At 67.2% G+C, this 86,065-nt stretch carries 87 protein-coding genes, 1 tRNA gene and 2 pseudogenes (1 of these 90 running past the window's edge); 43 read left to right on the top strand and 47 right to left on the bottom strand.

All coding sequences use genetic code 11. The annotated features are described in order from the left end of the window. The 5 genes from AWC03_RS16875 to AWC03_RS16895 all read left to right on the top strand — a co-directional run. Nucleotides 1-28 carry the 3' portion of an SDR family NAD(P)-dependent oxidoreductase gene (locus AWC03_RS16875; protein WP_085241872.1) on the top strand. It extends 755 nt beyond the left edge of the window, so 28 of the gene's 783 nt are visible here — the last part of the coding sequence; the start codon falls outside the window, past its left edge; the stop codon is at nucleotides 26-28. After that, nucleotides 25-897, top strand: coding sequence for an LLM class F420-dependent oxidoreductase (locus AWC03_RS16880; protein WP_085241873.1), 873 nt, complete (start codon nucleotides 25-27; stop codon nucleotides 895-897). Before AWC03_RS16875 ends, AWC03_RS16880 begins: the two co-directional genes overlap by 4 nt. After that, on the top strand, nucleotides 897-1,628 hold the full coding sequence (locus tag AWC03_RS16885; RefSeq protein ID WP_085241952.1) for a hypothetical protein: 732 nt from the start codon (nucleotides 897-899) through the stop codon (nucleotides 1,626-1,628). The genes AWC03_RS16880 and AWC03_RS16885 overlap by 1 nt, the downstream gene beginning before the upstream one ends. A gap of 83 nt (nucleotides 1,629-1,711) precedes the next feature. Continuing rightward, a complete protein-coding gene (locus AWC03_RS16890) occupies nucleotides 1,712-2,206 on the top strand; it encodes a lipoprotein LpqH (protein WP_085241874.1) in 495 nt (164 codons plus the stop codon). A 73-nt stretch (nucleotides 2,207-2,279) separates the two neighbouring features. Next, nucleotides 2,280-3,269 (top strand): alpha/beta fold hydrolase, encoded by a 990-nt coding sequence (locus tag AWC03_RS16895; protein ID WP_085241875.1) that lies wholly within the window; start codon nucleotides 2,280-2,282, stop codon nucleotides 3,267-3,269. A gap of 107 nt (nucleotides 3,270-3,376) precedes the next feature. On the opposite strand, the gene AWC03_RS16900 is transcribed toward AWC03_RS16895, so the two are convergent. Beyond that, a complete protein-coding gene (locus AWC03_RS16900) occupies nucleotides 3,377-4,579 on the bottom strand; it encodes a cytochrome P450 (RefSeq protein WP_085241876.1) in 1,203 nt (400 codons plus the stop codon). Between the two features lie 16 nt (nucleotides 4,580-4,595). Next, nucleotides 4,596-5,249, bottom strand: a complete 654-nt coding sequence (locus tag AWC03_RS16905) for a TetR/AcrR family transcriptional regulator (protein WP_085241877.1) — start codon at nucleotides 5,247-5,249, stop codon at nucleotides 4,596-4,598. A 197-nt stretch (nucleotides 5,250-5,446) separates the two neighbouring features. Here AWC03_RS16905 and AWC03_RS16910 point away from each other — a divergent pair, with 197 nt between their 5' ends. Then, nucleotides 5,447-6,232 (top strand): spirocyclase AveC family protein, encoded by a 786-nt coding sequence (locus AWC03_RS16910; RefSeq protein WP_085241878.1) that lies wholly within the window; start codon nucleotides 5,447-5,449, stop codon nucleotides 6,230-6,232. 18 nt (nucleotides 6,233-6,250) lie between these two features. Here the strand turns inward: AWC03_RS16910 and AWC03_RS16915 are convergent, their stop codons facing one another. From AWC03_RS16915 to AWC03_RS16925, 3 genes are read right to left on the bottom strand one after another with little or no spacing between them, the layout of a single operon-like run. Continuing rightward, nucleotides 6,251-7,225, bottom strand: a complete 975-nt coding sequence (locus AWC03_RS16915) for an LLM class flavin-dependent oxidoreductase (RefSeq protein WP_085241953.1) — start codon at nucleotides 7,223-7,225, stop codon at nucleotides 6,251-6,253. 45 nt (nucleotides 7,226-7,270) lie between these two features. Then, on the bottom strand, nucleotides 7,271-8,344 hold the full coding sequence (locus tag AWC03_RS16920) for an NAD(P)H-dependent amine dehydrogenase family protein (RefSeq protein ID WP_085241879.1): 1,074 nt from the start codon (nucleotides 8,342-8,344) through the stop codon (nucleotides 7,271-7,273). A gap of 5 nt (nucleotides 8,345-8,349) precedes the next feature. Beyond that, on the bottom strand, nucleotides 8,350-9,306 hold the full coding sequence (locus AWC03_RS16925) for an LLM class flavin-dependent oxidoreductase (RefSeq protein ID WP_338067426.1): 957 nt from the start codon (nucleotides 9,304-9,306) through the stop codon (nucleotides 8,350-8,352). Nucleotides 9,307-9,513: 207 nt separating this feature from the next. Here AWC03_RS16925 and AWC03_RS16930 point away from each other — a divergent pair, with 207 nt between their 5' ends. Together AWC03_RS16930 and AWC03_RS16935 are read left to right on the top strand one after the other, a co-directional pair. Then, nucleotides 9,514-10,608, top strand: a complete 1,095-nt coding sequence (locus tag AWC03_RS16930; RefSeq protein ID WP_085241881.1) for an NAD(P)H-dependent amine dehydrogenase family protein — start codon at nucleotides 9,514-9,516, stop codon at nucleotides 10,606-10,608. 66 nt (nucleotides 10,609-10,674) lie between these two features. Then, on the top strand, nucleotides 10,675-11,817 hold the full coding sequence (locus AWC03_RS16935; protein ID WP_420845679.1) for a MalY/PatB family protein: 1,143 nt from the start codon (nucleotides 10,675-10,677) through the stop codon (nucleotides 11,815-11,817). On the opposite strand, the gene AWC03_RS16940 is transcribed toward AWC03_RS16935, so the two are convergent. Continuing rightward, nucleotides 11,814-12,542 (bottom strand): DUF2652 domain-containing protein, encoded by a 729-nt coding sequence (locus AWC03_RS16940; RefSeq protein ID WP_085241883.1) that lies wholly within the window; start codon nucleotides 12,540-12,542, stop codon nucleotides 11,814-11,816. The two genes, AWC03_RS16935 and AWC03_RS16940, sit on opposite strands and share 4 nt — an antisense overlap. Nucleotides 12,543-12,657: 115 nt before the next feature. Here AWC03_RS16940 and AWC03_RS16945 point away from each other — a divergent pair, with 115 nt between their 5' ends. Beyond that, nucleotides 12,658-13,563 carry a haloalkane dehalogenase gene (locus tag AWC03_RS16945; protein ID WP_085241884.1) on the top strand — a complete coding sequence of 302 codons (906 nt, stop codon included), beginning with the start codon at nucleotides 12,658-12,660 and terminating at the stop codon, nucleotides 13,561-13,563. A gap of 136 nt (nucleotides 13,564-13,699) precedes the next feature. Here AWC03_RS16945 and AWC03_RS16950 read toward each other — a convergent pair whose 3' ends face one another. Continuing rightward, the gene (locus tag AWC03_RS16950) at nucleotides 13,700-14,449 is read right to left on the bottom strand and encodes a 3'(2'),5'-bisphosphate nucleotidase CysQ (RefSeq protein ID WP_085241885.1); all 750 of its coding nucleotides are present in this window, start codon (nucleotides 14,447-14,449) and stop codon (nucleotides 13,700-13,702) included. Between the two features lie 158 nt (nucleotides 14,450-14,607). Between AWC03_RS16950 and AWC03_RS16955 the strand changes: the two genes are divergently transcribed. Beyond that, nucleotides 14,608-15,162 (top strand): hypothetical protein, encoded by a 555-nt coding sequence (locus tag AWC03_RS16955; protein WP_249025912.1) that lies wholly within the window; start codon nucleotides 14,608-14,610, stop codon nucleotides 15,160-15,162. 56 nt (nucleotides 15,163-15,218) lie between these two features. On the opposite strand, the gene AWC03_RS16960 is transcribed toward AWC03_RS16955, so the two are convergent. Then, complete coding sequence (locus AWC03_RS16960; protein ID WP_085241886.1) at nucleotides 15,219-16,394, bottom strand: thiolase family protein; 1,176 nt, start codon at nucleotides 16,392-16,394, stop codon at nucleotides 15,219-15,221. 141 nt (nucleotides 16,395-16,535) lie between these two features. Here AWC03_RS16960 and AWC03_RS16965 point away from each other — a divergent pair, with 141 nt between their 5' ends. Then, nucleotides 16,536-17,666, top strand: coding sequence for an NDMA-dependent alcohol dehydrogenase (locus AWC03_RS16965; RefSeq protein WP_085241887.1), 1,131 nt, complete (start codon nucleotides 16,536-16,538; stop codon nucleotides 17,664-17,666). A 31-nt stretch (nucleotides 17,667-17,697) separates the two neighbouring features. Then, a complete protein-coding gene (locus tag AWC03_RS16970; RefSeq protein ID WP_085241888.1) occupies nucleotides 17,698-18,090 on the top strand; it encodes a DoxX family protein in 393 nt (130 codons plus the stop codon). Nucleotides 18,091-18,275: 185 nt separating this feature from the next. Here the strand turns inward: AWC03_RS16970 and AWC03_RS16975 are convergent, their stop codons facing one another. Continuing rightward, nucleotides 18,276-18,869 (bottom strand): TIGR03086 family metal-binding protein, encoded by a 594-nt coding sequence (locus AWC03_RS16975; RefSeq protein WP_244275296.1) that lies wholly within the window; start codon nucleotides 18,867-18,869, stop codon nucleotides 18,276-18,278. Between the two features lie 337 nt (nucleotides 18,870-19,206). Between AWC03_RS16975 and AWC03_RS16980 the strand changes: the two genes are divergently transcribed. From AWC03_RS16980 to AWC03_RS16995, 4 genes are all read left to right on the top strand, one after another. Then, the gene (locus AWC03_RS16980) at nucleotides 19,207-20,094 is read left to right on the top strand and encodes a DMT family transporter (protein ID WP_085241890.1); all 888 of its coding nucleotides are present in this window, start codon (nucleotides 19,207-19,209) and stop codon (nucleotides 20,092-20,094) included. Between the two features lie 215 nt (nucleotides 20,095-20,309). Further along, entirely contained in the window at nucleotides 20,310-21,062 is a 753-nt protein-coding gene (locus AWC03_RS16985; protein ID WP_085241891.1) for a sensor domain-containing protein, read from the top strand. A 225-nt stretch (nucleotides 21,063-21,287) separates the two neighbouring features. After that, on the top strand, nucleotides 21,288-22,625 hold the full coding sequence (locus AWC03_RS16990) for a magnesium transporter MgtE N-terminal domain-containing protein (protein WP_085241892.1): 1,338 nt from the start codon (nucleotides 21,288-21,290) through the stop codon (nucleotides 22,623-22,625). Beyond that, entirely contained in the window at nucleotides 22,622-24,253 is a 1,632-nt protein-coding gene (locus AWC03_RS16995) for an Nramp family divalent metal transporter (protein WP_085241893.1), read from the top strand. The genes AWC03_RS16990 and AWC03_RS16995 overlap by 4 nt, the downstream gene beginning before the upstream one ends. On the opposite strand, the gene AWC03_RS17000 is transcribed toward AWC03_RS16995, so the two are convergent. After that, nucleotides 24,243-25,268: a TIGR03617 family F420-dependent LLM class oxidoreductase gene (locus AWC03_RS17000; RefSeq protein ID WP_085241894.1), complete on the bottom strand. Its 1,026-nt coding sequence runs from the start codon at nucleotides 25,266-25,268 to the stop codon at nucleotides 24,243-24,245. The two genes, AWC03_RS16995 and AWC03_RS17000, sit on opposite strands and share 11 nt — an antisense overlap. Nucleotides 25,269-25,487: 219 nt before the next feature. On the opposite strand from AWC03_RS17000, the gene AWC03_RS17005 reads away from it, so the two are divergent. Further along, a complete protein-coding gene (locus AWC03_RS17005; protein WP_085241955.1) occupies nucleotides 25,488-26,012 on the top strand; it encodes a hypothetical protein in 525 nt (174 codons plus the stop codon). Nucleotides 26,013-26,032: 20 nt separating this feature from the next. Here the strand turns inward: AWC03_RS17005 and AWC03_RS17010 are convergent, their stop codons facing one another. Both AWC03_RS17010 and htpG read right to left on the bottom strand, forming a co-directional pair. Then, on the bottom strand, nucleotides 26,033-26,248 hold the full coding sequence (locus tag AWC03_RS17010) for a hypothetical protein (protein WP_085241895.1): 216 nt from the start codon (nucleotides 26,246-26,248) through the stop codon (nucleotides 26,033-26,035). 104 nt (nucleotides 26,249-26,352) lie between these two features. Further along, nucleotides 26,353-28,287: a molecular chaperone HtpG gene (htpG, locus tag AWC03_RS17015; protein ID WP_085241896.1), complete on the bottom strand. Its 1,935-nt coding sequence runs from the start codon at nucleotides 28,285-28,287 to the stop codon at nucleotides 26,353-26,355. A gap of 121 nt (nucleotides 28,288-28,408) precedes the next feature. On the opposite strand from htpG, the gene AWC03_RS17020 reads away from it, so the two are divergent. After that, nucleotides 28,409-29,026 carry a TIGR03085 family metal-binding protein gene (locus tag AWC03_RS17020; protein WP_085241897.1) on the top strand — a complete coding sequence of 206 codons (618 nt, stop codon included), beginning with the start codon at nucleotides 28,409-28,411 and terminating at the stop codon, nucleotides 29,024-29,026. Nucleotides 29,027-29,035: 9 nt separating this feature from the next. Here AWC03_RS17020 and AWC03_RS17025 read toward each other — a convergent pair whose 3' ends face one another. The 3 genes from AWC03_RS17025 to AWC03_RS17035 form a co-directional block, all read right to left on the bottom strand. Then, nucleotides 29,036-30,586: a class I adenylate-forming enzyme family protein gene (locus AWC03_RS17025; protein ID WP_085241898.1), complete on the bottom strand. Its 1,551-nt coding sequence runs from the start codon at nucleotides 30,584-30,586 to the stop codon at nucleotides 29,036-29,038. Then, nucleotides 30,583-31,428, bottom strand: coding sequence for an acyl-CoA thioesterase domain-containing protein (locus AWC03_RS17030; protein ID WP_085241899.1), 846 nt, complete (start codon nucleotides 31,426-31,428; stop codon nucleotides 30,583-30,585). Before AWC03_RS17030 ends, AWC03_RS17025 begins: the two co-directional genes overlap by 4 nt. Nucleotides 31,429-31,564: 136 nt before the next feature. Then, nucleotides 31,565-32,284, bottom strand: a complete 720-nt coding sequence (locus tag AWC03_RS17035) for a VIT1/CCC1 transporter family protein (RefSeq protein ID WP_085241900.1) — start codon at nucleotides 32,282-32,284, stop codon at nucleotides 31,565-31,567. Nucleotides 32,285-32,600: 316 nt separating this feature from the next. Between AWC03_RS17035 and AWC03_RS27930 the strand changes: the two genes are divergently transcribed. Both AWC03_RS27930 and AWC03_RS17045 read left to right on the top strand, forming a co-directional pair. After that, nucleotides 32,601-33,188 carry a chitin-binding protein gene (locus tag AWC03_RS27930; RefSeq protein WP_142278422.1) on the top strand — a complete coding sequence of 196 codons (588 nt, stop codon included), beginning with the start codon at nucleotides 32,601-32,603 and terminating at the stop codon, nucleotides 33,186-33,188. Nucleotides 33,189-33,449: 261 nt separating this feature from the next. Further along, complete coding sequence (locus AWC03_RS17045; RefSeq protein WP_085241901.1) at nucleotides 33,450-33,776, top strand: hypothetical protein; 327 nt, start codon at nucleotides 33,450-33,452, stop codon at nucleotides 33,774-33,776. Between the two features lie 7 nt (nucleotides 33,777-33,783). Here AWC03_RS17045 and AWC03_RS17050 read toward each other — a convergent pair whose 3' ends face one another. The 3 genes and pseudogenes from AWC03_RS17050 to AWC03_RS27505 form a co-directional block, all read right to left on the bottom strand. Continuing rightward, the gene (locus AWC03_RS17050) at nucleotides 33,784-34,419 is read right to left on the bottom strand and encodes a class I SAM-dependent methyltransferase (RefSeq protein WP_085241902.1); all 636 of its coding nucleotides are present in this window, start codon (nucleotides 34,417-34,419) and stop codon (nucleotides 33,784-33,786) included. Further along, nucleotides 34,416-35,348 (bottom strand): SAM-dependent methyltransferase, encoded by a 933-nt coding sequence (locus tag AWC03_RS17055; RefSeq protein WP_085241903.1) that lies wholly within the window; start codon nucleotides 35,346-35,348, stop codon nucleotides 34,416-34,418. Before AWC03_RS17055 ends, AWC03_RS17050 begins: the two co-directional genes overlap by 4 nt. A 510-nt stretch (nucleotides 35,349-35,858) precedes the next feature. Further along, nucleotides 35,859-35,986 (bottom strand): annotated as a pseudogene (locus tag AWC03_RS27505) (nitroreductase/quinone reductase family protein); the annotation flags it as partial. 161 nt (nucleotides 35,987-36,147) lie between these two features. Between AWC03_RS27505 and AWC03_RS17070 the strand changes: the two are divergent. Beyond that, complete coding sequence (locus AWC03_RS17070) at nucleotides 36,148-37,164, top strand: YihY/virulence factor BrkB family protein (protein ID WP_085241905.1); 1,017 nt, start codon at nucleotides 36,148-36,150, stop codon at nucleotides 37,162-37,164. Here AWC03_RS17070 and AWC03_RS17075 read toward each other — a convergent pair whose 3' ends face one another. Beyond that, nucleotides 37,165-37,377, bottom strand: coding sequence for a DUF3072 domain-containing protein (locus AWC03_RS17075; protein ID WP_085241956.1), 213 nt, complete (start codon nucleotides 37,375-37,377; stop codon nucleotides 37,165-37,167). A 111-nt stretch (nucleotides 37,378-37,488) separates the two neighbouring features. Between AWC03_RS17075 and AWC03_RS17080 the strand changes: the two genes are divergently transcribed. Then, entirely contained in the window at nucleotides 37,489-37,992 is a 504-nt protein-coding gene (locus tag AWC03_RS17080) for a DUF2505 domain-containing protein (RefSeq protein WP_085241906.1), read from the top strand. Between the two features lie 18 nt (nucleotides 37,993-38,010). Here the strand turns inward: AWC03_RS17080 and AWC03_RS17085 are convergent, their stop codons facing one another. Both AWC03_RS17085 and AWC03_RS17090 read right to left on the bottom strand, forming a co-directional pair. Next, on the bottom strand, nucleotides 38,011-38,325 hold the full coding sequence (locus AWC03_RS17085) for an STAS domain-containing protein (protein ID WP_085241957.1): 315 nt from the start codon (nucleotides 38,323-38,325) through the stop codon (nucleotides 38,011-38,013). Then, nucleotides 38,325-40,895 carry a SpoIIE family protein phosphatase gene (locus AWC03_RS17090; RefSeq protein ID WP_085241907.1) on the bottom strand — a complete coding sequence of 857 codons (2,571 nt, stop codon included), beginning with the start codon at nucleotides 40,893-40,895 and terminating at the stop codon, nucleotides 38,325-38,327. The genes AWC03_RS17085 and AWC03_RS17090 overlap by 1 nt, the downstream gene beginning before the upstream one ends. 121 nt (nucleotides 40,896-41,016) lie before the next feature. On the opposite strand from AWC03_RS17090, the gene AWC03_RS17095 reads away from it, so the two are divergent. The 3 genes from AWC03_RS17095 (at nucleotide 41,017) to AWC03_RS17105 (ending at nucleotide 42,677) form a co-directional block, all read left to right on the top strand. Next, nucleotides 41,017-41,712 carry a Type 1 glutamine amidotransferase-like domain-containing protein gene (locus AWC03_RS17095; protein ID WP_085241908.1) on the top strand — a complete coding sequence of 232 codons (696 nt, stop codon included), beginning with the start codon at nucleotides 41,017-41,019 and terminating at the stop codon, nucleotides 41,710-41,712. Nucleotides 41,713-41,912: 200 nt separating this feature from the next. Then, a complete protein-coding gene (locus tag AWC03_RS17100) occupies nucleotides 41,913-42,293 on the top strand; it encodes a heme-binding protein (protein ID WP_085241909.1) in 381 nt (126 codons plus the stop codon). A 93-nt stretch (nucleotides 42,294-42,386) separates the two neighbouring features. After that, nucleotides 42,387-42,677 carry a hypothetical protein gene (locus AWC03_RS17105; protein WP_420845680.1) on the top strand — a complete coding sequence of 97 codons (291 nt, stop codon included), beginning with the start codon at nucleotides 42,387-42,389 and terminating at the stop codon, nucleotides 42,675-42,677. An 11-nt stretch (nucleotides 42,678-42,688) separates the two neighbouring features. Here AWC03_RS17105 and AWC03_RS17110 read toward each other — a convergent pair whose 3' ends face one another. The 3 genes from AWC03_RS17110 to AWC03_RS17120 form a co-directional block, all read right to left on the bottom strand. Beyond that, complete coding sequence (locus AWC03_RS17110) at nucleotides 42,689-43,594, bottom strand: TPM domain-containing protein (RefSeq protein WP_085241911.1); 906 nt, start codon at nucleotides 43,592-43,594, stop codon at nucleotides 42,689-42,691. Between the two features lie 40 nt (nucleotides 43,595-43,634). After that, nucleotides 43,635-44,693: a cytochrome P450 gene (locus AWC03_RS17115; protein ID WP_142278423.1), complete on the bottom strand. Its 1,059-nt coding sequence runs from the start codon at nucleotides 44,691-44,693 to the stop codon at nucleotides 43,635-43,637. 677 nt (nucleotides 44,694-45,370) lie between these two features. Continuing rightward, on the bottom strand, nucleotides 45,371-45,850 hold the full coding sequence (locus AWC03_RS17120) for a hypothetical protein (RefSeq protein ID WP_085241913.1): 480 nt from the start codon (nucleotides 45,848-45,850) through the stop codon (nucleotides 45,371-45,373). A 186-nt stretch (nucleotides 45,851-46,036) separates the two neighbouring features. Here AWC03_RS17120 and AWC03_RS17125 point away from each other — a divergent pair, with 186 nt between their 5' ends. After that, on the top strand, nucleotides 46,037-46,234 hold the full coding sequence (locus AWC03_RS17125; RefSeq protein WP_249025909.1) for a helix-turn-helix domain-containing protein: 198 nt from the start codon (nucleotides 46,037-46,039) through the stop codon (nucleotides 46,232-46,234). Here the strand turns inward: AWC03_RS17125 and AWC03_RS17130 are convergent. After that, nucleotides 46,227-46,877: an HAD-IA family hydrolase gene (locus tag AWC03_RS17130; RefSeq protein WP_085241914.1), complete on the bottom strand. Its 651-nt coding sequence runs from the start codon at nucleotides 46,875-46,877 to the stop codon at nucleotides 46,227-46,229. The genes AWC03_RS17125 and AWC03_RS17130 overlap by 8 nt on opposite strands. Nucleotides 46,878-47,058: 181 nt before the next feature. Between AWC03_RS17130 and AWC03_RS17135 the strand changes: the two genes are divergently transcribed. Beyond that, entirely contained in the window at nucleotides 47,059-48,291 is a 1,233-nt protein-coding gene (locus AWC03_RS17135; protein WP_158089978.1) for a class I SAM-dependent methyltransferase, read from the top strand. 229 nt (nucleotides 48,292-48,520) lie between these two features. Here AWC03_RS17135 and AWC03_RS17140 read toward each other — a convergent pair whose 3' ends face one another. The 5 genes from AWC03_RS17140 to AWC03_RS17160 all read right to left on the bottom strand — a co-directional run bounded on the left by AWC03_RS17140 (nucleotide 48,521) and on the right by AWC03_RS17160 (nucleotide 55,187). Beyond that, the gene (locus AWC03_RS17140; protein WP_085241916.1) at nucleotides 48,521-49,621 is read right to left on the bottom strand and encodes a cytochrome P450; all 1,101 of its coding nucleotides are present in this window, start codon (nucleotides 49,619-49,621) and stop codon (nucleotides 48,521-48,523) included. Nucleotides 49,622-49,952: 331 nt separating this feature from the next. Further along, nucleotides 49,953-51,125 (bottom strand): CaiB/BaiF CoA transferase family protein, encoded by a 1,173-nt coding sequence (locus AWC03_RS17145; RefSeq protein WP_085241917.1) that lies wholly within the window; start codon nucleotides 51,123-51,125, stop codon nucleotides 49,953-49,955. A 17-nt stretch (nucleotides 51,126-51,142) separates the two neighbouring features. After that, on the bottom strand, nucleotides 51,143-52,666 hold the full coding sequence (locus AWC03_RS17150) for an aldehyde dehydrogenase family protein (protein WP_085241918.1): 1,524 nt from the start codon (nucleotides 52,664-52,666) through the stop codon (nucleotides 51,143-51,145). Nucleotides 52,667-52,689: 23 nt separating this feature from the next. After that, nucleotides 52,690-53,871: an amidohydrolase family protein gene (locus AWC03_RS17155; RefSeq protein ID WP_249025910.1), complete on the bottom strand. Its 1,182-nt coding sequence runs from the start codon at nucleotides 53,869-53,871 to the stop codon at nucleotides 52,690-52,692. Nucleotides 53,872-53,960: 89 nt separating this feature from the next. Further along, a complete protein-coding gene (locus AWC03_RS17160; RefSeq protein WP_211279248.1) occupies nucleotides 53,961-55,187 on the bottom strand; it encodes a cytochrome P450 in 1,227 nt (408 codons plus the stop codon). A gap of 225 nt (nucleotides 55,188-55,412) precedes the next feature. Here AWC03_RS17160 and AWC03_RS17165 point away from each other — a divergent pair, with 225 nt between their 5' ends. From AWC03_RS17165 to AWC03_RS17195, 7 genes are all read left to right on the top strand, one after another. Beyond that, nucleotides 55,413-56,102: a TetR/AcrR family transcriptional regulator gene (locus AWC03_RS17165; RefSeq protein ID WP_085241920.1), complete on the top strand. Its 690-nt coding sequence runs from the start codon at nucleotides 55,413-55,415 to the stop codon at nucleotides 56,100-56,102. A gap of 215 nt (nucleotides 56,103-56,317) precedes the next feature. Further along, the gene (locus AWC03_RS17170; protein ID WP_085241921.1) at nucleotides 56,318-58,666 is read left to right on the top strand and encodes a CaiB/BaiF CoA transferase family protein; all 2,349 of its coding nucleotides are present in this window, start codon (nucleotides 56,318-56,320) and stop codon (nucleotides 58,664-58,666) included. 3 nt (nucleotides 58,667-58,669) lie between these two features. Continuing rightward, nucleotides 58,670-58,870 (top strand): ferredoxin, encoded by a 201-nt coding sequence (locus tag AWC03_RS17175; protein WP_085241922.1) that lies wholly within the window; start codon nucleotides 58,670-58,672, stop codon nucleotides 58,868-58,870. Further along, nucleotides 58,867-59,982, top strand: coding sequence for an NDMA-dependent alcohol dehydrogenase (locus tag AWC03_RS17180; RefSeq protein ID WP_085241923.1), 1,116 nt, complete (start codon nucleotides 58,867-58,869; stop codon nucleotides 59,980-59,982). The genes AWC03_RS17175 and AWC03_RS17180 overlap by 4 nt, the downstream gene beginning before the upstream one ends. A 109-nt stretch (nucleotides 59,983-60,091) precedes the next feature. Further along, nucleotides 60,092-60,505 (top strand): limonene-1,2-epoxide hydrolase family protein, encoded by a 414-nt coding sequence (locus tag AWC03_RS17185; RefSeq protein WP_085241924.1) that lies wholly within the window; start codon nucleotides 60,092-60,094, stop codon nucleotides 60,503-60,505. Continuing rightward, on the top strand, nucleotides 60,502-61,419 hold the full coding sequence (locus tag AWC03_RS17190) for an SAM-dependent methyltransferase (RefSeq protein ID WP_085241925.1): 918 nt from the start codon (nucleotides 60,502-60,504) through the stop codon (nucleotides 61,417-61,419). The genes AWC03_RS17185 and AWC03_RS17190 overlap by 4 nt, the downstream gene beginning before the upstream one ends. Nucleotides 61,420-61,471: 52 nt before the next feature. Continuing rightward, nucleotides 61,472-61,867: a nitroreductase family deazaflavin-dependent oxidoreductase gene (locus AWC03_RS17195; protein ID WP_085241926.1), complete on the top strand. Its 396-nt coding sequence runs from the start codon at nucleotides 61,472-61,474 to the stop codon at nucleotides 61,865-61,867. 28 nt (nucleotides 61,868-61,895) lie between these two features. Here AWC03_RS17195 and AWC03_RS17200 read toward each other — a convergent pair. Then, nucleotides 61,896-62,078, bottom strand: a pseudogene (locus tag AWC03_RS17200) (alpha/beta hydrolase); the annotation flags it as partial. A gap of 157 nt (nucleotides 62,079-62,235) precedes the next feature. Further along, nucleotides 62,236-62,997: a hypothetical protein gene (locus AWC03_RS17205; RefSeq protein WP_085241927.1), complete on the bottom strand. Its 762-nt coding sequence runs from the start codon at nucleotides 62,995-62,997 to the stop codon at nucleotides 62,236-62,238. Nucleotides 62,998-63,200: 203 nt separating this feature from the next. On the opposite strand from AWC03_RS17205, the gene AWC03_RS17210 reads away from it, so the two are divergent. After that, nucleotides 63,201-63,728: a TetR/AcrR family transcriptional regulator gene (locus AWC03_RS17210; protein ID WP_244275301.1), complete on the top strand. Its 528-nt coding sequence runs from the start codon at nucleotides 63,201-63,203 to the stop codon at nucleotides 63,726-63,728. A 37-nt stretch (nucleotides 63,729-63,765) separates the two neighbouring features. On the opposite strand, the gene AWC03_RS17215 is transcribed toward AWC03_RS17210, so the two are convergent. Continuing rightward, on the bottom strand, nucleotides 63,766-64,305 hold the full coding sequence (locus AWC03_RS17215; protein WP_249025913.1) for a recombinase family protein: 540 nt from the start codon (nucleotides 64,303-64,305) through the stop codon (nucleotides 63,766-63,768). Here AWC03_RS17215 and AWC03_RS17220 point away from each other — a divergent pair. After that, entirely contained in the window at nucleotides 64,304-65,038 is a 735-nt protein-coding gene (locus tag AWC03_RS17220; RefSeq protein WP_249025911.1) for a site-specific integrase, read from the top strand. The two genes, AWC03_RS17215 and AWC03_RS17220, sit on opposite strands and share 2 nt — an antisense overlap. Before the next feature lie 43 nt (nucleotides 65,039-65,081). Here the strand turns inward: AWC03_RS17220 and AWC03_RS17225 are convergent. Continuing rightward, a tRNA-Ile gene (locus tag AWC03_RS17225) sits at nucleotides 65,082-65,155 on the bottom strand. 236 nt (nucleotides 65,156-65,391) lie between these two features. On the opposite strand from AWC03_RS17225, the gene AWC03_RS17230 reads away from it, so the two are divergent. Further along, entirely contained in the window at nucleotides 65,392-66,645 is a 1,254-nt protein-coding gene (locus AWC03_RS17230; RefSeq protein WP_085241930.1) for an MgtC/SapB family protein, read from the top strand. A gap of 34 nt (nucleotides 66,646-66,679) precedes the next feature. Here AWC03_RS17230 and AWC03_RS17235 read toward each other — a convergent pair whose 3' ends face one another. The 5 genes from AWC03_RS17235 to AWC03_RS17255 all read right to left on the bottom strand — a co-directional run bounded on the left by AWC03_RS17235 (nucleotide 66,680) and on the right by AWC03_RS17255 (nucleotide 71,694). Beyond that, a complete protein-coding gene (locus AWC03_RS17235; RefSeq protein WP_090420596.1) occupies nucleotides 66,680-67,105 on the bottom strand; it encodes a DUF732 domain-containing protein in 426 nt (141 codons plus the stop codon). Between the two features lie 74 nt (nucleotides 67,106-67,179). Next, nucleotides 67,180-67,602 (bottom strand): hypothetical protein, encoded by a 423-nt coding sequence (locus AWC03_RS17240; protein WP_244275194.1) that lies wholly within the window; start codon nucleotides 67,600-67,602, stop codon nucleotides 67,180-67,182. A 285-nt stretch (nucleotides 67,603-67,887) separates the two neighbouring features. Next, nucleotides 67,888-68,754: a carboxymuconolactone decarboxylase family protein gene (locus AWC03_RS17245; RefSeq protein WP_085241933.1), complete on the bottom strand. Its 867-nt coding sequence runs from the start codon at nucleotides 68,752-68,754 to the stop codon at nucleotides 67,888-67,890. Between the two features lie 40 nt (nucleotides 68,755-68,794). After that, nucleotides 68,795-70,168 carry a TldD/PmbA family protein gene (locus AWC03_RS17250; protein ID WP_085241934.1) on the bottom strand — a complete coding sequence of 458 codons (1,374 nt, stop codon included), beginning with the start codon at nucleotides 70,166-70,168 and terminating at the stop codon, nucleotides 68,795-68,797. Then, nucleotides 70,165-71,694 (bottom strand): TldD/PmbA family protein, encoded by a 1,530-nt coding sequence (locus AWC03_RS17255; protein WP_085241935.1) that lies wholly within the window; start codon nucleotides 71,692-71,694, stop codon nucleotides 70,165-70,167. Before AWC03_RS17255 ends, AWC03_RS17250 begins: the two co-directional genes overlap by 4 nt. A 75-nt stretch (nucleotides 71,695-71,769) precedes the next feature. On the opposite strand from AWC03_RS17255, the gene AWC03_RS17260 reads away from it, so the two are divergent. From AWC03_RS17260 to AWC03_RS17270, 3 genes are read left to right on the top strand one after another with little or no spacing between them, the layout of a single operon-like run. Beyond that, the gene (locus AWC03_RS17260) at nucleotides 71,770-72,639 is read left to right on the top strand and encodes a carbohydrate ABC transporter permease (RefSeq protein WP_090421557.1); all 870 of its coding nucleotides are present in this window, start codon (nucleotides 71,770-71,772) and stop codon (nucleotides 72,637-72,639) included. Next, nucleotides 72,626-73,441 carry a carbohydrate ABC transporter permease gene (locus tag AWC03_RS17265; RefSeq protein WP_085241937.1) on the top strand — a complete coding sequence of 272 codons (816 nt, stop codon included), beginning with the start codon at nucleotides 72,626-72,628 and terminating at the stop codon, nucleotides 73,439-73,441. Before AWC03_RS17260 ends, AWC03_RS17265 begins: the two co-directional genes overlap by 14 nt. Further along, complete coding sequence (locus tag AWC03_RS17270) at nucleotides 73,438-74,775, top strand: ABC transporter substrate-binding protein (RefSeq protein ID WP_085241938.1); 1,338 nt, start codon at nucleotides 73,438-73,440, stop codon at nucleotides 74,773-74,775. Before AWC03_RS17265 ends, AWC03_RS17270 begins: the two co-directional genes overlap by 4 nt. Here AWC03_RS17270 and AWC03_RS17275 read toward each other — a convergent pair. Genes AWC03_RS17275 through ddaH form a run of 4 tightly spaced genes read right to left on the bottom strand, consistent with a single transcriptional unit; the run spans nucleotide 74,772 to nucleotide 79,206 of the window. Beyond that, entirely contained in the window at nucleotides 74,772-75,650 is an 879-nt protein-coding gene (locus AWC03_RS17275; protein WP_085241939.1) for a universal stress protein, read from the bottom strand. The two genes, AWC03_RS17270 and AWC03_RS17275, sit on opposite strands and share 4 nt — an antisense overlap. Next, nucleotides 75,647-77,092, bottom strand: coding sequence for an amino acid permease (locus AWC03_RS17280; protein WP_085241940.1), 1,446 nt, complete (start codon nucleotides 77,090-77,092; stop codon nucleotides 75,647-75,649). The genes AWC03_RS17275 and AWC03_RS17280 overlap by 4 nt, the downstream gene beginning before the upstream one ends. A gap of 24 nt (nucleotides 77,093-77,116) precedes the next feature. Continuing rightward, the gene (rocD, locus tag AWC03_RS17285; protein WP_085241941.1) at nucleotides 77,117-78,352 is read right to left on the bottom strand and encodes an ornithine--oxo-acid transaminase; all 1,236 of its coding nucleotides are present in this window, start codon (nucleotides 78,350-78,352) and stop codon (nucleotides 77,117-77,119) included. Next, the gene (gene ddaH / locus AWC03_RS17290) at nucleotides 78,349-79,206 is read right to left on the bottom strand and encodes a dimethylargininase (protein WP_085241942.1); all 858 of its coding nucleotides are present in this window, start codon (nucleotides 79,204-79,206) and stop codon (nucleotides 78,349-78,351) included. The genes rocD and ddaH overlap by 4 nt, the downstream gene beginning before the upstream one ends. A 122-nt stretch (nucleotides 79,207-79,328) precedes the next feature. Here ddaH and AWC03_RS17295 point away from each other — a divergent pair, with 122 nt between their 5' ends. Then, complete coding sequence (locus AWC03_RS17295; RefSeq protein ID WP_085241943.1) at nucleotides 79,329-79,775, top strand: Rv2324 family transcriptional regulator; 447 nt, start codon at nucleotides 79,329-79,331, stop codon at nucleotides 79,773-79,775. A gap of 59 nt (nucleotides 79,776-79,834) precedes the next feature. Here the strand turns inward: AWC03_RS17295 and AWC03_RS17300 are convergent, their stop codons facing one another. The 4 genes from AWC03_RS17300 to AWC03_RS17315 are packed head-to-tail and all read right to left on the bottom strand — an operon-like array spanning nucleotide 79,835 to nucleotide 85,015. After that, nucleotides 79,835-81,655: a sulfatase-like hydrolase/transferase gene (locus tag AWC03_RS17300; protein WP_085241944.1), complete on the bottom strand. Its 1,821-nt coding sequence runs from the start codon at nucleotides 81,653-81,655 to the stop codon at nucleotides 79,835-79,837. Further along, nucleotides 81,648-82,097: an SRPBCC family protein gene (locus AWC03_RS17305; RefSeq protein ID WP_085241945.1), complete on the bottom strand. Its 450-nt coding sequence runs from the start codon at nucleotides 82,095-82,097 to the stop codon at nucleotides 81,648-81,650. The genes AWC03_RS17300 and AWC03_RS17305 overlap by 8 nt, the downstream gene beginning before the upstream one ends. A 21-nt stretch (nucleotides 82,098-82,118) precedes the next feature. After that, nucleotides 82,119-82,970, bottom strand: a complete 852-nt coding sequence (locus tag AWC03_RS17310) for a CbiQ family ECF transporter T component (protein ID WP_085241946.1) — start codon at nucleotides 82,968-82,970, stop codon at nucleotides 82,119-82,121. Further along, nucleotides 82,967-85,015: an ATP-binding cassette domain-containing protein gene (locus AWC03_RS17315; protein ID WP_085241947.1), complete on the bottom strand. Its 2,049-nt coding sequence runs from the start codon at nucleotides 85,013-85,015 to the stop codon at nucleotides 82,967-82,969. The genes AWC03_RS17310 and AWC03_RS17315 overlap by 4 nt, the downstream gene beginning before the upstream one ends. A 115-nt stretch (nucleotides 85,016-85,130) precedes the next feature. Here AWC03_RS17315 and AWC03_RS17320 point away from each other — a divergent pair, with 115 nt between their 5' ends. Together AWC03_RS17320 and AWC03_RS17325 are read left to right on the top strand one after the other, a co-directional pair. Then, a complete protein-coding gene (locus tag AWC03_RS17320) occupies nucleotides 85,131-85,604 on the top strand; it encodes a MarR family winged helix-turn-helix transcriptional regulator (protein WP_085241948.1) in 474 nt (157 codons plus the stop codon). 78 nt (nucleotides 85,605-85,682) lie between these two features. Continuing rightward, the coding region (locus AWC03_RS17325; RefSeq protein ID WP_476738886.1) for an FHA domain-containing protein at nucleotides 85,683-86,065 on the top strand (383 nt) is incomplete at its 3' end.

Below are 86,065 nucleotides of genomic sequence, written 5' to 3' on the forward strand. Positions count from 1 at the left end.
CGACGCCGGAGGATACATGCAGGGATGAGCGCCCCACGACTCTCGGTGGCCACCCCCGTGGTGACGATGTTTCCGAACGCCAGCGGCGACTGGGAGAAAACCGCATCCATCGAGGACCTGACGCGGGTCGCCGAAGCCGCCGATCGGCTCGGCTACCACCACCTGACCTGCAGCGAACACATCGCCCTGCCCGCCGCCGAGACGCACCGCCGCGGCACCCGCTACTGGGATCCACTGGCGACCTTCGGCTACCTGGCCGCCCGCACCCGGCGAATCCGGTTGGCCACCAACGTGCTGGTGCTCGGATACCACCATCCGCTCGAGATCGCCAAGCGCTACGGCACGCTGGACAAGGTCAGCGGCGGCAGGCTCGTCCTGGGGGTCGGCGTCGGCAGCCTCAAAGAGGAGTTCGACCTCATCGGCGCACCGTTCGACGACCGCGGACCGCGAGGCGACGACGCGCTGAGGGCGCTGCGCGCCTCGCTGTCGGTGCCCGAACCCGCTTACCGCGGCGAGTTCTATTCGTTCGGCGGCATGGTCGTCGACCCGTGCGCCGTGCAGGACCGAGTCCCCATCTGGGTCGGCGGCCGGACCCTGCGGTCGCTGCGCCGCGCCGCGAGCCTGGCCGACGGTTGGGCGCCCTTCAGCGTGAGCCTGCGCGAAGCGCGAGACTGGTTGAGCCGCTTCGACCTTCGGCCCGGGTTCGAGGTCGTCCTGCCACCGCCGGCACCGCTGGACCCCATCGACGAGCCGGAGCGCACCCGCGATGCCATCGGTGAGGCCGCCGCGCACGGCGCCACCATCGTGCCCGCCGTCTTCCGGCATACGTCGCTGCAGCATTACCTGGACCATCTGCACGCGCTCGCCGAGCTGCACTCCCCCGGCGGCGGACCGTGATACGCATCAGGGCAGGCATCTTCAGCCTCACCGCCGCCGCGCCGGCCGATGACGACGGCAGCTACCTGCGCTGGCACCTGCTCGATCACATGCCGGAGCAATACCAACTGCCCGGCATCGTGTACGGGCTGCGCTGGATCGCCGACGGCGACTACCCCGCGCACCGCCTGGCGGCCAACGGTGCCCTGGGCGAGATCGGCAACGCGGTGCACTACCTCGTCGGTGACCCCGTGGAAGAGACCTTCGACGACTTCGTCACGCTCGGCCGCGCGCTGCGCGAGAACGGTCGGTTTCCCGTCGTCCGGCCCTCCTTACAGGTGGCCGGTCTGCGCCTGCTGCAGTGGCAATCCGCGCCGCGGGCGTTGGTTTCCGCCGAGGTGGTGCCGTTTCGGCCGCACCGCGGCGTCGTGCTGATCGTCGAGGAACCCGTCGACGGGCGCCGCCCCGACGATTGGCTGCAATGGCTGCACACCGAGCACCACCCCGCGCTGCTCGCCGTGCGCGGCACGGCCGGCGCGTGGACCTTCGGTTCCAGCGCGGGCTGGAGCCACCTGCCCCGGGGATGGCGCACCGACCACCAGTACATCACCGTCATCTACCTCGATGAGGACCCGCTGACCACGACCGACGCGCTGGCCCCCGTCATCGAACAGCGGTGGCGGTCATCGGCCGTACGGCCGCTGTTCGCCGGGCCGCTACGCAGCATGGTCAGCTGGGAAGCCTGGCGGTAAACCCTGCGGTTGACTGGTCGCCAGAGAAATGAGACCTTCCCGAAACGAAGGGGATCTATAGTCGCCGCTGGCAAGGAGGTGAGATGAAGAATCCGTACATCCTCGTGGCGGCCGGGCTGGTGCTGGCCGCCGGTCTGTCCGGCTGCTCCGGCAAAGGAAGCCAGCAGGCGTCGGCCCCGAGTTCGAGTCCGACTCCCCCGAGCACCACGGTCATGATCGACGGCAACAAGCACACGATGACCGCGGAGGTCACCTGCACCAGTTCGGCGGCCCAACCGGACGCGTCGCCGCCGGAATCCGGGGACCTCACCACCCACATCAGCGTGCACGACGACACGGCGTCCGTTTCGCTGGCCCTGTCGGACGAGAAACCGCCCATGGTGGACGGATTCGCCGTCTCGCTCGCGCTGAGCACCGGTCAGTATCAGCTGCCCTACCAGGCAACCAGGTCCGCAACCCAGGTGCAGGCAACCAAGCAGGGCAAGAGCTACACCGTGACGGGGACGGGCCAGGCGACCACCCCCGGCCAAAGTGGCACGCGCGCGGTGACTTTCGGGATCCACGTCACCTGCCCGTAACCGCGGCGCCCCGCCGCGGGCTTGCGTTAGCGGCATGGTTGTCTATCGCCCTGAGCTCTGCGATGCTGGCAGCTTGGACATCTTCGAGGAGTGGCAAACCGGCGGTACGGAACTGCGGTGGCGGTCGACGACCGCCGCCAACGATGCGCACGAGGTCGCGGTGTTCAGTCGCCGCTGCGGCACCCCGGGCGCCCCCGCCCTGGTGCTCGTGCACGGCTTTCCCACGTCGAGCATCGACTATTTCGCCCTCGCCGGCGAATTGGGCTCGGAGTTCGACATCCACCTGCTGGACTTTCCCGGCTACGGCCTGTCCGACAAACCCACTGAGCCGTATGTGTATTCGCTCTACGACGACGCGCGGCTGCTCGTCTACGCGATCACCCAGCTATGGAAACTGACCGAATTCCGCATGCTCACCCACGATCGCGGCAGCAGCGTCGGCATGATCGCGCTGGAGATGCTGGCGGCGCTGGATCCGCCCGTCGTGCCCGTCGACCTCATTGTGACCAACGCCAACATCTACCTGCCGCTGTCCAACCTCACCGCCTTCCAGACCGCGCTGCTCGACCCCGACACCGGGCGGCCCACCGCCGCGGCGACGACGCCGGAGATGCTGGCGGCCGGCCTGGGCGCCAGCACGTTCATGCCGCGGCGCACGCTCGATGACCCCGAGATCGCCGCGTTGGCGAAGTGCTTCGCCCACAACGACGGGATCCGCGTGTTGCCCGACACCATCCAATACCTGCACGAGCGCGCCGCCGACGAAACGGGTTGGCTGGAGGCGCTTTCCACCAGCCCGGTCAACACCACGGTGGTGTGGGGGCTACACGACAACGTCGCGCCGCTGCGCGTCCCCAACCACGTCTGGCACACGTATCTGAAGACCAAGCCCGGCCGCAACCGCTACTGGGTGGTGCCGGGCGCGGACCACTACCTGCAATGCGACGCGCCGGGGCAGCTGGCCCAGATCGTCCGGCTGACGGCCCAGGGTGGGGACATTGCGCTGCAGACGCTCGGCAACCAACCCGACGGCGCGGTGCTGGTGGACCAAAGCGCTTCCTAGCTCGGCTGGCCTATCGCAGTCGTTATTCACCTGCCCGAACGTGAAACTAACTTCACGCTCGAGGGCCAGCGTGAAACTAACTTCACACTCGGCGGGGCGAGCCCTGTTTACCCGGTCACGACCGGCAGGCGGGCCCACCCGCGCACGCTGGCGGTGTGTGCCCGTTGCGCGTTGGCATAGTCGACTTCCCAGTCGGGCCAGCGTTTGAGGACCTCCTCGAGTGCCACCCGGCCTTCCATCCGGGCCAGCGCCGAGCCGAGGCAGAAGTGCAGCCCCTGGCCGAAACTCAGGTGGCCGCCCTCGCGGTGGATGTCATAGCGGTCCGGGTCGGCGAACCGGCGGTCGTCCCGGTTGGCGGAACCGTTGAGCAACAACATGTATGAGCCCTCCGGCACGACGCGGCCGTAGAGTTCGGCGTCCTCGGCCACGTACCGGGCCTGCACCGGCGAGGGCGCCTCGTAGCGCAGCGTCTCCTCGACCGCGCCGGGGATCAACGACGGGTCGGCGACCAGTTCGCGGCGTTGATCCGGGTGATCGGACAGCAGCTGACCCATGAAGCCGATCAGCCGGGCCGTGGTCTCGTTCCCCGCGCCGGCGATCATGGCGGTGTAGGCCAGCACCTCGGTCCGGGACAAGGGCCGCCGCGTGCCGTCGGGTTCTTCGATCTCGGCTTGCAGCAGGTCCGTCATCAGGTCATCGGACGGGTGATCGGCCCGCCATTCGATGTACTCGGCGAACACGACGATGCTTTCCTCGAACAGCTTGGCGTTGACCGCGGCGGGGTCGCGCTCGTCGGACAACTCGATGTAGGCCCCGCCGCGATCGCGAATCGTGGCCTGGTCCTGTTCGGGAATGCCCAGTAGGTAACCGATGGTCCGCATCGGCATCATGGCACCGAGATCGGCGATGAAGTCGAATCCGCCCGCGCCGATCAGCGGATCCAACTCGCGGACGCAGAACCCGCGGACGAGGTCCTCGACGGCCAGCATGCGCCGCGGCGTGAAGACCCGCGACAGCAGGCGCCGGTGCAGGTCGTGCAGCGGCGGGTCCTCGAACAGCAGAATGCCCGGTGGCACTTCGATATTGGCGAACAAGATGTCGGCGGTGGTCCCGCGACCCGATCGGTAGGTCTGCCAGTTGTGCAGTTCGCGCGCCACGTCCTCGTAGCGGCTCAGCGCGTAGAAGTTGTATTTCTCGTTGTAGTACAGCGGCGCCTCTTCGCGCATGCGCTTCCACACCGGGTACGGGTTGTCGTCGATGCCGGAGTCGAACGGGTCGTAGTACAGGTCGATCGTGCTGGTGCCCGTCATGCTCAGTCCCCTTCGCTCAGTCGTTTCGGTGCAGGAAGCCGTGCAGAACGGCCTGGGTGAGTTCCTCGACGATCACCTGTCTCGACGGCGGCCTGGCACCGAAATAGGTGGAGCGCAACGCGGCCATCCCGGCGATCATCGCCACCGTCGAGTGGGCCGGCAGGTCCGGATGGTCCGCCCGCAATCCCCGCAGGTTCATGCCCTCCGCGCTGATCCGGCCGAGCGCCCCGACCGCCCGCCGGACCTCCGGGATGCCGGCGTCGGCCGCTTCCTCGTCGCTGAGCGCTTCGGACGCCATCAGCGTCAACAGCAGACCCTGGTGTTCGACGAACACGTCGTAGAGTTGCCCGACGAAATGCCGCGCGAGTTCGTCCTCGTCGGTTTCCTCGGGGACGACGGCCTGCCAGGTCCGGCCGAACTCGTCGACGAAGCTCGTGAAGGGCAAGACCAGCGCCTCGCGGAACAGCGCCGCCTTCGAACCGAAGTGACGGAACAGCAGGTGTTCGGTGACCCCTGCGGCCTGGGCGATTTCGCGGGTGGTCGTGCTGCGGTAGTCGCGGCGCGCGAAGAGCGTCCGCGCGGCATCGAGCAGCAGCCCGCGTGGGGCGCCACGGGGCCGGCGGGTGGCCGCAACCGTGGTGCTCGTCTTCGGGGAAGGCCGTTGCGCCACTGACGTTCGCTCCTTGCCGATGGTTGACTTGCCTTTAGAGTAGTGTGCACTATCTCAAGAGTCGAGCTCGGATGGGAATGGGGTGCGGCCGTGGGCGCTGTCATCATGCTGGGCACATTGTTCGGCCTGATCGTCCTGATCTTCGGGCTGGTGCTGCGTTTCGACCCGCAGGCCCGTCGGACTCCAGGACACGACCAGTGAGCTCCCAGATGACGCCCGTAATGCAGGCGGCCAGCGACTTCGCGCTCGTCGGGGGCATCGGGTTCACCGCCCTCGGCGTGTACCTGAGCGTTCGCCGGCGACGCCTGCACCCACTCCTGCTGCTGTGCATCTCGGCGATCTCGTTCTCGTGGATCGAGGCGCCCTACGACTGGGCGATGTACGCGCAGTTCCCGCCTGCCATCCCACGCATGCCGTCGTGGTGGCCGCTGAACGTGACCTGGGGCGGCCTGCCCCTCTTCGTTCCCGTCGGCTACATCTCCTACTTCGTGCTGCCGGCCGTGACGGGCACGGCGCTCGGACGGTGGCTGAGCGACCGATTCGGATGGCGCAGGCCGCCAACGTTATTGGTGGTCGGTCTCGTGGTCGGCTTCTGCTGGGCGCTCTTCTTCAACGGGTACCTGGGCGCCAAGCTCGGCGTGTTCTATTACGGCCGGGTGATTCCGGGGCTGGCGATCCGCGAGGGGACGGTGCATCAGTACCCGCTCTATGACTCCCTTGCGATGGCCATCCAGATGATGGTGTTCACCTATCTGCTGGGCCGCACCGACGCGCAGGGCCGCAACGTCATCGAGATGTGGGCCGAGCACAGGTCGAAGAGTCACCTCGGCGCATCACTGCTGTCGGTCGCCGCCGTGGTCGTGATCGGAAACGTCCTCTACGGCGCGGTTTTCGCGCCCCACCTGGTCACCAAGCTCGGCGGCTGGGTGACCGCCGGGCCGACGGAACAACTGTTCCCGGGCGTACCGAACCAACCCGAGTAGTCAAGTGCGCCAGCGCAGTCACCCGAGCGCCTCGGGCAGCACGACTTCGCCCACGCGCCGCAGGTACGGCCACGCGACGTCCGGTGGCAGCCCGCCGCACAACGGGGACAGGTTGAGCACCTGGCCATTGCGCACCCGCGAAACCGCTTCCGGCACCGAGATGATGATGTGCGAGCCGGGCGTGGCGCGCAGCTCGTCGACGGTGTTCACGTGCGAGAAGCCGGCCGTCGTCTCGTCCCCGGGATTCCACGCGGCATAGGTTCGCACGTCGTGCAGCAGATGCTCGCCGATCTCCTTCCAGGCCTGGTCCACGTCGTCGGCGACGAACACGACCGAGGGCGTATCGCGGCTGGGAAACATCGTCGGCCCGGGCTGGTGGCCGTGCTCGCGGCAGGCCTCTTCGTAGGCCTCCTGGATGCCCGGCGCAGTGGCGTTGCCCAGCATGCCCAGGCCGTACCTGCCGGCCCGACGGGCGGCCGCCAAAGTTCCGCCGCCCCACATCAGCCCGGGCCCGCCGGGCGTCAGCGGGCGCGGCGTCACGGTGATCCGCCGCCCCTCGTCGACGACGGTTTCACCGGCAAGCAGTCGCCGGAGCAGCGCGAGTTTCTCGTCGCAGAGGCGGCCGCGGGTCTTCATCGGGACGCCGAAGTGCTCGAACTCCTCGGGCCGGTAACCCAAAGCCAGGATGTAGGACGCCCGCCCGTTGCTGATGATGTCGAGGACGGCCATGTCCTCGGCCAGACGCACGGTTTCGTAGAACGGCAGGATCAGGATCAGGCTCAGCGCCAGACGCTGCGTTCGCGCGGCCACCGCCGAGGCCAGCAGAAGCGGTGACGGCAGGTAGCCGTCCTCGGACCCGTGGTGCTCACAGAGCACGGCGGCCAGGCCGCCGTGCTCCTCGGCCCAGGCGCACATTTCCGGTGCCGCCGCGTACAGATCACTTGCCGGCGCGGCCCATTCAGGATCGCGCATGTCGAAGCGCAGTGTGTACACGGCAGACTCCTCGCTGGCCCCGTCTTTGTGGTGCACGTTACATGATCAGCCGAAGGCGTAACGCGGCAGAGTCGTCGGGATGTCCAGCGAGCTCAGCAGGCCGGACGGCGCCGCGACGACGTATGGGATCGCGTTGACCACCCGCATCGCCGTGGATGTCATCGCGGCCCGCCCGGCCGCATGGCCTTCGGCCCTGCCCAGCGTCATCACGCAGTGGATGTCGGGATCGCCGTTGATGTCGACGCGATAGGTCGCGTCGGAGTCCGAGGTCGGCCAGTCGGGCGCGACGTCGCGGGCCATTCGAATCACGTGTTCGATCACGATGGCCTCGCGACCGTCGACCACCCCCGCCGCGCGGGTCCGCACGGCGCCGCAGGTGCCCGCCTTGATGGTGCCGAACGCCACCTCGATGTCGCGATCGGTCAACTCGCGGTCGAGCGACCCGCGCACCTCCGCGACTTCCACCCCGAGGCCGTCGGCCATCAGGAATATCGGTGCCTTCCAGGCCATCTCGATGAATCCGGGCGTCTTGAGCATCGGCTCGAAATCCAGCGGCCGGCCGAAGCCCATCCCGTTCATCATCACGTCGGCCACCGGGTAGTGGTCGTTGAGCGCGACCTCGCTCGCGGTGATTCGCCGGATGCTCTTGGACTGTGTGGTCATCAGCAGGGCGAGTTGGTCGGAGGCGAACCCGGGGAAGATGCCCGAGGCGTAGAACGACACACCGCCGGCCTCGGCCGCCGCCTCGAGCTGGTCGCGCCATTGCGGGGCGAAATACGACGGCGGGTACACCAGGCTGGTCGACGACGTCGACACGACGTTGATGCCGGCAGCCAGCAGGCGCACATAGTCGGGAACCGCGGCCCCGTCGCGCTCGGGACCGCTGGCCGCGTACACCACGCAGTCGGGCGACAGGGCGATCAGCGCGTCGGCGTCGTCGGTGGCCACCACGCCCAGCGGCTCGCCGCCGGCCAACTCGCCGGCATCCTTGCCGACCTTGTCCGGCGAATGCACCCAGACACCAACCAGTTCCAGGTCGGGTCGGCGGGCGGCGGCGTCGATCGCGATCGCCCCGACTCCCCCGGTGGACCACACCACGGTACGAATAGCCACCGGCATTCCCCTCACTCGATGTGCGGACGCGCGGCGGCGGCCGCCGCGCGTTCCAGGTACGGCCACGCAACGTCCGGCGCGAGGCCGCCACACAGCGGGTGCAGCGGCAGCGGCCGTCCACCGCGCACGTAGTCAATCGCCTCGTCCGGGGTCAAAATGCGGTACGGGCCGCCCTCTTCGCGCAGCGCTGCCACGCTGCCGGCGCGAGTGATGCTGGCGACGGAATCGTCATGGGGTCGGTACGAGGCCGCCGCCACCGCGTCGTGCAACAGGTGGGGCCCCAGTTCGTCCCACGCCGCATCGATATCGTCGGCGACGAAAACCGCTGTGGGGACGCCCGGGGCGGGAAACTGGACCATTCCCGGTTCATGCCCGTGAGCGCGGCACTGCGCTTCGTAGAATTCCTTCAACCCGGGCCACTCCGTTTGGGAAACGAACCCGAGGCCGTAGCGGCCCACCCGCCCCGCGGCCGCCTTGCTGCCGCCGGCGATCAGCATCGTCGGCCCACCGGGTGAAGCGCACGCCGGCGTGACACGGATTGTGCGGCCGCGATATCCGACGGACTCACCCCGCACGAGCGGCCCGAGCAGGGCGAGGATTTCGTCCGCCGTGCGGCCGCGGGCGGCCATGTCGACGCCGAAGTGGTCGTACTCCTCGCGTCGATGTCCGATACCGAACGCATACGACACCCGCCCCGCGCTGATGAGGTCGAGCACGCTCATCTCTTCGGCGAGCCGGACGGGATCCCACAACGGAATGGGCACGGCGGCTAGCAGGATCGCCAGACCGCGCGTCCTTGCCGCGATCGCGGACGCCAACGTCAGCGGGGCGGGTAGGTGGCCGTCGTCGGTGCCGTGATGCTCGGAGAGCACCACCAAGACCGCGCCCCGAGCCTCCGACCAGGCGCACATCTCGATTGCCGCCGGGTACAGCTCGGCGGCCGGCCCGGCCCACCCCGGGCTCCGCATGTCGAACCTAAGGGTGAACATCGGCGGCCGGCGTCATCCTCACCGCTGCAGACTAACCTAAAATTTGTTCACTAGGATAGTACTTGCTCTCTTAAACCCTTGACCCGGCCTGCCCGCGGCTGTTAGCTTCCGAATCGGAACGTGGGTGCCTGCCGCGTAAGGGCAACGGCCGCCCCAGCTTTCATCACGCACCCGAGGAGGAACCAGATGACGACTCATCGCGTGGTGGTGTGGGCGACGGGCGGAATCGGGTCGATCGCCATCCGCACAATTCAGCGTCGTCCCGACCTGGAATTGGTCGGGGTGTGGGTGCACTCGCCGGAAAAGGACGGCAAGGACGCCGGCGAACTCGCCAACGGCGAGCCGATCGGTTTGGCCGCCACCAACGACGCCGATGCACTGATCGCGCTCAAGCCCGACTGCGTGATCTACGCCGCCAGCGGCCCGGAACGCGACGCGCTGGCCATCCCGGATTACGTCAGGCTGCTCGAGGCCGGCATCAACGTCGTCACGACCAGCACCACCCGACTGGTCAACCCGCACGCCTACGAACCCGCCGAGTGGCGCGACCAACTCCTCGCCGCGGCCAAGCGGGGGCAGGTGTCGCTGTACGCGTCGGGGATCGAGCCGGGCTTCGCCGCGGACTATCTGCCGCTCGTGTTGTCCACCCAGTCGTCGTCGATCGACAAGATCCACGCGTTCGAGATCGGCCTGTACGACGACTACGGCGTCCCCGACATCATGGGCGACGCGTTGGGCTTCGGCCGGCCGCTCGACTACCAACCCTGGATCGGCTTCCCGGGCGCGATCGCCGGTGAGTGGCAGGGGCAGATCCGGTTGGTTGCCGGCGCGCTCGGCGTCGACGTCCAGGAAGTCCGCGAATATTTCGACCGCGCGGTCACCCACCGGACACTGGAGGTGGCCATGGGCACCGTCGAGGCCGGGACGTGTGGCGCGCTGCGGATGCGGGCGATCGGCGTGGTCGACGGCCGCGAGGCCATCGTCATCGAGCACGTCACCCGACTCGCCCACGACGTCGCGCCGGACTGGCCCACCGGGATCGGCGATCTGTCCTATCGCGTGATGATCAGCGGCGACCCGGACATCGACTGCACCCTGGCGGCGACGCTGAAGGATCCGCGCAAGGCTGGAGTCGGCGGCATGACGTCCGGGGCGGGCGCGATGGTCGCCACCGCGATGCGCGTCGTCAACGCCGTGCCGTATGTCGTTGCCGCAGAACCGGGGCTGCTGAGTTCGGTCGACCTCCCGCTGACGATTCCAAAGCACGCGTTCGCCACCTAGTCTGCCGGGGTGACGTTTAACCCGCTCGAGGAACTCACCCTGCCCCAACTGCGGCTGCGCACCAGCATGAAGTGGCGCGCGCACGCGGACGACGTGTTGCCGCTCTGGGTTGCTGAGATGGACGTCAGCCTGGCGCCGACGGTGGCCGCCGCACTGCGCCGGGCGATCGACATCGGCGACACCGGATACCCTTGCGGCACTGCGTTTGCCGAAGCGGTCAGTGAATTCGCCTCGCGGCGTTGGCAATGGCACGACCTGGAGGTCGACCGCACCGCGATCGTTCCCGACGTCATGCTCGGCGTCGTCGAGTTGTTACGTCTGGTCACCGACCGTGGTGACGCCGTGGTCGTCAACCCGCCCGTGTATGCCCCGTTCTACGCGTTCGTCACGCACGACGGCCGCCGGATCGTCGAAGCACCGCTTGACGCAGGCGGCCGAATCGACTTGGAGGTCTTGGCGGACGCGTTCGCGCGTGCCGGCGCTTCGGGCGGCAAGGTCGCGTACTTGCTGTGCAACCCGCACAACCCCACCGGGTCGGTGCACACGGTCGACGAACTGCGCGCCGTCGCCGAACTCGCCCGCCGGTTCGGCGTCCGGGTCGTCTCGGATGAGATCCACGCGCCCGTCGTCCTGCCGGGGTCGCGTTTCACCCCGTACCTGACGGTCCCCGGCGCCGAGAACGCCTTTGCCCTGACGTCCGCGTCCAAGGCGTGGAACCTGTCCGGCCTGAAGGCGGCGGTGGCCATCGCCGGCCCGGATGCGGTCGCGGATCTGCACCGGATGCCGGAGGAGGTCAGCCACGGGCCGAGTCATCTGGGCGTCATCGCCCACGCCGAAGCCTTCCGGACCGGTGGCGACTGGCTCGACGCCCTGCTGCGCGGCCTCGACCGAAACCGGACGCTGCTGAGCGAGCTGGTCGCCGAACACCTGCCCACGGTGAAATATCAATCGCCGCAAGGGACTTACCTCGCGTGGCTCGATTGCCGGGAGCTCGGTTTCGTCGAGGACCCCGCCGGCGGCCTCGCGGTGGTTGCCGACCTGTCCGGGCCCGCCCGCTGGTTCCTCGACCACGCCCGGGTGGCGCTGAGCTCCGGCCACGTTTTCGGAACCGGCGGGGCGGGGCACGTCCGACTGAACTTCGCCACCTCCGCGGCCATTCTCACCGAGGCCGTGTCCCGGATGGGCCGGGCGCTCGCCGATGCGGGTTAGGCCGGGATCTCCCCGGGCCCGCGACCCAGGTTGCGGAATCCCGCCGCGGGCTCCTTGAACCCGAGCACGAACGGCAGCGAGGTCAATTCCAGCTTCATCGTCGCCCCGAACCGGCGGAGAAAGGTGGACTGGACCGGCGCGAGGGCAACCTGCGCCGTCGCAAGGTCGAGGTAGTGCGTCGACGTCTCCCCGATGTCGTCGAACACGTGAGTCAGCGGTGTGCACTGCGAGCGCACGGATTCATCGAGGCACGCTGCGACGGGATCGGTCATCAACACGTATTCGACCACTGGCACCAGGTTTTTCAGCATGCGATGCACCAGGATCACGTCGAAGCCCGCGAGCTCCACGTGGCGCTTCACCCGCTGTTCGGCCACCTCGCCCTGGTGGACGACGAACTTCAACGACAGCTTGTCCAGTTGCGCGCAACTCTCGCACTCGCAGGCCACATCCTTCTTGAAGCGCTCGCGCCGCGCGATGAACGCCTCCCGCATCCGGGACAGCCGGTCACACACCAGCACTTTGGCGTCGCCGTCGGGCGCCCAGAAGAAGGCGGCGTCACCCTCCAGCTTCGCCAGCTTGAGGCCTCTACCGGCGTCGATCACCGACTCCAGCAACCCCGCCACCGTCAACTGGGCGTGGGCCAGGTGGGTGCGGTTCCACCGCATGTAGTGGGTATAGCCGCTGATGTCGGCAATGAGCAGGACCGCACGCCGAATCGCCATGAACAAACCAGTTTAATGTCCAGTCGACGGATAGCCCAACGAAATCTCCCACTAGACGAACTCCCGTTGCCGCGAGAGGCTAACTCAAGGCGCCCGCCCACCGGAGGAGCTGGATATGCATGTGCTACGAACCCCGGATGCCCGATTCGAAAACTTGGAAGGCTATCCGTTCGTAGCGAACTACCTCGACGTGGCGGCAAGCGATACGCAGCCGCTGCGCATGCACTTCCTCGACGAGGGCCCGGCGGACGGGCCGCCGATCGTGCTGCTGCACGGCGAACCCACCTGGAGCTACCTCTACCGGGCGATGATCCAGCCGCTCGCCGACGCCGGGAACCGCGTGCTCGCGCCCGACCTGATCGGCTTTGGCCGCTCCGACAAGCCCACCCGAATCGGTGATTACACCTATCAGCGGCACGTCGAATGGGTGACCTCGTGGTTCGAGCGGCTGAACCTGAAAGATGTGACCCTGTTCGTGCAGGACTGGGGGTCGCTGATCGGGCTGCGCATCGCCGCCGAGCAAGGTGACCGCGTCGCGCGACTGGTGGTCGCGAATGGCTTTCTGCCCACCGCGCAGCGGCCCACCCCGCCCGCCTTCTACGCCTGGCGGGCTTTCGCCCGCTACTCCCCCGTGCTGCCCGCCGGCCGCATCGTCTCGGTCGGGACCGTCCGGCGGGTGCCGGCCCGAGTGCGGGCCGGATACGACGCTCCGTTCCCCGACAAGTCGTATCAGGCCGGAGCCCGCGCCTTCCCCCAGTTGGTGCCCACCTCACCGAACGATCCCGCGATCCCGGCCAATCGCGCCGCATGGAAAGCCCTGGGCCAATGGGAGAAGCCCTTCCTCGCCATCTTCGGAGCCCGCGACCCCATCCTCGGGCGGGCCGACCGTCCCCTGATCCAGCACATCCCCGGCGCCGCGGGCCAACCGCACGCCCGCATCAACGCCAGTCACTTCATCCAGGAAGACTCCGGACCCGAACTGGCCGAACGCATTCTGTCCTGGCAGCAGGCCCTGCGCTGACCGCCGTCGGGCGCCGAAATCGACGCCAGCGCGTAGCTCACCCGCACTTCTTCGAGCCAGCGTCGATCCCGACAACCTGTCGCACGCAAATCCCTTGCGGCGTAAGGTCCGTCGACGGCGAAGCCGACGGGAACACCTAGCGGGTGACCGCCAGCACGGCCTCGGCCAGCTCGGGCCGGCAGACCACCAGATCGGGCAGCTTGGGATCCGGCTGGTTGTAGGCCAGGGGGGACCCGTCGATGCGCGAGGTGTGCAGACCGGCGGCGCGGGCCACGGCCACCGGGGCGGCCGAATCCCACTCGAACTGGCCGCCGGCGTGCACGTAGACGTCGGACAGCCCCTGGACGAGCGACGCGACCTTGGCCCCGGCGGAGCCCATTTCCACCAGCACCCCGTCCAGCGCGTCGCGGACGGCCAGCGCGATGGCGGGCGGGCGGGTGCGGGACACCACGATGCGCGGCTTGCCCGGCGCCGCGGGGGGCGAATCGACCTCCGGGGTGGCCAGCGTGACGCCCTGCGCAGGCAGTGCCACGGCACCGGCCACCAGCTCGCCCGCCTCCCAGAGCGCGACGTGGACCGCCCAGTCTGTGCGCCCGAGCTCGGAGAATTCCCGCGTCCCGTCCAGCGGATCGACGATCCACACTCGCTCTGAGCGCAGCCGGACCGGGTCGTCGGCACCCTCCTCGGAGAGCACCGCGTCCCCGGGCCGCTCCTGGGCCAGGGCCGCCATCAGGAAATCGTGGGATTGCTTGTCCCCCGCGGCTTTCCGCTCGCTTGCGTCCGCGTCGGCGAACTCTTCCCTTACCCTGAGCAACAGCTGCCCGGCCTCCGTCGCCAACCTGGCCGCCAGTTCGTGGTCATCCGTCAGTTGCAAAGCCCTCACCATCCCTAAGTTGGTAGTGTTGACCAACTTTACCCCGGCCCATGTGGCGGCGGTGGGCACCACCCCCGGAGGCACGATTCGGCCGTAATGTGTTGAGCGTGAGCGGGGGCAACGTTCCTTTGTTGAGCCGGTTGGGACGCATTCCACGGGGGCGTCTGATCGTGATCGGCATCGTCTCGGCGGTCGCGGTGGGCGGCGTGCTCGCCTTCGTGGGGGTGAAGCTGGCCCAGGGCAATCACACCGCCGGGTCCCCCACCACGCAGCCGCCGCCTCCGCAGAGCTTCGCCATCCCGGGCTGCTACAACCTGTCCGTTCCGCCGGTCGAGCGTCCGAAGCGGCTCAACGTGCTGGGCTGCGCGAGCGTCGCCGTTGCGCTGCAAGACATGTCGTGGAGCTCGTGGGGACCCCAGGGCGCGGACGGGACCGGCACCGCCGTGTTCAAGGTCTGCGACCCGAATTGCGCGGCGGGGTATCAACTCCGCGAACCGGTAGTCGTACACGCGTGGAATCCGCAGCCGCCGCGGCGCGAGGCCATCTGCCAGGTGGGCCTGGAGATCTTCGCCGACATGATCCTGGCCTTCCCCAAAGGCGTCCCCCCGCCGAGCGTGCAGAAGATGAACGCCCAGTACAACGGGCAGCCGGCGGTGCACTTCGCCAACTACTCGAGCGGCGACACGCGCGGTACCCAGTTCATCGGCTACACGTTCTGTAACTAGCTAGCCCCGATGGCGGCGACCCGCTTCGCCCGGCTTCGCCGCGCTCGCGATCGCCGCTAGACCTCGATCACCACGGCGCCGCCCTGGCCGCCGCCCGCGCACATGGCCGCGACGCCGATGCCACCGCCCCGGCGGGCCAGCTCATAGGCCAGCGTGGTCACCATGCGCGCGCCCGACGCCGCGATGGGGTGCCCGAGGCTGCACCCGCTGCCCGAGAAGTTCACCTTCTCCTCGTCGATGCCATACTCCCGGCACGCGGCGATCGGCACCGAGGCGAACGCTTCGTTGATCTCCCACAGCGCCACGTCGCCGACCGACAGACCGGCCCGCTGCAGCACCTTGCCGATGACCTTGACGGCACCCAGCCCGGTGTCCCTGGGGGGGACGCCGGCGGCGGCCCACGCCCGCACCGTGCCCATCACGTTGAGGTTCTCGGCGGCGGCATAGTCGCGACCGACGAGGGCGACCGCCGCGGCGGCGTCGTTGGTGCCGCTGCTGTTGCCCGCGGTGATGGAGAATCCCTCGATCTCGGGGTGCAGCACTTTGAGCCCGGCGAGTTTCTCGACGGTGGTGTCCCGGCGAGGATGTTCGTCGACGGAGAAATCGATCACCGAACCGTCGAGCTGCGTGACCTTCAAGGGGACGATCTCGTCGACGAACTTGCCCGCATCGATGGCGGCGATGGCGCGCTGATGCGACCGGGCGGCCCAGGCGTCCATCTCCTCGCGGGTGATGCCGACCGCTTGCGCCGTGTTCCAGCCCACGGTGATCGACATGTCCCGGCTGGGCGCGTCGGGCGTCTCCACGTGTGTCGGCGGCATCCACTGCTCCTGGAACTTCAGCTCGGGACCGGGGATTCGCCAGTTGGTCAGCGGCGTCATCGACAACGACTGCACGCCGCCGGCGATGAGGACGCGTTCCATCCCGGAGCCGATCTGCGCCGCGGCGTTGCCGATGGCGGTCAGGCTGCCCGCGCAGTGCCGGTTCACCGACTGGCCGGGGATGTCCTCCATGCCGGTCGCGGTCGCCGCGTAACGCGCCAAATCCCCACCGCCGTAATGGGATTCGGCGAAGATGATGTCGTCGATGACGGACGGGTCGACGCCGGACCTGCGCACCACCTCCGGAAGCACCGTGGTGATCAGCGTCTCGGGCGGCGTGTTGACGAGCGTGCCCTTGAAGGAGCGGCCGATCGCCGTCCTCACCGCTCCGACAATGACGGGTGTAGCCATGTTCTCAACCTCGAACGGTCTGGCTGCGGTCGGCAGCGTGGGTGTCAGCAGATGACGCGAATCGTAACAAATACCGTATGGGCAATAGTAAATGGCCTAAGTTCACCTGGAGCGGGGTGTACGAGGAACAGGAGACCGGCCGTGAAGACCAAAGGCGCTCTGGTCTGGGAGCTCAACCAACCATGGTCGGTGGAGGAGATCGAGATCGGCGAACCCCGCCGCGGGGAGGTAGCGGTGCAACTCGAGACCGCGGGCCTATGCCATTCCGACCATCACCTGATGACGGGCGACTTTCCGATTCCCAGTTATCCGGTTCTGGGCGGCCACGAGGGCGCCGGAATCGTCACCGCGGTCGGCGAGGGCGCCGAGAACCTGGCCGTGGGCGATCACGTGGTCATGTCGTTCATCCCGTCCTGCGGCACATGCACGCCATGCCAGGTCGGGATGCGCAATCTGTGCGACCTGGGGATGGGGCTGCTCTCGGGCGCATCAGTCAGCGATGGTTCGTTCCGGGTGAGCGCCAGGGGACGGGATGTCATCCCGATGTCGCTGCTGGGGACGTTCGCCCCCTATGTGGTGGTGCACCAGACCTCGGTGGTCAAGGTCGACCCGGCGATCCCCTTCGACGTGGCCTGTTTGGTCGGCTGCGGAGTGACCACCGGCTACGGCTCAGCGGTGCGCAGCGCCGCGGTCGGGCCCGGCGACGACGTCGCGGTCATCGGTGTCGGCGGGGTCGGTGTCGCCGCGATCCAAGGCGCTCGGCTGGCCGGAGCGCGCCGCATCTTCGCGATCGATCCGTTCGAGTCGCAACGCGAACGGGCGCTGAAGTTCGGCGCCACCCAGGCTTTCGCGAATGTGGCCAGTGCGGCCGGTGCCATCGCCGAGGCGACGTGGGGAGCGATGTGCGGCAAGGTCATCGTCACGGTCGGCCACTGCGACGGCAACGAGGTGGAGGCGTGGCTAGGGCTGACCGCCAAGGGCGGCGTGTGCGTCCTGACGGCCATGGGCAACGTGCTGGCCACCGAGGTCACCCTCAACCTGGCCGGGTTGACCTTGCTGCAAAAGAGCCTGCGGGGCAGCCTGTTTGGCGGCGGCAACCCCCAGCACGACATCCCCGCCATTCTCGAGTTGTACAAGCTCGGCCAGCTCAACCTCGACGACATGGTCACGCGCGAGTACACGCTCGAGCAGATCAACGATGGCTACCGGGACATGCTCGAGGGGCGCAACGTTCGCGGAATCATCCGCTATACCGACGCCGACCGCGTCTGAGCGGTCGCAGGGCAGAAGACACAATGGATCCATGACACCCGGACCAGCCCCCGTGCGCGACACCACCGAGCTCGCCGCATACCGACTCGCCGCGCTGCTCCTCGGCGTGGGGACGCTCCACTTCCTGGCACCCAAACCGTTCGACACGATCGTTCCCGCGGAGTTGCCGGGAGACGCGCGGTTCTACACCTACGCCTCCGGGGTGGCCGAGGTGAGCGTCGGCGCGGCGCTGCTGCCGCGACCAACCCGACGATTGGCCGCGCTCGCGGCCGCCGTCCTATTCGTCGCGGTATTTCCGGCGAACGTCAACATGTGCCGCTTGTGGTGGGGCAAGCCCTGGCCGATGCGGATCGTCGCCCTGGCCCGGCTACCGCTGCAGATTCCGATGATCACCACCGCACTCCGGATCAGCCGCAACAGCTGACGTGCCCCAGCCGACACGTGCGCCACAGGCGTCCCTGGCGGCCAGGGACGCGCGAGTGCCCGCCTCGCAGCGACAACTGAGTAGACGTGCCTCGAAGGGGCGCCGCCGGCCGGCGCGGAGACTGGCGATGCACGTGTGACCGGTGGGTCGGGACTGTATGCAAACCGGTTGTGCAGCAGGCCAAGTCAACAGCGGAGATCGACCGAGCGTCCCAGGTAGGCCATCAGGCGAGCGGTCGGTGTCGAATCATCCGGCGCGGCTTGCGCCGGTCCGAAACCGCCCGGTCGGCGCAACATGTCCTCGGGCACCGACTCCACCAGCCCACGACACAGCGCGAGCAGGTCGTCGGGCAGCTCGATCAGCCGTCCCTGGGAGCGGTAGAGGTCCCAGCTGTGCAGGGCCAGGTCCGAGACGGGGAACGTCAGCGCCCGGCCTAGCGGAACATTGCCCGCCGGTGACACCCGCATGGCGTCGAGATCGGCGCCGGGCAGGGCGTCCCGCAATCGTCCGGCCAACTCGCGAAGCCGCGCCGCCGGGTCGTCGCATATCCAGTCGGCCGGCTCGGAGGGGGCGTTCCAGACTTCGCCGTCCTCCACCAGCGTCACGACTTTGGCGGCGCTGCCGGTGACGTGACCCACCAGGTCGCGCACGCTCCAACCCTCGAGGTTGGACGGTTGGTCCCAGCTCTCCGTCGCGACGTGGTCGACGGCGTCGATGAGCAGACCGAACGCCTCGGTAGCCAGCACGCCGATGCGGGAAGTCGTTTCGTCCATTGCCATGTATCTGATTATGACTTTCGACCCGGTCTCACCGGACCGTTGCGGGCACTTTCGTCACGGTTGAATCACCTTGCCCCGGTGGGCTTTCTGTCCTGCCGGCGCGATGGGGCCACACAAACTTGTTCTGCCCGGCGGCACCGGCCAGCAATGGCCTGACCAGCATCGGATACGGCACCGCCAGGACGACGGCAACCGGCATCGCCAGCGCGCGCAGCTCCTGCCGCCCGACGGCCTAGGGTCGCAAGTCCTCGGATCTGTCGCCCCGCCGGTCGCCGGGTTGAACCCGCGCCGTTTGAAAGGTGAGACTCTACGTCGGCGGACTCGACAGGAGGTCTTGGTGGGCAAAGCAGATATCGCCGCGGCTCTTGCGGTCGCGGCCGCCCTGATGGTCGGCATCGGAGACGTCATCCAGCAGCGCTCCGCCCAACAGGTCACCGACCAACCGGTGGGCACCCTCGCCCTGTTTCGCCGGCTGCTGCGCGACCGGCAGTGGTGGACGGGCAGCCTGGTGGCCGGCGCCGGGTTCGGGTTCCAGGCCGCGGCGCTGGGCTTCGGCTCGGTGGTGCTCGTGCAAGCGCTGTTGGTGACCTCGTTGCTGTTCGCGTTGCTCATCAGCGCCCGGGTGAATCACCGCAGAATTACTGCCTGGCAAGCGCTTTGGGCGGTATTGCTGGCCGCCGCGGTGGCGGTGGTGGTGACGGTCGGCGACCCTCAGGAGGGAACCCCGCGCGGGTCGCTGCACACCTGGACAATCGTGGCGTTGGTGATGGGCCCGGCGCTCATCCTGTGCGTGATCGGCGCGCGCATGTTCCCGGGCGCGGTCGCGGCGTTGTCGCTGGGCCTGATGTCCGGCGCGCTGTGGGGATTGTTCTCGGTCTTGACCAAGGGCGTGGTCGACCAGCTCGACCATGGCATCCCGGCCCTGCTCCGCATACCCGAGGTGTACGTGTGGGTGGTGGTGGCGATCGCGGCCACCGCCTGGGAGCAGTCGGCGTTTCGAGCGGGCCCGCTCACCGCATCGCTCCCCGCGGTGACCGTCGCCGAGCCCGTCGTGGGATCGGTACTGGGTGTCACCGTGCTGGGCGAGACGCTACGGACCAACGATGTCGGCCTGGTGGCACTGGGCGTGTCGGTCGCGGTCATGGCCGCGGCGACGGTGGCGCTGGCCCACAGCCAGGCCACCGCTGCTCCGCCCGCCGGCGAAAAGATCACGCAATCAACCTGATTCGGCCGCGCGAGCCGACCCGGTGCGCGATGGGTCGGCGACGGCTCGTGCTCGGCGCCACCGAGGTGACACCGGCGAACACATCGCTTGGCTCGGATTGTCCCCGCGGGAAAGGCCACTGTCGTAGGCTTCATTGGCGAGCAACTTGTGAATACGCGACGCGCTGGGGGCGCACGAAATGCTTGAGAGGGGACTCGAGCAGGAAGGGCCTCGACATGCGCCAGCTCAAAACTGCAGTCGCCGTTGCCGCCTCGGTCGGAATACTGGTCTCCGGTTGCGGCCACAACGACGGGGGCGGCACCGCCTCGCCATCCACCACCTCCACCGCGGCGTCGCCGAAGGGCCCGCTGGCAAAGGACCAGTTGGCCGATCTCATGCTCAGCCCGACCGAGTTGGACACCGCGCTCGGCGTCACGGGCACTTACAGCGACCCGCCGAAAACCGCTCTGGGAGAAGACCCGGTCAAGCGCAGTGACTACACCGTTCCGGCCGAATGCAGTTATGCCATGCGGGCGGCCCTGGAAACCGTTTATGCCGACAGCGGGAGCAGCGCGGTTTACGGCTACCACGACGTCGCGCCCGCTCCCCCGGGTGCGAGCGAAGTGGAAAGGCCCGACGTAGATCAGTTCGTGGTGCTGTTTCCTTCGCCGGATCAGGCGAGCGCGTTTTTCACTGCCTCGGCCCAGCGGTGGCCGGCCTGCGCCAACCGTCAGGACACCGTTCCCGCCGAGGGCGGTCAACCGGAACTGCAGTGGAAGGTGGGGGCGGTTGCCAACGCCGACGGAGTGCTGCGCGCCCCCGTGACCGTGACCGTCGTCAAAGACGGCGGGAACGTCACCATGCCGTGTCAGCGGGCACTGACCGTCCGCAACAACGTCGTCATCGACGTCGACGCTTGCCGCAGGGACGTCGGAGACCTCGGCGTCAACATTGCCAACCAGATCGCGGCAAAGGTCGCCAAGCAATAGGGTGCGGTCCTGGGCGCCCCCGAACCCCGATGTCCGCCCCGCGTTCACCCACCTGCAGTAGCTACCGGCGGCGTCCGCGGCGTACGATCTTGCGGCCGAACCGATCACACGATGACACTTGCGCCGCTACCGATCCTCGCGGTAAGCCGTAGCCGCATACGTTGTCGCGAAATCGTTTCGGGCGGTCTGCTCGAAGGGTTGGTCGCGGGTGTCGAAAGGAAACGAATGAACGCAACGGAGACGTCGGCCGAAAGTGGCGGGGAGCGGCCGGTGATTCACCTCTCGCAGTTGCTGCGCGCCCCGGTGCTGGCCCGCGCCGGCGAGACCGTCGGCCGGGTCGAGGACGTGATCGTGCGGCTGCGCGGCACCGACGAGTATCCCCTGGTGACCGGGATCGTTGCCGGGGTCGGCGGGCGGCGGGTGTTCATCGGCGACAAATCCATCGACGAATACAACGCCGACCGAGTCTTGTTGACCAAGAACAAGGTTGACCTCCGCGGCTTCGAGCGCCGCGACGGCGAGGTGCTGTTGCGCGCCGACGTGCTGGGCCACCGGCTGATCGACGTGGCCAACGTGGAGCTGATCCGGGCCTACGACGTGGAGCTCGAAGATACCGGCCACGGCTGGATGCTGACCCGCGTGGACACCCGACGGCCGCCACGGTTGTTCGGGCTGATCAAGCAGTCCGGCGGGCACGCCGCCCGCGACTGGAAGGCGTTCGAACCGCTGATCGGTGACGCTCGCTCAGACGCCGTGCGGCGCTTGTCGGATCGGTTCGGCGAGTTCAAAGCCGCCGAGATCGCCGACCTCCTCGAGGAGGCGGACAAGGCCGAGGGCGGCGAGATCCTCGACCGGGTGCGCAGCGACCCCGAACTGGAAGCCGACGTGTTCGAAGAACTCGAGCCCGAAAAGGCGAGCCGCCTTCTCGACGACATGCCCGACCGCGAGGTGGCCGCGCTGCTCGGCCGGATGCGGGCCGACGACGCCGCCGACGCGATCGCCGATCTGCGCCAGTCGCGGCGGCGGCGGGTGCTGGAATTGATGCCCGCCCCTGAGCGCACCAAGGTCATCACCTTGATGGGCTTCAACCCCGAGAGCGCCGGCGGGCTGATGAACGTCGACTTCGTCGCCTGCGCCGCCACCAGCACAGCCGCCGAAGCGTTGCGGTTGCTCGCCACCGCCCACACCATCCAGCCGGAGGCGCTCATCAAAGTGCACGTTCTCGACGAGGACGGGCGGCTCGACGGTGTGGTCTCGGTGATCACGCTGCTGCAGGCGCACGCCGGTGAAACCCTTGAGGGGCTGATGGATTCAGATCCCGTGCGGGTCACCGCCGACGCCGATCTGACGGACATCGCGCTGTTGATGGCCGACTTCAATCTCTATTCCATCCCGGTCGTCGACGACCAGGACCGCGTGCTCGGGGTGGTCACCGTCGACGACGTGCTGGAGGCCACCATCCCCGAGGACTGGCGGCGGCGTGAACCCGCGCCGCGTCCCGTCCGCGAGCCCACCCAGCCCGGCGACCACCACACGCGCGTGCCGGGAGGTAACGCGCTGTGACCACGGGGCGCGAGGAGACGGCCCCCAGCGCGGTGCTCGACACCGCGCACCTGGGTGACATCGAGGGCGCGTTCGGACGGATCAGCGTCGGCGAAACCGAGCACCCCCGCACCTGGAAGACGCGGCTGCTCACCCTGCTCGCGATCGTCGGCCCGGGAATCATCGTCATGGTCGGCGACAACGACGCCGGTGGCGTGGCCACCTACGCCCAGGCGGGTCAGAACTACGGCTACTCCCTGTTGTGGGTGCTGCTGCTGCTGGTCCCGGTGCTGATCGTCAATCAGGAAATGGTGGTCCGGCTCGGGGCGGTCACCGGCGTCGGGCACGCCCGGTTGATCAACGAGCGGTTCGGCCGGGGCTGGGGCTGGTTCTCGGTCGGCGACCTGTTCCTGCTCAACTTCTTGACGATCGTCACCGAGTTCATCGGCATCTCGCTGGCCGCCGAATACATCGGCGTCTCCAAGTACGTTGCGGTGCCGATCTCGGCGGTGGCGCTGGTGACGATCATGGCGACCGGCAGCTTCCGGCGCTGGGAGCGCGCCATGTTCATCTTCATCGCCGTCACACTGCTGCAGGTCCCGATGCTGCTGATGTCCCATCCACAGTGGAGCCAGGCGGCAAAATCCTTTGTGATGCCCAGCATTTCGGGCGGGGTGAGTTCGGACGCGGTGCTGCTCATCATCGCCATCGTCGGTACCACGGTGGCCCCGTGGCAGCTGTTCTTCCAGCAGTCCAACGTCGTCGACAAACGCATCACCCCACGATTCATCGGCTACGAGCGCGCCGACACCGTGCTGGGCGCCTTCGTCGTCGTCATCGGTGCCGCGGCCTTGGTCATGACCGGCGAGTGGGCGGCCCGCTCCACCAACACCATCGGCGCTTTCACCGATGCCGGCGCAACCGCGCACCTCCTCGGCCAACAGCGCGGCACCCTTGGCTCGATCTTCGCGATCGTCTTGATGGACGCCTCGATCATCGGCGCCGCGGCCGTGACGCTGGCCACCAGCTACGCCTTCGGCGACGTCTTCGGCCTGAAGCACTCGCTGCACCGCGGATTCGCCGACGCCAAACAGTTCTACCTGTCCTACACCGCGATGGTGGTGTTGGCCGCGGCCATCGTGCTCATCCCCGGGGCCCCGCTCGGGCTGATCACCACCGCCGTGCAGGCCCTGGCCGGCCTGCTGCTGCCGAGCGCCAGCGTCTTCTTGCTGCTGTTGTGCAACGATCGGGAAGTGCTGGGCCCATGGGTCAATCGGCCCTGGCTCAACTGGATTGCCGGGCTGATCGTCGGCACGCTGTTGCTGCTGTCGGGAATCCTGATGGCCACCACGCTGTTTCCCAAACTCGACGTCGTCGCGGTGGCCGGCTACCTGGCTTTGGCCCTAGTGATCCTCGCCGTTGCGGCCGTGCCGGTGCTGCGCTTCATGGCCCGCCGCCAACCGCCGCCTCCCACGCCCCGACTACCGGCTCGCGGCGTGGACCGCAACACCTGGCGCATGCCGCCGTTGACCCTGCTGGAGCCGGTCGTCTGGTCGCCGAGCACCCGGCTCGGCATGATCGCGCTGCGCGGCTACCTGGTCATCGGCGCACTGCTCTTGGTGGTCAAGGCAATACAGCTCAGCCACTGACCGCTTCGCGAATCCGGCGGGCCACCTCGCCGTACCGCTCGAAACGCTCCGGATCGCCCACGGCGTTGTAAAGGACCAGGCGCGTAGCCTTTCCGGCATATTTCTTCCCCAGCGCGTCAGCCAGCCCGTCCCACGTCGACTCGGTGGCGAAGACGGCGATGTGCTCGTCGCTGACCTGGGCAGCCATCCCGGCCATGTCGCCGGCCTTCTGCTTCTCCCGGATCCGGGCGGTCGTGCCCTCGAACCCCGCCTGGTCCCAGATGAACGCGTAGTTGGGTGTGCTGCCGTAGAAAGCCATGCTGGCGCGCACCGCTTCTCGTTGTTTGTCGCGCTCTTCGTCGCTGTCGCCGACGATGGTCATCACCGGCACGATCACTGCGAGGTCCGACGGCGAGCGGCCGGCTTTCGCCGCCCCTTCGGCAATGCTGGGCAGGACGTGCCGCGCGATGTAGCCGGGCTCCCCGATCGGATGCACGTGCACCCCGTCGGCCACTTCGCCGGCCATCCGCAGCATCCACGGGTTGACCGCTGCGATATCGACTTTCGGATCGGGCGCCGCGATCGGGCCCGGGCTCCATTGCGGGGTGATGAAGTCGAGGTCGTAGAAGTCGCCGTGGTGATCGAGCGTCCCGCTGCGAAAGGCCGCGAAGCACGCCTTGACGGCGAACAGGTAGTCCCGCAGCCGCGGGCCCGGCCGCTCGAACGCCACCCCGTAGCGCCGGACGACGTGCGTGCGAACCTGGGTGCCCAGGCCCAGCCGGAAGTTCCCGCCGGTCGCCTCCTGAAGCTCCCAGGCGGTGGCGGCCGTGACGAACGGACTGCGCGGAAAGGCCACGGCCACCCCGGTGGACAGCTCGAGGCCCGGCGCGGCCTGCGACGCGACGGCGGCGTTGAGGTAGGCCGTGCGGCCCGTCTCGGTGAACAACAGGCCGGAGAACCCCGCGGATTGCGTTCGCCGGGCCAGGTCGCCGATCTCGTGGAGCGGCTGCGGGACCGTCATCGCGTCGACGTGCATTCCTGGGAGCCTACGTGGGGCCTCGGCCCTTGCTGCGCGGGCACTCCACGGTGTTAGCTCTGTAGTCAGCAGCAACCGCCGCCGTTTCGCTAACAGGAGGCTCACGAACATGCTTCGTGGATTGTTGACGGCGGGAGCAATCGCCGGGGGAATTGCCCTCGCTCCCCCCGTTCGGGCCGTCCCGTCGACCACGACGACCCAGTGACGTCGGCGCACTCGATGTCCACGCCCACCGTGCGATTGGTCGCCGTCGTCTCGGTGGGGTGTGCCGGGCTCCTGGCCTGCGGGTCGCAGCACGCCGCTCCGCCCACTCCCGCCAGCTCGAGCGTGACGAAGCCGGTGGCGTCTACCAGCTCAAGCGCCTCGGCGACCGCGCCCGGTAGCCCGGGGGAATCCCCGACAACCACGACCACGCCGACGTGCGTCGGGTTGTCGATATGCCCGCCACCGCCACCCGATGCCGAGGGGAATCCGGCCTGCTACTACGCCGACGGCTGGCGCGCCGACGACACCGGGGCCGGCATCGAGGCCTGGTATTTCCGCGATCCCAAGAACCCGTCCGGTCCGGAAAAGGTCACGGCGATCGTGCGCAAAAAGGACGGCACCACCGAGTCGCAGGACGCCGACATCGAGCCCGGGCAACAGGTGCATCGCTTCGGGTTCCCCAACGCCGCGCCGTCCACGGTTCAAGAGGTCCTGTTCAGCAGCCCGGCTGGCCGCTGCTTCGTGATCGGGCCGGGCTGAAGCGCGGGCCCCGGTAACGATCAGCGCTCTTGGGGACGGTGGCTCACCGGTGCGGTGAAACCCTGGGTGTCGTCGAAGTGCGCCCATTGGCCGTCATCGTTGACTTCCATGCGCCAACCCAGCTCGGTGTTGCCGCCGATCGAATGGATGAACCAAGCGTGCGCGGACTCTGCGCTGGCAAAATCCTTCGTCGCGACGACCCGGCCACGTGGGTCGATAACGCGAAACTCAACCATGGGATGTGATTATCCCTGCCAGCGACTTTTCAATCGAGCTAATCGCCGATTTGCGGGAGAAGCCGGGCGCGAATGCCCGTACGGCAACGCTGGCAAATCCCGGGCTAGACGGTGCGGGCCAACCGGTCGGCGAGCAGCTCGGCGAACCTGGCCGGGTCGTCGAGCGCACCGCCTTCGGCGAGAAGCGCTGTGCCGTAGAGCAATTCGGCCGTCTCGGCAACTTGAGCGAGTTCCGCGTCACCCTTCGCCTTCTGTTGCGCCGCACGCAGCCCGGTCACCAGCGGATGGTTGGGATTGAGCTCGAGTATCCGCTTGCCGACCGGGATGTCCTGCCCGGAGGCACGGTAGAGCCGCGCGAGGGCGGGGGTGATGCCGAAGGCGTCGGTGATCAGGCAGGCCGGCGAGTCGGTCAAGCGGCTGGAAAGCCGTACCTCCTTGACGTGTTCGCTCAGCGTCTCCTTCATCCAGTTCAGGAGGTCGGCGAATTCCTTCTGCTGCTCCTCCCGCTCGGCTTCGCTCTCGTCGCCCTCGGAACTGAGGTCCACCTCGCCCTTGGCGACCGACTGCAGCGGTTTGCCCTCGAACTCGGTCACCGTCCCCACCCAGACCTCGTCGACCGGGTCGGTGAGCAACAAGACCTCGTAGCCCTTGGCTTTGAAGGCCTCCAGGTGCGGCGATTTCAGGATCTGTTGGCGCGTCTCCCCTGTCGCGAAGAAGATCTGCTCCTGGCCCTCCTTCATGCGCTCCACGTACTCGGCGAGAGTGGTCGGTTCCTCCTCGCTGTGCGTGGAGGCGAAGGACGCGATCTGCAGCAGGGTTTCCCGGTTGTCGAAGTCCGACAGCAGCCCCTCTTTGACGACTCGGCCGAATTGGGTCCAGAACGTGCGGTAGTCGTCGGGCCGCTCGGACTGCAGCTCCTTGATGGTGGAGAGGACCTTCTTGGTGAGCCGCCGGCGGATGGCCTTGATCTGCCGGTCCTGCTGCAGGATTTCGCGCGACACGTTGAGCGACATGTCCGCCGCGTCGACGACGCCCTTGACGAATCGCAGGTATTCGGGCATGAGCTGGTCGCAATCGCCCATGATGAACACCCGCTTGACGTACAGCTGGATCCCGGTCTGGGCGTCGCGGTTGAAAAGGTCGAACGGGGCGTGCGACGGGATGAACAGCAGCGCCTGGTATTCGAAGGTGCCCTCGGCCTTCATCGCGATGACCTCGAGCGGGTCGTCCCAGGCGTGCGCGATGTGCTTGTAGAACTCCTTGTACTCCTCCTCGGAGACCTCTTCCTTGGGCCGGGCCCACAGCGCCTTCATCGAGTTGAGGGTCTCGACCTCTTTGGTGACGGTCTCCTCGCCGCCCTCCTCGGTCGCCGGCGTCCGTCGTTCCACCTCCATCCGGATGGGCCAGGCGATGAAGTCGGAGTACTTCTTGACCAGGCCCCGGATCTTCCACTCCGAGGTGTAGTCGTGCAGCTCGTCCTCGGTGTCCTCGGGCTTGAGGTGCAAGGTGACCGACGTTCCCTGCGGGGCGCCCTCGACGGCTTCGATGGTGTAGGTGCCCTCGCCGCTGGATTCCCACCGGGTGGCCTCGCTCTCGCCGGCCTTGCGGGTGAGCAGCTCGACCTTGTCGGCGACCATGAAGCTCGAGTAGAAGCCGATGCCGAACTGGCCGATCAGTTCCTCCGAGGCGGCCTCGTTCTTGGCCTCCCTCAGTTGCTGACGCAGCTCGGCGGTACCCGACTTGGCCAGCGTGCCGATCAGGCTCACCACCTCGTCACGCGTCATCCCGATGCCGTTGTCGCGGATGGTGAGCGTCCTCGCGTCTTTGTCGACCTCGATGTCGATGTGCAGGTCGGAGGTGTCGGCGTTGAGGTCTTTGTTGCGGAAGGCTTCCAGCCGCAGCTTGTCCAGTGCGTCGGAAGCGTTCGAGATCAGCTCCCGCAGAAACGAATCCTTGTTGGAGTAGACGGAGTGGACCATCAGGTCCAGCAGTTGCCGTGCTTCCGCCTGAAACTCCAGCTGCTCGACACTCGCGTTCATGAGTTTCCCTACGTCTCTTCCCAGGTCCTTGTGACGGACATTGACGTGTCAAATTTACCGAGTTGCGGAGCGCTCGCGCTGGGGGGTTCGCCTTCGTCGTGCCGGGCTCTAGGCTGGGGACATGTCTGTTGCTCAACGCGAACGAGCCGCCCTCGTGGAGACCATGCGCGCCGTGGGCCCGGAGGCGCCCACGCTGTGCGAAGGGTGGAAGACGCGCGACCTGGCCGCCCACCTCGTGATCCGGGAGTATCGGCCCGACGCCGCTCCGGGCATCCTGATCCCGTTCTTCGCGTCGCACACCGAGAAGGTGCAGAACCAGGTGGCCGAGCAGGGATGGGACGAGCTGGTCGACAAGGTGGCGTCCGGTCCGCCGGTCTATTCGCCGTTCAAGCTGCTCGATCCGGTGGCCAACGTTGCCGAGATGTTCATCCACCACGAGGACGTGCGGCGGGCGCAGCCGGGCTGGCAGCCGCGCGCCCTGGAACCGGAGCTGAGCGCCCGGCTGCGCCGCACCCTGCCGCTGATGGCGCGGCTTACGCTCGCCAAGGTGCCGGGGCGGGTGGCGCTGCGTACCCCGGAGGGCAAGACGCTGCTGACCGCGGGACGCGGCCCCGCGGTCACGGTCACCGGCGCCCCGGAGGAACTGCTGCTGTTCGCGGTCGGCCGGTCCGCGCAAGTGGAATTCGACGGCGACGCCGCGGCGGTCCAGGCCGTCCGCGAGGCGCCCAAGGGGCTGTAAGCCCCGGCGTCACCCGAAGGCTTGGCGGAGGTCTTTCTTGATGACCTTGCCGAACTGGTTGCGCGGCAGCGCATCGACGATCACCAGGCGCTCCGGATGCTTGTAGCGGCTCAACCCGCTCGAACGACAGTGCCGCACGAGCGATTCCAGTGACACGTCACCGGCGGAGGCCAGTACCACCACCGCGCATACGCGTTCGCCGGTCCGCGGGTCGGGGACGCCGATGACCGCGACGTCGGCGACCGAGGGGTGGGTGGCCAGCACATTCTCGACTTCGAGGGCCGAGACGTTCTCCGCGTTGCGAATGATCGCGTCCTTGATGCGCCCGGTGACACGGACGTTGCCGTCCTGGTCGACCAGGCCGAGATCGCCTGTGCGAAGCCAGCCCTCCCGGTCGAACGCGTCGACGTCGAGCGCGGGGTCGGCGTAGCCGAGAAAGCATTGGGGTCCCTTGAGCCGCAACTCGCCCTCCTGCCCGGCGGCCAGTTCGGTTTCGTCGGTGCCGACCACCCGGACGCTGACCCCTGGAGTCGGCGTGCCGACGGTGTGGTCGAGGGACTCGGGTGAGGCGGTGAGCGAGGGTGAAGCCGCCACGGGGAACTCGGTGAGGCCCCAGGCGTTGGCGATGCCGGGCAGCCCGAAGGCTTCCCGGATCTGGCGGCCCAGTTCGGCGGTGATCGGCGCACCGCCGGCCAGGCAACCGCGGAGGAAGGGGAACAGGGGCCGCTCGCCGTGGGCTCGCTGGGCTTCGAGGAATCCGACGAAAAACGGGGTAGCCGTGCCCAGAAACGTCGGGTTGTGCGCCGCGATGGAAAACGGGGTGGTCGCCGGGTCGAATACCTCGAACAACGCCAACCGCATGCCGGTCTGCAGCGCGGCGGCCAGCATCACCGCCCCGCCGATGTGCGCGACCGGAAAGGCGATGGGATCGACGTCGCTGTCGGTGATGCCGACCGCGCCGACCAGACCCGTTGCGCCGGCGATCACCGATGCGTCGGTATGGCGGATCCCCTTGGGCGCCGCGGTGGTTCCCGACGAGTAGTAGATCCATCGCGGGTCGCCGGCCGACGCGGGCGGGGGAGCGAGCACATCGGTTCCTGCGCGGGGCAACCGAAGCCCGCCGTCGGCCGGCGGGGTCGCCAAGTCGACGGTGATCACCTGGAAGCCTCGGGTCGCGGCCAGCGAACGCGCCAGCGCACCGTGCTCAAAGCCGCGCCAAATCTCCGGCACGACAAGGTATTCCGACGAAAGCTGCTCGGTGATGAAGCCGACCTCGCGTTCCCGCAGTAGCGGGATGATCGGGTTTTGCACCGCGCCGAGCCGGGCCAGCGCCGCCATGACGACCATGGTTTCCAGCGTGGTCGGCAGCTGCCAGGACACGACGCTGCCCGCCCCTATGCCGCGTTCGGCGAACGCGGCGGCCGTCGCACAGGCGGCGTCGTGGAACTGGCGTGCGGTCAGGCGGCGCCCCTGGTCGTCGGCGAGCAACGGCCGGGCCGGCGCCGCCCGCGCCGCGTCGGCGATCAACGTCCAGTAGGTGACGTCGCTTCCGATGCTCATTCGTCCGTCGGATGGCCCAGGGTCGGTCGGAATCCGGAGTGCGCGATCGCGACCGACGCGCCACTGCCGATGGGACCTGTGCGGTCGACGAGCACGGCCGATCCGGTGGCCACCCCGTCGTGGCTGTAATGGGTCAGGGAGGCCATGCCGATGTGCGGCCCTTCCGGCAGCCGGCTCAGCGTGAGGGTGTAGTCGGCGTTGATGAACTGCAAGCCGTTCGTTCCCCAATTGGCAAGGGAAGCCGTGATATCGGCCGCCATCGCCGCACGGGTGAAGGGGCTGAGCGGTTCGCCGTCGATGAGCGAGCGTGTCTCATGCAGCCAGGTGTATTTCGGGCCGGAGCTACCGGCCCAGTCGGGGTCGCGGTTCTGCAGTTCGGTGCCCCAACCATAGGTGCGCATGAAGAGCGTGGGTTGGGCGCCATCCTCGATGGGCAGCGGCGGCATCTGCGGGTGCTGGGACCAGACGTCCCCCTCCGGTTGGGGGCCGCGCCGCAGGAACAGCGCACTCCCCCGCGCGACCGGTGTGTCGCGCTGGGTGAGGATGGCCTCGACGAGCCGCAGCCGCCGCCGGTCGTGGTGCACGGTGGTGTGCACCTCCATGGGTTCCATCGCGACCGGCGCCGGAAGGTCGACGGTCAGCCGAGCGGGTAGCAGTTGCGGGTCGTCGACCGCGCGTTCGAGCGCCCAGCCCAGCAGTCCACCGACCACATGCCCACTGAGCGACGGGCCCCACCCACCGCGGGCGATCTGATGCGGCACGAAACGGTGTCCGTCGCGCGAGAAGTACGGCGCCTGTGCCGCCGCGGCAACGTCATCCGGCACGACATTCGTCTCGGTCAATGCGCGACGCTCCGCCCAGAGATGGGATTCCCTCGTGTGAGGATGGCAACAGTAGATATTACAGTTTGATCGCCAGTCTCAACGGGCCGACCGGTGACCCGTCAATTCGGTAGCCGAGCAAGGGCGTTCGCGCGTGTCAGGCGACCGCGGCGCCCACCAGGTGGCCGATCGCGTAGGTGATCGCCAGCGCGAGGCCACCCCCGATGACGTTGCGCAGCACGGCCGGGACCTTGGGCGCCCCGCCCAAACCGGCCGACACCGCACCGGTGATCACCAGGGCGACGAGTACGGCTGCGACGGTGACCGGGATCCGCCACGCCGTCGGCGGCGCCAAGATCGCGATCAGCGGCAACAGGGCGCCGACCGCGAACGACAGCGCCGACGACGACGCCGCCTGCCACGGGTTGGTCAGCTCCTCGGGATTGATGCCCAGTTCGACCTCGGCATGGGCGAGCAGCGGGTTGTGGTCGGTGAGCTCCTCGGCGACGGTGCGGGCGGTCGCCGCACTCAGGCCCTTCGCTTCGTACAGGGCGGCAAGCTCGTCCAACTCGGCGGCCGGATCGTCGCGCAGCTCTTGGCGCTCCTTGTGCAACAGCGCCTTCTCGGTATCACGCTGGGTGCTCACCGACACGTATTCGCCCAGCGCCATGGACACCGCTCCGGCAACCAGTCCGGCGCTGCCGGCGGTCAATATCGGGGCGCGTTCCATGGTCGCCGCGGCAACGCCGACCACGATGCCCGCCGTGGAGACGATCCCATCGTTGGCGCCCAGCACTCCGGCGCGCAGCCAGTTCAACTTCGATGAGACCGAGCCCTGATGCGGTTCGGCAGGATGCGGATGCGACGGGCTCGACACGGCCGCAACGATATACGGCGGCAACCCGCCGGGCCAGCATACATAGCCTTGCCAAAGTGGTGGGGCCTCTCGGCCTCGGCATTTTGCCTGAAGGTCACTCGCGTCGAGCCGGCGCGTCGAGCCGGCGCGGGTCGCCGTGGTTTATGTCTCGCGGTCCCCGGGCCGGTCGTCCGCCGTCCGCTGCGTCGACACGCCGGTCGGCGCCCCAGAAGTTCTGCATGGGCCGCGCACAGCCGTTGCATAGGGAAGCTATCTAGGGTCGGTCGGGTAAGGGGGATTCCGAGGAGTTCACCAGCCGATAGACAGGTGAAGGACTATGAACTTTAAGCAATTACTTGGGGGGATCACCGTCGCCGGCGCGCTGAGCGCCGCGGCATTGGGTATGGGCGCCGGAGCGGCCAACGCCGCTCCGGGCGGGCCTCCGCCCGGCCCGGCCGGCAGTCACGGCGGGCCCGCGCCCGCGGGTATCCATCCACCGAACGCACCCGGTGATCCGGGCGGACCTGGTGGGCCGGGCGGCCCGGGTGGACCTGGCGGACCCGGCGGCCCGGGTGGGCCCCCCGGCGGCCCCGGCGGTCCGGGCGGACCCGACCATCCCGGTGGGCCCGGCGGCCCGGGTGGTCCCGGCGGACCCGATCACCCGGGCGGGCCCGGTGGGCCCGGCGGTCCGTGGCACGGAGACCCGCAGCGGGGCTACTTCCGCGGGGCGCCGTGGGGCGACGGGCCGGCGCCTTGGGGACCCGGCGAACCGCCGCGACCCAACTGGGACAGGCCACTCCCCCCGCCTGGCGGGCAATGGGGATACGGCCCGATCAACTACTGGGGCTACCAGGAGACGCCCGTGTGGGATCCCGGATTCCACCAATGGGGGTTCTGGTTCTTCGGAGTCTGGATTCCGCTGTAAACCAGCAATGAGCACGGCGCCCGCTTCGCCACTCGGCGAGGCGGGCGTCGTGCTGTCACCCCCCGGCGACAAGTCGAAGCCGTCTGGACGAACCTGCGGGCGTTGCGTCGTTGGGACCTTTGACCTTCGGGCGTGGGCCCTACGCCATGCCACAGATGTCGTATGGCCCTCGTTTGATGTGTCTCGATAGCGAAACATCGAGGTCACGGTTTGGGGTGTCGCACCCGCCGGAGTTGAGCGATTGACCGAACAGGAGGCGCGATGACCACGCAAGAACTTCGCGTGAGCCCGCTCTACGCGGGGATAGTGGTCACCACCGCGGTGTCGGGAATCTGCGCGTTGGCCGCGCTTGCCGCCGGCTCGCCACTTCAGTTCGGCGTCGCGCTGGCGCTATTCGGCGCCGGGTGGATTGCCGCCGACTTCATCCAACGCACACTTGACCCCGGGCAGCAGCGTTTCACCCGTCGATGCGAAGTCACCGTCGCGCGCCCGGTCCCCGCCTATCAACCCTCTCGCGTCGTGTACGCCGGTCACTGTGAGCACTTCTCGCGACCGGCCCCGCGGGTCGTGAGCAAGTTCGCCGCCTGACGATCGATCAGCTCTTGGTGCCGACCGTAATGAGGTCGGAGATGACCTGTGTCCACACCGGTCGACGAATGCGATGCTGATCGCTGATCGCAAAACCCGCGCCCTCGAACAACGCGCGCATCTCCCCCGGCGACGCGTTGTGCTGCGGCTTCCACCTGTTGACCGAGGGCGCCTGCAGCAACGGTTGCCGGGCGCTCAGGGCCGCGACCGCCACCAACCCGCCCGGCGCCAGCACGCGGTGGAATTCGCGCAGTGCCGCCGGCTGGTCGAAGAAGTGGAACGCCGAGGTGGTCACCACCGCGTCGAGCGCGCCGTCGTCGAACGGCAGTTGTTCGGCGGGGGCGCGCAGCCACTGCACCCGGTCGGTTCTGGCACGGGCGCGGGCGAGCATGCCGTCGGACATGTCGACACCGTAGATCGCGTCGGGCTGCAGCTCGCGGGCAATCCGATCACTGAGAATGCCTGTGCCGCAGGCGATATCAGCGACCTTGCGGGCCGCATGAGCGCGTAGCTGCGCGATCACCTCGTCGTGCGGCGGGCGGTATACCCAGCGCTGGAGGAACGGCAGGTCGTACGCCGGGGCCACCAAGCCCCACAGCCGCGTGACCGCGTCATTGAGCCCTCGCCGGCTCGGTGCCGTCATTTGCCCAGTACGGAGCTGTAGTAGATGGTGTCGGCGACCGACACCGAGTCGTTGGTTTGCGGAATCGCGGCAAGCCCGCTGTCGGCCAACAACTCGCTCATCTTGGTGCCGGCCGTCTGCCACCCCAGGTTCTTCAGGTACTCGGCAACGTCGTTACGCTCACCCTCGAAACCCAGTTCCTCCCAATCCAACTCGAAGCCGTGGTCGCGCCACTTGGCGGTGGCCCTGCGCATCATCTCCCGCGCCTTGTCGACATCTTGCTGCGGCCGGTCCGGGATCGCTTCGACGGCCAGCCTGCTGCCCTCGGCGCTCAGCGCGGAGATGTTGTCCAGCAAGCGGTCCTGCGCGTCGGGCGGCAGGTACCCGAAGAGACCTTCCGCGATCCACGCGGTCGGGCGGCTCTTGTCAAAGCCCGCGTCCGCCAACGCTTTCGGCCAGTCGCGCCGCAAGTCAATGGCGACCGTGCGCAGGTCGGCCCGAGGGGCGGCGCCCAGCCCTGCCAGGGTGGTGGTCTTGAACTCGATCACCTCCGGCTGGTCGATTTCGAACACGGTCATGTCGGCAGGCCATGGCAGCCGGTAGGCGCGCGCGTCGAGGCCGGACGCCAGGATGACGGCCTGACGGATCCCCGCCTGCGCCGCGTCGTGAAAGAAGGTGTCGAAGAACCGGGTGCGGGCGGCCATGGCCGCGGGCATGTGTTCGAGTTTCCAGCCGGATTCGTGGTCGTCGACGTCGGCGGCGTCGAGGTCGCCGTCGACCCATCGCGTGAAGAAGTCCACGCCGACGGCGCGAACCAGCGGTTCGGCGAACCGGTCCTCGATCAGCGGATCGTCGGCCTTGGTCGCGATCGCCCGGGCCGCGGCGACCATGGTGGCCGTCGCGCCCACACTGGTGGCCAAATCCCAGGTGTCGTTGTCTGTGCGTGGCATGCGCCGGTTCCCCCTCGGAGTGAAAGCGATACTTAGCCAGTATAACGACCGTCCGGGCTGGATGGTTCCCGGCGATTTGTCGTGGGCCGCCGCGCGGGGAGAGGGGTTGGGTCGCGCGCGGTCCTACGGGCCAGGACCGCCGGGACCGCCGGGTCCACCCGGCCCGCCCAGCCCACCGGGTCCGCCCAGTCCCCCCGGTTCGCTCGGCCCACCGGGTCCGCCCGGCCCGTTCACGGCGGGGACCGCGGGCACGCATTGATGCAAGTCCACGCTCCACACAAAGCCCTCGCCGCAATTGGGGTCGGCCCGGCCGATCGCCGGCGCCGAGATCGCGATTGCCGGCAATGCTGTCAAAGCGAGCGCGAAGGCGCCGAATGCCCAGCCTCGTCGCAGATGCGTCATCGCTGCGATTCTCATGTCGGTCCCCTCCAGGCCGGCGGTACTCGGCGCGGACCAGTGGCCGACCGCGTGTACATCAATTTTGCGCCACGTCACCCGGCGGCGGTGCTGTTATTCGGTAACCAGTTCGAAGACCGGGATGACCCGATCCGTGCGCTCCGGTACTCACCGAACCCGGGTGCTCGCTCGACGACGATACGGTAGACGGAATCGCGCTCGTCGCGCGGCAATTCACGCATGGCGGCCGGCCTGGGGGCTTGTGCATCATCGGTCATCGACCCATCCCGGCATGGGTATCCCGCCGGCGAGCGGCTCCACGGTTGACCGTCGCCGGATTCGGGTATCACCTGGCAATCCCATCGGGGGGGATCCGCTTCCGCTGCGACGAAGTGAGCACGAGATGGTCGGCTGGCTGGACAGGCTGCAGCGACGAAACCGCACTGCCGGTGTGGTGATCGGCGTCATTTACAAATACCTCGACGATCAAGGCGGGTACCTGTCCGCGCTGATCACCTATTACGGCTTCGTGTCGCTGTTCCCGCTCCTGCTGCTGTTGACCACGGGACTCGGCCTGGTCCTGGCCGGACGCCCCGATCTGCAGGAGCAGGTGCTGCACAGCACCTTGAGGCAATTCCCGGTCATCGGCAGCCAGCTGCATCAGCCCGCGGGGCTCAGCGGAGGCACCGTCGCCGTGGTGGTCGGCATTGCGGGAGCGCTCTACGGCGGTCTGGGCGTCGGTCAGGCGGTGCAGAATGCGATGGACTCGGTGTGGGCCGTCCCGCGGAACAAGCGACCCGACCCGATCCGCTCGCGCCTGCGCAGCTTGATGTTGTTGTTGGTCCTCGGCTCGGCGGCCCTGGCCGCCACCGCCCTGTCCGCGGCGGGCCAGGCCACCGGGGCGCTGGGCATCTTCGGAAAGATCGGCGTCGCACTGGTTGCCGTGGGGATCAATGCGTTGATTTGCCTGGTGGCGTTTCGGGTGACCACCGCGCGGGACCTCACCTATCGCCAGGTGCTGCCGGGAGCGCTTGCGGCAGCAGTGATTTGGCAGATACTGCAGTGGGGCGGTGCCGGATACATTCGGCACACGGTCAAATCGGCCAGCGCCACCAACAGCGTCTTCGCCTTGGTGCTGGGGCTGCTGGCCTTCCTGTTCCTGGTGTCGTCCACGCTGGTTCTGTGCGCCGAGATCAACGTCGTTCTCGTGGAACGGCTTTACCCCCGCGCCTTGCTCACTCCATTCACCGATGACGCCGAACTCACACCGGCCGACCGCAAGACCTACACCAAGAAGGCAAAAGCCGAGCGGGTCAAGGGCTTTCAGCGTGTCAGCGTCCGGTTCGGCGACCTGGCCCGCAAGGCGAGCCGGCCCCGGACGCAGACGCCGCCGACCATCCCCAGCCAACCCGCAGGCTAGTCAGTTGCCGCGGCCCGTCTGCTGCTGCAGCTCGTCGATGAGCTCCGACGCTTGGGCCTTCGTCATGTCGTCGGGAACGTCGCGCCCGGCCTCCTGGGCCAGGGTGTGCACGTAGCTACGCTGCGGACCGGTCATCGGCTCGTCGCCGGTCACCCACCGGGACGGGTCCTTCTCGGGATTTTCGCTGGGCGCCGGCCGGGTGTCGTCAGTCATGTCTTCCACCTCCGCGCAGGGGGATAGCCATCGCACATAGGTTCGAAACATGACTCGGCGTGTGGCGGACGTCGCAGCCGGCACGCCCCGCGGTTTGGAACAATCGATGCCATGGCGCGTTCCTTCGACATCCTGATCGAATCGCCCGCCAGCGTGGGGCAGATCCACACGACGTTCGGCCGCGAGGACTACTGGCTGGCCCGCCTTCGAGCCGGCAACGTCCCCACAACCCTGGATTCGCTGGTCGTCGGCGATGACGGCACGGTGTCCGTCCGCGCCACCCAGCACGTGTCCCGCCAGGTCCTGCCGACGCTCATCGCCAAGGCGGTCCCCGGCGAGCTGAAGATCGTGCACAGCGAGACGTGGCGGCCGTCCGGCGACGGCGAGGTGCGCGGGCAGATCAGCGTCGTCAGTTCCGGCGGGGTGGGATCCGGGCGGGCGGAAGCCTGGCTGGCACCCGCGGGCGACGGCGCCCGCCTGCGCTTCGCCGTGGAGGTGGCGGTCAAAATCCCGCTGGTGGGCCGCAAGCTCGAGAAATCGATGCAAGCCGACCTATCCAAGAGCATCCCGGAGCTGCAGCGCTTCACCACCAGCTGGATCGCCGAAAACACCTGACCTCGCGGCGACAGCTCGTCAGTGTTCCGGTGCCGGCTCGACGGCGACGAGCTCGGTGAGCCCGCTGATGGTGAGGATGGGCATCAGGATCGGGTGGGCGATGAGGTGGATGCGGTTGGCGTGGGTGAACAAGGCGTTGATGGCGGCGCTATCCAGGTACTCGACACCGCTGAGGTCGACCGTGAGCGGGCCGCCCGGGGCGGCCTCGCCGGTGGCGGCGGTGAGGGCTTGAACGAAGGCGTCGATATTGCTCAGATCGATCTCCCCCGCCGCGACCAGCATCAGTTCCCCGTCGCTGCGGCGCGCGGTGTCGAGGGTGAGCGACGTGGGCATCATGTGATCCTCGCGGATAGACGGACTGTGGTTCCGGCGGCGTCGGGGTTGATGGTGACGTCGTGCATGAGCCCCCGCATGAGGGCGATACCCCGGCCCCGACGCGGATAGCTGGCCGGCTGCGGGGGCTTCCACGAGCCGGTGTCGGTGATCGTCAACTGCACCTGGTCCACCAGTGCGGTCGCGCCCAGGCTGATCGTGCCCTCGGGTTTGTCGCGATGGCCGTGCTCGATGGCGTTGGCGACGGCTTCGCCCGCGGCGACGAGCACGTTCATTGCTTGTTCCGGATCCAGACGAGTGCGAGTCAGCCAGTGGCGCAACGCCTTTCGCGCTGGGGCTAGGTGGCTGACATCGGCGGGGAAGGTCAGCTCCAGCGGCGCGGGATGGCGATAGAGCAGCAGGACGACGTCGTCCTGGTAACCGCCCTCGGGGGCCAGAGCGGACATGATGTGGTTCGCCAAGTCGTCGAGGGTGGACCCCCGCCCGGCCTGCACCAGCGCGGCGGCGCGGGTGATGCCCTGCCCCAGTGCGGTGCGTCGGCGTTCGACCAACCCGTCGGTGTAGAGCAGCAGGGTCGCCCGCGCCGGCAGGGTCACGCGCCCCTCCGGGCGGGACCAGTCCGCTCGCACGCCCAACGCGATGGTGTGGCCGTCGTCGAGCATCTGCGTGGTGCCGTCCGCGTGGACCAGGATGGGCGGCGGGTGCCCGGCGCTGGAGTACACCAGCTCACCCGTCTCGGGGTCGAGCACCGCGCAGACCGCGGTGGTGCACTGGGCGCCCGGCAACCGCGCCGCGAAGCGATCCATCCCCGCCAGAGCGGCGCCGGGACTGGGGTTTTCGAATAGCAGCGCGCGGCACGCGCTGCGCACCTGGCCCATCACGGTGGCCGCGGCGAGGCCATGCCCAACGCAGTCGCCTACGACCATCGCGATGCGCCCGTCGTCCAGGTCCACGATGTCGTACCAGTCGCCGCCCACCTGCAGGGGCCGGCTGGCGGCCTGATAACGCACCGCGAAGCCGTGCGGCAGATCGGCGGGGCCGAGGATCGCGTGCTGCAGCGCCAGGGCGGTTTCGCGCTGCTGGTCAACCTGATGGACCCGCTGCAAACCCTGCCCCAGCCGGCCCGCGAGGACCGTCAGCAGGGTCTGGTCCTCGAGGGTGAACGCCCGCCGCTCGGCCAGATCGATCCAGACGACGAGCACGCCCTCGGGATGCTGCAGCGCGATGCCCGCCGTCCCGGCTTCCCCGACGCTCGGGGTGAGCAGGTCGCCGTCGCGCAACGAGTTGAGGGTCTGTTGGGTGCGGGGCGGCAGGTCGCTCCATTGCGCGGGCTCGCCGACCGACACCACTTGCGGTGCGCCATAAGCGTTTCCGTTCGAGGAACTGTGGGCCGGGAAGGTGACGGCCACGACGCGGCGGGCCCGCCACAGTCGGCGCAGTTCCTCGGCCGCGGCGTTGACCGCCGCCTCGACCGTGTCCGCCTCGGCGAGTTCCTGGTTGAGCGCGTGTTCGCGGCCCGCCGCCAGCGCCAGCGCGATGGCCGCGTGCCGGGCGAAGTCGCTGACCAGCTCGAGGTAGTCGTTGCCGAACGGAGACTGCTGCGGGTCGCGGGCGACGGCGATGACGCCGAGCACCGCGCCGTCGGCGATCAGCGGCATGACGATCGCGGAACGTTCACCGACGTCGGTGAACCCCTCGATCGGGTATTGGAAGGACTCGGTGATCAGCGGCAGGCCGCGCCGCGCGACACCGCCCGTGGTGGAGCCGTCCATCGGCACCTGGCGACCAATCACCTCCGAGGAGTACCGCCCCGCCGTCGCGGCGACGACGAGGGTGTTGACCTGATCGGCAGGCAGGTCCGGCTCCTTGGGAACCAGCAGGATCGCCTGCTCGGCGCCGGCCAACTCCAGCGCCCGGTTCACGATCAGCTGCAACGGACCGGTCTGCGGGTCGCCGGACAGCAGCGCGGTGGTGATCTCGCGGCTGGCCTTCGTCCACTTCGCCGACTCACGTTCGCGTTCGAACAGCCGCGCGTTGTCGATGGCCGCGGCCGCCGCGATCGCCAGCGCCCGCACGGCGGCCGCCTGGGAGTCGGTGAACACCCGGCCGGGGCGATCGTCGACCAGGTAGAGGCTGCCGAAGTCGGCCGCACGCACTGTGATCGGCAACCCGAGGAGCGCCCGCAGCGGCGGATCGTGGGCCTGCAGCTCACCGGCCTGCGGATGGGCGCTCACGTCGTCGAGGCGCAGACCCTCGCCCACCGGCAGATCGCCGAGCTGCCGCGCCGTTTGCTCATCGATGCCGGCGCGGACGAAAGCGGCCAGCGCGCCGTCGGCGGCGCGGATCCCCAGGGCTGCGTAGCGGCAGCCGGTCAGCTCCATCGCACCCTTGACGATGCGGTGCAGCGTCACGTCCAGGTCGAGATCGGAACCGACTTCGCTGATGACCCGCACCAGCTGTTCCATCTGGTCGCGAGCCGCCACCAGCTCGTCGAGTTGCTCGTGAATCTGGCTCACCAGCTCGCGCCGGCCCTGCCAAGTGAACGCCGATCCACCCCCTTCGTTGCCCATGGATACAAACGTAACCGCTCACCCGAGCGACCCCCACAGGCGGCGGTGATGTCCGGCCCGGAGATTGCGGGTTTACTCGACCTTGACCATGCTTTGAGTCGCCCCACCGACGATGGCCGTTATGAGGATTGCCCCGGAGCTCCAACCGCTGTATCTACTGGCGGACAGTCAGCTGCTGTTCTGGAGACGGCAGGGCCGCCTGCTCCTCGAAGAAGCCATCGATAGGTTGGCCGGTGCCACCCCGATCAGTGCGGCCTACATCGGCGCCTCCAACGGAGATCGTCCGGAGTTCTACGACATCTTCGAGGCGGCGGTGGACGCCGTCGGGATCGCCGACCGTCGCATGATCGACTCGTCGTTCGGCCGCGCCGACCGCGCCTTCCTGGAGGGCGCCCAGGTGGTGGTCCTCGCGGGCGGCGACGTGCGCCGCGGCTGGGACACGTTCGAGCAAACCGGCATGAAGGACGTCATCCTGGGCCGGTACGCCCAGGGCGCTGTCCTGGTGGGCATCTCGGCCGGCGCGGTCCAGCTCGGGCGTTACGGGGTCGTCGAGGCGCCGGACTCCCCCGAGTCGGGGTTGTTCGACGTGTTCGATCTGGTCCCCCTGGTCATCGACGCGCACGACGAGCGAGCCGGGTGGGCACGGCTGGCGCGGGCCATCGAATCGCTGCGCGGCGCGGCCATCGGGCTCGGGATTCCTTCGGGCGGCGGAGTCGTCGCGCACACGGATGGCATGATCGAACCCCTGCGCCGGCCCGCCCACAAACTCGTTTTCGACGGCATCCGCGTCGTGCACTCACTGGTGCGCGCGGAATAGGCAATCTACTTGCACTGCAAGTAAGGTCCGTCGCATCCGGTGGTGACGGTTGGCCGTCGGAGTGGTGACTTTCGGCCCGAGTAATGCCCCTTGTTCGGTGTCCAGAGTTAACCATGCCAACTGCCGCTCGACTTTGCTGGAACCCGGCGGCAACCGACATCGGTCCCGGCCAGGTTCATCGCCGGATAAAGGAGCCAGTCATGTCCCTCGCAGGTCTGTTCACGCGCCGGCTACTGGTCGGGGCGATCGGCGCCGGCACGCTTCTGGGTGCTACCGCGGGGACGGCCGTGGCCGATCCGCCGCCCCGGCCCGCCAACTGCACGGCCGCCGACATGGCCGGCGTAGCGTCCGGGGTGGCGGCGGCACTCTCGGCCTATCTGTTCACCCATCCGGACCTGAACGGCTTCTACACCGACCTGCAGGATCGGCCCAAAGATCAGATTCGCGAGGACGTGCAGCAATATTTCACCGCCAACCCGCAGGAGCAGGCCGACCTTGAGAACATCCGACAACCGCTGGTTGACATCAGGCAACGTTGCCAGTGGGCACCGCTACTGGGTCAGGGCGGCGCGACGCCCTGACCCCCGGGTCAGGCGACCATGTCCCGCACGCGCCCTGGATGCGCCTCGGGCCCGCACAAGCGCAGCCGCGATGGGAAGGAAATCACGATGAAGGTGCGGTCTTGGACTGCAGGGGCGCTGGCAGCGTTGTCCCTTGCCGCGATTCCTGAGGTCTATGCCGTCGTGCAGCCCACCGGGGTGGCCAAGGCGGACGTCTGCGCGAGCGTCGGCAGGCGCGTTTCCGTGAGCGGGTGCACGAACATCGCCGATACGGTCAACGCCAATGTCCCCCCGCCGGACGCGTATGCGCCGCTGCCGCAGGACTTCCCGCCGCCACCGCCACCGCCGCCGGTCAATGTCTGCGTGGGCGGAGGCCGGCGCGTTCATGTGAGCGGCTGCTTCTGAGATCGCGTTCTCTATCGGGGAGACCCGGTACCTCGGCCTCGCGTTGGGCGGTGCACCGCCAGCACGTCGGTGTTGGCCAGCGTTTGCGCCTGAGCGGCCAGCGCCGACGCCCGGTTGGCGTGGGCGATTGCTTCGGCGGGGTTGCTTGCTTCCTTGCCGCGCGCCGCCGCCAAATGCCTTTTCGCCTCGTCGAATCGGGCCAGCGCCGCGGCGCCCACGCTGTCGTGATGCCGGGTGACGTAGTCGGAGATCTGGCGCAATCTGGTGTCCGCGGTGGACAACGCCTGCCCCGACGAATCGTCCACGCTTGCCTGGCCGTCGGCGGGGGCGACCCGCCGCGCGGCACGCCGGCGGTGGCGCACACGAATGAGCACGAGAAACAGCACGACCATCAACACCAAGACGCCGACGCCGATCGCGATCGGCAGCCACATCGGCTTTGAGGTGCTCGCCGACTTGTTCAACCCATCTGCCGCGGCGACGGCCGCACCGCTCCAGTCCTTGACGGCGACCGCGGGCCCAATCTGGTTGTTGCGCAGACCGTCCAGCTCGGCCGCCGTGACGCCCTGCGTGTTGGGCGGCACCGAAAACGCGTACAGCTTCGTGTTCGTGGCCACCGCCAGCAGCGCGTCGTGGTCGCCCATTGCGCTGGCGCCGCGGGTCCGCTCGGCCCAGTTGTCGGGCTTGAACCTGGAGAAGTTGTCGACGTAGACCACCCACAGTTGAATGTGCCGATTGCGGTAGAGCCGGTCGATGGCCGCGACGACCGCCGCCCGGCCCGGATCCGTCAACGCCGCGACGCTGTCGGTGACGTGGTCCGTGAGCTTGGCCGGCGGTTGCGCGCCGGCGGAGGCGGGCACCAGCAGTCCCGTGGTGAGAATCGCCAGGACTGCACCGATCAGGCGAGCAACGCGCATACGGGTAACTTAGCCGTCATTCCGCCTGATCCGTCCGTGGTCACCGCTTCGGTCGCCACCTGAGCGGCACGGGCCCCGGAAACCAACCCTCGAAAATGTCGCTCGGCAACGGGTTGTAGGGCTTGGGATACCACGCTTTGGGGACATCGCCGGCGTCCCAGTCAAACCAGAAGAACGGAACCTCGGCGAGCCACACGTCGAAGAACGCGAGCAGCAGATCCCGGGCCAGGTGCGATGCCGGACACCGGTGCGGGCCTCCACCAAAGCTCCAATGTCGCTGCGGGCCGTCCAATTCGATGCTGTGGCCGGACATGTCGTCGGCCTCGTCACGGTGAACCAGTCCGACACACAACTGGACGGGCGCCCCGGCTGGGATCGTCGTTTCTCCGATCGTCACGCTGCGACTCGTGCGTCGTGAAACAGTCTTCGCCCCGCCATCCAACCGCAGCAGCTCCTCGATGAACCTGCGTTGCCGGTCTGGATTTTCGCGCAGCTCCCGCTGAAGCATCGGCTTCCGCGCCAGGACCGCCAGTCCGGCCTTCATCGGGAAGGACGCGAAAATGAGACCGCGGAGCACCGACCCGATCATTCCGAGCACTTCTTCGTCGGACAGCGGTTCGGTGGCGAGGCGGCTGATCACATCGGGGCCACCCCGCGGCGCGCGCCGGATCTGGCCCACCAGTTTCGGCTCGAGCGCTTCGAGGGGGGTATCCGTGGGCAGCCCGCATGCCGCAACGAATGCGGCACGCCAAACCACCTCGGCGACGTCCGCACCATCGCAGCAGTCGAGTTCTCTCGCCACAGAACGGACGCAGTTTTCGACGATCCCGCGCACGGGCTTCAGCATTTCCCGCGAATTGGCCGGATTGAACAACAGGTCGACCATGATTTTCCGGTACGGCCCGAATGGCGGATTGCCGAGCATCAGCTCGCCTTGGCGGCTGGCGAAAACCTCGCCATCACGCACGGCGGCGAGGACGTCGTCGCGCCGCCACAACACGTACGTGCCGTCGGGCTCCCGCAGCACTCGTTGGCCGGCCCGCTGTGCGGCGGCCAGCCACTCCCGATAGCCCGCGGCCGCTTCCTCGTCGGACCGCATGACTTCTCGCGCGGCAGCGGCCTCGCCGCCAGACCCGATCACCACGCACTACCGACTTTCGCGTTCGGCGGTCGCTGCGAACTACGCATTAACGGCGCCACCTCGAATTCCGACGCCGCCAGTTTATTCTCAAGATCGACCACCCGGCGCGGCGAGACGGCCGATCAGCGGGCTTATCCAGGGTTTATCGCGCTACCACGCTGATCGTCGTCCCTGACCAAACACTGTCGAATTTCAGGAGCTTTTCCAGGGGGTCAACTCGAATTGGCCACCCGGCGAGACGAGAGCGCACATCGGGTTCGTCGCGCGGGGGCGGCCCTCAGTCACATCGGCCACACCAGTACCTGTCTCGGTACCACCATGCGACCACCGAACTCGATATCGCCGGCGATATCAGATGTGAGAGTCGCCTCTTGGTCGGAGACCGCAGCAGCCGCTGTCATACCCGATTCTGGCGGGGCGGGCGGGGCTCGAACCCGCGACCAACGGATTATGTGGACACGGCTGCCGCCCGGAGGTGGGTGGTTCGTAGCTGCCACCCGGCTCGCGCAGCACCCGTCGGCCGGCGCGGCGCGCGGCGGCCAGCCACTCCCGCAACTTCGCGGCCGCAACCTCGTCCGATTGCATCACGTCCGCGGCGGCCGCGGTGCCGGTCGCGGTGGCGGCGGGTAGGACGCCTAGGTGTGAACCTTCCAGCCCGCCAGCGGGGTGGGTGCCGCCGCCGCGTTGGGGTCGTTGAACTCGATGTAGACGTCGCCCTGCTTCACGCTGCCGTCGTAGGCGACGTAGCCGTGGGCGGTTTGACCGTTGGTGACCGAGCCCGAGCGCAGCGGGGGCATCTTGTTGATCTGTTGATAGTGCACCAGTGACGAACCGCCCTCGGTATCCCGGTAGGGGTCTTGCCGCCACGGCGAGGACGCGGCGGTCAACGTTCTTTCGCTGTAGGTGAAGGGCGTGTCGGACTTGCCGACGATGGTCACCTCGATGACGTTGCATCCCCCGCTGCCGGAGCACCCCGACGAAATCCAGGTCGCGTTGTTCACCGTGACGTCGGCGGTCGCCGCGCTGTACTCGGTGACATGGATGGTGGTGCCGGATTTGCCGGTCGGGAACGGCGCCTGTTGCGGTGTCGGGTCGGCGGCCGCGTGGGGCGCCATCGCGCACGCCGCAGTCGCCAGCAAGGGCGCAAGACCTGCGCGCACCGGGGAAGGAATGGCCACTCGTGAACGATATCGCCCTTCTAGGAGGCGGGGCCGTCAGAGTTGCGCGTGACACCGACGCGACCGATCGGTGCGGACCGGCACGACCACCCACGAGAACGCCGGCGATGCCGCGTCGACGACGTGGAAATCTCGCAGATGCGCGCGTTCGTCGCCGTGGTGGAATACGGCGGGTTCTCTGCGGCTGCACGTCGGTTGCACATCAGCCAGCCAGCGCTGTCCGGAAAAATCCAAGCGCTGGAAAAGCACCCGGGTGTCCCGGTCGTCCCCGACTTGGTGGAACAGTTCGACAAACTGCTCGTGGGTTGCCGCGTTAGTTGATCAGCAAGGCGACACCAGTGTCGGTGACCTCGACGTCCACGCAGGATAGATCGGCCACGACGACGTTGGCGTCTGCCAATTCGGACGCGCGGTGGGTGGTCGTGACGGCGAGCACTTGCGCCCCCGCGGCCCGCCCAGCGCCGACCCCCGCGGGCGCATCCTCGACGACTACGCACTCCTGGGCGTCGAGGCCCATCGCGGCGGCCGCTTTGAGGTAACTCTCGGGATTTGGCTTGCCGTCCGACACGTCCTCTGCACCGATCAGCAATTTCGGGGCGGGCAGCTGCGCCGCCGCCAGTCGGGCAGCCATCAACGACCGCGGCCCCGAAGTCACTGCAGCCCAGTGACTATGCGGCAGAGCGTCAAGCAGTCGGCGTGCTCCCGGTAGCGCCACGACACCATCGACGTCAGCGAGCTCTTGCAGAGCCAGTAGCCGGGCCGTCGCAGCGACGCGGTCGTGTGGTGCGACGAATTGCGCGACGGTGTCCTCGGTCCGCCTGCCATGACACACCTTGAGCACCTCTTGGTAGTCGACGCCGTACTCGTCGGCCCAGGTGCCCCAGGACCGTTCGACGGTGGCGGTCGAGTCGACCAGGGTGCCATCGATGTCGAACAAGATCCTCTTACCGTGCAGCACCGCCATAGGCTGCACCCTAACGGGGTGGGCCCGCGCACCGGCGGGATGTGTCTCTGCCCACATTCGCCCCGTGGAATGCGCTGGCTCACAGGACACTTCATTGAGCTGCCGCGTCGGCGCCGCGGGCACGCTGACGACGGAGCGCTACGCGTCCGCGATCGTTTGCCCTCAACGACCCTTTTCGACAGTGTTCGAGGCGCCCCGGTCGAAGCTGGTGGGGTCGTCACCGGTGAGAACCGCATGTCACACGGGCTTTCGGTCGACGGCCGAAGTGACGAGACGCGGCCGCGCCATTCAGCTGGCCGTCTTTGCTTTACGCGCGTTGAGCAACGATGTAAAGGCGAACCAGGGAAATTTAACGGCTCTTTCGCCAAATATCTCTATTCGCAATGCACTGATACCATGCGTTCAGTCAATTGCTTTGGCCTCCGCCTGCCGCTACCCAACGATGCCGCGCCAGGCGTTTGAAGCGTGCGTGACGGAAGGATTGTTGGTGCGGACAGCCACCACACGAGCTCAATACGAGTTTATTCACGGGATTTTGCAGCACGAAACCACCGCCCTGAACTTTACTTTGTCGGTGTTGGAACACAGTTACAAATCCCATTTTCCCGATTATTCCGGCGACGTGCGAGCGACCCTGGAAGACGTATCCAAGTACTTGCTGGCGGCCGATAATGGGCGTGAACTTTACCAAGCGGCCGAAGAGGTGCACACACGATTCTTCACATCCGAGGGAGACGGGTCGTGGTTCAGCGAGGGCTACTCGGCGTATAAGTCACAGCGCAAGCCGGTGCAGGACTTCAAGAATTTCGCCGATGCCATCAGCGGAAGCACGGTGCTCGATTTCGGCAGCGGCCGCGGTCATTTAGCTGCGCTGATCGCACGTGCCGGCTACGACTGCTACACCACCGACGTCATGGACTACCGCGGCGCCGACGCCGCACATCTGCCGTTTCGGCAGATGGCTTCGCCCGTCGACGTGCCCTATGCGGACGACATGTTCGACAGTGCGATCGTCAAGACCGTCCTGCATCACGTGGACGAACCCGACTTGATTCCGTTGCTTAAGAATTTGCGCCGTGTCGCACGGCGGTTGATCATCGAGGAAGACACCTACGCCGTCCCCGCCGCGGCCCAAGGGATTGCGGCGGAGCAAATCGAGCTAAGGGAATTCGCTAAGCTGGACGAAAGCGATCAATTTCGGACGCTCGTGCTTATCGATTTTTTTGGCAACGCCGTCGCTCAGGGTCTGGTCGATATGAATTTTGGTTGCCAATTCAAGCGCGTCGACGAATGGCACTCGATATTCAAGAGCCTGGGTCTGCGAGTCGTCGATACCGACGTCGTGGGCTTCCGGCCGGGCAATATTCACAAAGCCTGCCAGGTTCGCTTCGTTGTCGATCGCGAGGAGTTGTAGGGAACAGGCTATTTAGCTCGGTCATTCAAGCCCACGGTGATCCCGCGATGCGGACTCGGTATCGACACCCGCGCCGCAGGATGGGCGCGACCTGATCTACGAAGTCACCACGACGCGCTTCCCGGCGACGGCCAGGGCCGTCGACCGCGCTCAACTCCCCCATTCGGGGAGTGTCAAGGATCAACCGAAACACTGTCAGGCGCACCGGCAATCTCGGCACCTTCGCTTCTCACGTCGGCCACTGCAATGGCATGGTGATCGGGCCGAGTCGGGTGCTATCGTCGCCGACGTTCAACTCGACACGGCCTGGCGGTGCCACCGTGAATCTGGGGATACAACGCACGAACTCGGCGACAAGGACGCTCAGCTGTACTCGGGCAACGTGCATTCCGAGACATCGGCGCGACCCGGCTCCGAATGAGTAGTACGGGCGGCCGTGGACTTTGTCGTCGCTGTACGTGATGAGATAACCGCCGTCCAAATTCAACGTGCGCAATGAGAGTTCCAGTTCGGTTAGCGGCGGCACCCTTACCCCACCGATGGTGATCTCCTCCAGGGTGACGCGCGGGCAATAGCCGAGCGGAGAGTAAAGGCGCACCACCTCGTTGATAAATGTTCCGATTTGGTCGGGGTGTCGGATGAGGAGTGACCGTAACTGCGGGTCGGTGGCCAGCTCGAACAGGGCAAAACCGATTCCCGCCGTCGTCGTCTCGATTGCCGCACCGAACAGCAGCAAGACGAAGCTCAGTATTTCCACTTCCTCGAATTCGTCGCGGAGGGCGGCAATGATCCCCGGCGGCCTGGCTGTGGAAATTGCTTGGCTGACGTATTCGATCAGGTCGGCATGGAAGGGCGCGCTCCTGGGGAATTCCGCTTGCTGCGCCAGTAACCGCAGCAGCGCCTCAAGACTTCCCGCCGGCAATCCGAGCAGCGTCAGCAATGTCTGGGTCGCCAGTCGGCGGCCGATCTCGCCGACGGCCTCGCACTGGCCCTTCGCAGCCACCGCGTCGACGAGCGCCGCGGCGTGCTCCTGGATGGATGGCATGAGCCAGGCCAACGCTCGTGGCCTGAACAGCGGGTTGAGAACCGCCCGGTACCTGGCGTGTTGGGCGGGTGCCGCGCCGGTGGGTACCCAGGGGTGAGCGTCGTCGTGGCCCCGCATCGGATGGGTGAGTCTGGTCGTGTCGCGCAGAAGCGCCACGATGTCCTCGGGTCGCGTCGGGCAGATCGCGCCGCGGCGGGAAACGACCAGCGGGCCAGTCCGCCGCGCCTCGATCTGCTCGACGCGCTCCTGAGCCCGGCCCAACTGCCAAATGAGCCGTGTCGTCACGTTTCGTCTCCATTGCGCCGCAACGTAGTTCGGTTTCGGGTCCACACCGATCGCGTCGCCTGCTGCGCGATGTTAGCCTTCGCGTGCGCCCCAGCGCGGGCCTGACGAGACGATAGAAATCCTCCGGACATGTCGCCGTCGACCTCTCGGCGGTTGTCGGACCTTCGGGTAGAGGTCCGGAACATTCAAGCTTAACGGCTGGTGAACCGCCCGGTGGGTCCGGAGACTCCGGACATGCCGGAGCGGTCAGCCACGATCAACTCCCTCGTCTGCGGAGTGTCAAGGATCAGCCGACGTCATACGGAACTTTGAGTGGGGCATGCGCCGGTGTTCAGATTGCGCCAGTCGAACGGAGGCGCTCCATTGCGGCCGCGTCGTAGCTCGCCAGGGTGCGGAGCAACTCTTCCGTATGCTGCCCGACGTGCGGCGCCGCCGGCGGTGCAAATCCGTCGTCGGGTTTGGTCTTGATGCACGTCCCAATCAATCGCTGCGACGTCCCGTCTGGTTGAGCCTGCTCGTAGACCAGTCGGCGAGCCTTCGCGTGTTCGTCGTCGAACAGGTCTGCGTCCAAGAATGCTGGTGCTCCCGCAATATCGGTCGCAATGAAGAAGTCGGTCCATTCCTTGCGGGTGCGCTCCTTGAAAATTGCCGTCAGCTCCCCGCGCAGCCGGGCCTCTGCCTCGACATCCTCCCCCGGCTTCAGGCGCCCCGGTTCGAAGAGATCCATCCTGTCGAGTGACTCGCAGAATCTCAGCCAGAACTTGTCCTCCAGAGCGTTGAACACCACGTAGTTGCCGTCGCTCGTTCGGTAGTACTGGTAGCGAAGCGAAGCGCGGATTCCCTCGCCGTAGGCCGGTTGACCGTTCGCCAGCGCCGTGAGGTGCTGAAAGTTCCAGTTGATCGCCGCATCGACCTGCGCTACTTCGATGTACTGCGGCTTGCCGTCGCGCCCGGCCGCGTGCAGCGCGGCGAGTACACCCATCGCTGCGTACAGCGGTCCCGCCAGAACACCTGTCGTGCCTGTGGCCGCCCCCGAGAGGCGTGGCGTTCCATCCGCATCGATGATCGGCGGGCTCAAGCCGGCGAAACAGTCGAAGGACAGCCCGTGTGTGGGTAATCGGGTGTAGGGCCCATAGCTGCCCATACCATTGAGCACGCAGTAGACGACTGTCGGGTTGACGGCGACGATGTCGTCGTAGCTGAAGCCGAGCCGGTGGGCGGTTCCGTAACGTAGACCGTCGATCACGACCTCCGACTTCGCGGCCAGGCGGCGGAAAGCCTCTTGACCCTCAGTCGTTTTCAGGTTTATTGCCACGCTCTTCTTGCCGCGGTTCCAGTGAGAGTCCTGTAGCTCGCCGCCGGAGACCGCCGAACCGCGGAAACCACCGCCGCCCGGCGGCTCCACTTTGATCACCTCCGCGCCTAGGTCGGCCAGATGCCCGCCCAGTGCGTCCGCGGAGAACAGTGACACTTCCAGGACCCGGACGTCCCTGAGAAGCTCCATGACGCGACCTTTCTCCGCTACATCATCGTGATTGATTTCAGTTCGGTGTATTCCTCGAAGCCCCAGCGCCCCTGCTCGCGGCCGAGTCCACTCTGCTTGAAGCCGCCGAACGGCCCCCCGCCGTTGAACATGCCGCGCGCCGGTAGAGACCAGCCGGGGCCCTGCCCGCCACCCGGATTGGTTCCCAGATCGACACCGGGCGCGACAGTGTGCACCATGATGTTCCCGGTTCGGATCTGCCTGGCGACATTGAATCCCCTTGCGGCATTGCGGGTCATCACCAGACCCGCCAGACCGTAGATGGAGTCGTTCGCAATGCGGATGGCTTCGTCTTCGGAGCTATAGGTCATCACCGCCAGTACAGGCCCAAAAACCTCTTCCTGACATAAGCGCATTTCGTTGCGGCAGTCGACAAACGCCGTCGGCTCATAGTAGAAGCCGCGTTGCAGATGTTCGGGACGTTTGCCGCCGGCCACCAACCGCGCACCTTCCTCCAGGCCCGACCGAACGAAAGATTCGACTCGCTGACGCTGCTGATCCCTGATAAGCGGCCCGACGACACTGGCGGGATCACGCGGATCGCCGACGGTGATCATGGGAGCCATGGCTTTGACGCCCTCGACATACGCTTCGAGCAAGTGCTCGGGCAACAGAAGTCGCGATGTGACGGTGCATGCCTGTCCGGCATGCATCAACACCTGTCCGAAACCGATTCCCGCGACATCGCTTTCGGTGACATCGTCCAGAACGATGTGCGCGCTCTTGCCGCCTAGCTCCAGCTGTGCGCGTTTCATCGTGGCCGCCGATAGTTCGCGAATGCGTCGACCGGTCGCCGTCGAACCGGTAAACCCGACCATGTCGACGCCTCGGTGAGTACACAGCTCCTCCCCCACGTCCGCACCGCCCACGACCACGTTGAACACACCGGGCGGAAGGCCGGCTTCCTCGCTGACTTTGGCCAGCTCCAGGGCGTTCATCGGGGTCCATGGATGTGGCTTGAGCACCACAGTGCAGCCGACGGCCAAGGCGGCCAGGCACTTCTGGATGTTGATCGAGAAAGGAAAATTAAACGGCGTGATCACTCCGACCACCCCGACCGGTTCGCGGACCACCGTCACGCCGCCCAGGCCAGTCGGCGAAACCACGGGCCCGCCCGGTGCCTCCACCCACGTCACATCGTGTTCAACGAACTCGCCGTAGTAGTGGGCCGCCTCGATGGCGCCACCAACCTGAATCAGGTCGGTGATGAAGCCGGTCGAACCGATCTCCGCGACGACCAGCTCTCGAAGTTCCGCTTTGCGCTGGTCGAGGATCTCAGCGAACCGCTTGATGATCCTTGCCCGTTCCCGGACCGACATCCAGGGCCACGGGCCTTCGTCGAAAGCCCGCCGGGCAGCCTCGACCGCCATGGCCGCTTGCTTCGGTCCACCGTCGACGACTCGGCCGATCAAATCCTCGGTCGCCGGATCGATGACGTCGATGGTGCCGAGGGCGTTGTCGCTCAACCACTTACCGTCGATAAAGCTCTGGTACTCCCGCATCAAACGAGTCCGTCGGCCGTTGACTACGTCAACGTTGGATACGGGGCGGGCTCGAAGTCGAAGACCCGGCGAGCGTTACCCTGCAGGATCTTGTACTTGTCGAGGTCGGACCGGCCGTCGAGTGCCTTATGGGCGGCCTGGAGGGAGTTGGGCCACAGGCTGTCGGTGTGCGGGTAATCCGTTTCGATCATGACGTTGTCGACGCCGATGAAGTCGAGATTGGCCGCACCGAAGTCGTCCTCGATGAAGCAGCCGTACATGTGATCGCGGAAGAGCTGGCGCGGAGATTCCGGGAAGATGTCGGGATCGGTGGGCACAGGGGTCAGGCGCATCGTGCCCGGGTCAACCGCCCAGTTGTTGGCGCGCAGGTATTGGTAGTCGGCGGCGACATGTTCGGCGCGCTCGATGAGGTAGGGGATCCAGCCGATGCCACCCTCGGCCAGCACGATCTTCAGATCGGGGTACTTTTGCAGCTTGCCCGAGAACAGCCAGTCGGTGGTGGAATTCGCCAGGTTGAGGTTGATGTTGACCGCCTGAACCCCGAAAGGCGCGTCAGGCGACGTCGTCGGGCTGACCGAGGACGATCCGATGTGTGTGCACAGCGGCATCTTCGTCTCGTTCACCACCGCGAAGAAATCGTCCCATGCCCCCGAGTGGATGGACGGAAATCCCAGCGGGTGCATGTTCTCCGAGAAGGCAATGGCTTTGGCGCCCTTGCCGGCGCACCGTAGCGTCTCCTCGGCGGCCAGTCGGGCATCCCAGAGCGGGACAATGACCATCGGGATGTAGCGACCGGGCGCCGCCGCGCACCACTCATCGATGACGAAGTCGTTGTACGCCCGCACGCACTTGAGACCCAGGTCGCGGTCACCGAGGTGGGCGAACATCTGACCACAGAACCGGGGGAAGAAGGGAAAGTTCACTCCCGCGATCACATGATCCTCGTCCATGTCGGGGATGCGTGCCACCGGGTCGAAGTATGCACGAGGCATCTCGTCGTAATTCACTGGCAGCGGGGAGTACTCGGGGGGCCTTTGGTGAGCCGCGACCAAGATGCCCATCACCGACGCGCGCGCTTGCTCGTAGACCCACGTATCGACGCCGTCGATACGCTCGACGTGTGGCACTCGATCGCGGTCGGCGGCCGACGCGCGGTCGACCCATAGGTTCGGCGGCTCGATGATGTGGTCATCGACAGAGATCATCCATTGAAGATCTTGCTTGTCCACGGGTTCCTCCCTGATTTTGCTATTACGTTGGCCGCGAGGCGATATCGGCGGTCACCGGCCGCCTCTCACTGGGCGACGCGGTTGCCCGGGCTGAAGACGACCGGCAGGGCGCGGTAACCCCGAGTGACCGAGTTCCCGTGGAAGTCAACTTTCGCCCCAGGGGGAATCACGTAGTCGGGTATCCGATTCAAGGTCTGCTCGACGCCCACCCGGAACTCGAGCCGGGCGAGATTGGACCCCAGACAGCGATGGACGCCGGCCCCAAACCCGAGGTGGCGGTTTGTCTGGCGGTCGAGAATGCACTTGTTGGGCTCGTCGAACTCGCGCGCGTCGCGGTTGGCAGCCGCATAGTTCACGACGACCGTTTCACCGGGACAGAACTTCTGGCCGCTTAGTTCAACCTCTTCCGCGACTGAGCGATGCAGTCCGTGGACCGAACCGGCGAACCGGATGAATTCCTCTATCGCCGTGGGCATCAACTCGGCTTCGCGTACAAGCCGATCGCGCTCCGAAGCATGGGAGCCCAGATGGAAGAAGGCGAACGACATTGCACTAGATGTTGTTTCGAGCCCCGCCTGCACCAGTAGCATCACATTCGCGACAACGTCGTCAAAGCTCAGTTTTTCGCCGTCGATTTCGGCGGCGAGCAAGACATCGATCAAGTCGTCACGCGGCGGTTCACCACGACGTTTGTCGATCTCCTCGCGTACGCGGAGGTAAAGATTCGTCATCGAACCGTTCCGGACCTCTTCGCTCTCACCATTGATCGCAAGGTCGGCTGTCTCGATGTAGAGCGGCACGTCCTCAACGGGCATGCCGAGTAGATACCGGAAGAACACGATCCCAGGCTGCTGCCATGCGACGTCGGCGAGATCGCCGCGGCCCAATTCGATGAAGTTGTCGATCAGCCCGTCGGTGACCGCCCGCACCCGGGGCTCCAAGTCCTTCATGCGACCAGGAGAGAAATACGGGTTGAGAACTTTGCGAAGCTGCTGCTGCCGCGGCGGATCCAAGGTGATCACGATGTCACCGAACGACATCGGGGAGCCTTCCATCCCGACGGGCTTGCTGGAAAAAGTGCGCCAATCACGCAAGATCTCGTAGCACTCGTCGTAGCGGGTGGCGACCCACGCACCCCCCGGCGTAGGGCCCAGGAATGGGACGTCCTGGTGACTGAACGGTCCGTTCTCCCGCATCACCGAGTAGACCTCGTAGAGGAAGTCTTGGTCGTTGAAATCCTCGTGACGAAGATCGAGGTTCCGGGCGTGTTCCTCCGGTGATTTGCTCACCATAAGCCGTCCTTTTCGACACCGGAAGTGCGCATGCCGACACCGTGGTCACGCCACTGTCCATGTGCCATCTTCGCCGGCCCTCGGATTTCTCGCACACGCCGAAATTTGCTTTGGCAGCACAGTAAATCGTCGGCTGAGCGGAGTCAAGTCGCACTCGATAACTATCTGGGGCCACTTGCGTGCGAGCTTCCCCTCAGGCGACGGGTGCTCGCTAAGGTATGTGTGATGACGGCAGACGCGAGGCGGCGAGTTCGCGACAAGGACGGCAAACAGCGAGCCCTCCTTGAAGCGGCTGCCGAGGTCTTTGCCGAAGCGGGATACGCGGCCGCGGCAACGAAGGAGATCGCCCGTCGCGCCGACTGCTCGGAGGCGATGCTCTTCCACTACTTCGGGGACAAGCGAGGCATCTTCGAGCAAGTTGTTTCTCGACAGATCGCCGACCTCGTCAGCGAGGCAGAAGAGCAAGTCGTGGCGAATCTGCCTGCGCGCTTCGAGGACTACATCGAGCAGCTCTTCTTTGCCAGACTACGAATCGACGACCGGGACAGCGGTGTTCCCGGCTGGGACATATCCGGTCGGGCGTTGTCGGACCCGGACTTCTCGCTGCGGGTACTGCAACCCAATCACGCGCGCCGTACGGCCGTGATTGCCGAAGGCGTTCGCAACTACCAGGCTGCGGGGCAGATCCGGGCCGACGTCGACGCCGACCTGTTCGCCGAGCTGCTGGCCAATTTCATCATCTTCACAACGAGCCTCGGACCACGCTGGTTCGGTACGGGCGAGTCAGACATCCGCGCGCAGATCGAACTGGGTTCGCAAATCCTCGCCAAAGGGGTAAGCACGTCGACTAAGAAGCCGCCCGCCAAACGCAGCGGGCGGGTCCAACGGTCCCCGAAGGTGCGTGCGGCCGACTAAAAACCTCAACGACTCACCTGCGGCCAGGGTTATCGAGTCGCACTTGACACGTCAGCTTTCCCGTCGCTAGCGTCGTTGCCAGCCAAGCCGCAGCCATGCGGATGCAGAACACCCTGCTCGATCGGCACGAGCGCGAGGACAGGAAGTGGCGTGTGTGCACTCATCGATGCGGGTAACTCACTTCCGAAGACATTGACGCGGAAAGCCGCAGGACGATGAACGCTCTGCGTGGGGTTCGTGTTGTCGAGTGGGCGACGGAAATTTCCGGCCCCTACTGCACCAAGTTGTTCGCCGACCTCGGAGCGGAGGTCATCAAGATAGAGGCTCCGGATGGGGATCCGTTCCGCCGCAGGATGTTTGGTGATCGAAGCGACACCGGCGCGCTGTTCAAATTCTTGAACGCCGGCAAGCGTTCAGTCGTCGGCACTTCGCTGGCCGACCTGGAGCCTCTGATCGTTTCCGCCGATGTGTTCGTCGATTCTCTCGGCCCCGGGGCACTCGACCGCGAGGCCCTCCTACGACGTGCGCCTCACCTGGTGATCGTGGCGTTGTCTCCGTACGGGTTGACCGGACCGTACCGGGACCGACCCTCCACGGAGTTCACGATCCAGGCCGAGAGCGGAACCCTGTCGTTGCGAGGTCGTCCAGACCAACCGCCCATTCAAGCCGGTGGCCGAGTCTTCGAATGGGTGATGGCCAGCTACGCCGCCGTCGCGGCGCTTGGCGCATTGCGGCGAGTTCAACTCGGCGGCGCAGGCGAAATCGTTGACTGCTCATTGCTGGAGACGTGTCACCTCAGCGCCAGCGGATTCGCCGACCTCTACCACGAGTTGGCCGGTCGGCCCCCTTTGACCGTGCCGGCGCGACAGGTTGAAATCCCTTCCATCGAACCGACCGCGGACGGATGGGTGGGCTTCAACACCAATACCCGCCAACAATTCGAGTCATTCCTCGCGATGATCGGCCGGTTGGACCTCGTCGACGAAGACCCGGCGTGGGCCCTCGCGACGACGCGCTGGGAACGCCGGGAGGAGTGGAATCGGATTGTGCGGGAATGGACGACAAGACATTCCACAGACGAGATCGTCACGTTGGCCTCCGATCTGCGGATCCCCGTCTCTCCCGTCAACAATGGGCAGACCGTGTTGGACCACCCCCAGTTCGCGGCGCGGGGCGTGTGGGGCACCTATGCCGGCGGCGGCTTTACCCACCCTTTGGCGCCCTACCAAATCAATGGCCGACGGCCCGCCCCAACCGCCGGCGCTCCCCCGCTCGGCGAAATGACAAAAGTGCCTGCCCACAGCAGGATTGCTGCCGTCGCCGACCGTGCATCGGGACTTCCGCTGGAAGGCATACGAATTCTCGACGCGACAGCGTGGTGGGCGGGCCCCTCCTCCACCCACATTCTCGCCGCACTCGGCGCCGAGGTCATTCACCTGGAATCGATTCGTCACCCCGACGGCGCACGGATGGCGGCCGCAGCGTTCGCCAGTCAGCCGCAGTGGTGGGAGCGGTCGGGGATGTACCTGGCGACCAACACCAATAAGCGGGGGCTCACCCTCGACCTGTCCTCGCCCGAAGGGCGGGAGCTGCTCTTCGGACTCGTCAAATGCTCGGACATCTTGGTCGAGAACTTCTCGCCCCGTGTCTTCGACAATTTCGGCATCCCGTGGGAGACCATCAGTGCGGTCAGCCCTCGAATACTTATGGTTCGAATGCCCGCATTCGGGCTGGACGGACCATGGCGCAACAACGTGGGCTTCGCGCAGACGATGGAACAGATGACCGGGATGGCGTGGGTGACCGGCCATGAGTACGACCAGCCCCGAATCCCCCGCGGCCCGTGTGACCCGCTGGCGGGAATGCACTCCGCATTCGCCATGCTCGCCGGCCTCCGGCAACGGGATCAGACCGACCGCGGGTCGTTCATTGAAGTCTCGATGGTGGAGGCCGCACTCAACGCAGCCGCCGAGCAGGTCGTCGAGTTCACCGCCTACGGAAACCTGATATCGCGACGGGGAAATCGCAGCCGTGATGCAGCCCCGCAAGGGCTCTATCAATGTGCGGGGACAGAGCGATGGCTGGCGATTTCGGTCGCCACGGATGAGCAGTGGCGCCAACTCAAGTCGGCGCTGGGCAACCCCGATTGGGCAGACGACCCCGCGTTGGACACCCACGAAGGGCGGGTCGAGGCACATGATCTGATCGACAAGCATCTCGAGCAATGGGCTGGCCGGCGAGATTCCTCGGCCGCTGCCGAATTGCTTATCGAATGCGGCGTCCCCGCAGCGGATTTGGTGGACGCCAGGGTCGGTTCGATGCACCCACAACTGGCTGCCCGCGGCTTCTTCGAAGGTCTCGACCACCCCGTCGTGGGACGGCACCACGTGGCGGCACTTCCCTTCAAGTACCGCAGCGTTGGCAAGTGGTATCGGTCACCGGCACCGACGTTGGGACAGCACAACGCGAGCATCCTGGGTGAGCTGCTCGGCCTCGACGGCTCCTCGATAGCGGCGCTGATCGAGCAGGGCGTCATCGGGACCCGACCGGGCGGATTGGACTGAACGGTGAAGCTTCGTGTCGACGCGGACATGTGCCACGGCCACAGCCGTTGTTACGCAACATATCCGGAGATGTTCGATATTGACGACGATGGCATCGCCTTCGTCACCGTCAGAGATATACCGCCGGAGTGGGAGGATCGGGCGCACCATGCGATCGCGAACTGCCCCGAGCGCGCCATAAATATCGTGAAGGAGTCGCCATGAAGGCCAACGGAGCAGTTCTGTGGGGGCTGAACGAGAAGTGGTCGGTGGAAGAGATCGAACTCGATCCGCCGCAGGAAGGCGAGCTGCTGGTCGAATTCGAAGCCACCGGATTGTGCCACTCCGATCACCACATCCGCACCGGTGACATGTTCGGAGTGAGCTTTCCCTTGATCGGTGGACATGAAGGGGCTGGCATCGTTCGAGAGGTCGGCCCGGGGGTTCGCGATGTGGCGGTGGGAGACCATATAGTGACGTCATTCCTGCCGGCTTGCGGACGCTGCCGCTGGTGCGCTACGGGGCGTCAGAACCTCTGCGATTACGGGGCGACCATCCTCGCGGGAGTCCAGGCCGACGGCACCTTCCGGCGCCGCGCCAGAGGACGGGGCATCGGAGCCCTCTCCGGCGTAGGCAGTTTCGCGCAATGGGGCGTGTTGTCGGACGCCTCCGTCGTCAAGATCGACGACGATGTTCCGCTATCGCGTGCATGCCTTCTCGGCTGCGGCGTAACCACCGGCTGGGGTTCGGCCGTCAACACCGCGAACGTCAGTCCCGGCGACGTCGTCGTGGTGGTTGGCTGCGGCGGGATCGGCAGCGGCGCCATTCAGGGTGCGCGGCTGGCGGGAGCGGAGCAGATCATCGTGGTCGATATTGAGCCGAGCAAGCGCGACAAGGCGTTTGAGTTCGGAGCCACTCACTTTGCGATCTCGATGGAGGAAGCAACCCAGTTAGTTGGCGAGATTACGCGTGGAGTCATGGCCGACTCGGCCATCCTCACGCCAGGCGTGCTCGAAGGGGCGATGATCAACGACGCGCTCAACGCGGTACGGAAGGGCGGTGCCGTGGTGGCCACCGCCCTGGCATCGATGTCCGACGTGACACCGACGCTGCCGCTGACGTTGTTCACGCTGTTCCAAAAGCGTCTCCTGGGCAGCCTGTACGGCGAAGCCAACCCGCGCGCCGATATCCCTCGACTCATCAGCCTCTATCGGAGCGGCAAGCTGTTGCTCGACGAGACCGTCACCACCGAGTACAAGCTGAACGACATCAATGAGGCCTACGACGACATGCTCGCCGGCCGCAACATTCGCGGGGTGATCATCCACGAGCACTGAGTCTTTGGGGGGAAGGCGGTCCGCGTCGTTTCTGGCCCGCGCAGTCGGAAGAACAACTTACAGCGAATGCTCAAGTCGATTCACCAACCGTCGTGAAGGGATTCCACTCATGTCATCGCCAGCCGATATCGTCCGCCAGTTCTGCGCCTTGATGGAGCAGCGGGACGCCGAAGCGTTGCGTCCCCTGCTCGCCGAAGGGGCCGTTTATCAGAACGTGGGAATGCCCGCCTTCGTCGGGCCTGACGCCATCACGGAGAACATGGCCGCCCAGTTCGCGATGTTCCCCGACGCGTACGCCTTCGACATCATCAACCTCGCCAGCGATGGTTCCGTGGTGCTCACCGAACGCCTGGACTACATCCAGGCTCCGGACGGAAGCAAGCCGGCCATCCCGGTGATGGGGACCTTCGTCGTCGACGACGACGGGAAAATCACTCGCTGGACCGACTATTTCGACCTGAACCTGACGATAAAGCTCCTTCAAGGCGAGGACATCAGCGCCCTGGTGCCCGCGACCACATGAGTTGGGACATCACCACCGATCTGGGATCAACGGCACTTGCTGTCGCCGCGCAACGGGCGGCAGAAACAGCACAAGACGACCCGTTGATCCACGACGAGTTTGCGGCGGTGTTGGTGGCGGCGGCCAATGAACCGGGTTGGCAACGGCTGGCGGGTGGCGACCTGTCGTGGATGGGCGCCGAGGACGATGTCGGGCGGCGGGTTGCGCGAACGGGCCGAGAGTACGTCGCCACGCGGACGGTTTTCTTCGACGAGTTCTGTGCTGACGCAGCGAGTTCAGGAATCAGCCAATTCGTCATCCTCGCAGCCGGCCTCGACGCCCGCGCCTATCGCTTAGCCCCTCTCACCGGCAAGCGGGTGTACGAAATCGACCAACCGGCAGTCCAGGCGTTCAAAGCCACGGCCCTCACAGCGCATGGCGCTACTCCGCTGGCCGACCTGTGCGCGATTCCTGTCGATCTGCGCGATGAGCGGTGGGCGCTCATGCTGATGGAGGCGGGATGGGACAAGTCGCTGCCGACCGCCTGGCTCGTCGAGGGACTACTGCCCTACCTATCGTCAACCGAGCACAACGCACTCTTCGACACGCTCACTGCGCTAAGCGCACCGGATAGCCGCTTGGCCGCCGAGGTCTATCACCACTCGACCATGCATTTCGGCGACAAACGCCTGAGCGCTTGGCACGACGGAGCAGCCGAGATAGACGACGCACTGGGCGTAGACACGGATGTAACCGCCTTCATCAAAAACCACGACGTCAGCGACACGGCATCATGGCTGTCCCAGCACGGATGGAGCGTGGATTCCCTCGATAGCCGCGAAAAGATGTCGCGCCTCGGCAGGCCGATCCCACCGGACCTCCGCGATATTGCGCCGGCCAGCTCCCTGGTAACAGCGATCCGCAACGGGCCGTAGCGTTCCGACGGATACTGGTCATCTCGAGCTTGGTTCTCAACGAGGGGGTTTCATGCGGGTGCCGAGAGCCGTCGCAAAATTCAATCGTCGAGTCACCAATCCGGCGGCTCGGTCGATCACGCCGTGGCTTCCAGGCCAAGGGACACTCGAACATGTCGGACGCAAATCAGGCAAGCGATATCGAACACCGCTGTTAGTTTTTCCCATCCGCGACGGCTTCGTCGTTCTCATCGGGTACGGGCTGCAATCGGACTGGTTGAAGAATGTCTTCGCCGGTGGACAGGCGGTGCTGCACAGGCGCGGCAAGAGTATCGCGCTAGCCAATCCCCGCCTCCTGAGCAAGGCTGAGGCTGCAACGCTCGTTAGCGGGCCATCTGGTGTGTTCTACCGCCTGTTTCCGTACAACGAAGCGGCGCTGGTGTTGACCAAAATCAATTCCAAGCAATGACTTTGGGCTGCAGACGTGTCGGCACCCCTCACTTAAGGTGCCGGGTGAAAAATCGGGCCGCGTCCTCCCCCGCAAACTGAGGGACCCCGGTGTGCCCGCCCATGTTGGCGTAAAGCGTCTTCTCCCGTGAGCCGAAGGCGTCGAACAGCTCCAGTGCCCGCTGCCGGTCGTTTCCTTCGTCGTCCCACTGCAGCAGGACATGCAGCGCAGTGCGGACTGTCTGCGGACTGGCTGGCGCCATGTGTGGGCGCTGAGCGCGCTATTCGCCGGAGAGAGAGAAGGCGCTGACTGTACGAGGCGGGCGGATACCGCTAGAGGGGGCACCCCCCACCCCCGCCCTACCTGCGAGTCATTTGGGCCTAGAGCCGTTAGAACTTCACGGCAAGGTCTTGGCGACCTATGCGGCGAACGCCCCAGAAGTAAGTGACGAAGGGCATGGTGCACCAGAGGAGGTTCAGGACCACGAACTTGATCCACATCTCGACCGGGCTGCTCATGCTTTGCAGATTGTTCGCAATCTCCACCCCGAAGTAGACCGCTGGGAGTGTGACCTCGACGATCATCCCGCCCATGATGAATGAGAGTTGAGTGCTGGTGAACTGCTTGCCATTCCGGAAGAACTGCACCATAGCGTAAGCCTCGAAGAGGCCGACAAAGAAGGCAATCCACTCAAGGACGACGATGAGCGGGTCACCGTTTAAGTAGCGTGCGTCGCCTCCGAGCAGAATGGGTGCCCACATGTAGCTCCACAGAGCGCCGTGCTGGACTCCGGCCCTGATCTGGTCGATCAGCAACAGCCACGGCAACTCCCAGATAAAGCGTGGGATTAGAGCGATGAAGACCCACACGATCACCATCGCGCTCAGTCGCTCCGACTTCGTCCAGTCACGACGGCCCCCCACCGGTAGCCACGGCAACGCAAGCGCCGTCAAGAAACACCCGACGACGACAACCACCAATCCGGTGGAAGCGACGACGTGGGAAACCCCGCCGTGAAATTCGAGGTACCAAAACACGACATGAATGGCGAAGAAGAAAGCCAGGACTGCGAACAGCGACTTTTGCAGTGACGAGAGTCCGCGCCTCTGCTGCGACTCCTGGTGTTCGTCAGCGTTGATCGTGTCTGTCACAGCCCTACCATTCGCTGGGCGGGTAGCTGCATGCGCGAAGCATGGCACATGCAATGTTTTAGTAGCAAGAGGTTGACCTAAGATTCTTTGAATGAGAGGGAACGCGCTGCACTTGGCGTATTGCGGAGATGGCTGAACGAGCACGAACCGCCCCGCGTCGTCCAAGCAGCGGGCGACAGGAGCGCGGGGATCGGACCCGCGAATTGCTCATCGACGAGACGGTTCGGTGCATTCGCGAGGAAGGCTTCTCTGCGGCTAGCGCGCGGCACATCATTGAACGAGCCGGCCTGAGTTGGGGTGTCATCCAACATCACTTCGGCGACCGCGATGGCCTACTCACTGCGGTAATCGAAGACGCAGTGGACCGCCTCAGCACGTCACTTGATCTGCTAGCCGATTCAGTGCAAGCCACAGACACAGAAGAATTAGTGCGGGCGACATGGGAAGCGTTCGCGAATCCAAAGGCTATGGCGGGCTTGGAGATTCTCATCTCCACCAAGCAGTTGCGCGGCGTGATTGAGGGCAAGCCCATGCAACGCCTGGGCGCGGCGCTGGCGAACATGATGAACCGGTTAAACGAAACGACCAACGGCGATCATGCCGTCGCATTGGGCATGCTGCTGTGGACCACGCCGGTAGCGATGATGATCGCGGAGATGTTCGCCACACGCCCGCTCGCCGCCAAGGATGCGCAGAAGGCGGTTGCTGCCCTCATTGACGCGCATCGCTGACTAATGTCAGCCTCACCCCCGCGTCTTCGGTGTAGCTCTAAGACTGTTGGGATTCCGGCGATTCTGCCAGTACCCGATACACGGTGGCGCGACTGACGCCCAGTGTCGACGCGATGATGCCCGCCGACTCGCCGCTCGCGTGCATTCGTTGCGCCAGAGCAATCTTCGACTGATCCAATGCCTTTGGACGTCCAATGGACTGCCCGCGCGCCCGACGCGCCTCCCGCGAAGCTGCCCGCCGTTCCCGGCCCAATTCCAATTCCAGTTCCGCGAGGCTAGCCAGAACACCTGCCACCATCCGGCCCGCCGCGTTCGAGGTGTCGATCCCTTCCCGCAAAGACCGCAGCACGATGCCGCGCTCGCCCAGTTCCCGAATGGTCGTCATAACCTCTGCGGCATTGCGGCCCAAGCGGTCGATGCCGACGACGACGATGGCGTCGCCTTCGCGGGCGTAGTCCAGCAGCGCCGCAAGGCCGGGGCGCTCTTCCCTCGTAGAGGTACCTGACAGCTTGTCGCTGTAGACGCGCCCTCCTGACGCTGCTATCCGATCGATGCGGACTGCACACGGCGCGACAATGGCACGACAAGCCAAGACCATCCTCAGGGGCGCTCTGCAACTCGCGGTGATGGCCAGCGTGCTCAGCGCCAACCCGGTACGCGATGTCCAGCCAATCCGGTCGAAGGCGCAGCCGAAGGGAGCGACCGCCCTAACCGGCGACCAATTAAGGAGGCTGTTGAGCGAGCTACGAGCCTCCGAGTATTGCCGGGAACGTGACCTTGTCGACCCGATCACGGTGTTCATCACAACGGGCTTACGACCCAGCGAGTTGTTCGGGCTGCGGTGGGCTGATTTCGACCCCGAGGATGGGACGGTCACGGTCGCCGGAGTTGTGATCCGAGTACCGGGCGAGGGGATGCAATGGAAAGACGCGCCCAAGACAACCGCCGGTGCGCGGACCATCAAGCTGCCCGCGTTCGCCATCGACACGCTGACCGCCCGTCGATCGCGACCGTACCTGGGCGAGCAGACGATGATCTTCCCGTCGACCGCCGGGACCTGGCGCGACCCGAACAACTTCCGCAAGCAATGGCGTCAGGTCCGAGATGATCTCGGCGTCCCAGACGCCAAGCCGTACAGCTTCCGCAAGGCGGTAGCGACCCTGATCGACGACGAAGGACTCTCGCCTCGGATTGGAGCCGACCAGCTTGGCCATGCCAAGGTGTCGATGACCCAGGACCGGTATATGAGCCGTGGCCGGATGCACACCGAGGTCGCAGAGCTGCTCGACCGCACCATAAGCGATGAATAAACGATGGACCTTGGCGAGACTGGCCGAAAAATAGCCTCTGACGTGGGGCGGGCGGGGCTCGAACCCGCGACCAACGGATTATGAGTCCGCGGCTCTAACCAACTGAGCTACCGCCCCTTTTACCAACCAGCTGCGGATGCGCTCTCCACCGTAACGGAACCCGCGGATGCGTACCGCAGCGCTTCCGATGGCCACACCGAGCGGGCGCCAGTCGCGGGTCCCACACGGCTCTGCACAACTGTGACATTAGTGCCCGCACTGTTCACGAGCGATGCGGTGGCGCGCGGGCTAAGTTGTCGACGGGTAACGAGGACGAGCAACTCCCAACCACCTTGCTGCTGATAGGAGTCGTTGTGAGCTGGCAGCAAATCCAACCGTTCCTCGTGGCGCTGGCCATCGGCTTGCTGCTCGGGTTGGAGCGCGAACGCGGTCACAGCCGCAAGCTCCCCGCCGGGTCGCGTTCGTTCGCGCTCCTGTCACTGGTGGGGGCTATCGCCGCGAGCTTCAATCAGTGGACCGTGCTGGGCGGTCTCGTCGGGATCGGGGCGCTACTGGGCCTGGCCTACTTTCGCACCAGCACCAAAGACCCGGGAACCACGACACTGTTCGCTGCGGTCGTCGCCTACCTGCTCGGTGCGGTCGCTTACACCCGCCCGACGGTTGCCGTGGCCCTCGCCGTGGTGGTGGCCGGACTGCTGGTGTCGAAGAGCCGCCTCCATCGCTTCGCCCGCGAAATCGTCAGCGATGTCGAACTAGAGGACGCCATCAAGTTCTTCGTCGTGGCATTCGTGATTCTGCCGCTGCTGCCCAACCGCCCGCTCGGACCCTTCGGCGTGCTGAATCCGGAGAAGGTGTGGCTGCTGGTGGTGCTGCTCACCGGTATCGGCTGGGTCGGCTATATCGGCGTTCGAGCGCTCGGGCCCGAACGCGGCCTGCTCGTCACCGGTTTGGCCGGCGGGTTCGTCTCGGCCACCGCGACAACCGCGTCGATGGGCCGGCTCGGCCGGACCGCCCCGTGCTTGCGTGCGCCGTTGGCCAGCGCCCTGTTGGCCAGTCTCGCCACCTTCGTGCAACTGCTCGTCGTGATCGGGCTCGTCGACGTCGAGGTGCTGCGCCGCCTGTGGCCTCCGGTGGTCGCCTCGGCGCTCGTCCTCATCGGTGTCGCCGCGTTCGTCTACCGGGGCGGCACCCGGGTCCAGCAGCCGAACGCCGCGCAGGACGACCCCGCAGAAACCAGGGAAACCCGGCCGTTCACCCTGCGGCCCGCCCTCGTCCTGGCCGCGGTGCTGACCTTCGCGCTGCTCGTCGGCCGGTGGGGCGCCGAGGCGCTCGGCCCGCAGGGGCTGGTGCTGGCCACCTTCGCCGCGGGTCTCGCCGACGCTCACGCCGGCGCGGTCGCCGCCGCCAGCCTGGCGGCCAAGGGTGACGTCACCGTCGACACGGCTCTGGTCGCCATCGCCGCCGCACTCGGCTCCAACCTGCTCGTCAAGATGGTGCTGGCCTTCACCGCGGGCGGGCGCCGCTTCGGGCTTGGGTTCCTCGCCGCCACGGCCGCGGCGGCCCTGGTGTTCGGTGTCGCGCTGACCGTGACCGTGACCGCGGTATGAGCCCGACCGGCTACCCCCTAGGCGGAGCCGAGCCCTACATGGGTGCGGGCTGCCCGGGAACCTGCCCCGCGGCCTGATCCTTGAGCCGGGGGATCAAGTCCGGCGCGTAGACGTAGATCGCCGACTCGACCTCCCACTCGGCCTGGGCCTGGTTCATCGGCGTGGTCCTGGTGATCATGTTCACCAGCTCCTGCGCCTCGCCAAACGGGTTCGGGTTCGCCCGAACCTGACCGGCGAACCACCGCCCCTCAGCGGCCTCGCTGCAATCGCTGGAATCGGCGTTGTGGACCAACTTGTTCTGTGCCAGCAGCTTGATGTACTGGTCGTCGGCCGGGCTCAGGTCGCACGACGCCGATGCGTGCGGCGCCGACAGCACGGCACCACCGAACATCGCGGCCCCCAGCACCACACCGGCCGCACCGACAGCCAGCACTTGCGCGCGCGATCGTGAAATCGCCATTCTCCCCAGACCCCCCGGTGCCATCGCCTTACTTATCGGCTAGCTGACGCCGCCAGCCGAAACGACCCGACTGCCTATTCGGCCGGCCAGTTGAAATGCGCGGCCTGATCCTTGATCTTGGGGATCACTTCCGGCGCATAGACGTAGATCGCCGACTCGACCTCCCACTCGGCCTGGGACTGGTTCATCGACGTGGTGTTGGTGATCATGTTGACCAGCTCTTGGGCTTCCCCAAAGGGATTGGGGTGATTCCGTACCTGGTCGGCGAACCAACGCCCCTCGGCGGCCTCGGTGCAATCGCTGGTATCGGCGTTGTGCACCATCTTGTTCTGCGCCAGCAGGTTGATGTACTGGTCGTCTTTCGGGCTCAGAGTGCAATTCGCCGAAGCCTGCGGTGCCGACAGCACGGCGCCGCCGAGCATCGAGGCCCCCAGCGCGATACCGGCAGCCCAGACCGACGACACTCGCGTGCGCGAGCGCGAACGGGTGGTTGTCATCTCCGGACCTCCCTCTGCGCGGGAGCGCATTGCTCTCCGACGCAAGCCAAGCTTTGGTGTGGCGACAATTAGCCGAGACTGCGATTACGGCCGCGGCCAACAGTCGCGGTCGACTGTCTCACTCAGGCAGCGCTGCCAGCTGAGATCACCGTCACGCATCGGTTTCGGTGCCGAGAGATAAATTTAGCCAGTACCAGCGGCCGGAGGGACGAACTTCTGTTTGCGCGATCGTGTACGGATGGTTAACACTTCGTGCTTCGGGCCGGCTGAACGACCACGCGACCGTCAGCCGAATACGGTCTGACCATCCGCACCGAGCAGATATCGCTCCGTGCCCTGCTCGACCCGGGGCGCGTCGGCGCCCAATGCGACGGCGACTTTGTTGCTCGCATTCCGCATGATGTCGAAGGTGAGCTCCACGGCCTCGGCGTCGGAGAACCGGGAGCGCACCTCGGCGGCATCGTCGGCGGCGAGGTGCGCAGGGGTCCAAATTATCCCATCGACGTAGCGCAGCGCTGTTTTCACGCGGTCGTCGAGCAAACGCGACGACTCGAAGCGCTCGATCTCGTCGTATAGCGCCTCGGAGCCGCCGGCATCCAGCGCGGTGCTCTCCCGCAGCGACTTGCACAGCCGGCAGTTGTGCTGAGCCGCTCCGCGCAGCCGGACCAGCTCGGAGGTGATCGGGTCGAGCGCGCGCATCCGGGCCACCGCGGGCAGGAAGTCGTTGAAGACCGGGCCCGACGGCTCGGTGGCGTGATCCCACGCGACGGTGCCGTCGACCCAGCCCAAGTACTCCGTGCCGACCCCGAGCGCTTCCAGGCCGGCCCGCACCCGTGGGACGAAATCGGCGATGTACATCTGGACCACCACGCCAAAGGCGCTGTCGCCCAGGTGCTTGATCAGCCGGGACCGCTGCTCGCCGGTGATCGCGGAGACGTCGGCGCTGAACTGTTCGGCGAACTCGACGGCGACGACTTCGGCCTCCGACTCGGGCGCACCGGCCTCGACGGGACTGGGCAGCGGTGGCAACGACAGGGTCTGGGCGCACGTCCGCCGAACCAGCGCCGCGATGCGCGCGTCGGGCGGGGCCCCCGGAGCCAGGGCCACCAACCGCGTCAGCTGGTCCTGTCGAACCGAAACCGGAGCCGCCATTCGTCACACGCTAGAGCGCGGCGGGCCCGGCGGCAATCGCCTATTGGGCCTGGCTGACCGACGACATGTAGAAGTCCGGTATCCGCAGCGACGGCATGGCCGCGCGGGTGGCCCAGTCGGCCCATTCCCGGGGCAGCGTCTTCTCGCTCGCCCCGGCCTCGGTGGCCCTCCGCAGCAGGTCCAGCGGGCTCTCGTTGAAGCGGAAGTTGTTGACCGCGGCCGTGACCTCGCCGTCCTCGATGAGGTAGACGCCGTCGCGGGTCAGCCCGGTGAGCAGCAGCGTGGTCGGGTCGACCTCGCGGATGTACCACAGCGTGGTCAGCAGCAGGCCGCGTTCGGTGGCTGCGATCATGTCCGCAAGCTCGGCCGACCCTCCGGTCATCACCAGATTGTCGGCGGCGACGGCGACCTCCGCATCGAATTTGGCGGCCGTCGCTCGCGGGTAGGCCAGCGCGTTGATCACCCCGTTGCGGATCCAGTCCACCTGGCCGATCTCCATGCCGTTGTCGAACACCGACATCGTCTCCGACGAGCTGCTCACCGCGACGAACGGCGTGCACGTCAGGCCCGGGGCCATCGGGTCGGAGAACAGCGTCAGCGGCAACTCGGTGAGCCGCTCCCCCACGCGCGTCCCGCCGCCGGGGGCCGAGAAGGCGGTGCGGCCCTCCCGCGCCCCTCGGCCGGCCATCGACCAGGCCAGGTAAAGCATCATGTCGGCGACCGTGGAGGGCGGCATGATCGTCTCGTAGCGTCCCGCGGGCAGCTCGACGCGGCGCTCGGCCCACCCGAGACGCATCGCCAGCTCCTCGAGCAACGAATCCATGGGCACGTCGACGAAGTCGGGCGTGCCGATTCCGGCCCACGCGCTCGCGTCGCCGCGCTTGCCGTTGATCTCCACCGCCCCGGCCGGCTGGGTGTAGCGTCGGCGCACTCCCGTCGACGACGCCAGGAACGTCGTCGAAACGCTGTGGTGCGCAAAGCCGTACAGGCGATCGGTGCCGCGGAAGCCGCGGCTCAAGGAGTCGGCGACGTCGGCGAAGACCAACGGCCCGGTGCCGGGCACCGGCGCACCCCAGTCGACGGGCACCCCGGTGTCGGCCAGCAGCGGTGCGGCGTCGCCGGCTTCGGGCGCCGTGCGGGCCGCCTGCTGGGACGCCGCCACCAGCTCGGGGATCACGCGCGGATCCACCTCGGCCGAGACCATCGTTCCGATGCGCGCGCCGGAACCGTCGCGAACGATGGAGATCACCGTGATGCTGCGGTTGACCGAGACCCCGTTGGTGGTCATCGAATTGCCGGCCCACCGCAGCGTCGCCTCGACCTTGTCGGTGACGAGCACCATGGTCTCGCTGGCGCCGCCGAGCTTGGCGGCCTCGTCCAGGACGAGGTTGACGACGTGCTGCGGGGTGATCATCGGCCGCCCTCGGTGCGGGTGTTGAGCACGTTCACCCCGCGGAACAGCGCCGACGGACAGCCGTGGCTGACGGGCGCGACCTGACCGGGCTGGGCCTTGCCGCAGTTGAACGCGCCGCCCAGCCGCCACGTCGACGGGCCGCCCACCGCTTCCATCGAGTTCCAGAAATCGGTGGTGGTGGCCTGGTAGGCGACGTCCCGCAATTGGCCGTCCAGCCGGCCGTCGCGGATGCGGAAGAACCGCTGACCGGTGAACTGAAAGTTGTAGCGCTGCATGTCGATCGACCACGATTTGTCGCCGACGATGTAGATGCCGTCCTCGACGCGCCCGATCAGGTCGGCGGTGCTGACATCCTCACGGGCGGGCTGCAGCGACACGTTGGCCATCCGCTGAATCGGCACGTGATGCGGGGAGTCGGCGTACGAGCACCCGTTGGACCGCGGCTGGGACGGGCCCTGCCCGAGCCTCAGTGCGAACACGCGGTCGAGCTGGTAGCCGACGAAGATGCCGTCGCGCACCAGATCCCAGCACTGCGCCGCCACCCCCTCGTCGTCGTAGCCGACGGTGGCCAACCCGTGGTCGACGGTGCGGTCGGCGGTCACGTGCATCACCGGCGAGCCGTAGCGCATGGTGCCGAGTTTGTCCGGCGTGGCGAACGACGTTCCGGCGTAGGCGGCCTCGTAGCCGATGGCGCGGTCGTATTCGGTTGCGTGGCCGATGGATTCGTGAATGGTGAGCCACAGGTTGGTGGGGTCGATCACCAGGTCCGTGCGACCCGCGGTGACGCTGGGCGCCTTGACCTTTTCGGAAAGCAGCGACGGCAGCTGCGCCAGCTCGTCGGTCCAGTTCCACACGTCGTCGCCGGCCAGCACTTCCCAGCCGCGTCCCATCGGCGGCGCCAGCGTGCGCATCGAGTCGAAACTGCCCGCGGCGGGGTCGACGGTCACCGCCTCCAGCGACGGCTGCAATCGGACCCGCTGCTGGGTGATCGACGATCCGAAGGTGTCGGCGTAGAACGTCTGCTCCTTGACGGCGGTCAGGACGGCCGACACGTGGTCGACGCCGTCGGCGCTGAGCAGCCGTCCGGAGTACTCCTCGAGCACGCCGATCTTGTCGGTCGCCGGGACGCTGAACGGGTCGATGCGGTAATCAGAAACCCAGGTGGCGTCGGCGTACACCGGCTCGGGCGCCAACTCCACGCGCTCACTGTTCAGGGTCGCCAGGGTGGTGGCCACCTGCACGGCGCGCCGCGCCGTCTCGGCGGCCACCGAGGGCGCCAGCTCCGCGTGGGAGGCGAATCCCCACGTGCCATCGACGATCACCCGCACTGCCAGCCCGACCTCGCGATGGACCACCGCCGTCTCCAGCTCGCCGTCGCGCAGCTGGATGATCTCGGTCAGGACGCGGTGAACCCGCAGGTCGGCGTAGCTGGCGCCGGCCGCGGTGGCCGACGACAACGCGGCGTCGGCCAACTCGTGCCGCGGGAGGTTGAGGAAGTCGGCATCGATCCCCCGATTCGGTGTCACGGGTCCCACCGTAACGGCCGCTCACGCCAAACCCCGGCGCCGCCCGCTTTAATTACCTCCATGGCCAGCGGCGCCCTGAGGACACAGCCCCGCTCCACCGCGCTGGGCTACGCCCTGCTGGCGCCGAGCCTGTTCGGCGTCGTCGCCTTCTTGCTGCTGCCCATCCTGGTGGTGATCTGGCTGAGCCTGTACCGCTGGGACCTGCTGGGTCCGCTGCGCTATGTGGGCCTGGCCAACTGGCGGTCGGTGCTGGCGGATCACGGCTTCGCCAACTCGTTGATCGTGACGGCGCTGTTCGTGGCGATCGTGGTTCCGGCGCAGACGGTGCTGGGGCTGCTCGCCGCGTCCATGCTGGCCCGCCGGCTGCCCGGGACCGGCCTGTTCCGCACCCTGTATGTGCTGCCGTGGGTCTGCGCGCCGCTGGCCATCGCGGTGCTGTGGCGCTGGATTCTGGCCCCGACGGACGGTGCGGTGAGCACCCTGTTGGGGCACAGCATCGAATGGCTGTCGGACCCCACCTTCGCGTTGCCGCTCGTCTCGGCGGTGGTCGTGTGGACCAACGTCGGGTACGTGTCGCTGTCGTTTCTGGCGGGCTTGCTGGCGATCCCCGAGGACGTCCAGGCCGCCGCCCGCACCGATGGGGCCAACGCCTGGCAGCGGTTCTGGCGCATCACCCTGCCGATGCTGCGGCCGACGACATTCTTCGTCGTGGTCACCGGGATCGTCAGCACCGCACAGGTTTTCGACATGGTCTACGCATTGACCGGCGGCGGGCCCGGCGGCAGCACCGACCTGGTGGCCCACCGCATCTACGCGGAGGCCTTCGGCTCGGCGGCCATCGGGCGCGCGTCGGTGATGGCGGTGGTGTTGTTCGTGATCCTCATCGGCGTCACCGCGGTCCAGCACCTCTACTTCCGCCGGCGGATCAGCTATGACCTCACCTAGCCGGCTCGTCATCTACGCGGGACTCGTTCTCGGTGCGCTGATCACGTTGGTGCCCTTCGCGCTTGGCCTAGTGACCTCGTTCACCTCGGCACACCAGTTCGCCACGGGGACGCCCCTGCAGCTGCCCCGCCCGTTCACCCTGGCCAACTACGCCGACCTCGGCGGGGCCGGCTTCGGCCGGGCGGCGGCCGTGACGGCCTTGATGACGGCCGTGATTCTGGTGGGCCAGTTGACCTTTTCGGTGCTGGCCGCATACGCGTTCGCGCGGTTGGACTTTCCCGGACGCGACGCGCTGTTCTGGGTCTACATCGCGACGTTGATGGTGCCCGGCACGGTCACGGTGGTGCCGATGTATCTGATGATGGCCCAGCTCGGTCTGCGTAACACGTTCTGGGCGCTGGTGTTGCCGTTCATGTTCGGCTCGCCGTATGCGATCTTCTTGCTGCGGGAGCACTTTCGCATCATCCCGAACGACTTGGTCAACGCCGCCCACCTGGACGGGGCCAACACCCTGGACGTGATCGTGCACGTGGTGATCCCGTCGAGCCGGCCGGTGCTGGCGGCCTTGACGCTGATCACGGTGGTCTCGCAGTGGAACAACTTCATGTGGCCGTTGGTGATCACCAGTGGGCACAAGTGGCGGGTGCTCACGGTCGCGACGGCCGATCTGCAGTCGCGGTTCAACTCGCAGTGGACGCTGGTCATGGCGGCGACGACCGTGGCGATCGTCCCGCTGATCGCGCTTTTCGTGATCTTCCAGCGGCACATCGTCGCCTCGATCGTCGTCTCGGGGCTCAAGTGAGCCGGCCCCGCGTTTCGACGCTGATGGCGTTGGCGCTCGCGCTGGTCGCGGCGCTGCTGGCCGCGACCGCGGTGCTGCTCGACTACTCCGGTCGGCCCGCCGGCGACAAGGTCGTCGTCACGGTGCGGGTCTGGGGCGAGCAGATCGCGGCCGCCTACCGGCGGTCGTTCGAGGCGTTCAACCGCACGCATCCCGATATCGCGGTGCACACCAGTGTGGTCGCCTATCCCACGTACTTCGACACGCTGCGCACCGATGTCGCCGGCGGCAGCGCCGATGACATCTTCTGGCTCTCCAACGCATACCTGGCCGCCTACGCCGACAGCGGCCGGCTGATGGACATCGGCGCGGCGCTCGGGCCGGGCACCGCCTCGGCGTGGGACTCGGCGGTGGTGGACCAGTTCACCCGCCGGGGCGCGCTGTGGGGGGTGCCGCAGCTGACCGACGCCGGGATCGCGCTGTATTACAACGCCGACCTGCTCGGCGCGGCCGGCGTCGAGCCCGCCCGGCTGAACAGCGTGCGGTGGAGCACCGACGGCAGCGACACGCTACGCCCAGTGCTGGCCCGGCTCACCGTGGACGCCGACGGACGTCGCGGCGACGCCGCGGGTTTCGACGCTGGACGGGTTCGGCAGTGGGGCTACAACGCCGCCAACGACCCGCAAGGGATCTACCTCAACTACGTCGGCTCGGCCGGTGGCGTCTTCCAGCGCGGCGACGAATTCGCCTTCGACAATCCGGGGGCGGTGCAGGCGTTCCGCTATCTGGTGGGCCTGATCAACGACGACCACGTCGCGCCGCCCGCCTCGGACACCAACGACAACGGCGACTTCTCCCGCAACCAGTTTCTGGCCGGCCGGATGGCGCTCTTCCAGTCCGGCACCTACAGCCTGGCGCCGGTGGCCCGCGACGCGCGCTTCCACTGGGGTGTGACGATGATGCCGGCCGGCCCGGTCGGTCGGGTCAGCGTCACCAACGGCATTGCGGCGGCGGGTAATTCGGCGACAAGGCATCCCGGCGCGGTGCGCCAGGTCCTGGCGTGGATGGGCAGCAGGGAAGGCAACGAGTTCTTGGGCCGCGAGGGCGCGGCGATCCCGGCGGTCCGGTCGGCTCAACCGGTCTACTTCGACTACTGGTCGGCCCGGGGCGTGGACGTCACCCCCTTTTTCAGCGTGCTCGACGGCCCGCGCATCGCCGCACCCGGAGGCGCCGGCTTTCCGGCCGGCAACGACGCCCTGCGGCCCTACTTCGACGAAATGTTCCTGGGCCGTGGCGATGTCGCTGGAACCCTGAAACGGGCCCAAGCGGCCGCCAACGCAGCCGCGCAACACTAGCCGGGCAGCACCAGCACCGGCACCGGGCTCTCGCGGATGATCTTGGTGCTGCGCGAACCGAGGAAGACGCGCCGGATGTCGCCGCGCGGCCGGGTGCCCAACGCCAGGATCTCGCCCTCCTGCCAATCCGCCTTCGCCAGTGCTTCTTTCCAGCTGCGACCGGTGACCACCTGCAGCGCAACGTCGTCGCTGACCACCCCGTCGGTCTTGAGCTCCTGGAGGATGTCCCGCACTTGCGACGCCCAGGCCTGCAGCACCTGGTCCTCGACCTCGAGCCCGACCTCCGGCGGATACATCGTCTTGCCGCGGACCGCGAACGTGATGACGCGCACCGGCACACCGAATCGCCGCCCGAAGTCGAAGCAGCGTTTCACCACGTCGATCGCGTCAGGGGTGGCCGAGTAGGCGCAGGTGAGCCGGGTCAACTTGCCTTCGTGCGAACGGTATTCACGCGGGCTGATGGCCACCGGCACGGTCGAGGCGTGCAGCAGCCAGTCTGCGGTGGAACCGATCAGCACTTGACCGCGGCCGCCGCTGGGCAACGAGCCCAGCACCAGCACGTCGGCGTTGACCTCCTGAATGACCTCGAGGAGTCCCCCCGACACCGATCCGTGCGCCCGGTGCACGTAGGTGACCTCGATCCCGTCGGCCATCGCAGCCAGAATTCCGGCGGCCTCGTGCGCCGACTCCGCGGCCAGGGCGTGGGCCCACAGCTCGAACTCGGCGTCGACCCGGGCGCGTGACGGCGTGAGCCACGGCCTGGGCACGACGGTCGCCACCGTCAGCGAGGTGCCGCGGGTGCGCGCGATGCGCACACCCAGGTGCAATCCCGAGAGCCCGACCTTCCCGGCCCGGTACCCGACGACGACGGTCACAGCGCGTCCCGCTGAAGCGATTGGCTGTTGAGCGCGCTGTGATGGCGGCCCCACACGAAGTAGAAGATTAACGCGAGCGCGACCCAGCCGCTGAACGCGATCCAGGTGTACCAATGCAGGCTGGCCAGGATGTATCCGCACGCCAACACCGAGAGGGCCGGCGTCACGGGATACCCGGGGACCTTGAAAGCCCGTGGCAGGCCGGGCTCCCGCACCCGCAGGATGATCACCCCGACGGAGACGACGACGAACGCGGTGAGCGTGCCGATGGACACCATGTCCGCCAACTTTTCCAGCGGTATGAAGGCGGCCAACGCCGAGGCCGCGATCGCCACGATCACCGTGTTGCTCACCGGCGTCATGGTGCGCGTGTTCACCCGCGCGAATCGCGACGGCAGCAGCCCGTCGCGGCCCATTGCGAACAGGATGCGCGTCTGCCCGTACATGGTGACCAGCGTGACCGAGAAGATCGAGATCACCGCCCCCGCAGCCAGAATGGTGCTGGCCCAGCTGCCGCGGGTGACGTTGTCGAGGATGGTGGCCAGCCCGGCCTCCTGCTGCGCGGCGAACTCCTGCCACGGCTGGGTCCCGAGCGCGGCCAGCGCGACCAACAGGTACACGCTGGTCACGGTGAGCAGCGCCGCGATCAGCGCGCGCGGCATGGTGTGCTGCGGGTTCTTCACCTCGTCACCCGCGGTCGACACGGCGTCGAGGCCGATGTACGAGAAGAAGATGGTGCCCGCGGCCGAGCCGATGCCCGCGGCGCCGAACGGCGCGAAGTCGCGCAGGTGGCTCTCGTCGAAGGCGGTGAACGCGACGACGACGAAGATCAGCAGCACGCCGAGCTTGATCAGCACCATGATCGTGTTGACTTTCGCCGATTCGCTGGCGCCGCGGATGAGCAGCACGGCGCACAGCGCGAGCAAGATGATCGACGGCAGATTCACGAAGCCGGGTTGCGCGTCCCAGGGCGCGGCGGACAGCGCGTGCGGGAATTGAATTCCGAGGACATTGCTGAGCAGCTTGTTGAGGTAGCCGCTCCAGCTGACCGCGACCGCGGCGGTCGACACCCCGTATTCCAGCAGCAGGCAGGCGGCCACCCCCATCGCGACGGCCTCGCCCAAAGTGGTGTACGCGTACGAGTAGGACGACCCGGAAACCGGTACCGCCGAGGCCAATTCGGCATAGCAGATGGCCGCGAGCCCGGCCGCCAGCCCGGCGATGAGGAACGACAGGATCACCCCGGGGCCGGCATCGGGGACGGCCTGAGACATGACGAAGAAGATGCCCGTCCCGACCGTGGAGCCGACCCCGAACATGGTCAGCTGGAAAGTTCCGATGCTCCGCTTGAGGTGGTTCGCGGCCCCGGAGGCGACCACGTTGCCGACGACTGGGCGGCGCCGGAGCATCTGCTCTTTCAGGCTGATCGACGTGGGTGGCATGCCCCTCCTTGTTCGATCAGCTGATTATGGGCCAGCCTCCCGCAACGCCGTAGCGAACTGCTCAACCGCCCAGTCGATTTCTTGCGCGGTGATCACCAGCGGGGGCGCGAACCGCAGCGTCGAGGAGTGGGTGTCCTTGACCAGCACACCGCGGTCGGCGAGCCGAAGGCTCATCTGCTTGCCCGTCCCGAGCGCCGGGTCGATGTCGACGCCCGCCCACAGGCCCAGGCCGCGCACGGCCTGCACACCGTGCCCCACCAGTTCGCGCAGCCGCGCGTGCAAGCGCCCGCCCAGCTCCGCCGAGCGAACCTGGAACTCTCCGCGGCCCAGCATGGCGACCACGGTGGTGCCGATGGCGGCGGCCAACGGGTTGCCGCCGAAGGTGGAGCCGTGTTCGCCGGGGTGCAGGACGCCCAGGACCTCGCGGTCGGCGACGACCGCCGACAGCGGAACCACGCCGCCGCCCAGCGCTTTGCCGAGCAGGTAGACGTCGGGCACCACGCCCCAGTGGTCGCAGGCGAAGGTGTGCCCCGCACGCGCCAGCCCGGACTGGATCTCGTCGGCGATCATCAGCACGTTGTGCCTGCTGCACAGCGCGCGGACGGCCGGCAGGTAGTCGTCGGGCGGGACGACGATGCCCGCCTCGCCCTGGATCGGTTCGAGCAGCACCGCGACGGTGTGGTCGTCGATCGCGCGGGCCAGCGCGGCGGCGTCGCCGAAGGGCACCGAGCGGAAGCCGGGGGTGAACGGTCCGAATCCCGCCCGCGCGGTGGGATCCGAGGAGAAGCTGACGATGCTGATCGTGCGGCCGTGAAAGTTGTTGTCCGCCACGATGATGTTCGCCCGGCCGTCGGGCACGCCCTTGACGTCGGCGCCCCACTTGCGGGCGATCTTGAGGCCGCTCTCCACGGCTTCGGCGCCCGAGTTCATCGGCAGCACCAGGTCCTTGCCGCACAGCCGCGCGAGCGCGGCGCAGAACGGGCCGAGCGTGTCCGAATGGAACGCGCGGCTGACCAGCGTGACGGTGTCGAGCTGGGCGTGGGCCGCCGCGGTGATCTCGGGGTTGCGGTGGCCGAAGTTGACCGCCGAGTAGGCGGCCAGGCAGTCCAGGTAGCGCCGGCCCTCCACATCGGTGATCCAGGCGCCCTCGGCGCTGGCCGCCACCACGGGCAACGGCGAATAGTTATGCGCGGCATGGCGTTCGACCAGGCCGATCGCGGCCTCGGTCCGGGTCGACGTCCGGGCGTCAAGGATCGTCATGGAAACATCTCCAGGGTGCAGCACTTGACCGAACCGCCGCCCTTGAGGAGTTCGGACAGGTCCACGCCGACGGGCTCGAATCCCGCGTCGCGCAGTTGTGCGGCGAAACCCGTTGCGGCCGACGGAAGGACGACGTTCAGGCCGTCCGAGACGACGTTCAGGCCGAGCACGAACGCGTCGGCGCTGCCGACGACGATCGCATCGGGAAACAGCTCGCGCAGTTGGTCCTGAGCGGCCGCGCTGAACGCCGGCGGGTAAAACGCGATGGTGTGGTCGTCGAGGACGGCCAGCGCGGTGTCGAGGTGATAGAAGCGCGGATCGACCAACTCCAGCGAGACGACGAGCGTCCGCAGCGCCGCGGAGATCTCGGCGTGCGCCCGCAGGTCGGTGCGAAAGCCGTAGCCCGCCAACACCGTTTCGCCGACCATCAATAAGTCGCCCTGCCCCTCGTTGACGTGACGGGTGGACACGGGCCGGTACCCGAGCGAGGACATCCACTGGGCGTAGGCGCGCGACTCGCCGGCCCGCTCGGCGAATCGGAACCTGGCGACGATCGCGACGTCGCCCGCGATGAATCCGCCGTTGGCGGCGTACACCATGTCCGGCAGTCCGGGCGCGGGCGCGATCGCCTCAACCTGGTGGCCCAGCCGAAGATAGGTGGTGCGCAGGTCGTCCCACTGGGCCTGCGCGAGAGCGACGTCGACGGGCGTCGCGACGTCCATCCAGGGGTTGATCGCATACTCGACCGCGAAGAACGCGGGCGGCGTCATCGCGTACCGGCGGGCGCGGGGCGTGCGGACCCGGCCGGCGGGTGACGAGCCCGATCCGGCCGCCACGACGTAGTGTTCCGTCATAGATCAACGGTATTTGCGCGCTCTGACACAATCAAACGCTATGCATTGCGTGTCTATACGCGATTTATTGCGTTAGACTGGCCTCGCCATCGATTTATTGCGGCTGATCGAAGGGAACGGTGATGGAGCGCCTCGACGACACCGACGCCCGCATCCTGGCCGAGCTGACCGAGCACGCGCGGGCCACGTTCGCCGAGATCGGCGAGAAGGTCAATCTGTCCGCCCCTGCGGTCAAGCGGCGCGTGGACCGGATGCTGGACGCCGGCGTCATCAAGGGCTTCACCACGGTCGTCGACCGAAATGCGCTGGGCTGGAACACCGAAGCCTACGTGCAGGTGTTCTGCCACGGCACCATCGCGCCGGATCGGCTGCGGGCGGCCTGGGTGGACATGCCCGAGGTAGTCAGCGCCGCGACGGTGACCGGAACGTCGGACGCCATCCTGCACGTCCTGGCGCGCGACATGCGCCACCTGGAAGCCGTCCTCGAGCGTATCCGGTCGAGCGCGGACATCGAGCGCAGCGAGAGCATCGTGGTGTTGTCGAACCTCATCGACCGGATGCGGACTTAGCGGTGCGCGCCACGAGCCTAACCGCACCGCGAAATGCCGGTCGCTTTTTCGCAGTGGGGTTAGGCTCGCGGCGTCAGGGCGTTGCCGACCAACCGCTTCAGCACCGATGGCCGCCGCACCGCGGGTGGTCGACGAGAAGCGTAGGGCCATGGCACATTTCGCTCGGGCACGGAATCGGCCCGGGCGTGTTTGAGCTGCATCCGCAGGTGCGCACGGAGGGCATGCAGGTCCGGGTCGGTCCAACGGTTGATCGCTTCGATCGGATCGGCGGTGAGGTCGTACAGCTCCCACTGGTCGTCGAGCGGCGTCGTGCGGTACGCGTCTCCCCCGAACCCGTTGGCCGCCAGGTGCCGCACGCCCGGCTCCGTCCAGGTGCCCGGGTCGTCGAAGGTACGCACCAGCTTCCAAAGATGGCCTGCGCCACCGGTGGCCGTCGTCTCGTCGACGCGGACCACCAAGCCCTCGAAGTTGGAGGCGGTGTGGGCCGGGACCCGGATGCGCAGCGGCGCGGGCGGATCGACGGTCCGCTTCAGCCGGCGCGCCAATCCCGATGCGCCGCTGTCCCCTTCGAGCATGTTGTCGCGGGTCATCACATAGACGGCGCGGCTCTCGTCGGCCGCGGCGCCGTCCACGATCGGCATGAGGTTCCGCCCGGGCAGCGGATGCACCTCGGAGAACGACTCGACCAGCGTGGCGGCCACCGCCGCGACGTCGACGCCGGCCGCCGCCAGCAGGGTGGGGACCAGGTCGACGTGTGAGGTCGGCGCGGTGACCCGCCGTGGCCGCGTCGCCCGCTCGCCGATGCGCGCGACGACGAAGGGAACTCGGGTGGCCTCGTCGTACAGGTTGAACCACTTTTGGTGCAGGCCGCCGTGGGCGCCCAGCAGGTCGCCGTGGTCGGCGGTGCGCACCAATACCGCGTTGCCCGAACCGCCTTCGGTGACCGCCCGCCGGACGCGGTCGATGGGGCCGTCCACCTCGGCGTGCAGCCGGTAGTAGAGGTCGCGGTAGCGCTGCGCGTTGCGCTCGTAGGTTCGGTCGACCGCGGGCGCGGGGCCGTAGCCGGAGTAGTAGGCCTCGCGAAAGGCGATCTGCGCCGCCGGCTTGGTGGACAGGTCCTCCTCCGCGGTGGGCGGCGCGGGCACCGCGGGCGGGTCGAGCGGTGACGGCTTGACCGGGCTCCGGCGCGACCAGGCCGGGAAGAGCACGACGTCGTGGGGATTGACGAAGCTGGCGACCAGAAGGAACGGACGCAACGCGGCGGGGTCGCCCTCGCGGCGGCGCGCGTAGCGATCGGCGAGCCATGCGACCACCCGGTCGGCGATCAGCGGGTCGCGTCGGACGCCGGCGTCGGCCAACGCCGCCCCGTGCGGCTCAGGACCGACCCACCCGGAGAAACCGAACGGCCCCAGCGGGTCTGCCGCCAGGTAGCGCCGCACCGCCGCGGCGTCGACGACACCGTTGTTGTCGTTGGTGGCCAGCGGCCGGCCGGTGGCCGGGTCGGTGATATCGGCGTGCGAGATGTGCCACTTGCCGTCGTAATGGGTGTCGTATCCGGCCGCGCGGAACCAGTTGCCCAGCGTGGGCACCTCGCCCTGGCGTAGCCAGCGCATGCGCGAATCGTGGGCGGTCTTTCCGATGCCATCGGTCTGGGTGACGCCGTGCAGATCGGGGTAGTGTCCGGTGAAAATGGTTGGGCGGCTGGGCACGCAGGCCAGCGAGCCGGTGTAGTGCCGGGTGAAGCTGACGCCGTGGTCGTCGAACCATCTGCGGCCGGTAAGCGTCCGGTCGCGCCACGCCAGCACGTCGGGAGCCTCGTACGGCGGCACCGCGCGTTCCTCGTCGGTCATGATGACGACGACGTCGGGGCGATCAGACACGGGCGCGCTCCAATCGATTCGCAAGGCCGGCGAGCATCGCCTCGGACTGTCGCGCGAGGAAACGGCACAAGAGATGTTCGGCCGCCTTTTGCGTTGCGTGCGGCCCGACTTCGACGGTGCTGGTGAGGGTCACCAGGGTCATCGCGGCCGACGGCGCCAGCGTCCAGCGGTTGGACACCCTGCGCAGGCGGCGCGGGAAGCCTTCGATGTCGTAGCCGAGGGCGCGGGGCGGGTCGAACTCGGTGATGCGCTCGACGAGGGTGTCGCGCTTGACCTGCACGCGGCGGGCGGTGCCGACATCGGCGCCGTCGGGCCCGGAGTACAAGATGCACGAGTGGTCGACGTTGCCGGCCCACGAACTGATCGACCCGAAGTCGGCGAGTGTCTCCCAGACGTCGCCGATACGTGCCGCGATCGTGCGAGTCCCGTGAATGTCGGCCACCCGCTCACGCTACGCGAGGGTCTAGGCGGTCAGGTGGAATATCGTCTCGATGGCCACCGCGACACCGCTGACCGCCAGGGTGACGACGAGCGTGACCCAGTCGCCCAGTTTCGGCCGTGCCGGATCGGCGGAGAGCTGACCGGTGCCGCCGCGAGCAGTGATCGCGTCGCCCATCTCATCGGCGCGGCGCAGGGTCACGACGATGGCGGCGGCGACCAAGTCGATGGAGTTGCCCGCCGTCTGCCGGACCCGGGCCTTGCGGCTCGTCGGCATGTGGTTGGGCCGCAGTCGGCGAGCGGCGTAGAGCACCTGAAATTCCTCGATCAGCAGTGGGAAGGCGCGCAGCGCCAGGGCCAGGGCCACCGCCCACTCGTCCACCGGAATCCGCAGCAACTTGAACGGGCGGCCCAAAACCGCCAGGGACGGCGCGATTTCGGCGACGTTGGTGGTCCAGGACACCATCGCCCCCAGCCCGAGCAGAACCACCGATAGCGCGGTGATACGCAGGAAGTTCAGCGCCCCGCCCAGCCAGATGTGGGCCCCGTTGATCGATAGCATCGGACTGCCACCGGCCAGCGCGGCGGTCACGAAACCCAATCCCATCAGGATCCACAGCCACCGCGGAATCGTCGGAAGCGCACCCCGGGGAATGTGAGCGATCCGGACCGCCGCCAGCACCAGCGCCGCCACCGACCCGATCGTCACCCAACCCGGGTACAAGGTCAGCAACACCGAAACACCGAAGACCACCAGCAGTTTGGTTCCGGCCCACAGGTTGTGGATGGGCGACCCGCCCGGCACCGGAACCAACAGCACCACCGGCCGAGAGGTGCGCCGGCCCCTCCCGGGCGTGGCGGCCGAGCTTGCGGTCACGCCACACCCCCGGCCGCGGCGGTCGCCGACACCGCTTGCAGCGCGCCCTTCTGCAGATGCACGGTCCGCGTGCACACGGCCTCCAAACCGACGAAGTCGTGGGAGATGACGACGACGGTCAATCCCCGGTGCCGGCGCAGATCCGCGAGCAGCCGCAGCAGGCCCCGCTGGCTGGCGATGTCCAACCCGGCCAGCGGCTCGTCGAGGATCAGCACCCGTGGCGAACACGCCAGCAGGCCGGCCAGGACCACCCGCCGCATCTGACCACCGCTGAGCTGATCGATGCGCCGCTTGCCCATCGCGGGTTCCAGTCCCACCGCGCCCAGAGCGGCGGCCACCCGGGCCTCGTCATGCTCCGAAAAGCCCGCCACGGAAGCGAGTTCCAGGCCGACGTGGCTGCGCATCAATTGCAGTCGGGCCGTCTGGAACGACAGCGCCACCGCGCCGACGTGCTCGCGGATCGGCTCACCGTCGATCAGGCAGGCACCCGTCGTGGGAACGGTCAGCCCGGCCATGATCCATGCCAGCGTCGACTTGCCCGAGCCGTTGCCGCCGTGGATCAGGATCCCGTCACCCTGTTCCACGACCAGGTTGATGTCGCGCAGTGCGGTCTTGGCCCACGGGGTCCCGCTGTTGTATTCGTGGCCGACACCGACGATTTCGAGGACCGGCTTGGTCGAGCCCCACTTGACCGCGGGGACCGGGGCCGGGGCCGGGGCCGTTTCGGCCATGCCGGTGTTGTCCGGGGAATCGCTGAGGTTGATCGTCCGGTCCGCGGACGCGGCCTCGTTGTCGAAGTGCGTGATGTGCACCAGGGCGGTCCGATGCCGTTGCGGGAGGCCGGACAGCACGTTCAGCAAGACGTTACGGCCCTCCTGGTCGATCATGCTGGTGAATTCGTCGGCGATCAGCAGCGCCGGTTCCCGGGCCAGCGCCGCGGCGAGGGCGAGGCGCTGCAATTCCCCGCCGGACAGGCTCCCGGTATCCCGTTCGGCGAACCCCTCGAGCCCGACTTCGCGCAACAAATGCTCGACGTCGACCGCGGTGCCCGGCGGCAGCCCCCACACCACGTCATCGGCGACCCGGGTGCCCAACACCTGGCTCTTCGGGTGCTGCAGAACCAGCGCCGTGCCGCCCACCATGCCCAGCCCCACCGCGCCGGGGCGCTGCACGGTGCCCGCCGTCGGCGGCCGGCCCGCCAGGATCAGCGTCAGCGTGGTCTTGCCGGAACCATTGGCGCCGATGACCGCAACGTGTTCTCCGACTTGCAATTCCATGCTGAGTTCACGCAGCGCGTCTTGTTGCGCGTGCGGGTAGCGGAACCGCACGTTGTCGAGGCGCACCGGCACGGGCCCGATCGGGGCGTCGGGCGGCTCGTCGAGAGGGTCGAGCTTGTGCACATCCGGGACGTTGCCCATCCGATCCAGTAAGCGCGAGAGCGCCCACCAACCGATCAGCGACGAGACCACGACCCCGTAGGTGACGTAGCCCAGCATCAGCCACGGCCAGTAGTGCAGCCCGAATTCGAACACCCGCTTGACGTCGACCCCGAGCCACCGCAGATTCACCCGGCTGAGGAACGCCACCACGCCGTCGACGTTGGCGGTCATCACCTCGAATATCAGATGCCGCAGCCGATTCAGCACCGCCAGCAAACCGACCGTCGCCGCGGCGACGACGAAGCCGACGATCACCGACGCGAGCGTGACGGTGGGTGTGCCCCTGCCCTTGCGCTTCACGACTCCGGTCAACCCGCCGATGTAGGCGCAGTTGACGACGGTCAAGAAGCTGCCCAGCCCGGAGATGAGGAAGGCGAGAGTTCCGGCGGCAAACGTCGCGGCGATCAGCACCCGGAGCCGGTAACGGTAGGTCAGCAGCCCCATGGGCACGGTGCCCAACAGCGCCAGCCCCTGCGCGAACGGGATGACCCCGGCCACGATCGAGATCACCGCGCAGAGCGCCCCCATCACGGAGGCCTGTGCCAATTCGGTCGGTCGTAACGGCCCACCCCGATGGCGCGAACGGACGGGGCGACGGGCATTCACTTCACTGATTGTGCCAGCCCGCAGCGCCAAGTCGCCTCATACGCTTCGTGACTTCCGGCCCGATTCGGGCGGTCGCCTCTCGCCTCAGTTAGCAAAGCTATGGAACGATGGGTAGGTGGACAGAGTTGTCGATACCGCGCACGTCGAGGCCCAGCAGCTGGGGGCGGATCTGCTCGCCGTGGTGGCGCGGCTCAACCGGCTGGCCACCCAGCGCATCCAGATGCCCCTGCCCGCGGCGCAGGCCAGGCTGCTCGCCACGATCGAGGCCCACGGGGAAGCGCGGATCGGCGACCTCGCGGCGGTCGACCACTGCTCCCAACCGACGATGACGACGCAGGTGCGCCGGCTCGAGGACGCCGGGCTGGTCGCCCGGACCATCGACCCCGGGGATGCGCGCGCCGTCCGGATCCGCATCACCCCGCAGGGCAAACGCATGCTCAACGCCGTCCGCGCCGACCGCGCCGCCGCGATCGAACCCCAGCTCGCGCTGCTCGAGCCGGGAGACCGCCGGGTGCTGACGGACGCGGTCGAGGTGTTGCGCCGGCTCCTCGACAACGCGTCGCAAGGGGGGCGGCGCAACACACTGTGAGGGCCTGACCCCGGTGAAGAGACCGCGGCCAGCGGGTAGACACTAAGTCGAGCTGACGGTGACGAAAGGGGGCGGGCGATGCGGACCGAGGCTTCCGCGTTCAGGGCCTCCCCGTTGACCGTGTGGGTCGGGTCGGCGAGGTTCGATTTCGCCCCGGGCCGCGACGTGATCGTCGGCTACGGCCCGGCCTGCGATATCGCCCTCGAGCGCCTCGGGAATCCGGGCGCGCCACCACCGCCGCCCCGCCCGGAGGTGGTGCTGCGGTTCGCCGGCACCCAGTGGGTGGCCATCGACCTGAGCCACCGCGGGATCTTCGTCGACGGCGCACGGGCCGCGACGGTGAACATCCGCGACGGCCAGGCGATCAGCATCGGCGATCCGCAGCGGGGCCCGCGGCTGGTCTTCCACGTCACCGCCGGTCCGCCGGCCCCGGCTCCTCGCCCGATGCCCCGCCCCCCGGC

Origin of the sequence: Mycobacterium europaeum, assembly GCF_002102155.1 — a bacterium.
In the GTDB taxonomy this organism is placed as follows: domain Bacteria; phylum Actinomycetota; class Actinomycetes; order Mycobacteriales; family Mycobacteriaceae; genus Mycobacterium; species Mycobacterium europaeum.

What these genes read in the sequence shown, in the direction of transcription:
- AWC03_RS16880 (WP_085241873.1), top strand. Translation starts at nt 25, where the DNA reads ATGAGCGCCCCACGACTCTCGGTGGCCACCCCCGTGGTGACGATGTTT.
- AWC03_RS16890 (WP_085241874.1), top strand. Translation starts at nt 1,712, where the DNA reads ATGAAGAATCCGTACATCCTCGTGGCGGCCGGGCTGGTGCTGGCCGCC.
- AWC03_RS16900 (WP_085241876.1), bottom strand. Translation starts at nt 4,579, where the DNA reads ATGACGGGCACCAGCACGATCGACCTGTACTACGACCCGTTCGACTCC.
- AWC03_RS16920 (WP_085241879.1), bottom strand. Translation starts at nt 8,344, where the DNA reads ATGCCGGTGGCTATTCGTACCGTGGTGTGGTCCACCGGGGGAGTCGGG.
- AWC03_RS16925 (WP_338067426.1), bottom strand. Translation starts at nt 9,306, where the DNA reads ATGCGGAGCCCGGGGTGGGCCGGGCCGGCCGCCGAGCTGTACCCGGCG.
- AWC03_RS16930 (WP_085241881.1), top strand. Translation starts at nt 9,514, where the DNA reads ATGACGACTCATCGCGTGGTGGTGTGGGCGACGGGCGGAATCGGGTCG.
- AWC03_RS16935 (WP_420845679.1), top strand. Translation starts at nt 10,675, where the DNA reads ATGAAGTGGCGCGCGCACGCGGACGACGTGTTGCCGCTCTGGGTTGCT.
- AWC03_RS16940 (WP_085241883.1), bottom strand. Translation starts at nt 12,542, where the DNA reads ATGGCGATTCGGCGTGCGGTCCTGCTCATTGCCGACATCAGCGGCTAT.
- AWC03_RS16945 (WP_085241884.1), top strand. Translation starts at nt 12,658, where the DNA reads ATGCATGTGCTACGAACCCCGGATGCCCGATTCGAAAACTTGGAAGGC.
- AWC03_RS16950 (WP_085241885.1), bottom strand. Translation starts at nt 14,449, where the DNA reads ATGGTGAGGGCTTTGCAACTGACGGATGACCACGAACTGGCGGCCAGG.
- AWC03_RS16960 (WP_085241886.1), bottom strand. Translation starts at nt 16,394, where the DNA reads ATGGCTACACCCGTCATTGTCGGAGCGGTGAGGACGGCGATCGGCCGC.
- AWC03_RS16970 (WP_085241888.1), top strand. Translation starts at nt 17,698, where the DNA reads ATGACACCCGGACCAGCCCCCGTGCGCGACACCACCGAGCTCGCCGCA.
- AWC03_RS16975 (WP_244275296.1), bottom strand. Translation starts at nt 18,869, where the DNA reads ATGGCAATGGACGAAACGACTTCCCGCATCGGCGTGCTGGCTACCGAG.
- AWC03_RS16985 (WP_085241891.1), top strand. Translation starts at nt 20,310, where the DNA reads ATGCGCCAGCTCAAAACTGCAGTCGCCGTTGCCGCCTCGGTCGGAATA.
- AWC03_RS16990 (WP_085241892.1), top strand. Translation starts at nt 21,288, where the DNA reads ATGAACGCAACGGAGACGTCGGCCGAAAGTGGCGGGGAGCGGCCGGTG.
- AWC03_RS17000 (WP_085241894.1), bottom strand. Translation starts at nt 25,268, where the DNA reads ATGCACGTCGACGCGATGACGGTCCCGCAGCCGCTCCACGAGATCGGC.
- AWC03_RS17005 (WP_085241955.1), top strand. Translation starts at nt 25,488, where the DNA reads ATGTCCACGCCCACCGTGCGATTGGTCGCCGTCGTCTCGGTGGGGTGT.
- AWC03_RS17010 (WP_085241895.1), bottom strand. Translation starts at nt 26,248, where the DNA reads ATGGTTGAGTTTCGCGTTATCGACCCACGTGGCCGGGTCGTCGCGACG.
- htpG (WP_085241896.1), bottom strand. Translation starts at nt 28,287, where the DNA reads ATGAACGCGAGTGTCGAGCAGCTGGAGTTTCAGGCGGAAGCACGGCAA.
- AWC03_RS17020 (WP_085241897.1), top strand. Translation starts at nt 28,409, where the DNA reads ATGTCTGTTGCTCAACGCGAACGAGCCGCCCTCGTGGAGACCATGCGC.
- AWC03_RS17025 (WP_085241898.1), bottom strand. Translation starts at nt 30,586, where the DNA reads ATGAGCATCGGAAGCGACGTCACCTACTGGACGTTGATCGCCGACGCG.
- AWC03_RS27930 (WP_142278422.1), top strand. Translation starts at nt 32,601, where the DNA reads ATGAACTTTAAGCAATTACTTGGGGGGATCACCGTCGCCGGCGCGCTG.
- AWC03_RS17045 (WP_085241901.1), top strand. Translation starts at nt 33,450, where the DNA reads ATGACCACGCAAGAACTTCGCGTGAGCCCGCTCTACGCGGGGATAGTG.
- AWC03_RS17050 (WP_085241902.1), bottom strand. Translation starts at nt 34,419, where the DNA reads ATGACGGCACCGAGCCGGCGAGGGCTCAATGACGCGGTCACGCGGCTG.
- AWC03_RS17055 (WP_085241903.1), bottom strand. Translation starts at nt 35,348, where the DNA reads ATGCCACGCACAGACAACGACACCTGGGATTTGGCCACCAGTGTGGGC.
- AWC03_RS17070 (WP_085241905.1), top strand. Translation starts at nt 36,148, where the DNA reads ATGGTCGGCTGGCTGGACAGGCTGCAGCGACGAAACCGCACTGCCGGT.
- AWC03_RS17075 (WP_085241956.1), bottom strand. Translation starts at nt 37,377, where the DNA reads ATGACTGACGACACCCGGCCGGCGCCCAGCGAAAATCCCGAGAAGGAC.
- AWC03_RS17080 (WP_085241906.1), top strand. Translation starts at nt 37,489, where the DNA reads ATGGCGCGTTCCTTCGACATCCTGATCGAATCGCCCGCCAGCGTGGGG.
- AWC03_RS17085 (WP_085241957.1), bottom strand. Translation starts at nt 38,325, where the DNA reads ATGCCCACGTCGCTCACCCTCGACACCGCGCGCCGCAGCGACGGGGAA.
- AWC03_RS17090 (WP_085241907.1), bottom strand. Translation starts at nt 40,895, where the DNA reads ATGGGCAACGAAGGGGGTGGATCGGCGTTCACTTGGCAGGGCCGGCGC.
- AWC03_RS17095 (WP_085241908.1), top strand. Translation starts at nt 41,017, where the DNA reads ATGAGGATTGCCCCGGAGCTCCAACCGCTGTATCTACTGGCGGACAGT.
- AWC03_RS17100 (WP_085241909.1), top strand. Translation starts at nt 41,913, where the DNA reads ATGTCCCTCGCAGGTCTGTTCACGCGCCGGCTACTGGTCGGGGCGATC.
- AWC03_RS17110 (WP_085241911.1), bottom strand. Translation starts at nt 43,594, where the DNA reads ATGCGCGTTGCTCGCCTGATCGGTGCAGTCCTGGCGATTCTCACCACG.
- AWC03_RS17115 (WP_142278423.1), bottom strand. Translation starts at nt 44,693, where the DNA reads ATGCGGTCCGACGAGGAAGCGGCCGCGGGCTATCGGGAGTGGCTGGCC.
- AWC03_RS17120 (WP_085241913.1), bottom strand. Translation starts at nt 45,850, where the DNA reads ATGGCGCCCCACGCGGCCGCCGACCCGACACCGCAACAGGCGCCGTTC.
- AWC03_RS17130 (WP_085241914.1), bottom strand. Translation starts at nt 46,877, where the DNA reads ATGGCGGTGCTGCACGGTAAGAGGATCTTGTTCGACATCGATGGCACC.
- AWC03_RS17145 (WP_085241917.1), bottom strand. Translation starts at nt 51,125, where the DNA reads ATGGAGCTTCTCAGGGACGTCCGGGTCCTGGAAGTGTCACTGTTCTCC.
- AWC03_RS17150 (WP_085241918.1), bottom strand. Translation starts at nt 52,666, where the DNA reads ATGCGGGAGTACCAGAGCTTTATCGACGGTAAGTGGTTGAGCGACAAC.
- AWC03_RS17155 (WP_249025910.1), bottom strand. Translation starts at nt 53,871, where the DNA reads ATGATCTCTGTCGATGACCACATCATCGAGCCGCCGAACCTATGGGTC.
- AWC03_RS17160 (WP_211279248.1), bottom strand. Translation starts at nt 55,187, where the DNA reads ATGGTGAGCAAATCACCGGAGGAACACGCCCGGAACCTCGATCTTCGT.
- AWC03_RS17165 (WP_085241920.1), top strand. Translation starts at nt 55,413, where the DNA reads ATGACGGCAGACGCGAGGCGGCGAGTTCGCGACAAGGACGGCAAACAG.
- AWC03_RS17170 (WP_085241921.1), top strand. Translation starts at nt 56,318, where the DNA reads ATGAACGCTCTGCGTGGGGTTCGTGTTGTCGAGTGGGCGACGGAAATT.
- AWC03_RS17180 (WP_085241923.1), top strand. Translation starts at nt 58,867, where the DNA reads ATGAAGGCCAACGGAGCAGTTCTGTGGGGGCTGAACGAGAAGTGGTCG.
- AWC03_RS17185 (WP_085241924.1), top strand. Translation starts at nt 60,092, where the DNA reads ATGTCATCGCCAGCCGATATCGTCCGCCAGTTCTGCGCCTTGATGGAG.
- AWC03_RS17190 (WP_085241925.1), top strand. Translation starts at nt 60,502, where the DNA reads ATGAGTTGGGACATCACCACCGATCTGGGATCAACGGCACTTGCTGTC.
- AWC03_RS17195 (WP_085241926.1), top strand. Translation starts at nt 61,472, where the DNA reads ATGCGGGTGCCGAGAGCCGTCGCAAAATTCAATCGTCGAGTCACCAAT.
- AWC03_RS17220 (WP_249025911.1), top strand. Translation starts at nt 64,304, where the DNA reads ATGGCACGACAAGCCAAGACCATCCTCAGGGGCGCTCTGCAACTCGCG.
- AWC03_RS17235 (WP_090420596.1), bottom strand. Translation starts at nt 67,105, where the DNA reads ATGGCGATTTCACGATCGCGCGCGCAAGTGCTGGCTGTCGGTGCGGCC.
- AWC03_RS17240 (WP_244275194.1), bottom strand. Translation starts at nt 67,602, where the DNA reads ATGACAACCACCCGTTCGCGCTCGCGCACGCGAGTGTCGTCGGTCTGG.
- AWC03_RS17245 (WP_085241933.1), bottom strand. Translation starts at nt 68,754, where the DNA reads ATGGCGGCTCCGGTTTCGGTTCGACAGGACCAGCTGACGCGGTTGGTG.
- AWC03_RS17250 (WP_085241934.1), bottom strand. Translation starts at nt 70,168, where the DNA reads ATGATCACCCCGCAGCACGTCGTCAACCTCGTCCTGGACGAGGCCGCC.
- AWC03_RS17265 (WP_085241937.1), top strand. Translation starts at nt 72,626, where the DNA reads ATGACCTCACCTAGCCGGCTCGTCATCTACGCGGGACTCGTTCTCGGT.
- AWC03_RS17280 (WP_085241940.1), bottom strand. Translation starts at nt 77,092, where the DNA reads ATGCCACCCACGTCGATCAGCCTGAAAGAGCAGATGCTCCGGCGCCGC.
- rocD (WP_085241941.1), bottom strand. Translation starts at nt 78,352, where the DNA reads ATGACGATCCTTGACGCCCGGACGTCGACCCGGACCGAGGCCGCGATC.
- ddaH (WP_085241942.1), bottom strand. Translation starts at nt 79,206, where the DNA reads ATGACGGAACACTACGTCGTGGCGGCCGGATCGGGCTCGTCACCCGCC.
- AWC03_RS17295 (WP_085241943.1), top strand. Translation starts at nt 79,329, where the DNA reads ATGGAGCGCCTCGACGACACCGACGCCCGCATCCTGGCCGAGCTGACC.